Source organism: Morganella sp. Je.2.23, assembly GCF_051129855.1.
GTDB lineage: Bacteria > Pseudomonadota > Gammaproteobacteria > Enterobacterales > Enterobacteriaceae > Morganella > Morganella sibonii.
Genome location: NZ_JBCPSQ010000001.1, coordinates 1,723,539 through 1,836,394, shown reverse-complemented (window position 1 = coordinate 1,836,394; position 112,856 = coordinate 1,723,539). Strand labels below are relative to the sequence as shown.

The window sequence follows — 112,856 nt, the reverse complement described above, 5'->3', positions numbered from 1 at the left end:
AAGATGATTTCGGCGAAGTCTATCCGGCACTGGCAAGAGACGGTGACACGCTGATCGGTATGTGTCAGCTGACGGTGCAGAAAGGCTGGGTTAACGGCGAAGAGGCGCGGATGGGTTATCTCAGCAGTTTGCGTGTTGTGCCGAAATACCGTAATCACCTGAAAGTGTTACAGGCCGGATTTTCCTGGCTGCGGCAGTTGCCGACACCGGATCACTGTTACACCAGTATTGCGGAAAATAATCTGCTGGCCAGGCGTCTGCTGGAACGGGGCGTGGAAGGCTTACCGCTTTACCGCCCTCTCAGCAGCATGAGTACGCTGGCGATCAGCAAGAGCCGGGGTAAAAACCGCGGATTATGGAAAGTGGTACCGCCGGAAGATTACACGGATGTGATCCGTTTCTTTGCGGAGGAATCCTCCTCCCGTCAGCTGGCACCGGCGCTGAATCTGAAAGCCATGCAGCAGACCGGCATCACCGTACTCGGCAGTTATCAGAACGGACAGCTGGTGGCCTGCGGTATGCTCTGGGATCAGCGATCATTCAAACAGGTTATTGTGGCCGGTTACTCCGGCAGAATGAAGATGCTGCGTCCGCTTTACAATGCGTTTGCCGGGATGACCCGGCGGCCGCAGATGCCGGAGGCCGGGGAAGTGATCCCGCAGAGTTTTCTGTCGTTCCTGGCCTGTACGGATGATACCAAACTGCCGGATCTGATTGAGGAAGCCCTGCTGCACTGTACCACACCGATTATGACAGTCGGGCTTCCGTCCGGACACATCTGCACCAATGATGTGATTAAACGTACCGGTGCATCGGTTTACCGTACCCGGATTTACGGTGTTGATCTGACGGCTGCGCCGCAGTGGGACGGCCGGATTGTGTGGCCGGAGATAGCTCTGTTGTGAATATCGTGCTTATCTACCCGAATATGGGGGATTACCGCACGAAAGATGCTATGACACCGCTGGCGATGGGGATCCTGGCGGCGTTGTCGCCGGGGCACCGGGTGACATTTTATGATGACCGGCTGGATATCATCCCGGATGAACTGCCGGAAGCGGATTTAATTGCCATTTCGGCGGAAACGTTCACGGCACAGCGCAGTTATCAGCTTGCTGACCGGTTCCGCCGTCAGGGGAAAACCGTGGTGATGGGCGGTTACCATGTCACCTTTATGCCGGATGAAGCGTTGCAGCATGCGGACAGTGTGCTGCTCGGCGATGCGGAAGGGGCATGGGAACAAATGCTGGCGGACTGTGAACGTAATGCGCTGAAGCCCAGTTACCGGGGGGCGCATGACCGTCCGCTTGCCGGTTGCCGTATTGACCGGACTATTTTTGAGGGCAAACGTTACGCCCCGGTGTCGCTGGTGCAGTTCTCGCGCGGCTGCCGCTTTGCCTGTGATTTCTGCTCTATCCATGCCTTTTATCCGGAAGGGGTACGCACCCGGCCGGTTGATGAAATGCGGGATGAAATTTTATCCCTGCCTGCAAAACGGTTCCTGATATTTGTGGATGACAACCTCTTTGCCGGTAAACGGGCACTGAATGAACTGCTGGCGATGCTCACACCACTGAAGCGCCGCTGGGGGTGTCAGATAAGCATTGATATTGCCCGTAATGAGGAAATGCTGGATAAACTGGCCGCTGCCGGGTGCTGTTTTGTGCTGATCGGTTTTGAAAGCCTGAATGAAACCACGCTCAGGCGGATGGGAAAATCCCGCAGCCATACCGCGAAGGATTATGCCGCTGTGCTGGCGGCGCTGTACCGGCGCGGCATATGTGTCTACGGCACCTTTATTTTTGGTTACGACGAAGACACACCGGAAACTATCCGCAGTACGCTGGCCTTTGCGGAAAGCAATAAACTGGCGATTGCCAATTTTAATCTGCTGATCCCGACACCCGGCACGGCGCTTTATGCGCGGCTGGAGGCTGAGGGGCGGCTGATTTATCCCGCCTGGTGGCTCGACCCGGATTTTCGTTACGGCGAACCGGCTTTCCGGCCGGGAGGAATGAGTATTGCGGAGCTGGCTGACGGATGTTTCTATGCCCGTACCCGCTTCTACCGTTACCCGTCCATTATCCGGCGGCTGTGTCGTTCCGGCAACTGGCGTACTCAGCTGGTTGCCTGGCTTTACAATATCGCCTCGCACCGGGATATTGCCCGCAAGCAGGGAAAACGCCCGGGAGGAAAAGAGTGAAACTGATACTGATTAAACCGAATATCGGCCGTCAGGAACACAGCCTTTATGTGGATGAGGGGCGGATGGAGCCTCTGATGCTCGGCGTGCTTGCCGGTCTGACCCCGCCTGACGTGGACGTGGTACTGTATGACGACCGGATGGAAGCCATCCCGTATGATGAACCGGCGGATCTGGTCGCTATTACTGTGGAAACCTTTACCGCCCGCCGTGCCTATGAGATTGCGGCAGAATACCGCGCCCGTGATGTCCGGGTGGTGATGGGGGGGATCCATGCCACATTGCTGCCGGAGGAAGTGGCACAGCACTGCGACAGCGTTTTTACCGGTGATGCGGAAACCCGCTGGACAGAGATGATCCGCGATGCGGAGAAAGGCCGTCTGAAGCCGCGTTATGATGCCCCGGCCGGGATCGGTCAGGTCGACCACAATTTATGCGGCTGTCTGCCGCGCCGTGATATCTTCCGCGGAAAAGGGTATCTGCCGATCAGCCTGATGCAGTTTACCCGCGGCTGCCGTTTTGCCTGTCGTTTCTGTGCTGTCAGTCGCTATTTCGGGCGTCAGCACTATATTCGCCGGATCGATGAAGTGGTGCGGGAGATTGAAACGCAAAAACCGAAATTTATCTTTTTTGTCGATGACAATATTGCCTCTGATCACCGGGAACTGAGTGAGCTGTGCAGCGCACTGACGCCGCTGAATGTCCGCTGGATAAGTCAGGCGAGCCTGGATATGACCCGCAACCGCCGTCTGATGTCACTGTTACAGCAGAGCGGCTGCTGGGGCAATGTGATGGGGTTTGAATCCATCAACCCGGACAGTCTGCGCGATGCGCGAAAATCGCCGAATATGCGGACATTTTCACAGTATCGCGAGGAAATTTCAGTATTACGGGACTTCGGATTGCAGACCTGGGCGGCGTTCACCCTGGGATATGATCATGATACAGCAGAGACCGTGGAAGATACGGTGGAATTCGCGCTGAAAAACCGTTTTGCGTTTGCTGCCTATAACATCCTGATGCCGTATCCCGGCACGCCGCTGTATCAGCAGCTGGCGCAGGAAAACCGTCTGTTGTTTGACGGAAAATGGTGGCTGCATCCGGAATACCGCTTTAATCAGGCGGCATTTCAGCCGGCCCGGATGAGTCCGGAAACCCTGACTGAACTGTGCCACGCGGCGCGCAGCCGTTTTAACAGTGTACCATCGATTATCCGGCGTTTCTCTGACCTGCGGCTGACTCTGCAATCCTTATCGCGCATGGCCACATTCTGGCGTTATACCCTGTTATTCCGCAAAGAGGTGCATAAAAAACACCGGATGCGTTTTGGTTTGAAATAAGGAGGGTGAATGAATACCAGCCCGGATTCTTTTTCCCGCCGTGTGATCAGCTATCTGCTGTGGTGTATTCCGGTCAGTGTGGTGTTTTTCACGGTTTATCCGCTGATGAATGCGTATACTGCCGGACGTGCAAGTCTGTATTCCCTGTGGTTTCCGGCTGAGCTGCATATCCCGTTTGTGCCCGGTTTTATCTGGGTGTACTGCTCGTTTTACCTGATTATTCTGATGCCGGTTTTGTTTCTGCCGCGCCGTGAGCACCGGCAGCTTGCACTCTCGTTTATTGTGATGACCCTGCTGGGCGGCGTGATCTTTTTTCTGTTTCCGGCGCAGCTTGGTTTTGTGCGGCAGGTGCCGGAATCTCCGCTGTATCAGACGATGTACACGACACTGTTCGCACTGGATCACCCGCATAATCTGGTGCCGTCCCTGCATGTCGCTTGGTCATGTGCTGCGGTGCTGGCCGTTATCCGGCATACCGGGCGCGGGCTGACGCTGTTTTTTCTGTTATGGCTGGTACTGATTGTGCTGTCTGTGCTGCTGGTTCACCAGCACCATGTGGCGGATGTGGTCACCGGCCTGCTGTTGGCGGTAACGGTTACCTATATGATGAGGAAATATTGATGAAAAGGATAATTATCAGTGCATTAATGATATTCAGTTTTTCGGTTTACGCACAGCCGGGTGAAGAAGACGGCGCTATCCACGATGAACTGCGGCAGGTCATCGGCACAGTGGAAACAGCGATCAACAGCGGCGATTATGACAAAATGCTGCCGGTGATGAGTGAAAACCTGCGTGCCACCCCGATAACCCAGGAGTTTATCTCCGGCAAAGCGGCGATAAAACCGTATTTTGAGTCCTGGTTCGGGCCGGACAAGTTCCTGAAAAAACTGAATATCAGTTTTAACGCCGATGTGGTGACCGAATTATCCCCGGATAAAACCTGGGGGGTCGCCTATGGTAAAGGAATGGAAAAATATCAGCTCAGCGATGGCCGGACCTATGATTTTCCGACCCGCTGGACCGCGACGGTGGCGCTTGAGGACGGTGCCTGGAAAATCCGCACCATTCATATCGGCACTGATTTCACGGATAACCCGCTGCTGAATGAAACCCGTAACGCCTTACAGGGCATGATGTACGGTGCGGGCGGGCTGATTATTGGTTTGCTGGCCGGTATTGTGCTGTTCCGCCGTAAAAGTGCGGTAAAACCACAGACAGACGCCGGGAAGAAACAATAGTTTAATAAAACAGCAGGTTATGTCGCTCGCCGGGTAACGGGCAGGTGAACGAAAAGCATGCGCGTCATGGATGACGCGCCTGAGCTTACAGGGATGTATTTACAGCGACTTTTCGTTTTGCCCGTTATCAGACGTTTCACGGACTGACAGAAATCACCGTCTTTTTTCTTCTTCCGGCGGAAATACAAAATTCAGATCTGCCGGTGCTCCCATCTGCGGTGCAGGCCGCACGCCATAGCGCCACATAGTGAAATAGACACGCCAGAAAGTCGGACGCGGCTGGTCATCCACCAGCGACGGCAGTTCATACCACGGTGCCTGCGGGTGCTGGTGGTGAGCGAGATGGCAGTGATAATTCAGTGCCAGCCAGCGGGAAACCGGCAGTACTTTCAGGTTCCACGCACCGTTCATCACATCGCGGGGGCTCCAGGCGTGATCCGCATATTGCAGTGCTGACCAGTGCAGTGCAAAAGCCCACAGGCAGAGCAGATAACCGGTCACACTTAAGTCCAGCACCCAAAACAGCAATGCCTGCCAGAGAAACGCACCGAGCAGTTCACTCCAGATGGTCAGCGGCGGCAGTTTTGCCAGTTCCGGGACTTGTGAGCCGAATCCCAGCGCCGGTGCGATTTTAGTGACAAACAGCCGGGAGCGGTAGACGCCCGGTGCAATAAACCAGATCAGATTACCCAGCAGCACACAAAAATAGTACAGCCCGAGCAGATTTCCGCCGTACATCCAGACATTACGCAGCCAGCGCGGCTGGCCCGGCAGATAATAATCATACAGCTCTTTATCTGTCCGGTTATTTTTATGGTGATTCAGGTGTGCGCGGCGTTGCAGGGTAAAGGAGGTCGGAAATGCCCATGCGGCAATAATCCCGATAGCCCGGTTACCGGCGGCAGAGCGGGCGGCCACACCATGTACCGCTTCATGCAGAATGGCAAACGGCATATTGTTGATCAGCATAAAACCGATCAGCGCGGGCAGGGCATAATACCAGGCGAGATGACTGACTCCCCATAAACAGGCCGCTGCTGCGGTCATCGAAAAAACCAGCAGAATACTGTTGAGTAAAAGACGCATCAGTCTGTTTTCCTTGTGTTATTTATCACTACTGCCGGGTTGAACAACCCGGTTTTTTCATGGCGTAACCGGCGGGCATACAGCCGGAAGCCCAGATTGGCCGCCAGACGGATAAAACGGCTGCCCGGGCGGCGGAATACCCGGCGCAGAATGGCCGTCAGGCGGTATGTTTCCCGCCAGGCTTCGTGCAGCAGGGATTGCAGGGTTTCCGGTGACATATTTTGCGGCTGAAAAACCACATGTTCGTTGTCATACAGACTCAGATCCTGCGTGATTAACCGGTTTTCTTCTGCCATCCTTTGCCACAAACGCGTACCCGGCAGCGGTGTGAGGACGGAAAAACGTACCAGATCCAGCCCGAGGCCGGGGATCTGCCGTATCGTGTCACGGATACTTTCCGGTGTATCTTCATCAAACCCGAGCACAAAACAGCCGAGTGCGGCAATCCGGTTATCGCGCAGCCGCCGGATCTGACGGCGGTATTCACTGACCTGGTTACAATTCTTGCCGGTGGCCGCCATGGTTTGCTGACTGAGGTTTTCCAGCCCGATAAGCAGCCCCTCACAGCCGCTGTCACGCAGCGCCCGGAATACCTCGTCGTCATCTGTCACATTCAGCGTCGCCAGTCCCGACCAGCGGATTTTCAGCGGGATCAGCGCCCGGAACAGTTCCAGGCTGTACTGCCGGTTGGCATACAGGTTCGGATCGAGAAATATCCAGCGGCGTTTGCCGCTTTGCTTTATTTCATCAATGACTTCGGCGACCGGACGTGCCGTGCCTTTTCGCCCCCACTGATGTTGCACAGAACAGAATTCACAGCCGAGCGGACAGCCCCGGTCAGCAATAATGGTGGCGATATTCATATAAGCACGGGATGGCAGCAGATCACGGCGCGGTACCGGCCCCGGCAGAAAGCCGCGTTCCGGGCGGTGCTGATAGCGCGGCTGCGGATGTCCGTCAGCCATATCCTGCAAAAACTGCGGCCAGATATATTCACCGGCACCGATAAGTACGGTATCCGCATACTGTGCGGCTTCATCAGGCTGCAATGTGGCATGTGCGCCACCCATCGCGGTTCTTGCCCCGCGTTCACGCCAGTAGCTGCACAGCGCATAAGCCCGGGGAGAGGAGGAGGCTGTGGCGGTGACCACCACGAGATCAAAATGTCCGCCGGTGACGGGCGGGGAAACGCCTTCATCACAGAGGGTCAGTTGCACATTCAGGTGCGGGGGAACCAGAGCGGCGAGGGTGATAAGCGTCAGCGGGGCATAGCTGATTGCCACGGAAAATGCACTTTTCCGGTAGCGGTAAGTCCTGTCAAACGGCAAAATCAGTAATATTCGCACCGGTGCTTCCTGCTCCGCAGATGACACATGGTCTTTCACAATGGCACAGCACGCACCGGGACGCACTGTGCCGGATCAAAGATCAGGCCGTAACGACCTCAAGGACAGAGATATAGCATTCTGTCGGGATGAGACGGTTTATTTTCAGTCCGGCTTCAGCCAGCAGTGCCTCAAATTCCGGAATTGTGCGTTCACCACCACCGGGCAGAATAGCCATACAAAGTATCCCCATACCGTAATGGGCTGACGGGTTGGTTTCCGGATGCACAATGGATTCGATAATCAGCAGTTTACTGTCCGGTTTCATGGCGTTGCGGCAATTTTTCAGTACGGCGAGGGCATTGGTATCATCCTGATTAAAAATGACTTTTTTCAGCAGATACATATCCGCCTGCGGCACGGATTTAAAAAAATCACCGCCGTTCAGCGACCAGCGGGAATCATCCCCCAGCTGAGACAGATATTTATCTGATACCACATGCGGGCTGTCAAACAGGGTGGCGGTCAGTGTCGGGTCACTGCGTAAAATCCGCAGCAGCAGAGAACCTTCACCGCCACCGATATCGGCGATATGACACGCTGACGGGAAGTTATAAGCACGGGTCACAAAATAGTTTTCCATCTCCGACAGGGCGGACATCCCCGACGGGAAATTATAGCTGTCGTCACAGTTGGGTTTGGTGGCCTGATATTCATAGAAGGTTTTGCCGAACAGTTTTTTAAAGTTCAGTTCGCCCCGGACCGATTCATTAAGCTGACCGATGGTTGACCAGTACGTATTGTCAGTCAGTGTCAGTACCGCATCCCGCTGTGAACAGGGGTGATCCCTGCGGAGAAATTCCGCATCAGGAGAAAGCCGGTAATCATCATTACCTGTACCGGTGAAAATACCGTTCAGCGCCAGCATCCGCAGTATACGGCGCAGATTATCCGGGTCCGAGCCGGTGCGTTCTGCCAGTACAGCGACAGAGAGCGGGCCGTCAGCCAGATGGTCGGCAATATTCAGCTCTGCCGCAACCCGCAGACAACCGGGCAGCGCCAGCCCGAGGGCGGCATTCAGGATACGGATGACGGATTGCTCTTCCGCCGGACTCATCAAATCCGGTTCAGTATAAGACATAGCGGTAACTCCTTTCAGACATGAAATAACAGGACTGGTCAGAGTGCCTGCTGAGGCATACAGCACTCTCTATGTTAAGTGAAACTAAACAATAGAGGGAGGATAGCTCAGCAGCAGGAAATTACCGTATCGGAATATGAAGTATTATTAATTAATGATAAGTTAATCAACTATTCAGTTGTGAATGAATCTGTTTCTGCTGATCCGCAGACCCCGCATCATACATAACCAGGCGCAGGCCGAAACCCCGATCAGCAGCAGCCACAGGGTGTTTGGCGGGAAATAGGTCAGCACACCACCGGTGAGCAGCGGGTTAAATGCACCGCCGAGCCAGCCGAGGGATTGTGCGGAAAAGTAACTGGATTTCATGCCGTCGGGAGCAATGTTGTCGATCAGCATATATTCTCCCGGTGCATAAATCAGTTCGCCGAGAGTAAAGACAAAAGCAGCCAATCCCCAGAAGACAAGATTACTGCCCGACATCATAAATCCGGCGAGTCCGCCTATAAAAAAGAGAGTACCGAGTGTCATCAGTTTTTGCAGATTTTCCGTGCTGATCCGGCGGCCGACCATGTATTGCAGTGAAACCACAACGGCAGCATTGACCGGCAGAACCACACCGATCACCTTTTCCGCCAGCGTGGAATCAGCCACTGTCAGAACATACTGGGAAATACAGGCGGAAAACGAACCGAACACCAGTGAGCCCATAAAAGCAGATAGCGTGAACCAGAGCAGAGCTTTATCGTGCAGCATCACAGAAGGCTGCCAGGCAGTGCTGTTGCTGCCGGAGGCGGAAGGCGGCACACTGCGGACAAAGCGCTGAATAAAGAATATCGGAAATGAGGCGGTACAGGCTGCCAGCCAGAACGGCAGATCGGCGCTGTACATCAGCAGTCCGGTACCGATTGGCGGGCCGACAGTCCAGCCCATATTGACGAAGGTATAGTTCAGGGAAAAAACTTTGGTTTTACGTGCGGGCGGCAGCGTATCGGCGAAATAGGCTTTCAGCACTGTGGCAAATACAGAATAGGCGCAGTTAATCAGTGAAAAGAAGACGACGACCAGTGCGATATTGTGTGTCAGCGGAATAGCAATAAAGCCGGCGATATAAACCACAATTGCCATCAGCATATAACGCTTTTTATCAAATTTATCGGCAATAATGCCAAAGCCAAGACTGAACAGTACACCGGTTGTCAGGGCGACAGTCAGCGCAACCCCCACCTGATCTACCGCCATGCCATACTGCCGGCTGAGATAAATCGCCATAAACGGGATAGTGGCACCCCGTCCGATAGTAATTAAAAATGAGGAAGCGAGCAGAGCAATAGTGGAACGGGTGGCGGCTTGCATGGTGACATTCTCAGTATTTTTATTTTAATTGTAATATTCACGTAATCAATATCATGCAAATCCGGCGCTGTACAGTGCCTTCAGGTCGTGGCAGCACAGTGTGCACCGGTCGTTTTCACAACCCGTCTGAAACCATATTGACCGGCGTTAAACTGTCCGCGAAGTTCTGTCAGTATTTTTATCTCCTGCCTCCGCTTTATAAAGAATAGTCCTGGTTAGTAATACCCGGGTTTTTTATACGCTATTATTTTCTGCGGATGACAACGGTATTTTTATACCGGCAAAAATATTAAAAATGTGTCACCGGGTACCGGCAGATAGTGTTGTTGTCTTTATTTCAGGCAGAAAAAATTTGTTTTGTTTCCGGCATTGAGTCAGGAGTCAATATTTTAACAAGGGGATATCAATGCGGGATTTTGATGAGATATCCGGTCAATACAGCGATTTTAACTCTCCGCTCAGTGACGGGGAATTTTTTGCAATACCGGCGGAGGCTGATTTACCGGAAGGTGTAAAGCCGGTGATTGATGTATCTGCCGGGCTGTGTATCGGTTATTTGTACGGCATGAATCAAACTTATCATCTTTATGATATCAGAGGACATTATCAGGCGATGTATGTGTTACCGCAGGGATCAGCATTATTTGACCCGCTGGATCTCCTTCTGGTCAGCGGTGTTGTGACCGGACCGGGCGGGCAGGCCGCTTTTCTGACTCGTAACGGTACGACCAGGATAGTCCGCAGCGGCAGTTCAGTACTGAATATACAGATGATCCCGGCACTGAAGAGCAGGCTGAATCCGGATAGTTCAGAAAAGGTAAAATATTCGCTTCCGGCAGCTCGTGCCATGGCAGACAGAAGTCGTTATATTCCTGATTATATTATAAAAACAACCATTAAAAATGGTGATAAAACTAAATTAACCACAGAAAAAAATGAAGAAGACCCGCTTATCTGTTTGCTGAAAATTAAAAAATACAGTCATAACGGGCAGTATCAGGACATAAATCTGAGGGTTATTTTTGATGCAGGGAAAAAAATGATAAAAGAATTTAATTATTAAATGATGGTTAATTTGCCGGCGGTGATGACTGTTACACATCACCGTTATTTTCCCGTATTACTTAATATAAGAATCCAGCACCTTCAGGACAATATCCAGGTCACCCTGACGCTTTTCCTCATCTTCCTCATGGACCACGTGTTCAATCAGATGGCCTTTAATTACTTCCCGCATTAACCCGTTTACCGCCCCCCGGATAGCCGCAATTTGTTGCAGTACAGCGGAGCACTCATGTGGTTCATCAAGCATTTTTTTCAGTGAGTTGACCTGCCCCTGAATTTTACTGGCGCGGTTCTGAAGTTTCTGTCTGTCCCTGATGGTATGTGACATGGCAACCCCGTGAAATAAGGTGAAAAGAAAGTGACCGGCAAAATAGTAGCATCTCCTTGGTACAAAGAGGTAGTGTAATTATACTGGGGGGGAGTATACTGCGGTCATGCTTTCTTCATTATGAAAACAGGGAATACACGTCATGACTGATTTTTCCGCTCTGTTACAGCAGGGTAATGCCTGGCTTTTTATTCCCGGCGCGATTGCGCTGGGCGCGTTGCACGGCCTGGAGCCGGGGCACTCAAAAACCATGATGGCTGCTTTTATTATTGCGGTAAAAGGGACGGTCAGACAGGCAGTGATGCTCGGCCTGGCAGCGACGTTATCACATACGCTGATTGTCTGGCTGATTGCTCTCGGCGGGATGTATATCAGTACCCGCTTTACACCGGAAGCGGTAGAGCCGTGGCTGCAGATGGTATCGGCGGTGATTATTCTGGCAACGGCATTCTGGATGTTTATGCGGACATATCGTGGTGAAAAAAACTGGCTGACGGAAATACAGCAGGAAAATCATACGCATCATCACGATCACGACCACGGTCACGACCACGGTCACGTCCATCACGATCACGACCATCACCACGACAACCATCATGATGATGAATATCAGGATGCTCATGCCAGAGCGCATGCCCGTGAAATCAAAACCCGTTTTACCGGCGGTAAAGCCACAAACAGTCAGGTTTTGCTGTTCGGGTTGACCGGAGGGTTAATTCCGTGCCCGGCGGCGATTACGGTTCTGCTGATTTGTCTTCAGCTGAAAGCTTTTACCCTGGGGGCAACTATGGTGCTCAGTTTCAGTATCGGACTGGCACTGACACTGGTTACTGTCGGTGTGGTGACTGCCGTGGGTTTACGCCAGGTCAGCCGCCGCTGGCAGGGGCTGGGCGATATTGCCAAAAAAGCACCGTATTTCTCAGCGGCGCTGATTGCACTGGTCGGGCTTTACATGGGGATTCACGGCTATATGGGGCTGGCAGAGTGATGTCATTACTGTGCTGTATTTTGAGATAAATAAAAAAGAGCTTGCCGGATAACAAAATATATGGCTTAATATCGGCATTGGTTTGGAAGTACAGACCTATTTATGTCAGTCCGATTTTAAGTTGTTCTCCGTCAAGCGTTATCCAAGATACCACTTCATAGCGAATTCCTTCTGATAGTTCCCATAAGTAAAAACGTAATCAAACCGCTTATATGCCCTACGGCAACAAAATTTATTAAAGGAAATTCAATATGTCTGCAACAATTACTGGTACCGTAAAATGGTTTAACGATGATAAAGGTTTTGGCTTTATCACTCCTGCTGACGGCAGCAAAGACGTGTTTGTTCACTTCTCTGCAATCCAGAGCGACAACTTCAAATCTCTGGCAGAAGGCCAGCAGGTTTCTTTCACCATCGAAAATGGTATGAAAGGCCCGGCTGCGGCTAACGTGGTTGCACTGTAATCACTGCTGCTCAGGCACAGATTTTAAAAACCTCACTCCGGTGAGGTTTTTTTATGTCCGGAAAACAGACAGTGGCGGAAATAAGGAAATTATGAATATAATTTGCTCATAATTTAAGGGGTAATTTATGTCTCAAAATATTTATGATAATCCGGATTTTTTTGCCGGTTATGCCACGCTGCCACGTTCAGCAGAAGGGCTGAATGGTGCACCTGAATGGGCTGCTATGCAGGAATTGCTGCCGTCACTGACCGGAAAATCGGTTATCGACCTGGGCTGCGGGTATGGCTGGTTCTGCCGCTGGGCAAGAGCACAGGGAGCAGCCAGGGTAACCGGTTTTGATCTGTCAGAGAAAATGCTGGCCAAAGCGGCGTCGATGACCTCTGATTCGGAGATTACCTACCTGCGGGCTGATCTTGAGACATTATCATTACCTGCCACACAAAGTGATGTGATTTACAGCTCTTTGGCGCTGCATTATGTGCACGATATCCCGGCACTTTTTGCCACGCTGTATCAGGCTCTGGTCCCGGGCGGTAATCTGGTTTTCTCCGCAGAACACCCGATTTACACAGCTCCCGTTATTCAAAACTGGTGTACTGACAGTGCCGGTAATAAAGCCTGGCCGGTCAATCAGTATCAGCAGGAAGGCGTCAGGCTCAGCAACTGGTTTGCTGACGGGGTGGAAAAACAGCACCGGAAATTATCCACCTGGATAAATATGCTGATTGCCGCCGGATTTGAAATCCGCGGGATAAATGAGTGGGGACCATCAGCAGAACAAATTGCCGCCAATCCGGCACTGGATGAAGAAAAAGAACGGCCGATGATCTTTCTGCTTAGTGCCCGCAAGCCGGAATAACGGCGGACGGGCAGGTCAGTGCCGGATTTTACAGTTTTAACTTGTGCTTTCTTATCAGCATAAACAGACCGGCAACTGCCGCGAGGATAAGGAACCAGGCGAGGTAAGTATGCAGCGGCAGGGCAAGGATTGCGGCGCTGACAAAATATCCGGCAGACACAATAACACTTCCCCATATTGCCCCGCCGAAAATATTCAGTACAAAAAATTTCAGCGGGTTAATACCGGCGGCACCGATAATTACGGGGCCGATCGTTCTTAATCCGTAAGCAAAACGGACTCCGATAATGACCAGGTTTTCGCGGCGGTGAATAATTTGTTGCAGGCGGGCTATTTTGTCCGCGTGTTTATGAATACGGGGCAGTATCCGGTTTCCGGCAAAATAACCGATTATGAACAGAAGATTGTCACTGATAATCCCGCCCAGTGCGGCTGCCAGCATCACTTTCGGGTAGGATAATAACTGATGGTGTGCTGCGATACCGGATAAAAATGCGGCGGTTTCCCCTTCGATCATTGTACCGAAAAAGGTTGCCCAATAGCCGTATTCTGAAATCCAGTGCGACAGCAATGTATCCATCAGCGGTCCCGTTTAAAATAAACCGGCGGAAATATTAATGCATAATCCCAATATCGCCATATTAAAAATAAAGGAGACAATGGATTGCATTAACACAGCACGGCGCATCGGTGAAGAGGCAATTTCCACATCTGCTGTTTGTGAAGCGACAGCAATCGTAAATGAAAAATACATAAAATCAGAGTAGCCCGGTTCAGCGGGTTTGTCCGGAAATAATAACCACGGGGTATCCTGCTGCGGATTATTGTAATAAAGATGTGCGTAGTGCATGGTAAATCCGGCCGGCAATAACAGCCATGAAGAAACTAATGTGGATGCCGTCAAAATATACTGAACGGCTTTATCATTGCCGGTCAGATTACCGTGTCCGCCGAGAGCAAAAAATAGCACCAGTAAACTGACGCAACACCCGGCAAGCAGGAAAAACATCACCATACGGGCACTTTCATCCTCAATTTTGGTCAGTTTACGGATATCTTTTACTTTTTTATTGATGATCCGTTCAAAGAGAAATAACAGATATATCCAGGAAAATGCATTCCAGCTGAGGATCAGGCACATCAGTGCACTTTGCATGGGTAACAGTGCAAAAAATGTCACAAATGCGACCAGCAGGGAGATAATAAAACGCGGACGCGAGTGAAAAGCATGACGAAAAATATGAGTAATGCGAATACCGTAGCGCAACATATTAGTACCCTGTTTAGTATGATGACGAGTTATTATACCAAATATCCGGCAGCAGGGGCGGTATCACTTTTTCAGATGTGTGCTTTTTATATACTGATTATCCCTATAATTTAAAGTGTCTTTCCATGAGCATAACATTTCTTATTGTCATGTTTTTTGTTGCCGTGGCTGCCGGATTTATCAATGTGGTGTCCGGCGGCGGTGGTTTTCTTTCTATTACGGCGCTTCTGATCTCCGGGTTACCCCCTGCTAACGCGTTGGCAACAAATAAGATGCAGGCATTGGGCAGTTCATTAACATCCGGAATTTATTTTTTACGTCAGGGGCGGATTGATCTGAAAAATAATAAATGGGTATTTATTACCACTTTTTTTGGTGCCGCAGCGGGAACAATTTTTGTGCAGTTTATTGATCCGACTTTTCTGAAAAAATTACTGCCGGGATTAATTATCGGGGTCACGCTGTACTTTATTTTTGCCCCTGATATCACTAAATCCAAAGAAAAACAGCGTGTTTCCTTTTTCATGTTTTCATTTATCTGCGGCGGCGGTGTCGGGTTTTATGACGGATTTTTAGGAGCTGGTGCCGGGACATTCTATACCATCAGTTATATGCTGCTGTTAGGATACAGGATCGATAAAGCACAGATTCACTCTAATTTTCTGAACCTGGCCTCCAATACCTCATCCGTTATCTTTTTTATCGCCGGGGGTAAAATGATGTGGTCGCTGGGATTGCTGATGTTTGCCGGACAGGCTATCGGGGCGCGGCTGGGAGCCGGGGTTGTGCTGAGTTCCGGACTGAAAGTGATAAAACCGATGATTATTCTGGTTTCTGCCGGGATCAGTACCAAAATGTTATTTGATATGTATTTTTAACAGGGACAGGACAATGATGGATAATGTCATTATCAAAGCAGGGATGTTATTTTTTTCTCTCTTTCTTTTCAGTTCTGCACAGGCAGATACAGCAACAACAGGTAAAAAAACGGCCGGAGAATACGATGCACTTCAGGCGATGATCATTAAAAATGAAAGTCAGCTGCTGCCGATCCGGTTTGATGTTTATACTCTTCTGACAGAAGTCACCCGTGAGAATAACGTGATTATTCTTAATTATCAGGTTACCGGTCTGCCGCCGGAATTGTTCAGAGAAGAGCAGGCGATAAATAAAATGCAGGGCATCCTGACAGGAAAATATTGTCAGGATTCAGCGATCATGCGGTTATGGCAGCTGGCATTTCCCGCCGGGCTGCAGCATAACTATTTTTCGGACGGAACCCGGGTTATGCAGATAAATATCAAACCATCAGATTGCCGGGCGTAAATTTGTCCGGTTGTTTTTCTGTATCACTGTAAAATTTAATAATCATTTTGCGGTTATAGCGGGGCGGTGCAGGCGGACATCTTATTTTCCGCAGCACCCGTATGGCATCCCGTGCGGTACATTTATCATCACAGGTGTTTTGGGTTATTTTTACCGGATAGGCTCTTCCGGCCGTATCTGTCCGGTAAATAAGATGAATTTCACCGTCGCCGGGTTGCCCGGCAATATCTTCAGGGGTTAACTGACCGCTGTATTTGCACTGCCCGATCGCGGTAATATCAATTTTCGCCTGTGCGGCAGACATGGTTATTAAAAGAAAAAGCAGGGTATATCGCAGCAAAATGATCTCCGCAGAGTAGAGCGTCAGTGTCAGTTACGGAATATATTGCCACAATCGGCTTTTTTATCCATTGATACCCCGGTAAGCATCATAATGACAGCTCAGACCAAAGGCGTGGTCTGCGCAGGCATTGTGTTCTATACTGCGCGCTGTAACAACTCAGAAGATAATTGATTAAGCAGGTGGTAATGGCGATGAACGGAACAATCACAACGTGGTTTGAAGATAAGGGTTTTGGGTTTATCAAAGATGAAAACGGTGATAACCGTTATTTTCATGTGGTTAAGGTCGCCAATCCTGACCTGATTAAGAAAAATGCCGCCGTGACATTTGAGCCCACTACCAATAACAAAGGGCTGTCAGCCTATGCGGTAAAAGTGGTACCGGAAAGTAAATACATTTTCATTGCCGGAGAGCGTATTAAGCTGACAGCCATTAAATCTTTCGTGGTCTACAGCGAAGAAGAAGCAAATACCGGGATTGATAAAGATAATGTGGTGCTGTCTGTCGGAATACTGATGAACAGTATCAGACCAAAATCCGACGCTCCGGCTGAAACACGCACACTGAAAAAACTGGCGATAACCACACAACACGGAACCACACTGATTTTTTCAGAAGATGAAATAGATATTGATGAAACGGTGAAGATGCTTAAGGTGTGATTGTCTGCAGATGACAGGTACAAAAAAACCAACCGCAGCAGGTTGGTTTTCTTAAACCGGCTAAAGCCGAAATCCAAACAGACCGCTCCGGCGGTTTTTTTGTACCCGGAGCTCAGATATCAGCAATCAATTTTATAAAACTCTGTAAACGTCACTTATGAGTAGTGCTGATAGAAATTTATATAAGTTTTACACGTTTCCGCTTTATACACATGAAGAAAGAATGATGATAATAGTGTATCTGCAAAACTATCCTTCTTAATAATAGTCAACTTCCGGGCTGGCAGGATTTTTCTTATTTTAAATAACCGGATGAAACGCTACAATTTTAGGAGCCATTTTTTTTGTTTATCTTGTTTGTATCTGATTTTTAAATAAAAATCCGCTCATAAATGATATCGGTGAGTCGACTTATTTAATCAATAAATTTATTGTTAAGATTGTGTTTTATAAAGGGATTTATATGAAAAGCAAAATATTGCTGCTGACCATAATTACATTATTATCGGGATGCAAAATAAATGACGCTATTCGCTCAGTTAATAGTGCTGTAAACCAAATATCCCCTTCGGTGGATTCAACAGTAATTAAAACTACTTATTCAGAAGTATGTAAGGACTTTGATGATAATGAAATATCAGCGAAGCAAAAATGGAGAGGGAAGTGGGTCATCTTCGAAGGAAAGGTGAATACTATCACAAGTTTAGAAGAGGTAGTCAGATATGATCTCTATAAACCAACCCCGCCTAAAGTGGTCGCTATTAAATTTAATAATAAAGATGCTGCCTCATATACGTTAAAACCAAGTGAAGAAAAGAATGTTCTTAAAATTAAAAAAGGACAAACTGCAAAAATAAAAGGTGAGATTACGGATATCACCGATGCACTTGGTTGCCTGATTCTCTTGGATAATGGAACAATTCAGTAGTTAGCAGTGTAAGTTAATGCTGTCCATATACAGAGAGTGAAGAAAGGGAAAAGGTCAGAAGATAAAAAAAGCCCGGTAATCAACCGGGCAAATAAATTAATGCAATAAAGTAGTACTAGGTGGCAGGTAATATATTCGATATGAGTTAAATGAATCCTGAACAGAACGTCACTAATAGCGGTGAATAATACTTTTGCAGGCATTTTTAATGCAAATATTAAAATAAAGAAAAATTAAGCTATTGATTTTTTACTTTACCAATAATCCTACCCTGTACTATTCAGTACAGGGTTTTCGCTATCCGTGACGGCAGCTCTGCATCATACGCATCACCATCGAATTCGTCACGGCTGATGGATTTGAGAATCTGCCCCGGTGGCGGAATTTTTCCCTTTTCTGCCGGATATTTACTCTGCCACAATCCGGAGCGGATCAGGGCACGTCCGCACTGAAAAAAGACCCGTTCCACACGGATACGCAGTACCGAACGTGGCAGTACACCGTTTACACTGAATTGTGCCAGAATCTCTGAATCAATGATAATTTCCGCTGTACCGTTGATACGCAGGGTTTCGTTTACTTCTGGTATCAGAAGTAGTAATGCAATCTGATTGTTTTCCAGCAGGTTACGCATACTGTCAATACGGTTATTTCCGCGCCGGTCTGGTAACAACAGTGTATGCTCATCTTCAATCACTAAAAATCCCGGTGCATCCCCCCGGGGGGAAACATCCATCCCATCGGAGCCGCAGGTAGCAACTGCCAGAAATGGTGAGGATTCAATATAAGGCCGGTACAGAGGGTGAATATAATTCACTTCTTTCAATAAAGAGGCTTCTGCCGGTTTACCGTAAAGTGCTTCAAGCTCTTCTGTGTTTTTGATTTTGTTCGTCATACCGCTATCTCCGGTTTAATGCTGACCGTGTTTACTTTAAGCCGGCTGACTAATCAAATAATGAAGATTACATTAATTCGGATCATACCTCTTGTCCGCTTTTCGCTCATAGCGGACCAGGAAGCGACAGCGGGTACAAGATGAAGCGCGAAATATTGTCACCGGCATACACGACAAATTTCAGTCAGTTGCCGGTGGTGAAGGGGTGAAACAGCAGTGGTATTTAGTCGCCTGTTTTACCCCTGAGTTACCCCTGGATTACCCCTCATTAAATTACAGACACAAAAAAACCAACCATAAATGGTTGGTTTTCTTATAAAAATACTGGTCGGCATGACAGGATTTGAACCTGCGACCCCCGACACCCCATGACGGTGCGCTACCAGGCTGCGCTACATGCCGAATGATGTCTATACTACTGTTTTCTTTGATTAAAGCAAGACAGAGCTGTTCGGTTGTGCTTTTTTTATCCTGCCGTTAATGGGTATCGATAAAGCGCTTTTGCTCTGTCAGAACCTGCAGCAATTCAGCCATATCCGGCTTGGCGTTACGGATTTTTTCATCATCCTCACCAAAGCGCTGATATTTGCCCTGGGATGTCAGCAGCGATGCTGAGTCCGGTTTGATAATCACCAGATTGCTGTTATCCCCGGTAAATATCCAGGGCTTACGTCGTACAGCAGTGAAGAGGTCATCTCCCTGTGTGTATTCTCCCGGCGGATTGCTGACGTGCAGCAGGCGCTGCATCAGGGTTGCCATAATATCCGGATGTGCGGTCAGTTTACTGATGGTTTGTGGCGGTGTATCCGGCCAGTGGACGATCAGCGGAACGCGCAACTGGTCACGGTTAAATTTGCCGTCAGTAACCCAGTTATCCTGCAGTTTTTCCATGCTGTCACCGGCACCGGCGGTGATGATGACCACTGTTTTATTCCACTCTCCGCGGGCCCGGATATCCTGAATCAGTGTGCCCAGGGTATTATCAATCTCTGCCATATCCGGGGCGTAATGACTGCCCGGCAACGGTGTACTGAGGTTAATCAGTGCAAACCACGGCTGATCTTTGCGGGTTTGCTTCAGCCAGAGTGACCAGTTTGCCGCCACATCCGCAGAGGCAGTCATTGTCACGCGGTTGTCCTGCCCGCTGCGCAGCGGCGGCAGGCTGTAATCCGCCAGCAGTGCATGGCGGAAGAGCGGGGAGGCAAAGTTTTCGGTTGAGAAGAATCCTGACTGGTAATTCTGCGCACTCAGCGCAGACATCAGTGCAGACGGGATACGTCCGTTCAGGATGCCGTCATAATAGGTACCGGAAATGCCGTAATAGAGCCCGAATTGTGCCCGTTCCGGATTGATTTCGCTGCTGTAGTGCTGTGTAAATTGTGTGCTTTCCTGTGCAAACCGGCTGAGGTTCGGCATCGTGTTATCGATATCCTCCCTGCTCAGTGAGGTGAGGGTGATAAGCAGTAAATTGTAGCCGCTGCCGTTGTCTGCATAGGTCAGTTTGTTGATCGGGTATTCCACGCCCTGCGCGGTCGGGTCGCCGTGCAGCAACAGTTGCTGTTCATAACTGGTGCTGTCGAGCAGGCCGTGACGCTCCAGGAATTTACGCGCCGTCATCGGATAAGATACCGGCAGGTTATAGCGCTGCATGGTGACCGGACGATAGAAATTAGCATCCGCCCAGATATACATAATATGGGAGGTAATAAAGGCGGTGATAAAGACCACTGCGACGGGTTTACCGAATTTTTGCCGGTTGAGGCTGCGCAGTTTCTGCCAGCTCCAGGTACCGAACAACATCTCGATCAGGAAAATAACCGGGATCGCAATAAAGATAAACTGCCAGCGCCGTGCCATTTCCCCCTGCTCCGGGTTGACGACAAGATCCCAGACAACCGGGTTTAAATGCAGGCGGAACTGCTCATAAATACCGATATCAAACAGCAGCAGTGTCAGCCCGGCTGTACCGAGTGCGGCGGATAAAAAGCGCAGCAGCCGTTGTGACATCACCACAAACGTGAGCGGAAACACAATCAGCAGATACAGGGCGAAGGCCAGGAAACTGAAATGTCCCAGCCAGCTGGTGATGGCGTAAATACGGCCAATCAGAGTGTCCGGCCAGTCAGAAATAAACAGGTAACGGCTGCTGAGTGCGAGACTCAGCAGAATATTAAACAGGGTGAACCAGTGCCCCCAGCTTATCATCTGGGAGACTTTGTCACCGTATTTCGGACGATACGTTACCATAGAGTTTCGTCGTCAGCCGGAATGCGGTCAGTGCGCTTTATCTTCACTGACGGAAGATTGCAGGGCGCGGGCGAAGGATTCAGCAATATTCGCGCGTTGTGACGGCGCAACACTGGTATTGATGAGATTGGTCACCATATTTCCTAACACCATAAGAGAAAGGTCGGTCGGTGTCCGGTTTTTTTCCAGCACACTGACCAGCTCAGCCAGTAACTTTTCAACGTGTTCATCACTGTAGCGGGATGATTGCGGCATAAACGTAGATATCCTGATTGTACAAAGCTCTATATCATAACTGATGAGCGGCCGTATTTCTGCTTTTTGCGGAAAATTATTTCAATTATGGGTCCGGTTACGCAGGTAACCGGTCAATTTCAGTATGCGCGCCGCGGATTATCCTGTCTTGTCACATTCTCCTGTGAATGTGACTTGCGCACAGATTGCAACGATGTTTGAATACGCGCAAACGAGGCCGAAGGAGTGAAAGATGAGTCTGGATATCATTCAGATTGCGTTACATCAGCTGATTAAACGCGATGAACAGACACTGGAAGTGGTGCTGCGGGACACACCACTGGAAAAAACCGCCATTGTTGAGGAAATGATGGCTGAACTGCACCGGGTCTACAGCGCGAAAAGCAAAGCGTACGGTGTATTTAATGAAGAGAGCGAACTATCAGCGGCGCTGCGTCTGCAGCGGCAGGGGGAGGAAGAGTTTCATGCCTTTACCCGCGCGGCAACCGTACGCCTGAAGGATGAGCTGGCGAAATATCCGTTTGCCCAGGGCGGCGTGGTGTTATTTGCTCACTACCGTTATCTGGCGGTGGAATATCTGCTGGTGGCGGTACTCGACAACTGCCAGAGCATGCTGGTGAATGAGAGCCTGGAGCTCAACAGCACCCATTATCTGGATATCCCGCATGCGGATATTATTGCCCGCATTGATCTGACCGAATGGGAAACCAATCCGGAGTCCAGCCGTTACCTGACATTCCTTAAAGGTCGTGTCGGGCGTAAAGTGTCCGATTTCTTTATGGATTTTCTCGGTGCCGCTGAGGGCTTTAATGCCAAAATCCAGAACAAAGGATTGCTGCAGGCACTGGATGATTACTGCGAGGAAGCACAGGCGGATAAACAGGAGCGTCAGTCTTACCGCAAACAGGTGTTTGATTACTGCACAGAGCAGTTGCAGAGCGGTGAAGAGATTCAGCTGACCGAACTGTCCGCAGAACTGCCGCCGCTGGGTGAGCAGAGTTTTGCGCAGTTTACACAGGAAAAAGAGTACGGGCTGGAAGACTCTTTCCCGGCTGATCGCAGTACATTGCGTCAGCTGACAAAATTTGCCGGCAGTGGCGGCGGGCTGACCATTAATTTTGATGCGATGTTGCTGGGTGAGCGGATTTTCTGGGATGCGGCCACGGATACCCTGACCATTAAAGGAACTCCGCCGAATCTGCGGGATCAGTTACAGCGCCGTGGTAATAAAGGATAGTGAGAGCAGAAATAAATAACGCCGCAAAAGCGGCGTGTAAGTAGTGACTTATCTGCATGAAACAAAAGGATTTGTTTCTGGCGATGTCCACATCGCGACCACATTCGGCATTATAGCGATCAAAGCCCCGGTGTCCGGGGCTTACTTGTTTTGATATTTTCCGTGTGATGATTTTGTTAGATTTGGCTAAATCTCACGTTTCACACTCTATATGCTGTGTATGAATAATATTTATCCATTTCATGAGGTAATAACGGTGAGTGAATTATTTGTATTAGCTCAGATTTAACCTGACACAGCTACGGCACAGATCTAAATCTAATCTGACAGGCAGCTCTGTGCCAAAAGCAGACGTTTTGGCACTGCAAAAACATCTTGTCCGCATCAGGGCATCGCCACCGCTTTTAGACGGATTAATCCGTGTTTGTAGCAGATGCAAATACCAGACGAACCTATAGCCTCTTGTCAGTTATAAAAAGGCGGTGTAGTGTTCTGCACATTAAATTAAAAGAGGTGGAAAAGTCCGTGCTTAAATATGGATCTTTTTGCCGAATAAGTATTACACGTTTTAAGGAGAGAGAGTGCAAAACCCAGGAGAAGAAATTGTAGGAGAGTATCTGAAATATTTTCTGGGCTGTGACTTCATTGAGTACAACCTATATACTCCAGACGTTCAGGGCGAAATTGATGTTGTTGGCATAAATCCTAAAAATAAAATTGTTTATATCTGCGAGGTCGCTACCCATTTAGTTACGGGTCTTCAGTACGTCAAAGATTGCCAGTCTGACAACGTGAATCGCTTTACCAAAAAGTTCCGAAAAAACATTCAATATGCAAACAAGTATTTCGAGGGCTATGAAAAGCATTTTATGCTTTGGTCACCCATAGTCAAAAACCAAGGTGTGGGTGCAAAGAATAACCAAACGAGAGATATTGAAGAAATTCAGCAGAATTTACGTACAGAATTTGGTGTTGAACTTGAACCAATCATAAACCGAGCGTATTTCAACTGCTTATCACAGCTTAGAGAGTATGCCGCCAAAGAAACAAAGGAGTTAAAATCTCCTATTCTTCGGCTTATGCAGATTGAGGAAAAATTGGCTAAACATGTATCTAGGCTCAACGTGTAACAAGGCCATAAAATTCGCTCCCTACGGTCGCCCGGACGCTTGCAAGCTAAGCTCGCGTCGTTAGTTGCTCAAAGCAGACTGCCAGATTTGATTGTGTGCTGACTATGAAAACTGTCAGCTCAAGTCTGAGCTGGTACAAATTAACAACAGCCCCGGAATCCGGGGCTTTGTTTTATTAAAAACTGAGCGATACCTGCTTATTATCCCCGGGATGCGGAATAGCCGCTTTAATGAGATTAGGCTTTGTAATGAACCGCGAAAGAGTTTCATGACTGACGAACGTTGCACCACAATTAATATTTGTGCACTGGTTATAGCGTTCTTTTGTCTCAGTGGTGACATCACGGGAACTGCGAGTGCGGGCAAGTTCGCCGCAAAGAGGACATTTCATCATGATTGACTTACCTTTTATCATCATGTTGATATTGTGATAATTATAGCAACCACTGATGATTTAAGCAGTATTATTTTGCGTTTTTATCCGTCACCCATTTCAACATCAGAGATTTTCACTTCAAATTCCAGCGCAGATGTAAATCCGCTGTCATTCAGGGAGTGCGACACTTTCGTCAGTATCCATTCTGCGCCGTCAATTTCCGGCTTAAATCCCTGAACTTTAACCGGCATTTCCGGGTAGATATCCGCCCGGCCTTTTGCCAACTGGAGAGACAGCGATGCAACGCCGCGCTGCATTTTTTCCCAGGCGGCTTTCGCTGCCCGTTCAGCATTATTTTTGTTCGCGTAAGTGTGAGAAAGCGTCAGCACATTCCCCTCGTTACCGACCAGATAATCCCCCTGCGGCTCATCCGGCTTTTTGATTTTCTCCGGGCTTTTCTTTTTGGTCTTCCGCTTGCGTTTAACTTTTACTTCGTCTTTTTTCTTTGGCTTGCGGGTGTTCAGCCATGAGGCAATAACGCCGGTATATGCGCCACGGTCGGCCAGTGAAAACCGGTAGCCGTCACCGACGGACCGCGTGATCAGCAGCGGCGGGATCGGTTTGCCGGATGCGGTTTTTCCGCTGCCCTGCGGCATAAACAGCAGCTGACCGTTTTTTATGGCCGCGACAGCGCCCTCCTGTTTGCCGAGCCGCGCCAGAAAGGAACCGTCTGATTCGTTGGTTTGGTCGATATGAGCGATTTTAATCTCAGCGAGTTTCTTTTCGATCACCGGCTCCACGTTATTCCGCTTTGCAATAGTGGTGATGATGTCACCCAGTGTCTTTTCGTGATAGGACACCTCGCGCTTGGCGTTCAGTGACGAACGGAAATCGGCACTGCGGCCGCGTATGGTCAGCTTGTCAGGCGGGCCGCTGTGCTCTATTTCATCAACGGTAAATTTACCCTTGAAAATCAGCGGTTCATTCTTCCAGCCTAAGTGCAGTGATAACACCTCACCGCGCTTTGGCAGCATCATTTTGCCGTCGGCATCATCGATCTCGATGTCCAGCTGGTCGGCCTCAAATCCGCGGTTGTCCGTCAGTGACAGTGAGATCAGCCGCCCCTGAATCCGCTCATTGATGTTGACGGACCCGGCGGAAAGAGAATATGCCGGGGCGCACTCGGTACCGGTGAGGAAAAAATCCGTCATGATAATAACCCTGTAATGCTGTCAGAAATTTTATTACCCATGCTGCTGATGGTGTCAGTCAGTGAGTCAAGCTGTGCGCTGATATCACCGAACATCTCAGACAGCGATTCATCAACGCGGGTGAGCTTGATGGTAAAATCTATCTTTCTGGTTGCACTGTCGTGGAAAAATTCACTTTTATTTTTGCTGATGGACTCAATAACATACATCCCGTAAATGGTTCCCTCGCCGCCGATAAACGACCAGGCTTTTCCGCTATCGGCCATGGCTTCCAGCGCCATCATGGAAAACTTACCGCCGCTGATTTCCGGGCAGAGTGTGCCGGACAGGGTAATCGGATCATTGGATAGCCCCAAAAATTGCCAGGACGGACGCTTTCCGACCCGGCTGTTATACGCAAACCGGTATTGTTTTTCTTCCTGCATCCCCTGAAACGGCACGGTTCGCAGCTCAAACACGAACAGGCCGAGTGCAGCCATCGCCATAATTAAAACTCCTCTGTGTCACTGTACCCGCTGCGGCGGCTGGCCTGCTGTCGGCGGGCGTGCGCATCCAGCTGGCGGGCAACCTCGCGGGCGATATCCTGTGCGGAATGCGCCGGTGTCGGGTAGATGTTGATGATCGGTGCGGCGTTCTGCTGTGACGAATACGCGCTGCTGACAGAACCGCCGGCGGTTTGTGCCGGTACCGCCGCTATCGGCTGTGAAAGGGTGCTCAGTGCCAGCATTGCCAGTGCTGCCGTATTTTTCCGGCCGGTCACATTTGCCGGGCCGTCCACCACTTCCGGCCCGTTCTCACCAACAATACCCCACTGACCGCGCGGAATACGTCCGCCGGAATCATAGGCCCCGGCAAATTTTTTGTCCGGGATCGTCCAGTTGGCATTACGGATGCCGCCGGACATGGTGGCTTTCTGCGTGGCGTCCACGGCGTTAACAAATTTCGGGTCTTTTTTGGCTTCGATTAACCAGTCCGGCGTGAGGGCATCTTTTGCCATCTGTTTAAGTTCGCCGAACTTATTTTTTAACTCCGTCCATTTTTCGTTAATACCGTTGATAACGCTGTCTATCATGTCAGATGCGGCCTGCTTCATGGTGGCCGGGAGGTTCTGAATATCCGTGATGATTTGATCCCACTTGGTTTTGATGGTGGTTTTCACTGTTTCCCACAGATCAGACATGTATTTCTTGATGCCGTCCCAGTTTTTATAAATCAGTCCGACAAGAGTGTAGTTCAGGAAATAGTTTTTTATTCCCTCCCATGCTCTGCTGATGATGCTGCCTATCCATTTCCATGCGGCATCACAGGCACTGACAATATCCGCCCACAGTTTCTTAAAGAACGCGGCGACAGAGTCCCAGTTTTTATATATTGCGTAGGCGATACCGGCGATCACGGCGGCGGCAAGAAACAGCGGGTTCGTCAGCAGGGCTTTCCCGATACTGAATAAGGCCAGCCCGACGGCTTTCAGCCCTTTAGCCAGCAGGCCAAACGCACCGGCACCCTTGATACCGAGAACCGACATACTGAGTTTCAGCATCGCGACCGGCCCGAGCATCGCGGCCAGCATCAGAACAATCGCGCCGCCCACGGCGAGGATCACGCCCAGCGCCAGGGCGATTTTCGTCAGTGTGTTCGCCAGCTCCGGATTGCGTTTCGCCCAGTCCCCGACCTTACTGATAATATCGGTAATGGATTTCGCGATATCGCGCAGCGGGCTGTCAACACCGCCGAATATCTGGATACCGACATCTTCCCATGCTGAGGCGAGGTTTTTTAAATCACCGTCAAGGTTATCGGTCATGGTATCGGCCACTTTCTGAGCTTCACCTTTGGCCGCTTTGACTTCGGCGATCATTTTTTGCAGCTCGCCGCTGCCTGCCTGGTCTGTCAGCACCGACAGGGCAGAGAATGCCTCTTCTCCGGCGATGTGCTTAAAGTACCCCGCACGCTGCGCAGTACCCATTTTCTTTGTTTTTTTATCCAGTTCGGTGAGGATTTCCGGCAGTTCCCTCAGGTTGCCTTTGGCGTCACGGGTTTTGATGCCGAGTTCTTTCAGCGCATCAGCGGCCTGTTTCGGCGGTTCAGCCAGACGGCCGAGAATAGATCGCAGACTGGTCCCGGCCATACTGCCCTGAATACCGGCATCGCCCAGCTTACCGGCGGCTACAGCGGCGGTTTCCAAATCAACGCCCAGCCCGGACGCGACCGGCGCGACATATTTCATCGTGTCGCCCAGCATATTCAGGTTGGTGTTTGACCGGGTAAAGGTGGCAACGAGCGTATCACTGACGCGGTTCATTTCGTCAGAGTTCAGCTTAAAGCCGGTCAGGATGTTTGACCCGATATCGGCTGTGGTGGCAAGGTCGATATCACCGGCAAGGGACATCGACAGGGTGCCTTTCATGGCGTTCTGTATCTGCTCCGGCTTAAACCCGGCCATGGCATAGAATGATTGCCCCTGTGCCACTTCGTTTGCCGTGAATGCCGTGGTCGCCCCCAGTTGCCGCGCCTGTTCACGCAGCGCTTTATACTCTTCCGAGTTTTTATTCAGCCGTGTTAATGCCTGCACTTTTGACATGCCGGTTTCAAACTCATAGCCCGGCGCCATAAATTTCTTCCCGGCATATAACGCCGCGCCGCCGGTCGCCATCGCTGTCGCGCCGGTACCGGCCATTTTATTCCGGACATCCATTGTTTTCTGATAGCTGCCCTTGGCCGCTGCCATCCGGCGCTCCTGTTCGGCGCTGCGGCGCAACTGCTGTTCCTGCCGTTGCAGTTGCTGAGTGGTGCGGGCAATGTCGCTGTTCAGGCGGCGCTGAGCCTGTCCGAGTTGGGTTGTCGAGATGCCGTTAGCCTGTAAGGCCGAGCGCTGTTGCTGGGTGGATCGCTGGAGTTGTTCAAACCGGTTTTTCAGTTGACCGGCTTCACGCTGCGCGCGCTTGAGTGCTTCGGCCTGTTGCCGGGTCGGATTGCCGGAGGCGTTCATTTCGCGGGCGAGGGCGGCGGCACGTTGTGTTGCCGCCTGATAGGCCTGCTGGGTCTCGGTGAGTTGCTGCTTTGTTTTACGGAAGCCGTCAATTTGTCCGGCCTGACGGTTCAGGTCTTTCAGTGCATCGCGGGACTGGCGGACAGCGCCCGCCAGTCGTTTGTTGGATTCCTGCGCACTGCGGAACGGCCGGGTTAATTTATCGACGGCATTTAACACGACCTGTAAACGGAGGTTTCTGCTCATTCACTGTTACCGCTGCGTTTGTAAGCGTGATAACGCCATTCAATTAATTCTGTCAGACTCATTTCCGCCGTGTCAGCGGGTGTCCAGTGGAAAATGGCGGCAATATCTGCCACCAAATCATCGACCGTTAATCGTTCCGGTAATCGGCCTGCATCGACTTCGGCAGCAAAAAATTAACCACCTCAATCGACATATTGAGCAGGTCACCCGGCGTCATCGCACCAATTTCCGGCTTCGTCAGTGCAGGATCAGTGATACGCGGCAACACTTCTGTCATGGAGATGACATCCATTTCCATCAGTACCTGTAAACGCACCCCACGCAAAGCGCCTGATTTCGGCTTGCGGATAGTGACACTGGTTATCTCGGTATCACCGCGTTTGATGGGTTCATCCAGTTCAACAACCGCCGATGTTTTATTAACGTATTCAGTCATTTATATTTTTCCTGTTACAGCCCGATAGCGGCACGTTGTTCTGACAGACGGTCTTTTCCGTCCACTTTTTCAATCATGTTGATAACATCAATCTCAATGAGATCAGCACCGTTCCAGACCAGCCGGTAATAGGTCGGCTTAAAGCTGAATTTCACCTGGGTGTTATCGCCCTGTTTGGCACTGCCCGGGTCGATTTCAGATAAGCGACCGCGCACGACCACCTCACAAGCGATGGTCTCACCGGTATCGTCACGCTGATAGGCCCCGGCAAATCGCAACGGCACACCGTCAATTTCGGCAATGCCCCACTGTTTATAGAGTTGTGCTTCCATACCCCCGAGGGTCATTTCCATCCCCAGCGCATCATCTTCAAGCCCTAAATCAACGTGGGCAGCACCGTTCATGCCGCCTGCACGGTAGGCTTCGAGTTTGCGGGTCAGTTTCGGCAGGGTGATTTCTTCGGCTTTCCCCTGCCAGTTGTCGCCGTTGAAAAACAGGTTCATGTTTTTCAGTTTATGCGGTAAGGCCATGATTACCCCTTAATCTTTGATGCAAAGTCCATCAGGTATCTGTCTGTGATACGCTGACGCAGTTTGATATTTTCAGCCGGTGGTACCGGTGTGTAGTCATAATCAATCGCTAACTGCCCGTCTTTCAGCTCTTCTTTACTGTTGGCATCCGGATCAAACCAGCACTCACCGCCGAGCAGATAACCCTGAGTCGTCAGGCTGCGCATTTTGGCGTTGATACCGTCGATCATGTCTTTGACCAGTGTCGGGGTCATCGGCTTATCAACCGCCCATATATGCGCCTCTGCCATGGTATCGGCCAGTACCTGCGCGGTACGGGTGTAGTTTTCAAAGGCAAACAGCGGATCATCAGAACAGGTGCGGGAACCCCAGAAACGAAAACCGTCTTCACGGATCAGTGTGGTGATGTCGTTTTCATTCAGCAGACCGGCATCAGTTGCCGGGTCCTGCAACTCCCACGATACATCTGCGGAAATACCGGTTACACCATTTACCCCGATGTTTGACAGTGTTTTGTGCCAGCCGATTTCTTCGTCAATTTTTGCACGCAGTCCCAGCGCCCGCGCTGTTGCGTAAGCAGTGGCCTCTGCATTTTTGACGGAATCCCACGACAGATAATCAGGGTAAATCAGCATCAGTTCACGCTGGCTGAAGTTTTTGCGGTAGTCCAGTACTTCCGGGATGGTCTGGCAGCCGTAGGCGCTGGCATAGGCAAATGCCCGCAGCGTCTGTGCAATCGTGACCAGTTTTGAGGTTACTGCCTGCGTGTCATGTCCGGGAACACCGATAATGCGGGGTTTAACGCCGGTATGTGCTTTTGCGACAAGCAGCGCCTGCATACCGGTTTTGCGCCCGTCGTCAGTGGTGCCGCCGATAATATTTGATGTGGTTTCGGCTTCGCTTTCACCCTGTTCGACACGGACAACAACTGTTACCGGTTTTGTCTGGTCGCTGATTGCCTGGAGGGAGTGCGCCAGCGTTCCGGTATCCCCGGCCTTGCCGAGTGCGGAACGGATATCCGTCACCAGAACGGGTTTGTTCAGCGGGAATTGTTTTGCATCCGCATCGTCAGCGGTACAGACCATGCCGACAATTGCCGTACTGACCGTGCGGATAGGGCGTGTGCCGTCATTAATTTCAATGACCCGCACGCCGTGATGATAATCTTGTGCCATAGAAAGAAGCTCCTCTTTTTGGTGCTTTCTATGGTGTTATTGATATGGCGCGGTGTCGTGCTGTTGGTGTTGTAGGAGAAGGTTGTACAACAAAGCATTCTTTCTTTATTAAATAGCGATAGTCAGTTAATGTTCTTTAGATATATTCAATAGAATAGGTATTTTAATATGATAACAAGAATTTTTTTTCCCGTAGGACAAGGTGCATTTTATGCGGAAAAACATGAAAAATTTAATATGGTTTATGACTGTGGAAATAGATGGAAAACAAAAAACTCTCAAGAAGTTGTCAGGCAAAGCTTCACAAAAGACGATATAATTAACATATTATTTGTATCACATTTGGATTATGATCATATCTCATTAATAAAAACACTAAAAGATACAGTGAAATCAATTGAACGTGTAGTGATGCCATTGCTAAGTAGTGAACAAAAAATATTAATTAGCGCTACTTATGGAATAGATGATGCTGATATTTATCATATGGTAAATGACCCTAAGGTATTTTTTGGTAATGAAACTAAATTCACATATATTGAACCATCAGGAGGAAAAGAATTTAACCCAGACGAGAATCCAATATTATATGATGATTTATCTGAGCGTATAGCTAGTGGGACAAAAATTAAAATGGGGTACAATAGTGCTAACTATAACTGGTGTTTTATTCCATTTAATATTGAAAATAAAACAAGAAGTAAAGAATTAGAATGTAAATTAAAAAAAGCAGGTTTAAATGTCAGTGAGTTAAAAACAGACTCTCTTAGCACATTGCGTAAATTAATTGATACAAAAAGTAAGAATAAAATTAAAAAAATATATGAGTCTCTTAATGGTGATATAAATGAAAATTCATTAGTGATTTACTCCGGACCATATGATATTAGTAGGAAATATTCAATTTTTAATTATGATTTAGATCATGAAACATTGTTTAGATACCTTGTGTCTTGCGATCATTACATAGAATTCCCATGTGATAGAGTGGCTTGTGTTTTTACTGGTGACGTTGATTTAAATGAATTTGATATAACGAAAGTGTTTGGGAGTTATTGGAACGCAGTAGGAACTGTTCAGATTCCACATCATGGTTCTTTGCATAATTTTAATTCTGATTTCTTACAATCTAAAATAATGTACTGCCCTATTTCATTTGGAACTAATAATACTTATGGACATCCATCCTATAATGTGATTGGTGAAATAATAAGCAAGATGTCATATGTTATAAAAGTAACCGAAAAAATGGATTCTGGATATGTGCAATATATTAATATATAAATTCAGGCTGTACTTTTAGTTACAAAGGGGCATACACCCCTTTTTATGTTACTGCGGCTTAACCGGCCAATCGATATCAGGCGCGAGGGATGTGTCTACGGCTTCCAGCAGATCCAGATAATCCAGCCAGGCGTTCAACAGCGCCCTTTCATCATTTTTAATGCGGCCAAGTGCGAGTTTTGTTTGTAGCATCTGAGTTTCGGCGTTGACCTCCGCAATCAATGCCTGTTTTTTCGCTTCAGCCTGCTTCATATGCTGTTCTTTTGTCAGCGGCGGATTGGCGATTTTATCCGCCTCTTTCTCACTGATGGGGTGCCAATCCTCCGGTATTTCAGATTCCCATGTATCTTTATTCATCGGCATAATATCAATGCACCGGGCTTTACCATCACTATCTTTAAAATAACGTTGCGCTATGACTTCTGTGTACATTATCGTAGCTCCGACCATGAGTTAATATTTAACTTTGATTCTGCCGCTGGCACAGTCAAATAGTATGATGATCCGGCTGGTATAGGCGCTGATACGGTTGCGTATGTATACCGGCCATTTTCCCCGAGCACCTGCACTTGAAATGTACCTACCGGCACGTCTTCAGCATACATTTTCATTGATACCAACCCTGCTACGCCATCTGATGCCAGGCAAACAGAAACGTAAATGCCTTTCCCGGTATTATTTTTATATACCGTGTCCAGCTTTCTCTGTGATGTCATGCCGTACCATTTTTGCCCTACACAAAATACCGTACTTGCTAACGGGTAATCCCCTGCTGGCTGATAATTTCCTTTTGGTTGAAACTTTTCCGGTAAACCAAGGTTTTTGATAAAGGTATCTTTGTTCGGGATATCTGCGCCGTTCTGGTCTTTGGCAAGTTTGCTGTTTACTTCTGTTTTTGTGGCATAGTCGCCGGTTGGCTGCTTACCTGACAGACCGTTATTTAATTCCGTCCTGGTTGCGTAGTCGCCTGTCGGCTGTTTACCCGATAACCCTGAACTTAACTCAGTTTTAGTGGCGTAAATTTTTGCAGATTTAGCCTCTGATTCCTGAATTGCTGCCGCAACACTTTTTGTCACATACTCCCGCGTTGCCAGCACCACGGACGGATCCACTTTCAGGGTGATAGCCTGGGTACTGCTGACCATCAGCACCATCTGAATAACCTGTGTCCGGCCTGACCCTTCCTGTAAATTCGGTTTGTAGGTCTCCGGGGCGTTGCCGACCGCGATCAGACCGCCGTTATCATCAAACAGCCCGATTTCACGGATAAACCAACCGCCTTCATTTTCAGGGATCACCTGTTCGGCAATGATGAAATTCGGGTTTTTCTCGTCAATCGATACCTGATTGACTGCCGCCCGGCGGGTTTCGCGGACTAACTTTGTTTGTGCCGGATCCGGAACCTGCAGCATACCGCCACCGTCACCGACCGCCATTGCGGAAATATTCATCTGTGTTCCCAGCGCGACAGCGTTCGCCAGCTGTGCCGCGCCGTAGTTCGTCAGGATAGCGAAATACTTTGCTGTCATGGGTTTACTCTCACTTTATCAATGGTTATCAGGGCTGCGCCAAAATAGTCCGCGCTTTCCACCCGGACAGTTTCCGGGATGTAGGGATAAACAGTCAGTGTGTCGCCGGTGTTGGTGGCGGCACCGCAGTAAAAATGTCCTGATGTGCTCAGGTTGATAGACAACCCCAGCAGGTGACGGCTGACGGGCTTTGCGTCGAATATCAGGCGTTCCAGCTCAAAATAGGTTTCTTCGGTAATACCGGTTTCCGACACGCCGACTGTCAGGCGGAATGTCCCGTTCCGGTCGCCGGTTTTCCACCACTCAGTGACGCTGATCAGATAGCCGAGCGGCTCCACGACACGCCGTAGCGCGCCGATGGTGCCTTTATGTTTGTGAACGAACATTGACGCTTTGATAACGTCCCGCTTTGTCCGCTCCGGCCAGTCTGCATCCCAGCGGTCAACCGACCACGCCCACGCCAGATACGGCAGCAGAGGAAGCGGACAGGTATCAGGATTGACCAGGGTTTTTAGCGGTACCGGAACGCGCTGTATTTCTGCGCACGCTTGTGCGGCGGCAAGTTCCAGCGGACTGGATCCAGTCGGCAGCAGGCGGCTACTCATCAGAACCCCCGACCGTTACCACAACATCAGTGCAGTAAGATGCCTGTGTGTCAGTGATCACGATGTCTTTTGCCGGGCTTTTCAGCTCAACACGCTGAACCCCCTCAACATGCAGGGCGGCGTAAATAGCTGACAGCCGGATATCACGCCCGATGCGGTGCTGCTCTTTCACATACCGCGCTATCCGTTCCCGGGCGGCGGCTTCTATCGGCTCTGATTCCGGTGTCGGGAACAGATAAAGCACCGCATCAATGGTGTAATTGATAATTTCCACGGATTTCACGGTCACGCGGTCAGCCACCGGGCGCACATTCTCATCATTCAGTGCCTTATCAACGAGGGTCAGCAGTTCAGCCGGTGCGGTACCGTCACCCTCGCGTGACAGCACGCTGACGGTCACACAGGCAGGTTCCGGACTGATGGCCGAAGCATCCGCTACCAGCCCGGAAGCGCTGCGTGCATGAAAAACATAAGCGCCGACCGGCCCGGCAACACTCATCCCCTCAAACGCCTGCGGAATACGCATCCGGAAATCAGCATCAGATTCATAAATGGCCGGCAGTGGCGGGATTACAGTGTCGTCAGCCTCCCGGATAACCAGCCGGGGAACGTTGTTGTTCGCGCCCAGCTGATCCAAATCTGCACCGTAGGCATAAGCCACCATACAGGCGCGGGCGGCTTCATTGACGCGCTGGCGCAGCAGTAATTCCCGGTAGGCATTTTCCTGTAACAGCTTGGTCAGCGGCTCGGATTCCAGTTGCAGCACACGGGCGACCGGCACTCGCAGTTCTTCCGGCAGAGAGGCCAGCAGTGCGGCTTTACGCTCAGTAAAAATCTGTTCGAAATCTAACGTTTCGATCACGTCTGGCGGCGGTAACTGGCTGATGTCGATGGTTGGCATGATTACCTCAGTGGCACGGAAAAGGAAAACGGCTGGCCGGTTCCGGCGTACACCCCGGACAGGTCGATCACAATGCTGCCCGGCTGCGGGGACGAAATCGTCAGTTGCTGGATCTGAATCCGCGGCTCCCAGCGCAGCAGGGCGGAATAGCAGGCAGACATCAGTTGCAGCCGCAGCGCTTTGTTGTCAGGCTGATCGGTCAGGCGGAACATCAGGGAGCCGTAAGTACGCCGGGCAATACGGGAGCCTACCGGCGTTGTCAGAATGTCGCGCACCGACTGGCGGAGATGCTCAATATCCGTGATACCGCTGCCGGTCAGGGCATTAAATCCGTAATATTTCATTGCGGACCATCCGTCCGGCTTCCGCCGCGTTCCACACCGCCGTGGTTGTGTCCATCAATCACCACGCCGTTTGAGGAGAATGTCCCGCCGGTGTGTTTAAAGCTGCCGGACATTTCACCGCCTTGCATCACGTTCAGCGTGGCACAGGTCAGGTTGTCAGAGCAGATAACCGTCGGGGTGATAAACCGGATATTTTCACTGGCATTCACAATCACGACCGGTGACGTGGCGGTAATACTGTCGGCGGCGTCGATCAGCGCGGTTTTGATGCCGGTCGCTTTCAGTGCGCCGGTCGCCGGTTCGTACTCGATCACCGCGCCGTCAGGATAGGTAACGTGGTTTGCTGTCAGTGAGGCGGTCGGCTCGTTATGTTCATCAGAAAAAAGCCCCGGCAGTACAACCGCCGTGGTCAGTTCGCCTCCGACAGACAGGATAACCACCTGTTCACCAACAGACGGCATCCAACTGCTGCGGGCAGTTCCGGCACGCAGTGTCACGACCGGCAACCAGTCTGTTTCCAGATCGCCGGTTTGCACACGACAGCCGCGACCGACCTTAACAGCGGTGACAACGCCGGTTCGGATAATATTTCTGATCAGGCGGAGGAGTTCCGCGATTTGGTTGTTTGCGCTCATGGGGACAGCCTGCCACCGAACCGGGGATTAATGCACCGGCTCCGTGTTGTATGTCCGTCAGATACAACATCAGGATGCGAGGAAGTCGATAATGGCCGCTTCAATCCGCCGGGCATCATCCGGCGAGAAGCCCAGCAGTTCACGCTGCGGATACTGAATATCAAGGTTGCGTAACCGTTCTTTCTGACCGAACTGGTGTACTGCGGCAATGTTAGCGGCGGCAGGGGCAAAGAAGATCGCCGCCTCGTTTTCATTGGAGAACACGCGCATATAACGGACGGTTGCCAGGCGTTTAAACATGCGGGTCTGTTTGCTTTTGCCTTTGACTTTTATCCGGTCTTTTTTAATGGCCGTGAACCGCTGAATATCACCTTTGCGGAATGAGCGCTGCGCATTCTTATCAATGTCAGTGCCGGTGATCAGACGCTTGTTCTGCTGCCAGTTCTTCAGCCGCCGTTCGCGCCCGCGCCAGATAAAACGCATTTCCCGCTGTACGGTAATAAATTGTGCCTTACGCCGGGTATAGGCGCTGCCGTCCGGGTTTTTCTGTTCACGGATGCGGGCTATCTGGCTTTTGCGCAGATCACGGACAATCGCCCGTGACAGCTTTTTCCGTTCGGCAGGACTGACCCGGGCCAGCAGCCCGGCGAGTTCATGATTCAGGGCATCAAGACTATTTTCTGACATTCAGGTATTCCCAGCTGTCCATCGGATTTTCCGGCTCCGGCACCGCTTCAACGCGGTACGCACCGTCCTGTACAGAAACAATAATCCGCTCTGTCAGTTTCAGGTCAATGCTGATGTTGGCGGTCTGACTGTTGAGAATATCAGCCTCAAAGCGTATACCGTTGGCGCGTTTGTCCGGGTTGGCGAGAATATCCGGCTGGTGCTGTTTTACCCATTCGACCACCACGGCAAACACAATATTCTGATCACCGGGAAAGGCTTCAAGAATAATATTCAGGCTGTAAATGTATTCGTAGGAGAGCGACGGTTCATTGGTGGCAAAAATGCCGCCGTCATCCACGAACAGATACAGTTTTTCCGGGTTCTCTTTCAGGTACGGAATCTTCCGGCACAGGGTGTCTTTAATGCTGTTGAGTTTGTTCATGCTGTCTTGCCTTTTCGGCGGCGCGGATGCCGTCCAGTTGCGTGTTTGCCTCATCCAGATCCGCGATCAGCAAATCAATCCACAACGGCAGTTCGCAGTAAGTCAGAGTCCGGGCGGCAGGGACGGCGGCACCGGTTTTGTCAGCGAGTCCGGAAGCGGGGTGCATTGTGCGGGCACGTAGACGGTGCGTGTCGCGGAGCAGGCCGTCAGAAACAGCGTGAGGCACAGGCAGATCACAGGTCGGATTGTTTTTAAGAATGGTGCGGTATTCAATCTGGCGCTCCTCCGAGGCGGCACGCTGCGTGATGTTATTCTGCGTTGCCGCCTGCGCTATCCGGTTAAAGCGGTTAAATTCAAATGACTGCGCGGTGATAATCCCGGCCTGCCGGCCGAGGTCTTTTTTCAGCGCGGTGTTTTCACCGGCCAGCCGTCCGGCTTTGTCGTAGTAATGCTTCAGGCTGAATGATAATAAGCCCGCAATCAGCAGGCTGAATAACAGCGTGATAATGCGGGCTTTGGTCGTCATAACAGTGCGTACGCCTTTTCAAATACATCAGCAGCATAAGGCTGCGAGGCGTTTTCAACCTGAATGATGGCCTTTGCCATAGCGACAGCGGTGTCTTTGTCGTGCAGGTCTAAACAGGCATCACGGCGGAAGCCGGTCTCTTTGCAGACACGGGTAATATAGTTTTCCGTGTGATTATTATCCGCAGCCGGTGCCCAGCGTTCGATAATCTCTTCCACGGTATCAATTTTTCCGCATCCCATCTCCGGTTTTCCCCGGTATTTTGAGTAGGTGCGTAACAGTTTCATCAGGGCACGGATGCCATATTCAGGCGAAATAAACGTACAAAACTGACTGTCAGCCTGTACACCGGCCAAACCCTGCCATTTCGATTTACTGTGCCGGATATTGCCCGGGTTATTATTTAGGATACCTCGTGACATGAATCAGTCTCCCAGTCGTTTATTAATCATGCGGTGTGCAATGTCGCGTATCTTCTCAACACCTAAAAACCCGACCGCGCCGCCAATCATGCCGGAGGCACCGTTCGGAATACCGATAAACTCCGCGCCGCTGATAATCGCCCATGAGAGCGCACCGCACAGCAGGCATTCAGCCCACTTGTTTTTACGGGTGTCGCCGTCATAAATCAGGCAGGCATAGCGGATAAAAATGGCTATCGCCACGCCGGACAGCTGCGGCCAGGCGTTTTTGAGTGTGTCGAGAATGTCAGCCCAGTGTTCTTTCATCGTTTTCATACCCATCCCCCTTTGTGGAGGTGTTATTAATCCCAAAGCCGGATCATTGTTTTTTGCGGCTGTTCCGTCACATCCGGCAGTTCAACCGGTGTTCCGTGCGGTAACACCGCACCGTGACCGGCAAGCCCGGGGTTCAGCTCCAGTGTCCGCTCAACCACACCGGCCGTCTGCCCGAGCACCCGGAAGCACAGGGCGTCAAGGGTTTCACCCTGCAACGCAAAGACATTCATATCAGTTCACAGATGTTGTGCGATTCACCTTTGATACGCTGGATAGCCCACTGCATATCACGCCAGAGGTCATCCACCGTTTCACTCAGGGCGGCGGCTTTCTTTTCGCCGCTGTCGGTGGTGTCAGTGTCGCGGTAACGCTCTGTCAGTGTCGCTTTTGCCCCGCTGTATACCGCCCGGCGGTAAAGCAGCATCAGTTCACTGTCGTTATTGATGTGGTCGGCCGGTACCGCCTCCAGTGAGGCAAACCCGGCGGCAATCTGTGACCGTTTCCAGCCTGCCAGCTCACGGTTGACTTCCGTTATGGCGTTGACCAGTGCGTGCCGTAACCGTTCTGTGGTCACTTTGCCGTCAGTCAGCATCGACAGTTGATAATTCCGCAGGCTGATATCCGGGAAGAAATCCCCGCTGCTGAGTGTTTCGTCCGCTATGTCTGTTGTTTTGTCTGATGTGAAGTCCATCGGTTACCCCGTAAAAGGTGGGCGGTGGACAGCGGATAAGCCGGTCGGCTGCTCCGCTGTGCCGCCCCGGCGCTGTGGCTCGTTCTGTTGTGCCGCGTCGCGTTCTTCCTGCTGTTTTGCGATCAGCTTTTCCAGCTGGCGCAAATCCTGCTTAACACCGACACGGTCATATAATTCAAGTGCCCGCAGCCATGAACAGGTGGCAGGCTGTAAATACCCGTCATCGCGCTGTGCATAGCCCAGCCATTTCAGGAGATTTGCCCGGACCTGATCAGGCATATCTTCTTCGCCGGTCAGATCAAGGGTACGGGTCAGCACATCCAGCGGGACCGGGGTTTTGGCGGTGTACATCTTTTCCGCCATATCCGCGATTTCTTCCGCAATGGCACACCCGGTTGTCCGGGTGTGGTTTTCCGGCATTTTCAGGCCGTGGCGCAGGGCGTAGTCCGCGATATCCAGTGCGCCGTGAAAGTCTCCGGCATCAATCCGCCAGAGCATCACGCGCATCAGTACATCGTCCTGCTGTCCTCTGCCGGAAGCCAGAATGCCGCCGACCCACGGTGCATAGTTCGGCAGCATTTCCCGCTTCACAGCAGCTTTGCGCTCAAATGACTGGATGCGCTTCAGCCTGCGGCGGTCAGCGTTCATCATCAGTGTCATCTGGGTGTAGGCCGTGCCGGTCTGTGTCTGCGGGTTGCGCTGCTGTGCATCCTGCTGCGCACTGACCCGCATCACATGACGGCGGAAAATACTGCCGCCCATTATTCGCCGCCCTCGTTGCCGGTATCACCGGTGTCCGGTGCTTCCGGCTTTTGGGTGCCGTTCTGCATCTGAATGTTTTCGATCAGCGCGGTACCGCGATAATCCTCAACAACATACGCTTCATTGACGGATTCGTAGTTCTCAATCCGGTCACGTTTCGGGTTGTCGATGATGTGGCGGCGGCGGGTTTCGCTCTGCCAGTAAATAGACAGGTTATCCAGACGGGTGATAAACAGGGCGTTTTCCGGGAAGTACGGCGCACGCACGGCCTGTAACCCGCCGATACGTTTCTGGCTGATAATCAGGTCAGCGGCCAGTTTTTCACTGTTTTCCTGCTCTTTATTGACCAGCGGGAAATATTTGTCGGATAACAGTTTGCGCCCGCAGATAACCACCAGTTCGGTATCGTCGCGGTACTCTTCGTCGATAACCTCATCAACGGCGCTCATCACGAGTGCATCAAGGTTATTGAAATCACCGCCTTTACCTACGCGGATCACGGCGGAAATCACGTTACCGGCATCGTCTCTGACATCACTGATTACATGCGCTTCTGCATCGGTGCGGACCTTTTGCAGCCAGCCGATATTGACGTCTTCCAGCATTTTGTTTGCAGTACGGTCGGATTTTTTGGCACGGTGTGTACCGTTAAAGCCAATCATAATGCGGTCAAGCGCCTGACGGCGGATAATGGCATTACGGATACGCAGCTGAAAATCTTTGAACTTCGCCCACAGATCCAGTTTTTGGTAGGTCAGTGCGGTGTCATAGTTGGTCTGCTGACACACATACTCAATGTCGGTCATCTCAGACGGGTCGGTCGCTTCGCGATCTTCTTTTGTGGTGTCTGTGGTTCCGGCGATAGTGGAGCCGACGCCCAGCCCGATAACCTGGCCTGTTTTTTCCGGAACCGGGACAATATTTACAAGGCCGAGGAATGCCGCAGACTGCTGAACGTTATCTTCCAGCGTCTGTGCGACTGATGGGGTGATTTCAACCTTGCTGGTCAGTTCCTCAACCGGCACTTCATACAGTGCAGACAGTCGCATCAGGTAGTCGTTAAATTTAAAGCGGGTCTCTTTTTTCATGTTCTCTTTCTCAGATTTGGTGAGGCCGGGATCAGCAGTCCGTCAGCAGTTCTTCCGGCTGTGTGCCGTTGTTGCCGAGTGACACCGGGCGCTTATGGCCGTTGTTATCCTGCTGGCTCAGTTGCGTTTTCAGTTCACTGAGCTCTTTTTTCAGCGCGGCCAGTTCCGCGATTTCTTCCGGCTCAGGATCGGACAGGCTTGTTTTTTTCAGGGCGGCAACATCTGTCTGAATGGCTTCGACGGCTTTGGCGATCAGTTCGACGCTCTGATGCACATCATGAAAACGGGCATCGTCCTGCTTACCTTTCCCGGTCAGCACTTCGGTGATACGGGTGAACAGAGACGGTCCTTTCGGTTCATCCGGCTTATCTTCGGTGAATTCGATAACGGTCTCTTCTGCCAGTGTGATCACGTTGTCTTTCGACTGTTTGCGACCCGCGAACGGGCTTTCCCCGGCGCCCTGACTGAATTGCAGCATCTGTGTGCCGAGGCTGGCCGGGTTATCCGTCACCGCCAGTCCGACAAGGTAGGCGGCACCGGTGTCCGCAAATTTCGGGGCGATTTCAGCAGAGGTGTATACCTTCTGACGCTTTTTATTCATTTCGATCAGGTCGGCGGTCGGTTTCAGCGTGGCATACAGGGCTAATTTGCCTTTCAGCGCACCATCGGTGATTTCTTCGGTATACACCGACTCGACATCCCCCAGGCGCGGCATGTAGGACATGTTGAGGTGATCAATATTAATGCGCGCCCCGTAGACGTTCGGGTCGTAGTTCTGTTCGATATCGGTCAGCCAGCTGCGCTGTACGGTGCGGCCGTCAGTGGTGGCACCCTCTGTACAGATACGCACCGGCTTTGATTTTACTGTCATGTGAATGACTCCATCAGTCAGGACGGGATTGTCAGTAATGATGGGGCTATGGTTCCGGTGAATTGCTGCGGAAACAATGAAAGGCTGTTGTACGCCGGGGGTATACAACAGAACAGCAGGGCGCGGGGGAAGTGCGGCCAGTAATCTGGCGGCATGGAAACGATAACCGTATTTGACTCACGCAAAAAGGCCATGCACCTGTATTTCAGCGGCTACCGTATTGCACGGATCGCGGAAATGCTGGGTGAGAAAGCCTCAACGATTCACAGCTGGAAGCGCCGCGACCAGTGGGACGACATCACGCCCTATGACCGGGTGGAGTTCACTATTGAAGCGCGGCTGTGCCAGCTTATCGCCAAAGAAAGCAAAGAGGGCAAGGATTACAAAGAGATTGACCTGTTAGGCCGTCAGCTGGAGCGTGCCGCTAAAATCCGGCGCTATCAGAACGGCGGCAATGAGACCGATCTCAACCCGAAACTGGCGAACCGTAACACCGGTGAACGCAGGGCCCCGGAAAAAAATGTGTTCAGCGACGAACAGATCGAAAAGCTGGAACAGATTTTCACGGGAAACATGTTTGAGTATCAGAAAAACTGGTACCGCGCCGGGGCACAGAACCGCATCCGCGATATCCTCAAATCCCGCCAGATAGGGGCGACATATTATTTCGCCCGCGAAGCGTTTATGGACGCGCTGCTGACCGGCCGCAATCAGATATTTCTTTCCGCCAGTAAGGCGCAGGCGCATGTATTCAAACAGTACATCATTGAGATTGCCCGCGAGGTCGATGTTGACCTGAAAGGCGACCCGATTGTCCTGCCGAACGGTGCCACCCTGTATTTCCTCGGTACCAATGCCCGGACCGCACAAAGCTATCACGGCAATCTTTACCTGGATGAATATTTCTGGATACCGAAATTTCAGGAACTGCGCAAAGTCGCCTCCGGCATGGCGATGCACAAAAAATGGCGGCAGACCTATTTTTCCACACCGTCAAGCCTGACCCACAGCGCATACCCGTTCTGGTCAGGAAAACTGTTCAACCGGGGCCGCGCCAAAGCTGACCATGTGGATATTGATATCAGTCATGCGGCATTACGTGACGGACGGCTGTGTGAGGATGGTCAGTGGCGGCAGATTGTCACCGTTGAAGATGCGGTGCGCGGCGGTTGTGACCTGTTCGATATCGCACAACTGCGCCTTGAATACAGCCCGGACGAATATCAGAACCTGCTGATGTGTGACTTTGTGGACGATATCGCGTCCATTTTTTCGCTGGAACTGATGCAAAGTTGCCTGGTTGATTCATGGGATGTGTGGGAGGACTTTCAGCCGGAACTGTACCGGCCATACGGTCACCGGCCGGTCTGGATCGGCTATGACCCGGCAAAAGGAACTGAGGGCGGCGACAGTGCCGGGTGTGTGGTGATTGCACCGCCGGTGATGTTCGGCGGCGCGTTCCGCATCCTTGAGCGTCACCAGTGGCGCGGGATGGATTTCCGCGCTCAGGCGGAAGCCATCAAACAACTGACCGAACGTTATAACGTGGAATACATCGGTATCGACAGTACCGGGATCGGCCACGGCGTTTACAAGTCGGTGCAGGAGTTTTTCCCGCAGGTGCGGGAGTTCGTCTATAACCCGGCGGTAAAAAACGCCCTGGTGCTGAAAGCATGGGATGTCATCAACAGCGGACGGCTGGAATTTGATGCCGGAGACCGGGACGTCATTCAGTCGTTTATGTCTATCCGCCGCTCAACCACCGCCAGCGGCAACCGCCCGACCTATGAAGCCAGCCGCAGCGAGGACGCCAGTCATGCGGATCTCGCCTGGGCGGCGATGCACGCCCTGTACAACGAACCTATCACGGGTGAAAACACCCAACATCATAATATCGTGGAGCTTTACTGATGAGCCGCAGAAATAAAAACAAACAGCATAAACAACAGAATACCGGCGGCGTGGAGGCGTTCACGTTCGGTGAGCCGGTGTCGGTGCTCGACAGCCGCGAGATTTATGATTACCTGGAGTGTGTCCGGATGGAGCACTGGTATGAACCGCCGCTCAGTTTTAACGGGCTGTCCAAAGCATTCCGGGCAGCACCGCATCACAGCAGCGCAATCTATGTGAAACGTAACATACTGACCAGCACCTTTATTCCGCACCCGCTGTTAGACCGGAAAACCTTTGACAGCTTCGCGCTGGATTTTCTGATGTTCGGTAACGCCTACGTTGAAACCCGTTACAACCGCCTCGGCGGCATCCTGCGGTTTGACCACGCCCCGGCCAAATACACCCGGCGCGGGATTGGCGGGGATCAGTACTGGTTCACCAAATACGGCTATGAGAGTGAGCCGTACCCGTTTGAACCCGGCGCGGTATTTCACCTGATTGAACCGGATGTGAATCAGGAACTGTACGGTCTGCCGGAATATCTGGCCGCACTGCCGTCAACCCTGCTCAACGAATCCGCCACGCTGTTCCGCCGCCGGTATTATCTTAACGGCAGTCACGCCGGGTACATTATGTATATCAGTGATTCTTCCCAGACACCGGGTGATATCGACAACATCCGTAAAGCGGTTCGCAGCAGCAAAGGACCCGGCAACTTCCGCAACCTGTTCCTGTATGCCCCGAACGGGAAGAAAGACGGCATTCAGATCATGCCGCTCAGTGAAGTCGCCGCCAAGGATGAATTTCTGAATATCAAGAACGTCAGCCGCGATGACATGCTGGCCGCCCATCGCGTACCGCCGCAACTGATGGGCATCCTGCCGCAGAACACCGGCGGCTTCGGTGACGTGGAAAAGGCAGCAAAGGTATTTGTCCGCAATGAACTGATGCCGTTGCAGGCCAAGCTGAAACAGCTGAATGACTGGTGCGGACAAGAGGTGATCCGGTTTGAGGATTACCGGCTGCCGGATGATTAATCACAATATGACAACAGGAACCGCCGCCGGCGGTTTTTTTACGTCCGTACATGATGAAGATCGGCGTTACCTATAATAATAGCGCCCCATGATATTATACTAAACCCGCAGCCGGAAGACGAATCTGCCGGATTTTGCCCCTCTGAAACCATCCGTTATACCGCCTGTAACGCACCGTGTGACGACCTGAAAAAAGATAACCCGTACACCTCTTTTTGCTTTTAACGCCGCTACGCCCGGGAAATTTGCGACAACCGGGAAGCGAACAAACATGCCGCCGCGCAATCGTAGCCCCGCCACGCCTGCCCACTAAATGCACCGCTTTTTATGCATCTGCATGACACAAGGAAAACACCACCAATTCTGGTTGGCTTCAGTAAAAATACTTTTCAAATGATCATGCGAATTCATGCGGATGAATGCAGTATGCACCATACATGTCATAAACAGTAAAATTAAAAATAATCAGTTAACAGTCCCAAGAAAGTACTAGAGTATCAAGCCTATAATTCATGCCGTTACATCCAAAATAAAACAAAATTCAAATAACGGCAAAAATATTATAGCGATAATATTGTTTGCATTATGCGCTCATATATCTATCAATATTCATTTGTCGCCGTAAGCTTCAGAACGGTAAAGGTTCATTGCCCCTGCGGATCTCAACTTATCTTTAAAAAAGTTACTAAGAGTAAAGCCTTGTAGTAGAGAATACTTTTCAATATAAACTTTAGATTTAACACCCTTAGTTGACAATCCATTCAGCATCAATGCCCCAGACTCTATTGATGAGAGTTGTGCCCTAACTAACTTAGCATATTTAACTCGCTCTTTTTTACGAAGAAAACTAGCTTCATCAATATGTTTAAATATATGATACAAGTTTCTAAAGTAATGCCCTGTATTAGAAAAGAAATTTTCCTCCTCATATACAAGATCAATTGAATACCTCATCCTTTCCTGAATTGGCTTATCATCATTTGACAAATTAAGAAAGTTAAACTTTACCTCGGTTATGTACCAATCAAGTGCATCTACTCCTTTGTATAATTCTCCATCATAGACTACTTTTATATTTGATAAATTTTCTTTGTGATATTTTATAAGTTCAAAAAGTACTGACTCAAATGACTGAGTCATAGATTGTTTAGATGTGGTATAAAGTGTGAAACAAACTAAAATTATAGATAAAAAACTCAAACTGGGATTAAGCACACCTCCGATATAATCACCGAACTGCCCCCACTGCTCTACCGATTGACTTATAGGCAAGTCCCCAAAATTAGTCCAATAATTGTATAAGGCAAGCGCAATAAATAAAAAAGTCACCAGAAAAAAAATAAACATAAAAGAGAATCTTTTTATATAGTCCATTGTTTTCACCATAACTTTAACCTTACACTAACTTAATATCATTTAAATCGAGCTCATATATTCCTTTCATAGCCTTACATATAATTGGTTTCGTTAGCCTTCTTATATTTTCAATTTTCCATGTAAAATAACCTTCCTTCCAAGTTCTTCCTAAACTGATTGAAGGATTGCCATCATTATAATCATCCTCTGTCCATATTTTGAACTCAGTAAAATCGACGATAGCCAAAGCGACCCCATCATCTATATCTTCATCAGTAGATAGATATTTTTGATTTTGAACAATCACAACATTTTTCATCGGAATTTCCGGTGGTAGCCATGACCTTATCTCAATGTTTTTTTTGCCATCTAGTATTAGATCTACAGCTGGCTTAAGGATGGATAGCGCTTGATATTTCATGGTATGACCCTTATGGTTGACACTCTTGTATTTTAACATAAATTATAAATATGAGGTATGATATGTTGATTTTTATAGCGGGAGTCCACGGTGTTGGTAAAGGTTACTTATGTGAAAAGTATGTAGAAAGTAATCAAGCTATACATAAAAGTGCCAGTCAATTAATTCGAGAATATGGGAAAATAGAGCTACCTACCAGTAAGATAACCGAAGATATTGACAAAAATCAAATTATACTATTAGCTGCTATTGATAGCCTTACTAAAAATGGATGTATGTTGTTACTTGATGGACATTTCGCATTAGTATCTAAAGATGGAATAATAACTGCAATAGAAACGGACGTATTTGAAAGGTTGAACCCCGATGGCGTGATTTTATTACAAAATGAGATCAATGTAATTAAAAAACGAATTAGTGAAAGAGATGGTAGTACAATAAAATATGATATCAGCTCTTTAATAGAAAGCGAGAATAAAAATGCAAAAAAAATATGTAGAGCCTTAGATATCCCCTTAAAGGAAATACATTCTGCTTCTATTAAAGATTTTAGTAATGCAATTGAAGAAATTAAGCGCGAGTCTATTTCTCGCGCTTAAAACAAACATTTAAATATATCGGAAAGATTGAGGTGCTTTTGCCCCTGGGGATATGTCTTCTAAATCTAATGGAGAGCTATATCTTCTGGGGCTTTTAACCGAAATGGCAAATGCTCTATCGCGCCGATGAAAATAGTCAGTAAAAAATTTATGACTTATTCCGGCATAATTTTTGGTTAAACTCCACAATTCAGAAGGTGAATTTACTAAAATATCACCGATCTTAAACTCTCCAATTACTTTACCTACAGGCATGGTTGCATAAATAATGACAGTATCAACATTTTTATTTTTAAATATGCTTTTTCTAAACTCAAATTTTTTTTCACCCGATAAAATTCGTTCAGCATATTCAGGTTTAATTGACAATAAAACTTTCATTTACGCCCCCATCGGTAATAATTCTCTTAAAATGTACATCACTCAAAGGAAGGAAGCCCCAATAATTTGCATCAGTATATCCAGTTATAGTCATAATATCATCCCTAATTATTCTTTTCGTTAAAGGGAAATTATATGTAAAGCGGATGATATAAGGATAATTTTTCTTTGCATACAAAAGCTTAAGTTCATCTTCATCAAAAACACTAAATGGCGCACAGTAATCCCGAAATTCTTCATAAGTAGAGAATTCATGAATATCTCTGACACTCAAAACCACACATACAGAAGTTGCTACTGAACGATAACGTGCCGGACCTTGCCCATCTGAAGTTCTATAGATTAAAAGGTTGTCACCGGCTCGTAGGTGTTGTGTTCCATCCATTCTGGTGAGATATACCTTTTCAATACTATTTGTATAAGAAATATCTTGAATTAAACTTCCATCTTCGTTATTCAGTTTAGATTCAGGAAACAACCGAGTATGCCACGAAGGGTATATACTTAGCAGGAAGTTTCTATTTCTTAATTTAATTAACGGGTAATTGGGATAGCTCATTTATTCTTTCCACTCCAAATTTTTGAAATAAACGCCTTCACGGCCATTGCTTGTTACTTGAATTTTTCTTGCTTGCAACTCGAAACCATAACGCTTTAATAAATTAATTAGTCCTTCATGCTTATCAAAAATAGTTACATATATTTCTTTGAGATTATTGTTCATCGCAAATTGAAAGACTAACCGGACAAACCTTTCACCTAATTTTGTTCCATGAGCATCTATTTTGAAAGTACCTAACTTTGCCCTCGGTTTTCTCTCAAATGTAGGTGTCGTATCCGTAATGGCTTCATTCTCTACTTTTAAATACAGGAATCCATCCATCTCGCCATTATCGTTGTACGAAACATAGGCTTTATTTCCTGATTTAGAGATAAACCAATTGTCAAAACCATCATAATCAGCTTTCAATGAATTGAAAAAACGGTCATTTAAGTCAATATCACGGAAGAATTTTTCTTGTATAGACATCCGAGTCTCCTCGTCAAGCCACTATTTTGCAATCAATAGGTTGATGTGATTAAAAAAATATTTCAAAAGGCTAAAATTATCTCACATTAAGTCTATCAACAGTTTCAAGTAATGTCTTCATCATTGTTCTCTAATCATAATACTATGGATAACATCGCAGACATTCATGCGTTGATTAAGAAAAATCCTTTATACGGCTAATCCGCACACCTTACCTCCCGTTACGGCCACGGACACACCATTACTGTGCACCATGCACCATGCACTGTATTTATATACAGTACATTACAGTAAAAAAAATGTAAAACTGTTTTTTGTCAGCTGATTGGTTGTACTGACACCGGTCAATAAAGCACGGAATGTTAAATAGAATTAACATTATTTTTGACAATCATTAGGCATTTTCTTTCCTTATTTTCTCAAATTTCGCCAATATCACCGCCGCTTTCTGCTCACGTTTCACGGCCTGCTGCCGTTCTCTCACTACTTTTACCTCGTCGCCCAGCTCCAGCCGCATCCGGCCATCACGGAACAACAGTTTTTGATCACCGTAATCAACGGTCATGCCCCGAATAAACATCATCATCAGCCCGTCCGCTGGCATTTCATGCCCCATTGCAGCGGTGAATTTCTGTATTTCCGGGATGAATGCGATTTCTTTGTCGCTTAAAGTGATGCGGGAATTAACCCGTCTGGCGATTTGTGCCGGTTTTACTTCCTGTGCCGCTTTCTCAGCGGCTTTATCACTCAGGCATGAACCCCACGGTTTTATTTGGTAAACCCCTGTCATGCCGTAGTTTGGCGCTAAATCTGGCGATTTATCACCATCGGCTGAGATCACCGATCCACAGTTATTGACAGGACTCCGAGGGTCGGCGATGCCGCCCTTTAAAAGATTAAAATCAAAACCAACGGCAACCGGTGCAGGGTTTTGACTGTCGCGTTTTTTAACAATCTGGTATTTATGTTCGCGGGTTTTGACGACATCACCGCCAAAAACAGGGGAGTAGATCCCAAAGACTTCCGGGACTTCTTCGTCGTACTGGTTCAGCCGATCAGCGGCGCGTCTCGCTACTCTGACCGTTTGCAGGTCACGCGGGGTGCACGGGCCACCCTGAGAAAGGATATATTCATCAAACTGTCCCTCATCTGCTGCGGCTCTGACTTTCTCAGCCACATCCCCGATTTGCTCTGCGATAGACACACCGCGCAATTTGCGGCACTCGCGGTAAGCACCTTTTGACGGCAGGTTATAAAACTGAAACTGCGGGATACGCCACGTTGCCGCCCAGGCGGTCACGGCGGCGGCGGTATCACTCAGCGGCTTTCCGGTGTCATTATCGATTTCACCGTCCAGTGCGTAACCGTCAATATTCTTAGAAATGTATTTCGCGATATAACTGACAGCGCCACCACGGTTCATGTGTTCACACTTAAACCGATGTTTTTGTGCGCCTTGCTCTTTCCCGTCAACGGCAAGGGCTTTTTTGCGCATAATGTCGATAACCTGCGCACGACTGGCTTTGTCAGTGAATAACAATAAATGCCAGTGCGGAGTACCATCATGATGCGGCTCAACAACGCGAATACCGTAGACTTTAAGCCCGTAATCCTTGAAAGCTGTCCGTATTTTCGACCACACGCGGACAAGATATGCCTGTCCGTTCTTTGGTGTATAAGCCTCCTTTGACCAGTTATGATTAATAATGGCCTTTTTCTCATCTTTCTTACCGGTAACCTTTGTCGGATGGTACTTTGACGGTGTCGTGATGGTAACAAACATGCCGATATCACCGCGTTGCATAGCCACTTTTTCAATGCCGGCGATCTGTGCCATAAGTTCCATACGGCGAATTTCAGGGTTGGAAATACTCCCCATCACTTTTTCAAACAGATCAAACCGCTCACCCGTCTCAGTGTCTTCAATATCCATCTGTTTCAGATATTCTTCGTTCGCTTTACGCTGGGCGCGGACTTCATTAATCGCCTGGCGGCTGGCATACGGGCGCTTATTCATATTGACGGCCATAACGGCAATCAGCAGCGACTCACGCCAGCGGGCACGATGCGCCCGTAAACGGCGGTACCAGAAATCATCATTCACCAGACGGGCAAGGGCAGAGTGGATATTTTTTTCACTAATTGAGCCTTTCAGATACCGGCTGTAGTGAAGCGGGGTAATATGCAGTTCTTTGGCATCAGCAGCCATGTGCCCGTATATTTCATACAGGTACTTAAATTTAAATATGGCACCATCACCAATCTCGCTGACCTTATCGATCAGCAGTTGGCAACGCTCAAAAAATACTTTCGCCAGTTGCTTTGCCAGTAATTTAACGGCCTTGTCGGATAACTCCGGCAGGGCATTAAACTGATCCATATGACGCACTGAAAAGCGGTCATTAACGGCATTAACTCGCGGAAGTATTTCCCGATAAAATTTGAAATACAGATATCTGTGAGCCTCTAACAGCCCCTTTTCTTCGTAAATACTTTCATAGCGCTTACGGAACGGAAAACGCAGCATGCGCGGCAGACGTTCAATTTCATCCTGCAAATCCTGATTCTGTTTAAGTTGTGCGGGCGTTAACGGCTGCTCAAAACCCAGCACCGCCTCATGTCGCTTTTTGTTCCACTCATGCATAAAAACCGCCGGTTCCGGCGGCGGCTGCACACTGAAATCAATGACTTTCCCCGTCATGGCCGGTCACCAACCGGCATTTCCCGGAGTACAGACAGCGCCGTCTGACAGCGTTTCACTATCATTTCGCTGAAACGCAGATATTCATCCAGTGTTTTCACCGGCTTATCTTTCGGCCTGATAACCTGCATGGCGACAAGGTCAGCAACCATAACGACAGGGTTGTCATACCGGGAAACCAACGACCAGCTATTGTTTTCAAGATCAGCCTCAATCAGCGCGTATTCAGGGAGTGATGCATGCTCTTCCGGAAGACGGCGGGCGATAGCGTAGTGGGTATCAGTAATATAAATGCCGTTGCGCGGGTCGATGATGCTCATTGGCAACCACCCAGCACAGCAATAATTTCAGGTGCTTTCTTCCGGTTACCATTAGCCGCAATGGTGCGCGGTGCTTCTATTACGTGGATAGTGAAGCCTAAATCCGCATACAGCTCTTTTGCCGCCAGTGAATTTGATACCGTTACCGGGTTGCCCTGAATATCATTCAAATCTTTCAGGGCAAAGGCCAGCGCTTCATTATCTGCATCGGTAAAACCGTCAGTGTGATACTGAGTAAAGCTTTTTCCCATGTACGGAGGATCGCAATACACACCGTCACCAAAATCGACCAGCGATAACGTGTCCTGCCATACGAGGTGCTGGATGTTGGCTTTTACTGCTTTGGCAGCAAATGCGCGGATTTCTTTCTCCGGGAAGTATGGTTTTTTATAATTTCCGCGCGGTACATTAAAGCTGCCTTTCTGATTGTAGCGGCAGAGTCCGTTATAACAGTGGCGATTTAAATAAATAAAATATGCTGCGATAAATTCAGGTTGTAAGACACGTTTACTTTTATTAAAAAAATCGCGCTCTACATAATAGCCTGACTCAACAGCCTCTAATTCAAAAAGATCGTATGCGGTTCTTATAACCTCATCAATATTATCTGAGGCTATTTGTTGATACATAGTGATTAAATCGTTATTCACATCTGCAATTAAATACTGCTCATAGTCAGTATTCATCATCACAGCACAGGAACCGGCGAAAGGCTCAACAAGACGTTTTGCTTTTGGCAGGTGAGGGCGCAACTGCTCCATAATGCCGATTTTTGAACCCGCCCATTTCAAAATAGTTTTTTCAATCATATTGCAATTCCTTACTTATTTATTTTTTGCATATTTTTATTTCTGTAATGTCCGGGGTATCATCCGTTACCGGAATTCAGATAAAAAAAGGAACAGTCATGATGCTTCCACCCGTCCGGAACCCTGCTTTTTTGACTCCGTCAGCTGCGCCTCAAGGCGAAGTAAGGCTTTTATCAACATTCGATATGCTCCGTGCCTGCGACGCTTTCCTGGCTTTATCTTCATGCCGGATAAAAGAGCGCTGGATTCCATCAGAAGATTATCGAAATGAGTTGGCCCGGCTTCTAAAACAAAGCTGTCCTGATAAGTGGACAGAGCACGGAGAATGGACAGCGCTAATACAGCGCGAATACCAAAACGTGTTCCGCAATTGTGTGTATTACCGTACAAGCGAATCGGCATACTGGAACACGAAGGAAGAGCTAGAGTCAGATATTCATAATTCGATTCTGGCGTCGAAACAGACTGTTCTTCTGTTCGCGGAAGGCAAAATGGAAGCAGCTCCTGCAAAGACAGACGTTTTTGCAGTGCAGGACAACATGGGCGATTTTCTTGGCTCATTACTGGCGGGGAAAATAAATCCTGTATGGATAATGACGGCTGACACGGAAAAAACTCTGCGTAATCAGAGCGAAACATTCCTAGGTAGTATGTCGTCTTTTTAGTGGTCATCTCACACGCTCCGGTAATGTTTGTTTTTCAGTTCATCAATTGCCTGGCAATCAATGCACATGGTGCAACCGATCACAGCGCGGCGGCGTGGCTCAGGGATTGGTTTACCGCACCCCTCACATTCAAACGCAGACGCACCCGCAGCAGTAATACGGGCGGCGGCTATCTGGCTTTCAAGCACAAGCGCGGCGTGGTCATTGGCGCGGTCGATTTCGTCAGACATGGTTCAGCTCTCCCGCTTCGTTTTCGATACGGTCAGCCTCACCATTGAGCAGGTGATAAATTTCAGTTGGTGTCATTTTCTGTCTTAACGCTTTATGGGAAATGGTGCGCAAACGACCGGCAAACCCATCAAGCAAGGTTTTGCGCTCGTCTTCACGGTTGGCTTTGATGTTTTCAGCTACAGGGGTGAATATTGGTTCCGGAATTGATTTCATTTTAAAACCTCATTATTTAGGTAATAAAAAGCCCTGACCGGTTAAGGTCATTTTATTTTTGGTCAATATTTAAATCGGGTATGAAATATTTTTCGGCATTAATGCCGTTAGTGACTTTATTTTATTAATAGCAATAATTAATTGCTGTTTTTCCTCTTTTGTCAGGTCTGCATATTTTCTTTCTTTATTACCCAATTCAGCAAGAAAGAAAATCATGTCTAACATTCGTTTATCTGACAGCCGCATATATTCAAGAAATCCGGCTAGTTCTCTATTATCTGGATTATCCTGTTTGTTTTTGAAAAAAACAGTTGTCCGCAATGCTCCGGCCTCAGTTAGTTTTTCTGTCCTTTCAGAAAATGACATACCGTTATTCTTGTAACTCTTAACGCCAGCCAGCGAATGATTAATATCTCCACTCTGTAACTGTGATGTAATATCAATTAATTCAGCCGTTGCACGCATAAGTTACCGCCGTTATTTCTTATCGAACAATGAATCTATAAAACCCGTCGCCTGCGCCAGTGCGTCAAACTTCCCAAACGAATGACAGCTATCAGCTCCATCAGACAAGGTGACGTGATACTGCGTTATTTTCCGTGTCGCGTTACGCGGTAGGGTGATAATAATAAATCCGCGATATTCCTGGCTGTGTGTGCTGATTTGCCTGACCATAGCCAACCTCAACTAACCTGCGGTTTACCGAGACCCAGCCACACAAGCCAGCCGTTTCGGATTTCGTCGGGCAGGGTGGCACGTGCAAGATCCAGACCCTCATTCCATGCTGAAACGCTAATGTAATATTCGCCGCGACTGGCGTTCGGGTTTTTCATTTCCACATAAGGCAATTTCCCGGCCTTACGCATATCAGAAACAGCCTGTGCGGTTTTGCCGATCATTTCTGCAAACCGGGCTTCGGTCACATAATCCGCAGAACCCACTTTCAATGCAGCGGCAACCTTTACGTTTTCCTTTGTCATCTGTTAACCTCTCTTGTTGTGGCTCTTTGTAGCCCTCTTACGCTCACTGCTGCTTTTAACGGTGAAATCTAATACTCCATACAATATTGAGAACTCAACATTATGTCAAGAACGCAAGGTGAAAAATTAAGGATTATGCGGAACTCTGAGCAGATAACAAAAAAGGAACTAGTGGAAATGGCAGGCCTGAACTACGCAACTTATCACGGTTATGAAAGCGATAAATCGAAGATGACATTTGAATCCGGAGTAAAAATATTTTCTACTCCGTTATTCAGAAAATACCGCGACTGGTTCATGTTCGACGAAGTTAATCCTGAAGCTGGCCAAATAGCACCGGCCCTCGCACACAATGGGCACGAAGAAACAACGTCACCCCGCTCAGACAAGAAAACTGGTTAACAATACATCTCGATTTTTGTGAGTTTATTGATTCACAAAGTCTTTGCACCCTCGGAGGGCTTTCTTATGTCAATTAAGAAACTCGAAGATGGTCGCTATGAAGTGGACATTCGTCCGACTGGCCGCAACGGAAAGCGTGTCAGACGGAAATTTGATAAGAAGTTTGAAGCCGTTAATTATGAACGGTACGTGATGGCCAACCACTCGAAAGAATGGGCGCCGAAGTTAACCGACAATCGCCCGTTAAGCGAAATAGCGCAACAATGGTGGGATTTATTTGGGAGTCATCTCGATCATGGACGAGATCAAAAGAACAGAGTTGATATGTTTTGCCGCGTGATGTCAGACCCTGCAACACCAAAAATAGACAAATCACTTATATCCCAGTATTGCCAGATACGCACGGCTCACGGGGTTAAAGCGTCGTCGATTAATCGTGAAATTACCGCAGTGCGCGGCATTTTTACGTATTTAATTGATGCTGGTCTTTATCTCGGCGAACACCCTTTCAGCGGTTATAAGAAGCTGAAAGAGCAGGCCACGGAAATGTCATATCTGACGGATGATGATGTCAGCAGATTGCTGACTAACCTTAGTGGTGATGATTATAACATTGCCGTTCTTTGCCTCAGTACCGGTGCCCGGTGGAGTGAAGCAACCAGGTTAAAGCGGGAACATGTGATTCAGAATAAGGTACGTTTTACATTTACGAAAACCCGCAAGCCCCGGATTGTGCCGATTTCTGATGATGTTGCCGACATGATATGTGACGGTAAAAACGGGCTGCTATTCCCTGATATATCGTATCAGCGCTTCCGGAAAATTTTAAAGGAAGTGAAGCCGACGTTACCGGGCGGGCAGGCAACACACGTTCTGAGACACACGTTTTCAACGCATTTTATGATGAACGGCGGCAGTATCCTGACACTACAGCGATTGCTGGGACATGCCAATTTATCTCAGACGATGACATATGCACACTTTGCCCCGGATTTTCTACAGGATGCAATAGACCTTAATCCACTGAAAGGCAAATGTCGCATTTAGGTAAAAGTGTCCACACGGTGTCCACAGACAGGCCATTTAGTGCCCTCTGTGGCACCTTGCAGCTCTATGATAACCCTATGTTTTTATTGGAAAGGTAGGGTATATCAGAAATAAATAACGCCGCAAAAGCGGCGTTATTTACTCGGCGTCCCGATTAAAGCTCGATAGGTGGCGTAATTAAGCGCGCAGGAAATCGATGTGTGTCAGTTTTGGCTTGAACGGATGACGCTGTACAGCCTGTACTTTCACTTTGGTTTCTTTACCATCGATAACCAGGTTCAGAACTTCGTAAAATTCTGGTTTAGCTTCCTGGTTGATCAGGATGTCGTGATCCAGTTCGATGGAAACAGGTTCCTGGTTGCCACCATAAACGATAGCAGGGAACTTGTTTGCGCGGCGCAGGCGGCGGCTCGCACCCTTACCCTGCTCTTTACGTAATTCAGCATTGATAGTTAACATAGCTTTTCTCTTTAACAAGAGTAAAAAAAATCTCTGCTACAGGCGACCCAGCAGCAAAGTCGGTATTTGGCTCCGGCAGGGTTACCCCCGGTGAAGCGGCGTGCATTTTACCGAAAATGCGGACAAACGGCAAACGAAACCCGGTATAAAACCCAAAAAGCAGCACTCAGGGTTATGCCAGACTGTCGGATTTACGGAATCGCCCCTGATAATCAAAGATTTTTTCCCGGATCTGCCAGAAGTTATCTTTTTTGCGTGAAACAATGAAATCCGGGTAACGCAGCAATACCTGCTGACGGATCACCGATTCTGCATCCTGCCACTGAAAGGGTACACCGGGCGCGCGCAGATGCTGTGCCAGAAACTGTTTCTCGAAGACAAAACGTTGTGCCGGTGTGGTCAGCCGGAAACGCTCACTGACGGTGGTGCCGTCCTCATCGTAATAATTGATGGTCAGCCATTCACCGCGGTTATCCTGTCCGGCTGAGAGCGCCATACCACCACAGCGCAGTACCAGCGCATCTTTCAGACGCAGTGCAGCTTTCAGCATGTCATCCGGATCACTGAGAACTTCATCGCAGTGACAGCAGCGCCGTGCGGCAATATCATTTTCTCCGTTACAGGACGGGCAGAGTTTAAAACGGAAACGGAAATCACACTGATGCCGGGCGGATTCATCATCCGCATCAATAATTCCCTGGCAGCGGCGGCCGTAGTGTTCGATGATATGGCCGTCATCGGTACATAATCCCCAGAACAGGTTGGCAAAGCCGCATAACGGGCAAAATACCTGCACCGGCTGGCTTTTGCTGTTTGGTTTATGATTGCCGACTTCCGGCATATAGAGGTCATGCGGATTTCCGGCGTAATCGAGGATCAGACACTCCGTTTTCCCGGGGGACAGGCGCAGCCCGCGTCCGGCGATTTGCTGGTAGAGGCTGACAGATTCGGTCGGGCGCAAAATGGCAATCACATCCACATGCGGGGCATCAAACCCGGTGGTGAGAACGGAAACGTTGACCAGATAATGCAGTTTCCGTGCTTTGAAATCGCGGATAATCGTTTCCCGGTCTGCGGACGGGGTATCCGCACTGACCAGCGCAGCTTCACCGGGCGGGAGCAGTGACACAATTTCTGCCGCGTGCTCCACGGTGGCAGCGAAGATCATGCAGCCCTGCCGGGGCGCGGCATACTCAATAATCTGGCGGACAATACGCGGTGTGATGCGCTTTTGTTTTTTCACTTCCCGCGCCAGCACCTGCGAGTCAAACATGCCGGCGGCACTGACCGGTACCTGTGAAAAATCATATTGCAGCACCGGCATGTCCAGTCGTTGCGGCGGAACGAGATACTGATGACTGACCATATAGCGCAGCGGCAGTTCATAGATACAATCGCGGAAGAAGCAGGTATGATCGCCGCGGATCATGCCATGATAGTGATACTGGTAGATCCAGCCGCTGCCCAGCCGGTACGGGGTGGCGGTCAGGCCGAGAATACGCAGAGCCGGGTTATTCTTTTGCAGATGCTGTATTACCTGCTGATACTGGCTGTCTTCGCTGAGGCTGATCCGGTGGCACTCATCAATAATCAGCAGGGAAAATTTACCGTCAAAATCGGCGGTATTACGGGCGACAGATTGCACACTGCCGAAGATGACTTTCTGTGAGGATTCTTTCTGTGATAATCCGGCTGAATAGATACCTGCATCTAACCCGTAAGCCTGATATTTACTGTGATTCTGCTCCACCAGCTCTTTGACATGCGCCAGCACCAGCACACGACCGTGTGCCAGCCGGGCCAGTTCGGCGATCACCAGGCTTTTTCCCGCACCGGTGGGCAGGACAATCACTGCTGGTGTGGTGTGTTTGCGGAAATAGAGCAGGGTGGCATCGACAGCCTCCTGCTGATAAGGTCGCAGGGTAAACGTCACAGGAACTCCGGCGGAACAGACAAAAACAGGGTGTCAGCATATCACACTTTGGGCGCGACAATTGACTGCATGGCGGAGGATAAACAGCGGAACCGCCGTCAGAAAGGCACTGTGATGTTGATGGTTTGTTGTTATAATGATTACTGTGGTTATTATCGAACCAAATTCTTTCATTTTATCTGCTTATCTGCCGGCAGTCCGCTGCGGGCACGTCAGGTTTAAGAGACATTCATGCGATTAGATAAATTTCTTGCCCATCAGATGGGTATCAGCCGGAACCTCGTGGCCAGAGAGCTGCGTGCGGGAATGGTGACTGTGGATGGTGACGTCGTGAAAAACGGCGCACTGAAAGTCAGCGCGGAAAATGAAGTGGCGTATGACGGCAATGTGATGACACACGTCACCGGGCCGCGCTATTTTATGCTGAATAAGCCGCAGGGCTATGTCTGCTCAACGGATGATCCGGTTAACCCGACCATTCTCTATTTTATTGATGAACCGGTTGCTCATAAACTGCATGCCGCCGGACGGCTGGATATCGATACCACCGGGCTTGTGCTGATGACCGATGACGGTCAGTGGTCTCACCGTATTACTTCGCCGAAACATCACTGTGAGAAAACCTATCGTGTCACACTGGCGGAGCCGGTAGCGGACACGACCGCAGCCCTGTTTGAACAGGGAGTCATGCTGAACGGTGAGCAGCATCCGACCAAACCGGCAAAACTTGAGATTATCACGCCTCAGGATGTGCGGCTGACGATTTCCGAAGGACGTTACCATCAGGTCAAACGTATGTTTGCCGCTGCCGGTAATCATGTGGACGAACTGCACCGCGAGCGTATCGGCGGCATTGTGCTGGATGACAGCCTGGCGCCGGGAGAATACCGTCCGCTGACTGACGAAGAGATTCAGTCGGTTCTCTGAACACCTTTTTACTGAATTGAATACGGAGTAACAGGCGTGCAAGTGCAACGTTCGGCCTATTTCGGCCTGATTTTTATTCTGGGTCTGTTATCGATGCTGATGCCGCTGGCTATCGATATGTATCTGCCAAGCATGCCGACCATCGCCCGTGACTTTGGTGTCACTGAGGGCGACGTCCAGATGACCCTCAACAGTTATCTGATAGGCTTTGCCGCCGGGCAGCTGGTGTACGGTCCGATGGCGGATGCGCTCGGCCGCAAGCCGGTGATCCTCGGGGGAACACTGATTTTTGCCCTAGCTTCCGCAGGCTGTGCGATGTCGCAGGATATCGGTACGTTTATCGGCATGCGCGGGCTGCACGGTTTTGCTGCTGCCGCGGCAAGTGTGGTAATCAACGCCCTGATGCGGGATATGTTCACCAAAGATGAGTTTTCCCGCAGTATGTCGTTTGTGGTGCTGGTGATGACCGTGGCACCGCTGCTGGCACCGATCATGGGCGGCATGATGATGCTCTGGTTCAGCTGGCATGCGATTTTCTGGACAATTATGATTGCCGCGCTGATCGCCGCACTGCTGGTGTTGTTCTTTATCCGTGAAACCCTGCCGAAAGAGCGTCGTCAGCCGTTCCGTCTGCGGATTATGCTCGGTCAGTTTGTGACCTTGTTCCGCCAGAAGCGTGTGCTGTGTTATATGGTGGCATCCGGTTTTTCATTTGCCGGGATGTTCTCATTTTTATCAGCCGGGTCATTCGTTTACATTCAGCTCTACGGGCTGACAGAGCTGGAATTCGGCTACTGCTTTGCACTGAATATCGTTTTTCTCTTTATTATGACCACCATCAACAGCCGCTATGTCCGCCGCTTTGGTGCGCTGAATATGCTGCGCACCGGGCTGGTGGTACAACTGCTGGCCGGATGCTGGCTGTTACTGGCCGCATCAGCAGACCTTGGTTTTGTTGCCATTATGATTGGCGTGGCCTGCTATGTGGGGAACATTGCCATGATCACATCCAATGCGATGGCGGTGATTCTGGATGATTATCCGCATATGGCAGGGACAGCCTCATCGCTGGCGGGAGTACTGCGGTTTGGTATCGGTGCGGGAGTGGGCGCTGTGGTGGCGTCGTTTGATATGACAACCGTCTGGCCGATGGTCGGTGCGATGGCGCTTTGTATTCTGGTTGCTGCATCACTGGTATTGTACGCACGGCGTTTTGCCTGATTTCCTTTCTCTGCTGCCGGTCCGGAATTTACCGGGCCGGTCATTTCTGTAATATCAGTAATAGTCGAATGATTACCCCGGACAACTACTCAGTCATCATTAGGTTGATCTGAATCATGAAAAGTTACATTAATGTGAATTTTATTTCATGACGAACAACCATGCCGAACACGCCGCTATTTTTCGTTAATTGTATAATTAACTGATATTTAATCATATTTACAGGTGATCGAATGATGAATACATGGAATGATATCCTTATTTATTCAACTTCAGCTATATGATATAAAATAAATCAGTTGAGAAAATTAACAAAACAGTATACAAATAGAGGCAATTGGATTGATGTTGTTAACAACCGGCAGAAAAGTACTGAATACATTTATGCCGGATCGGGAGTAAGTCGCCGGTCTTTCATCATCCGTGAACAGTGAATGTTCGTTAATTTCGAGGGATTGGGTCGGAAATTTTATTGAAGATGATTCACCGGCACAGTATGACAGGATAATAGTGTGAATAGTAATGCGCTTTCAGTTGTTTCCCGCCTGCCACAGCATTACCGGCTTTCCGGTCATGATGACGGCCGCCGGTTAGAGGCGTTACCGGAACCTTTGCAGAGCAGGGAAGACAGCCTGACCGGTTTAAAATTACTGAGTCACGGCCACCATTCAACATATGATGCCCTGTGCGCCATCCGGTCGCATCTGGAAGGATTGCAGATTGACAGTCTGATCCTGACCTGGGAAGGGGAGCCGTGCCTGTTTTTACACAGTGATGATGAGAGCACGGCAATGTGTGCCCTGAAAACCGCAGGGGCAGCCATTGCAGAGAATATTTCTGCCCGTTACCCTTTCTGATGTGTAACACCGCCGGTCTGACAGCCGGCTCCGGTAAAATGCAGATACAAAAAAAGCTTCCTGAAAAGGAAGCTTTTTCTTTTTAAATAATACACTGCAAGGGAGTGAATGTATTATTTAATTAAACGGCGTCCGTCGTAGTAACGGTTATTCCAGTATTTATCTGTCATGTTGGAGACGATAACACCGTTTGATGTGGATGCATGGACAAATTTGTCATTACCGACATAAATACCGACATGGCGCTGACGTTTTCCGGTTTTAAATAACACCAGGTCACCGGCCTGCAGTTTGGCACGTTTTACGCTGGTGCCGACAGACTGTTGTTCTGCTGTTGAACGCGGCAGTTCCATACCGAACTGGTCGAGGAAAGTCTGGCGGACAAATGCAGAGCAGTCGATACCTGAACGGGTTGTGCCGCCAAGACGGTAAGCCACACCTTTCCAGCTGGCATACTGAGACATCAGTTTGGATTTAACATCAACATTATTGACTAACTGTTCGAATTCATCCTGAGACGCTTGCAAAATAAAATTGTTTGTACGGGTTTCAGATTGAACTTGACGGGCTGAATTTGGAGATGTACTGCATGCTGACAATGTCGCCGCGATAATCAATGCCGGAACAATCCGGGTGATATATCTCAGAATCGGTTGAGATGTGACCATGTGTGAGTTTTCCCTTGCATTCCTTATGTGACGAATGTCACTTTAAAAACAAAACATATTTACACTAATTAAATCCACGCGGGTGCACAATATGTTTATTCTAAAAACGTGCGGAACGGCACGTTTAATATCAATGAACAATTTATGAAAAGGGATTAATCAACCATCCGTAATGATCTAATTACTGGCAAAATTAATCAATTCCTAATAATTGGACGAATTGATACTACATAAAGGGGCCGGAAATGGCGAGGGAAAAAACCGGTTATTTACAAAACCTTAAACTTGTCAGTAAGGTAATCTGATTAGGATGTCCGGAATGTTTCACTAATGTGAAATTTTCTTTGTAATATCGGATAACCGGGGCATGTGGCGTACCAGAAAATTTACACACCGGTCACCCGCAGGTGTCAGTAAAATCCAGGGAAGTGTAATTAATGTCAATGACAGCGAACCGGCCATAATATCGCTGAACCAGTGTGCACCTGCCATTATCCGTGGCAGGGAAAAAATAATCACCAGCAAAACAGCGGCAGAAAAATAACGGAATCCGGCATAACGCCAGACAAACGCGGCAAAAATCATCAGCATCAGACCGTGATCACCCGGAAAACTGCTTTTTGATGCATCTTTTGTAAAGATTCCGGTGATATCACTGACGCGGTGAACCGAATCGAGCATCCGAGTCGGGCTGTAACGGTTAAAAGGAATTGCCTGCCCGGCCTGGTTAATCAGCACTGCACTTACCACCATCACAATCCCCGCCATCACCAGTCTGCGTTTACCGGCGCTGTCCTGTTTACGGAAAGCGGTGTAATAGATCAGTCCCATCAGCAGAAGCGCAGCCAGGTCAAATGCACGGTTATTAATAACGGCAATAAATACGGCCAGAGAATGGTTACCGGCAAGCGGGATATTAAAAAAACGGAAGACAGTATGGTCGGGTGTTGCCCACAAACCGTGATCAACCGGCAGGTACCAGGAAAGAAACAGCATAACCCCGCTGAGGCTGACAAAAAACGGACGAGTGAAGCGCTGCACTGCCATAACAAAACCTGAAGATAATTAAATAGTTTAGCAAAAGTTTTGCCTCAGTCTGCCAGAAACGCGGGGATGAGTTTATACATAAAAAGGGAAAAGGATAATGTTGCTTTTATGTAAATATTGTTATTTATTGGTTAATGTCTATAATCATGGCAGACGAGGGTGGAATAGTTAATAAAGTCATATTATTATCATGATATAAGAAATTACAGTATATAATTCTGTCATCATGCTAAAAATACGGCTGTTTGTTATATCTCAGTAAAGATTAGTGACCTATTGTCGATAAAGAATAAGCGAATATTTTTCATCCCGCGGTAAACGGGTTGCTTCCGCGAATACTTATCCGAAGAGGTTCGTTATGAAAAAGCTACAGTTCTTTATTGCTGCTGCAGGTTTATTAATGAGCAGCGTTACGGCAGCGGCTGAAAGTGAAAGTCGCTCAGTATCCGGTGTGATCACTTTCCATGGTGCAATTGTTGAAGGTCCCTGCACAATGGACTTTAATATCAATGATATCAGCTCCCGCTGTTACCGTTCAGGAATGAAAAAAGAACAACTGAATACTCAGACTATCACCCGCAATACCCGGTCCGTGTCCGACCTGATACCGGCCAATATGGGGGAAGCAAAACTTCACTGGCTGGACAGCAGAAAGCAATTAGCCATGGTTGTTGTCAGTTATCTTTAATGAAGACAGCGCCCCGCAATCAATGCATACCGGAGAAACCGGTGAAAATCGTGTGACGTACCACACCACGATGCTGGTTTTCGCTTCTTTTTTTGTGCCGGGCGCGTTATAACAAGTACAGCGGTAACGTTAACACGCTGGTCGTCAGTCCGACGGAACAACAGTGAGGTGCCTGTGATGAATCATCTTAAGGCTATTTTCAGTGGTATGTTGTTTAGCTTGTCAGTTATCCTGCCGGGAGCGGCATCCGGTATCAGCGAAGGGACAATTCTGCTCTCCGGCAGTGTGGTGAATACCGCCTGCGAAGTCAGTGTCCTGACGGCGGAGAAACCGCAGGATAGTCAGCCGTCATTTGAATACCGTTGCCTGCGCAACGGCGAACCCGCCAGAATGCAGGACAACACAGCAGAAGGTGAACTTGCTCAGGGACGTCTGCCGCAATCGATGGGGCGCACGTCTTACTCTGTCCTGAATGAAGATCGCCGGGAAGCGTATCTGCGGGTGGATTACTTCTGAGGGATGCGAATGGACGGCGGGTCAGCCGGTTTCCGCTGAGAGCAGAAAACCGGTAACCCGGTAACAGGCAGTTTTTACCGGCTGCGGGAATTAATCCGCGCGGCCCATATAACGACGTTCCGCAATATGAATGCGGATTTTTTCACCGTTACTCAGGTATTCAGGCACCTGGATCACCAGCCCGGTCGGCAGGGTTGCCGGTTTGGTCCGCGCACTGGCGGATGCCCCTTTGATACCAGGGGTGGTTTCAATGATTTCCATATCAACAGTCTGCGGCAGTTCCAGCGCCAGCACCTGGCCGTCCATTGTCAGTACCTGCATACCCGGCAGACCTTCCTCAGGAATAAACAGCAGTTCTTCTTCGATCTGATCTTTTTTCAGCGGATAAGGCGTGAAGTCTTCATCATCCATAAAGACATATTCATCACCATCAACATAAGAGAGCTGAACAGCGCGGCGGGTCAGGGTGATCGTGTCGATAATATCATCGCCTTTAAAACGCTCTTCCACTTTCTGTCCGGTACGGACATCGGTAAAACGCATTTTATACAGGGTGCTGGCCCCGCGGGCACTCGGCGTCTGGACATCGATATCTTTGACCATCAGCAGCTTACCGTTATAGCTTACTGCGGTTCCGCGTTTAATTTCATTGGCCTTTGCCATAATTTGTCCCGTTACATAAGTAATATCAATAGTAAAGCAGGCCTTGAGACCTGCGGATTGGCGACAAAATTACTCGCAGTTTTTCCAATGTGCAAGCCAAAATTAGCACACCCGCGCAGAGAAATGCTGCGGGTGTGCTGTCAGGATTAAATCAGCGGTAAACCGGCAGGAGATCCATCATGGACAAAATATGTGTCACGGCGTTGAGAAGCCCGAACACAATGATAAAGATGATCATCGCATTGCCGCCCGGCACACGGTAGGCTGCCTCCGGAAAGCGGCGGCGGGTGGCTTTTGCCATCAGCGCGGGAACAATGACCGCCCAGATAGTGGCTGCCAGCCCGGCATAACCGATGGCATACAGGAAACCGTTCGGGTACAGCACCGCCAGAATCGCAGGCGGAACAAAGGTAAACACAGCAGATTTCAGGCGGCCGGTGCCGTTATCCTTAAATTTAAAGAAGTCCGCGATATAATCAAACAGCCCCAGAGAGACTCCCAGGAATGAGCTGGCCAGCGCCATATAACTGAATGCATTGAGTAACTGCACGGTGGTATCACTGCTGATTGCGGCTTTCATCTGATTTAACAGTGCGGTGATATTGCCGCCTTCCGCGATAATCTGCTTAAAGTTTTCCCGCGGGACGTTACCCTGGGCGGCTAACTGCCATAAGATATAGATCACCAGCGAAATCAGGGAGCCGATAAGCAGGCTGCGTACCACGGATTTCGCATCATTACGGTAGTATTTTACCAGCCCGGGGACGTTACCGTGGAAACCGAATGACGTCAGCAGGAACGGAAGTGCCACCAGCGCATACGGCAGATAGCGGGCTTCCGGCTCCTGCGTGTTAAATAACACCGCGGTTTTCACTTCAGTGATCATTCCTCCTGCGGACATCACGAAAGCAATCACCATACCGCCGATCAGAATGGTACACAGGCGATCTACCGCTTTGGTTGAGATCCAGACAATGACAGCCACCACAACGGCAAAGAAAATGCCGCTCATGGCGGGAGTGATATCAAGCCCGCGTGCTGCCAGGTTTTCCTGCAGCATCGAACCGCCTGCCGAAATATAGGCATAAGTCAGAATATAGAGCACAAAAGCAATCGACAGACCGTTAATCACCGACCAGCCGTTACCCAGCAGATCTTTGGTAATCGTGTGAAAGCTGGAACCGGACGGATAATTCAGGTTCGCCTCAAGGATCATCAGTCCGGAGGTATACATACAGAACCAGGTGTAAATCAGCAGCAGGACAGAGCCTGTAAACCAGACACCGGCCGTCATCACAGGGATGGAAAACATGCCTGCACCGACAGCGGTACCGGCGATAATCATGGCACCGCCCAGGACGGAAGGGCGTTTGGTTTGTGTTATTGCGTCGCTGCTCATTAAATCCTCCGGTTACTCAGCTCCGTGTACTAGCTTGATGATACGGCGGCAAAAAAAGGTTGTAAAGCGGATAAACCGATAAATCAGCGTAATTGTGTGTGATTGAGTGATAAATAAGCAATTGCCGCGCCGGATGTCCGGCACGGCAGATAACGGATTATTTTGTCAGATAAAACTGACCGGTCCGCCACAGATGAATAGCATTGCGGCTGGCCTCAAAATGCGGCTCCGGCAGATTATCCGGAGAACACCAGATAATGCCGTCAAATTTATCCGGTTCCTGAATAACCGGCAGGGTGTCGCTGTCATACTGCGCCAGCAGGCAGACAGATACCGTGTGTTTACCTTCTGCCTGATAGGTTTCCAGGTTATTGCACAGCCCGATGACTTTGGGATCAGTGAGAGTAATGCCGATCTCTTCCTGAATTTCGCGGACAGCACAGGCCTCAAATGTTTCACCGGGATCAACATGTCCCCCGAAAATGGACCAGTAAGGCGCATGTTTACCGCTGCGTTTACCCAGCAGCACCTCACCTTTGCTGTTCACAATAACCACTCCGGTACCGACGACGACAGGCATTATTTTTTCCTTCTTTTTAATCAGATTGCGGGCGCTATGGTACACTGCCGCCCGCCGGAGTGACAGCCTGTCTGTTTTTGACAGCCTCTTCCTGCAAATTGAATGATTCAGAGCATAGAATATCCGCGTGTGTGTGTTATAACTGAAACGATTCAAAAGCGGTTATTGTATCCTGCCGCACAATATTACTAATGATTATAACCCGTTAGCCAAAAATAACAGAGGGAGCACCCGGCTGATGACCCGTCGAGTAGCCACAATTACCTTAAATCCGGCCTATGACCTTGTCGGGATGTGTCCGTCCCTTGTCCCGGGCGAGGTGAACCGTGTCAGAACGGTCGGGTTACATCCTGCGGGAAAAGGCATTAATGTTGCCAAAGTCCTGCGTGACCTCGGTGTGGATGTGACTGTCAGCGGCTTTCTGGGGAAAGATAATCAGGAAGAGTTCCAGCATTTCTTCAGTGAAAACGGGCTGGCAAACCGCTTCCATGTGATTCCGGGACGCACCCGGATCAATGTGAAACTGACCGAAAACAGCGGCTCGGTAACGGATCTGAATTTTTCCGGTTTCCGTATCACTGAAAGCGAGTGGCAGAAGTTTATGGCGGATTCGCTGACCTGGCTCGGACAGTTCGACATGGTGGTCGTCAGCGGCAGCCTGCCGGAAGGGGTGGACCCCGCGTGGTTTACCACCTGGATGAGCCGCCTGCGCCAGCTGTGCCCGTGCATTATTTTTGACAGCAGCCGTGAGGCGCTGGTGGCCGGCCTGAAAGCCACGCCGTGGCTGGTGAAACCCAACCGCCATGAGCTTGAAATCTGGGCGGGGAAACCGCTGCCGGAGCTGAAAGATGTGATTCATGCCGCGCATGCCCTGCGTGATAAAGGGATCGCCCATGTGGTGATTTCACTGGGGCAGGAGGGAGCACTGTGGGTGAATGCGTCCGGCGCCTGGCGTGCACTGCCGCCGCACTGTGAGGTAATAAGTACCGTCGGTGCGGGGGATTCGATGGTCGGCGGCCTGGTTTACGGTCTGCTGATGAGTCAGAGCAGCGAACATACGCTGCGTATGGCCACTGCGGTGTCTGCACTGGCAGTGAGCCAGCCCGGCGTCGGTGTCCGTGACCGTGCCGAACTGGCGGCGATGATGGCAAAAATCAAACTCAGCCCGGTGGTATAAACCGGGTTATTTTGCCAGCGATTTCAGCCAGGCTATTTCCTGTGCCCAGATGTCCGGATTCACGGTTTCCAGCACCAGCGGGATGCCGTCAAACCGGTTATCTTTCATAATAAATTCAAACGGTGCATTACCGATTTTACCCTGACCGAGACTGTCGTGGCGGTCAACGCGGCTGGCAAATTCGCTTTTGGCATCATTCAGGTGCATGCCTTTCAGATACTCAAATCCGACGATGCTTTCAAATTCCGCAAATGTGGCTTTGCAGGTGTCCTGTGTCCGCAGATCATACCCGGCGGCAAATGCGTGGCAGGTATCAATACAGACACCAACACGGGATTTATCCTCCACACCCTCAATAATGGCGGCCAGTTGCTCAAAGCGGAACCCGAGATTACTGCCTTGTCCGGCGGTATTTTCAATCACGGCAATTACGCCGCGGGTTTTATCCAGCGCGATGTTAATTGATTCTGCTATCCGTGCCAGACACGCTTTTTCTTCAATCTTATTCAGGTGACTGCCGGGATGGAAATTCAGCCGGTCGATACCGAGCTGTTCGCAGCGCTGTAATTCATCGAGGAATGCCTCACGGGATTTCTCCAGTGCGTCGGTTTCCGGATGCCCGAGGTTAATCAGATAGCTGTCGTGGGGCAGGATCTGCCCGTGGCCGTAGCCGTATTTTTTGCATTCAGCCTTAAAAGCCGCGATGACGTTTTCAGACAGGGGGGCAGCTTTCCACTGGCGCTGATTTTTGGTGAACAGGGCAAATGCGGTTGCCCCCAGTTCATGCGCCCGGATAACCGCCTGATCAACACCACCGGCGGCGCTGACATGTGCTCCGACATATTTCATTGGTTTTTCTCCTTCTTTGGTGCCGATTATGGCATAAGGAACCGGAGAATGCAGTGACAGGATATCCCGGCCGCACAACCGGGATATCGCAGAAAGAAAGGCAGGATCAGCCGGTGATCAGCGGGATAAGCAGATTGATTGCCGCACCGCCGCCAATCAGCCAGACGAACAGTACCAGTGCCATCAGCATCGGTTTGATACCGGCCTGACGGATTGCGCTGACATGCGTGGTCAGACCGAGAGCCACCATCGCCATCGCCAGCAGAATGGTATCGAGCACGATAATCTGGCGGACAATCACCTCCGGGATCAGATGGAAAGAGTTAAATCCGGCCACCAGGATAAAGAAGACGGCAAACCACGGAATGGTTATTTTGGATTTTTCTTTCGCTGCACCTCCGGCGCTGCTTTTCTGACGGCTCAGATACTGCGACAGGATCAGCAGGAACGGCGCCAGCATCATCACGCGGATCATTTTGCTGATCACGGCACTGTTTTCCGCATCCGGGCTGATGGTGTGACCAATCGCCACCACCTGAGCCACTTCATGCACGGAAGACCCCGCATATACCCCGAAACTCATATCGGTGAACGGCAGCCAGCCCAGTGCGGCATTGAGATGGAACAGCCACGGGTACAGGAAGATACCGATGGTGCCGAAAATCACCACGGTGGAGACCGCAACCGCCACTTTACTTGCCGGTGCTTTCACGACCGGTTCAGTTGCCATCACCGCCGCCGCGCCGCAGATACTGCTGCCGGCACCAATCAGAATGACGGTTTCTCTGTCCAGCCCGAACCATTTGCGACCGATATACATGGCGATCAGGAAGGTGCTGGCCAGCATTACCGCATCAATAATGACGCCGCTGATCCCGACATCAGCAATTTGCTGGAACGTCAGACGGAAGCCGTACAAGATGATCCCCGCCCGTAAAAAATAGTGTTTGGCAAAACCCACCCCGGCTTCGCACTGCGGTCTGATATGCGGATAAACAGTGTTGCCGGCGATAATTCCCAGCAAAATAGCCAGTGTCAGTGCGCCCAGTCCGAGGTTGATAAACCAGGGCATTTCCCCGAGCAGCATCGAGGCAGTGGTCAGAACCCCTGCCAGGACAAAGCCCGGAAGCAGTCTCAGCCACATCGGTTTTGCTGTATGGCGGGCTTTTTCAGATTTGATATGACTTTCAGACATAAGTAACTCACAAAAAGGAATAACAATGTGCAAAGCATAGCGGAAAGCGTAATATTTTTAAAATTGATAATAATTCTATAATTAATCTAAAAATCAGGTTAGCGGTAATGGCAATGTTAAATTATAAGTATAATGTTAATATGATGATAATAATCGGAATGAAATAAGGGAGCGCTTTGCCATGCGCATCACACTGAGACAGCTCGAAGTCTTTACAGAAGTTCAGAAGTCCGGTTCGACGACACAAGCTTCCCAGCAGTTAGCGCTTTCACAGTCCGCCGTGAGTGCCTCTCTGACGGATCTGGAAAATCAGCTCAATGTTCAGCTGTTCGACCGGGTCGGTAAACGCCTGGTGACCAATGAACACGGGCGGCTGCTGTACCCGAAAGCCATTGCCCTGCTGGAGCAGGCCGGTGAAATTGAACAGCTGTTTAAATCCGATGCGGGAGCACTGCGTTTTGCTGCCAGCACCACCATCGGCAACTATATGCTGCCGGAAATGCTGGGGGCATACCGTGCGGTACATGAAAATACGCCGGTTGAATTATTCATCTCTAATACTGAGGAAGTGATTAAAGCCGTGCTGGAGTTTCGTGCGGATATGGGGCTTATCGAAGGTGTCTGCCATTCACCGGAACTGATTACGGAGCCCTGGCTGGAAGATGAACTGGTGATCTTCTGCAGTCCGGATAATCCGCTCAGCGGGAAGAGTAATGTCACGCCGGACGACCTGAAAAATGTGGCCTGGGTTCTGCGTGAACGCGGTTCCGGTACCCGGGAAGTGCTGGATCAGATTCTGTTTAACCGTTTGCCGGGTTTCCGTGTGGAAATGGAGCTGGGGAATTCCGAAGCCGTCAAACACGCGGTGCGTTTCGGCCGCGGGGTCAGTTGTCTGTCCCGGCGTGTAATAGCGGAACAGCTGGATAACGGGCTGCTGTCTGAAGTGAAAATCCGCGGACTGAATCTGAACCGCACCCTTTTCCGGATCTATCACCGCCAGAAACATATCTCCAACGCCCTTAATACCTTCCTGACCTATTGCCGCTGATGCGGCATCTGTTTCTTCTGCCGCCGGTTTCCGGCGGGCAGCGGAGGCAATTATAAGCCGGGTGCTTATAATTCCGCATCGATTATGCAGGTATCTTATAATGCCGCATATTTGCTGGGTACTGCCCGGGGATTTCGCTACAATCACGCTCAGTGGATGAAAAATAACTACATGAAACAGGATTGTAATGTCTCAGCAAGCAAATCAAACCGCGGGTGAACAACCGCAGACACTGCGCCGTGAATTAAAAGCGCGCCATCTGGCGATGATTGCCATCGGCGGATCTATCGGTACCGGGCTGTTTGTCGCCTCCGGTGCCACAGTTGCCCAGGCCGGTCCCGGCGGGGCACTGTTAACGTATGCCATTATCGGTCTGATGGTTTATTTCCTGATGACCAGCCTCGGTGAACTCGCGGCCTATATGCCGGTATCGGGTTCTTTTGCCACCTACGGCGCCAAATATGTGGATGAAGGCTTCGGTTTCGCACTGGGCTGGAACTACTGGTACAACTGGGCGGTGACTATCGCGGTTGACCTTGTGGCGGCACAGCTGGTGATGACCTACTGGTTCCCGGCGGATCAGATCCCGGGCTGGGTCTGGAGTGCGGCGTTTCTGGCCATCATGTTCCTGCTTAACTTTATCTCTGTAAAAGGGTTCGGTGAGGCAGAATACTGGTTCTCCTTAATTAAGGTCAGTACCGTTATCCTGTTTATTATTGTCGGTGTGATGATGATCACCGGTATCATGAAAGGCGGGGAAGGGGCCGGCTGGCACAACTGGACTATCGGTGAGGCACCGTTCAAAGGCGGGTTTGCCGCGATGATCGGGGTGGCGATGATTGTCGGTTTCTCCTTCCAGGGAACTGAACTTATCGGTATCGCTGCCGGTGAATCCAAAGATCCGGCTAAAAATATTCCGAAAGCAGTGCGCAAAGTGTTCTGGCGTATCCTGCTGTTCTATGTGCTGGCGATTCTGGTGATCAGTCTGATTATCCCGTACACCGACCCGAACCTGCTGCGTAATGATGAAACTGATATCAGCGTCAGCCCGTTCACCCTGGTGTTTGAACGCGCCGGTCTGCTCTCTGCGGCGGCTGTAATGAATGCGGTTATTCTGACAGCGGTACTGTCTGCGGGTAACTCCGGGATGTATGCGTCCACCCGTATGCTGTACACCCTAGCAAAATCCGGCAAAGCACCGAAATTGTTCGGTAAATTGTCCAAAGGCGGTGTGCCGCGTAACGCACTGATTGCCACGACTGTGATCGCCGCACTCTGTTTCCTGACATCGATGTTCGGTAACCAGTCTGTCTATCTGTGGCTGCTGAATGCCTCGGGGATGACCGGCTTTATCGCCTGGCTGGGGATTGCTATCAGTCACTACCGTTTCCGTAAGGGCTATATTAAGCAGGGTTATGACCTGAACGATTTGCCGTACCGCTCCGGTTTCTTCCCGGTCGGCCCGATCTTCGCTTTTATCCTGTGTCTGACCATTACTCTCGGCCAGAACTACGAAGCGTTCCTTCAGGATCAGATTGACTGGGTCGGTGTGGTCGCGACGTATATCGGTCTGCCGTTGTTCTTCGCTATCTGGTTTGGTTATAAAATTGTTAAGCGTACTAAGTTTGTCCGCTACGGCGAAATGGACTTTCCTGCCAGTCATAAATAACCCGGTTTTGTGACAGATAACGTAAATTGATAAAAAACCTGACTATGTTGGTCAGGTTTTTTTTATGTTTATCGTTACCGGTTTTGCACGGGCATCATCGGGGTTGAAACTACATTTATTCGTTAAGTCAGTCGTTTTATCTGCTTATTAAGTGTATTTCCTTTAGATAATCTTTCGATATATCGATAACTCCCGGTGATAACGAATATTGTAATGAGGAAGATAATTATTCCGTATTGATAAGAGTTCTTATTTGCTTTATTGTTAACGCCAATTTCTGACAGATAACAGGAGTCGGTAACGTGAAATTAGTATCTGTAGCAAAAGGGCTGACCATGAGCCTGGCAGCAGGGGCTGTTCTGATGAGCAGCGCAGCATGGGCAGAAACGGTGGTTGACGCCGCAGGCCGTACAGTGGAAGTACCGGAAAAAGTGGAGCGCATCCTGTTAGGGGAAGGGCGTATGATCCACGCGGTGGCATTGCTGGAAGGGGATAAACCGCTGGCGCGTATTGCAGGCTGGCAGGGTGACTTCCGCAAACTCGACCCGCAGTCTTATGCTGTCTACAAAGCTAAATTCCCGGAAATCGACAAGATCCCGCTGATTGGTAATACCACGGCTGACAGCGTCAGTGCAGAGAAAGTATTAACCCTCAATCCGGATGTGGCTATTTTTGGTCTGGCCGGTCACGGACCGGGTAAAAACAGTGAACTGGTTGGTCAGCTGGAAAAAGCGGGCGTGCCGGTTGTATTTGTGGATTTCCGCAATGAACCGCTGAAAAATACCCTGCCGGGTATGCGTGTGCTGGGTAAAGTGCTGCACCGTGAAGAAAAAGCCAAAGCCTTTGAAGATTTCTATCAGAAACAGATGAAGTTAGTCACCGATGTGACAGACAACATCCCTGAAGACAAAAAACCGACTGTCTTTATTGATCTGCGTGCCGGTTCTTTCCCTGACTGCTGCGGTACAGCCGGTAACGGTAACCTCGGTAACTTTATCGATGTCGCGGGCGGTAAAAATATCGCCAAAGATGTTCTGCCGACTCCGCTGGGCACGATGAACCTGGAAAAAGTGATTGCGGTTGATCCGGATATTTATCTGGTGAGCGGCGCGAAAGCACCGGGCAGCACCGATGCGGGCGTTCAGCTGGGTGCTCAGGCGACAGAAGCTGATGCAAAAAACAGCCTGAAAGCCATTACAGAACGTCAGGGTATCAATACGCTGACGGCGGTGAAAGAAGGGCGTGACTATGCGGTCTGGCACAACTATTATAACTCACCTTATAACGTGATTGCCGCCCAGGTCTTTGCCAAGTGGTTCTATCCGGAGCAGTTTAAAGATCTGGATCCGAAGAAAACCATGGATGACATGTACAGTCAGTTCCTGGCTGTCGAACCAACCGGAACATACTGGGTCAGCGGTAAATAATTTTAAGTAGTCAGCAGGTATTTGAATAATGAGTATTACCACAGAAGCAATGCTACAGACCAAGCCGGAACAGGCAGACGGTGAATTAAGCTGTGATGTGAAATCACATTACCGGCGTTTACTGCGCAGGCGGCTGATGTGGATGTTTGCGGTGGTTGCGGTAATACTCTGTACGGTGGTGCTCGATTTTACCATGGGCCCTTCCGGGCTGACCCTCGATGCGCTCTGGCAGACCCTCGTGTCGCCGGAAAGCGTGTCGGCGGGCACCCGTGTGATTGTCTGGGAAATCCGTCTGCCGTATGCCCTGATGGCGGTGGTGGTCGGTATGTCTCTCGGCCTTGCCGGGGCAGAAATGCAGACCATCCTCAATAACCCGCTGGCAAGTCCGTTTACCCTCGGCGTCTCCAACGCCGCATCGTTTGGTGCGGCGCTGGCGATAGTCCTCGGGATCGGTATTCCCGGCGTGCCGGATCAGTGGTTTGTTTCCGCGAACGCTTTTATTTTTGCCCTGTTTTCCGCGCTGATGCTTGACGGCATCACCCGCTGGACACGCGTGGCAACCTCTGGTGTGGTGTTATTCGGTATTGCCATGGTCTTTACCTTTAACGCACTGGTTTCAATGATGCAGTTTATCGCCACAGAAGACACCTTACAGGGTCTGGTTTTCTGGACGATGGGCAGCCTGGCGCGCGCCACCTGGGTGAAACTGGGTGTGATGACGCTGGCATTTGCCATCCTGCTGCCGCTCTCCATGAGTAACTCGTGGAAGCTGACCGCACTGCGTCTGGGTGAAGACCGGGCTGTCAGTTTCGGGATTAATGTGCGCCGTCTGCGTCTCGGCACGTTGCTGCGCATCAGTATCCTGACTGCACTGGCAGTGGCCTTTGTCGGCCCGATTGCCTTTATCGGCCTGGTCGCGCCGCATATTGCCCGTATGATGTTTGGCGAGGATCACCGTTTCTATCTGCCTGCCAGTGCGTTAATCGGGGCACTGGTATTGTCGATGGCGTCCATTGCCTCGAAAAACCTGATTCCGGGGGTGATTATTCCGGTTGGTATTGTGACATCACTGGTAGGTGTGCCGTTCTTCCTGAGCATGATCCTGCGTCATAAAGGGAGCATGTAAGATGGATTTGAATGCAATGTCTGCTCAGAGCGGGTTACAGATTAAACACTTCAATGCCGGTTATCCGAAACGGAAAATCATTGAAGATCTGAGTGTTGAACCACTGCCGCATGGTAAAATTACTGTGCTGCTCGGGCCGAACGGCAGCGGAAAGTCCACGCTTCTGCGCTCTCTGGCCGGACTGAATAAAGCCGAAGGGCAGTTACTGCTCGATGGACATGACCTGATGCGGATGAATTTTGCCGAGCGCGCGAAGCAGGTGGTTTATCTGCCGCAGACACTGCCTGCGGGTGTGCATCTGCATGTACTGGAATCAGTCATTGTTGCACAGCGGGCATCCGGCGGTGTGTCAGACCGGGACAGTGAGCAGGAAGTTATGTCTCTGCTGTCACAACTGGGCATTGAACATCTGGCGCTGCATTATCTGGATCAGTTATCCGGTGGTCAGAAACAATTAGTCGGACTGGCACAATCATTAATCCGCCAGCCGGAACTGTTATTACTGGATGAGCCGTTAAGCGCACTGGATTTAAATTATCAGTATCACGTCATGGATTTGGTTCGTCGTGAAACACAACGCCGGAATATCATTACGGTAGTGGTTGTCCATGATATTAATATCGCACTGCGTCACGGCGATCATATATTAATGCTGAAAGACGGAAATTTAATTGCGGAAGGTGACCCGGAATCTGTTATTACTCCGGATAGCCTGGCAACAGTTTATGGCGTACGCGGTCGTATTGAGCACTGCTCACAGGCTGTGCCGCATGTTGTGATTGATGGTCTGGTGCCGCGGGCAGTTGCATCGCTGGCATAATAAAACCGGTTTATATTACATATTCTTTTTTATTCTCTGCGGAATATATTTTCGCAGAGGATGATTATCTGCATATCGTATATATTTTTATGCGCTGATAATACATTGTTTTCTGTATAGTTTGATTTATAAAAACAAATAGCCTTATAAAAGGTAATAATAAAATAATGTCTGATGCCTGAAATGGCAGGGTCGTTATTATTAAAAAAGGGATATAAATCCCTGAGAGCAAATGTCGATTGTCCATAAATATATTATCTCTTGGAGAATCAAAAGAATGGTTATTTTTTCAAAACGAAAAGTGGCGGTATGTGTTATGGCAGCACTCGCCGCTCAGGTGATGGCTGCTCAGGCTGCAAATAAAGAAGACGTGATTATGGTCACCACCGCATCCGGCTTCCAGCAGAAAATTGAGGATGCTGCGGCGACTATTTCCGTTGTTTCACGCGAACAGCTGGAAGATAAAGCGTACCGTGATGTGACCGATGCACTGAAAGATGTGCCGGGTGTTGTGGTTACCGGTGGCGGCAGTTCTTCTGATATCAGTATCCGCGGGATGGACCCGAAATACACCATGATCCTTGTGGACGGAAAACGGGTTGCCAGCCGTGAAACGCGCCCTAATAGTGATAACTCCGGTATTGAACAGGGATGGTTACCGCCGCTGACTGCGATTGATCGCATTGAAGTGGTGCGCGGACCGATGTCTTCACTGTATGGTTCGGATGCCATGGGCGGGGTTATCAATATTATCACGCGGAAAGCGCAGGGTGAGTGGCATGCGAGTGTCCGGACAGATGCAACTATTACCGAACGCAAAGACAGCGGTAACACCGGACAGGGCAGTTTCTTCGCCGCCGGTCCGCTGGTGGATAACCTGCTGAGCATGAAAGTGAATGGCCAGTATTCTCATCGCGGGGAAGATAATTTTTCAAGCGGTTTTAACCGCCAGATCATGACCAGCGGCGGCGGTACACTGACATTAACGCCGGATGAGCAGAACAGCATCGATTTTGATTTCAAAAAAGATAATCAGCACCGTGATTCCCGCTGGGAAAAAAGTGCGTCAGAATCCAGTAAAAAGAAAAAATCCAGCAGTTTCAGCAAGTATGAAATGACGCAGTATGCGATTACCCATGACGGTAACTATGACTGGGGCAGCATGAACAGCTATGTTCAGCGTAATGAAACCAAGAACCCGGGCCGTAATATGGAGTATTACGACACCATCGCCCGTAACCAGACCGTTATGCCGCTCGGCGATCATATGCTGAGCCTCGGTGGTCAGTATCGTTTCGAAGAGCTGAAAGATAAAGGCAACAAACTGGATGGTAATAAGCTCGATCGCTACAGCTGGGCGCTGTTCGCGGAAGATGACTGGGCGCTGACCAATGATTTCACTCTGACCGGCGGCCTGCGCATGGATAAGGATGAAAACTACGGAACACACTGGACACCGCGTGTCTACGGTGTATGGCATCTGGATGAAAGCTGGACTGTGAAAGGTGGTGTGTCTACCGGTTACCGTTCACCGGATCTGCGTCAGGCAACGGCATCGTGGGGACAGGCAACCGGCGGCGGTAACTCAAATGCGGTTATTTTCGGTAATCCGGATCTGAAGCCAGAGAAAAGTGTTACCGAAGAGATCAGTGTGCTGTGGAACAATCAGGATGATCTCAATATGAGCCTGACAGTCTTTAACACTGACTTTAAAGATAAGATCACTGAAACCCGCCTTTGCGGCACAGGCGCAGAAAGAAAATGTACATTAGCTGATGGACGCGGCGAGTTATATGACTTTGTGAGCGAACGTGAAAACGTCGATAAAGCCAATATGCGCGGTGTTGAAGCGATTATGAACTGGCAGATTGTTGAGTCTGTTGATTTAACGGCTAACTATACCTTTACTGATTCTGAACAGAAGAGCGGTAAATTTAAAGGTAAGCCGCTGAATAAGACACCAAAACATATGGCTAACGCCACACTGAACTGGGATACCACACAGGATATCAAAACCTGGAGCCGGGTTAACTTCCGCGGTAAAACGTCTGATTACCTGTCCCGTACCAGCATGGCAACAGGAACCGGCTCTTATGCTACCGTGGATATCGGCGGCAGCTATCAGCTGAATAAAGACCTGAACTTTGTGGCGGGTGTGTATAACGTACTGGATCGCCGTATTGATAATGAAAACTACGGAGCCACACTCGACGGCCGCCGTTACAACATCGGTCTGAACTATAACTTCTGATGTAACCATCATTCATTATTATGTGTCGGAAAACGGCGCCCTTTCCCGGGCGCCGTATTTTTTATGGCAGGCAGAGTGACTGAAAAATACACGAACAGCCGGATTTTTTAACGTTTCGGCTATAAATATTCAAAGTTTCGTCACGGAAATTCTGCTGCTAAACCGGTATGGAAAAAAATTGTCTGATAAGGGCGAACAAAGCTTGAAATTTATGACCGGGGGGTGCAGAATGCGCCATCCAAAAAAATAACTGATGCATTTATACGCATCGGTTTTTTTTTTGCACTAAAATATTGTCACCGACAAAAAAAGGGGCCGATAGGCCGGATAACTGTTTACTGAATTACACCGGACGATAAACACCGGTATGAGGATGCGATAAATGGCGCAATTTTTCACTTTTGCACCTGTGCCAATCGGCACTGGCTGCTGCAACGATGACTACGGAGCACGGCGCTCCTGCTCTGCACTCCAAACCCCTTCTTACTTCACTGCCTACAGGCAGATGCGAAGTCTTCCCGGTAACACGCCATCTGATAGTAGTATCAGTATGATTGTCGGTGTTACGGGAGGATTCGCTCATGTCGCATAATTCTGCAATTGATATTGGCCTGAACCGTACTGCTGCCAATAACCGCGTACAACTCGCAAAAACACTGACACTCGTCCAGGTCGTTATGATGGGGCTTGCTTACCTGCAGCCGATGACCATCTTTGATACCTTCGGGATCGTGTCCGAAATTACCAGCGGTCATGTTGCGACGTCTTATGCTATCGCACTGACAGCCATTCTTTTTACTGCGCTGAGTTACGGAAAACTGGTTAAACGGTTCCCGTCCGCCGGCTCGGCGTATACCTATGCCCAGAAATCCATGAGCCCGCATATCGGCTTTATGGTCGGCTGGTCATCACTGCTGGACTACCTGTTCATGCCGATGATCAACATTCTGCTGGCAAAAATTTATCTTCAGGCTATCTTCCCGGACTGTCCGCCATGGATCTTTGTCGCCGGTCTGGTATTCCTGATGACATTATTTAATCTGCGCGGCATTAATGTCGTGGCAAACCTCAATACCGGAATTGTCGTGGTACAGGTTGCTGTGATGATTGTGTTTGTCGGTCTGCTGATCCGTGGCGTGTCTGCGGGTGAAGGGGCGGGTACGCTGCTCTCCTTCCGTCCGTTTGCCTCCATTGATGCGGAAATGATCCCGATGATAAGCGGGGCGACGATACTGTGCTTCTCCTTCTTAGGGTTTGACGGTATCAGCTCCCTGTCAGAAGAAACACCGAATGCCGGGAAAGTGATCCCGAAAGCGATTTTCCTGACAGCACTGATTGGTGGTCTGATCTTTATCGCGGTGTCTTATTTCCTGCAGCTCTATTTCCCGGATGTGTCCCGTTTCAACAATCCGGAAGAGTCACAGCCTGAAATTATGTACATGGTGGCCGGTGCCTTCTTCCAGTCCATCATTCTGGTGTTCTCCTGCGTGACCGTACTGGCTTCCGGTATGGCTGCACAGGCAGGGGTATCCCGTCTGATGTATGTCATGGGCCGCGATGGTGTGTTCCCGGAGAAATTCTTCGGCTACGTACATCCGAAATGGCGCACCCCGGCACTGAACGTGATGCTGGTGGGCGTTCTGGCGCTGAGTGCGGTCTGGTTTGACCTGGTCACCGCAACCGCGCTGATTAACTTCGGTGCACTGGTGGCGTTTACCTTCGTTAACCTGTCGGTGATTTCACAGTTCTATATCCGCGAGCGCCGCAACAAGACGCTGGGCGACCAGATTAACTACCTGCTGCTGCCGATTATCGGTGCTGCGACAGTTACTGTGCTCTGGTTCAACCTCGATGCGAAATCGATGGAATTAGGACTGAGCTGGGGCGCACTGGGTCTGATCTATATGTTATGGCTGACCCGCCGCTTCCGCCGTCCGATGCCGCAGATGCCGGAACAGTAAGTTTTAAGCAGTTTTTTATCCCGGAAACGGCGCACAGTTTGATTCTGTGCGCCGTTTTTTTATATGCAATAAGGTATAGTAACCCGCTGAAAGTACAGTAAATCATAAAAGATAATGATTAAGGGATACGGATGTATATTGAACACAGCCTGATGGCTGATTATTTTTATGCGGGGCTGGCACTGCTGGTGATCGCATCTTTTGTGGCCGGGTATATTGATTCTATCGCAGGCGGTGCGGGTCTGATTCTGATCCCTGCTTTTATGCTGACCGGCCTGCCGCCGCATATGGCACTGGGTCAGGAAAAGCTGGTGAGCTCTGTCGGTACACTGGCGGCAATTTCAAACTTTATCAAAAACAAATCCGTTTACTGGCAGATAATTCCGGCCGGGATTGTTTCATCGTTCTTCGGCGCCTGGGTGGGCGCGAAGGCGATTATTTATCTGCCGTCTGAAACGATTACCTACATTATTATCTGTATGCTGCCGATCGGCCTGCTGGCCGCTTTCTTTAAAGGGAAACTCGGTGGCGCACAGCAGGGTAATGCGGTACGTAAATCTGTCTGGCTGGTCTTTTTTACCTGTTTTATTGTCGGTTTTTATGACGGCTTTTTCGGGCCGGGCACCGGCAGTATCTTTATTATCTGTCTGTTTCTGATCAACAACCTGGATTTACTGAAATCCTCCGCCACCTCGAAAATCTTTAATCTGGCATCTAACGTCGGCGGGCTGGTCGCCTTTATTATGGCCGGGCATATCGCGTTTCTGCTCAGTATACCGATGATTGCTGCCAGTCTGCTCGGAAATCATCTCGGCAGTCAGCATGCCATCCGTACCAATGGTGAAATTGTCCGCAAAATACTGATCCTGACCGTCGGAATTATGATGGTAACGCTGCTGATCAATCTGTTTAAATAAACCGGTTTCGTGGTTAATCTGTTAAATTTGTTAAAAATAGTATTTGTATTATAAATAAGATAAGAGGCATAATTACTTAATGAACAATAAGTAATCTGAATCGGGGGAAAGTATGATCAACAGTCAGCAACCTGACAGCGCACGTCTTATTCAGGCACTGACAGATATTGTCAGTCATAAACATATTTTAACGGAGCCGCGTAAGACGGAGCGATACCGCAAGGGTTTCCGCTCCGGTGAGGGCAGTGCGCTGGCGGTGGTGTTCCCGGGCACGCTGTATGAACTGTGGCAGGTGTTTAAAGCCACGGTAGAAGCTGACAGAATTGTGATCATGCAGGCGGCCAATACCGGTTTGACAGAGGGGTCCACGCCGAGCGGGGATGATTATGACCGTGAGATCGTCATTATCAGCACATTGCGCCTCGATAAGATTCAGGTACTGACAAAACAGCAGCAGGTTGTGGCGTTACCCGGCAGTACCCTGTGGCATCTGGAAAAAGTCCTGAAACCGCTGGGCCGTGAGCCGCATTCGGTGATTGGCTCTTCCTGTATCGGGGCATCTGTGGTCGGCGGGATTTGTAATAATTCCGGCGGTTCACTGGTGCAGCGGGGACCGGCTTATACCGAACTCGCGCTGTACGGCCGTGTTAATGCGGACGGCACCGCAGAACTGGTAAACCATCTGGGAATTGATTTAGGTTCGTCCCCGGAAGAGATTCTGAATTGTCTGGAATACCGCCGCTATCAGGAGGCGGATATTGAGGATACGGATAAACCGGCGTCTGATCATGACTATCATCAGCGTATCCGCGATGTGGATGCAGACACGCCGTCCCGTTTCAATGCCGATGAACGCCGCCTGTTTGAAGCCTCCGGTTGTGCCGGTAAGCTGGTGGTGTTTGCGGTGCGCCTGGATACGTTCCCGTCCCAGGGTGAAAATAAAGTCTTCTATATCGGCACCAATACCCCGTCGGTACTGGAAGATATCCGCCGCCATATTCTCGCCAGCTTTAAACATCTGCCGGTGGCAGGGGAATATATGCACCGCGAGTGTTATGACATCGCGAAAGTCTACGGTAAAGACAGCTTCCTGACGATTGATAAACTCGGTACCGAAAAAATGCCGAAACTGTTCACTATCAAAGGACGGATGGATGCGATCTTCAATAAAATCCCGCTGCTGCCGAAAAACCTGATCGACCGCACAATGCAGTTATTCAGCCATTTATGGCCGAACCATCTGCCGCGCCGGATGGAAGAGTACCGTGATAAATATGAACATCACCTGATGCTGAAAATGGCCGGTGAAGGCATTGATGAAGCCCGCAGCTGGCTGAGCAGTTTCTTTGAAAATGCAGAGGGTGGCTTCTTTGAGTGTGATGCCAAAGAGGGCGCGGATGCTTTCCTGCACCGTTTTGTGGCCGCCGGTGCCGCTATCCGTTATCACGCGGTCAACAGCAGTAAGGTGGAGGATATCCTGGCGCTGGATATTGCGCTGCGCCGTAATGATCAGGCGTGGCTGGAAGTTCTGCCGCCGGAAATTGAGAGCAAACTGGTGCATAAACTCTACTACGGACATTTTTTATGCCACGTTTTCCATCAGGATTATATTGTGAAGAAAGGTGTGGATCCGCACGCACTGAAAGAAGAGATGCTGAAAATTCTGAACACACGCGGGGCGGAATATCCGGCAGAACATAATGTCGGCCATCTGTATAAAGCCAAACCACAGCTGAAAGCCTTCTATAAAGCGACGGACCCGACCAATACCCTGAATCCGGGATTGGGTAAAACCAGTAAATTAAAATACTGGGGTGAAGGGCACGAAGGATGTGGCTGTAGTCAGCATCAGAAATAACTGTTCTGAAGAATGAAAATCTGCAAAATCCGGTTATGTCTGTAACCGGATTTTTTCATTAATTTTCCGGATAAATCAGTAATGTTAATAAGGGATTAATTTTATTATAATCAGCTTTTCTCCCTGTTTACTGGTCACTATGTTTAAAAGACTCAAAAATGCCTTCGGCAAAGCGGTTCAGGTCAAATGCCATAAAGCAGAGGTTTTGCATAACCTCAGTTCGGATGAGCGCGCGCTGATTATCTATATTCTGAATGCCCGTGATGAAAATGTCAGTATCGGCATCAAGCACAGCAGTGCTGATTCACTGATCACCAAAGGGGTGCTGAAGGAACTGGGACGGGATACTGAGAGCCGCACACGGCTGGTATCTGTTTGTCCGAAGTACAGGGAATCCCTGTGCCGGGTGTTTTATACCTCGAATAAAGCGGGATAATATTATTGCCGGGAGTGCTGCTCCCGGCGGTCTGTCTGCTTACTCCGCCAGTCGTTGCGCGTACTGTACCAACTTCTTCAGCAACTCTGTCTTATTCGCATCATGCTGATATTCCTGCATCATTTCACCGATCTGTTCAAAATAACGTGTTAAATTATCCTGACTGAATACCTCACGGCGATGGGCAAGCCAGCGCTGCTGCTCCTGTTCATCCAGCGTACCCGGGAAATTCCGTGCACGGTAGCGGAACAGTAATTCCGGCAGACGTGCATCCTGATAGCTCAATGCCAGCGCAGGCAGATTTTTCGGATCGGTTTCGCGGATAATGGTCATTGCGGCTTTATCTGAGTCACTGAAAAAGCCCTGGTAAATCATGCGATCCACATCGTTCTGCGGCGGGAACTCACGCGGTTGTGCGAAAACGGCCACCACTTTCTCGCGGATCTCCGGATGCTGATGCAGCAGTTCCGCATTGCGGGCACACACATCTTTGTCGAGTCCGATACGCTGTGCATCCTGCGGGCGCAGGGTATTTTCCGGCGCCAGGATCGGGCATTTATTAATATGCACCAGCTTGAGCGGTACCGGAGATGCGCCGTCCGGCAGTTCATCACGGCGGGTATAGAGGTGCTCACGGAGAGTATCCGCATCCAGCGTCAGCAGCGGGGTCAGATCACCGGCCAGGTCGCACATAATCACGGCATTGCGGTTATCCGGGTGCCATGCCAGCGGAGCCACCAGGCTGGTATTGGCCCGGACCGCACCGAACATACCGGAGATATGTACCAGCGGCTTCATGGACGGAATATCAATCAGGGCGGCAAGTTTGCGTTTGTCGCGCAGACTGAAGAAATAATCAAACAGACGCGGTTGTGCACCCCGTAGCTGTTTTGCCATGGCGATGGTGGCATACACGTCAGCCATCGCATCGTGGGCATTTTCGTGGGCGATGCCGTTTGCGGCCGTCAGATGTTCCAGCTTAAAGCTTGGCAGGCCTTCGTCATTTTCCGGCCAGTTTGTACCGTCAGGACGCAGGGCATAACAGGCGCGGGTAATATCAATCAGATCCCAGCGGGAATTGCGGTTCATCCAGCTGTAGGCATACGGGTCGTAAAAATTCCGGTAAAAAATATTACGGGTGACTTCATCATCAAAACGAATACTGTTATAGCCGAGAATGCAGGTATCCGGTTGTGTAAAGGTGTCATGAATCAGTCTGGCAAACTGCGCCTCATTAACACCTTTCTGCAACGCTTCCTGCGGCGTGATACCGGTTATCATCACGGCGGCGGGTTGCGGCAGGTAGTCATCCGCCGGGGCGCAGTAGGCGATCACCGGGTCGGCGATAATATTGAATTCACTGTCAGTGCGGACACCGGCAAACTGCGCCGGACGGTCACCGGCAGGATCCTGCCCGAAGGTTTCGTAATCGTGAAAGAAAAATTGTGCTGAAGACACCGTATGGCCCGTTTTCTGATAAATGATGGGCTACAGGGTAACAAATCGGGAACAAAATACCAATTTCAGTACTGATTATCCCTGTCATGTTATCCGATAGCCGATCGCACAAAATTGCGGTATTTTGTGCGGAATGTCTGCCAGCTGAAACAATTCCGCACAGAAATACGCTACACTGAATAAAACTGACGAAAACCGGCGGAAGTGCTTGTCGGCAGTCATGGTTAACCTGTATTGTTTAATGAATCACATTTCAGATATGACTAAGGGTAGAATAATGGACAACACAACCAAGCCTTCCTTTCACAATGTCCTGGAGTTCGTTCGTATGTTTCGCCGTAAAAATAAAATATTGCGTGAAATAACTGACAACGAAAAGAAAATCCGTGATAACCAGAAACGTGTACTTCTGCTTGATAACCTGAGTGATTACATCAAGCCGGGTATGTCCATTGAAGATATCCAGGCCATCATTGCCAATATGCGCAGTGACTACGAAGATCGTGTGGATGAGTACATCATCAAGAATGCGGATCTGTCAAAAGAGCGCCGTGAAATCTCCAGAGAGCTCAAAGCGATGGGCGATATCAAAGATATTAAGTAATCGCATAATCACAACCACAGAAACCGTGAATGGCAGCATTCGCGGTTTTTTTTAACTGTTCTGAAACTCTTCTGCCCGTCGTTCCAATTCAGACATATAAGATGTTCTGGCTTTTTCGTGGCCGTCAGGGCTCATAACACTGATGATTTGAATGTTATCGTAATCGAGCCAATGCCTTGAAAATACAAGGTAATGATTGGAATGTCTGTCAATCTGTGCTTTGTTTTTTTTCCATCCGGGTTCTGACGGTAATCGGATATGTAGTTTATAGACGAAAGAATCACACAACCGGGGATTACTTTCCCATTGACCCTCATTACCGAAATGATCAGGTAAAATCTGTGAGTTCTTCCAGGTTTCTAAAGCTTTAGCGTAACTGTTTGCGATATCCGGCATCTCTACATCAGAATGAACACTCACTATGCAAGGCATCAGTGTTACTCCTATACCGGGAGTTTGAGTTTTTTGTGTTCAGCAGCAATCCAGGAACGGACGTCGTTATCACCCGGCATATCTGTTAAATGCACTGTATTTTCAGGAGGCATGCTTTGTTCAATGAGTGACAATGTATCTCTGAGGATAAATTCACTTTGTGCGACCGCACGACCGAAGCGAAGCAGATTAGCTTTATATTGTGCTTGCTGTCCGGGGTTACCGGGGAACGTTTTACTGAGGTTATCATTTGCCATTACAAGCCGGATGGCTTCTTTAACGCGCATATGATGTTTAAGACCATCAGCGCACAAACGTTTCATTCGCGGAGTGAATGCAAAAAGGGCACCTTTTCCCCGGTTTTGTCTGTCTTGTACGGCTGCATTCAGAAGTGATCGCTGATGTTCATTGATCTGATTAAGATAATCAGCAGCATCTTCAAGCGGCAGGAAAACGACGCCACCCGGAAGATTAAATGTGAGCGAGGCCGCCACATTATGGTTTGTACTTATTTCCACTGCGGTTACGGGTAAGGTTGTGCTTTGTGCAGGGACAGGAGCGAGCGAAGCCATAAGGCTTGCCACGATAGCTGTAACGGTTGTCTGGGTTGTCTTTTTTACCATGCTGTTTCTCCTGTTACTTCAGAGTCACTGACAAGCAGGACTCTCAAGACGTCATTAGTATAATTGAAAGCCAGCTTCGTATAAAGAACCATCAGTTACCGGTCTTTTCCGGAAATAAAAAAATGGCTTCCCGGAGGAAGCCATTTTCAGTTCAGCGATACATTATCAGAGCAGTGTTTTTGATGGCTCTGAAGCTGCATGGTTAGTTGCGGCATGACCACCTGCACCGTGCAGGGAATAGGCTTCGCGGTCTTCACGCTGATATTCAGTGATAGCAAAGGCTTCGCCGGTGGTTGCCGGAGCAGGCGCTTTGGTCATCGGTGAATACGCGTGGCGTCCGGCCATAACGACAGTTGTTTCAGTAACCGGCGCTGCCACAGGAGCAGTAACAGGTTCAGCAATAACAACCTGTTCAGGCTCTGTAATCACTTCAGGCTCTGCAATCACTTCAGGTTCAGTAATGACTTCCGGTTCTGCGGCGGCGACTGGCGCTGCCGGTTCAGCCGCAACGATATCAGTTACTGCCGGTTCATCAGCCACAACTTCTGTGGTTTCCTGAGCAGGCATTTCTGCCGGTGCAGGTTCGGTCACAGTCTCAGCAGCCGGTGTTTCTTCCGGTGCGGTAACCTGAGGCGCTTCAGAAGCGATTGTCAGAGAGAACTGTTCTGCCACAACCGTGGTTTCTGTCGTTTCAGCAACAATCTGAGTGACAACTGCCGCTTCTGTCACTATCGCGGTGACTTCCGGAGCAGCTTCTGTCATTTCCTGTTCCGCAGGTATAGCAGGTGTCACAACCGGATACTGAACCCACACTTTGCCGGAGGCCAGCTCAGGAGAAAACACGGCCATTTCCAGCGGAACCGGGGATTGCGTCAGCTGACGGTCTTCACGGTAACGGCGGCGGCGCTGACCACTCACACGCAGATGGCGCGGTGAACGGCGGGAGCGGCGCGGCAGAATGTTATCGCTGTGCGTTTCATCACCATTGTTTTCAGCCGCTGCCGGTACGTCTGCATCCGCCGGGACTGCCGCAGGTGCAGTGTCGGTTACAGCCGGAACAGAAGCTGCAACAGCCGGTTCAGTCTGTGTTGCGCCATCCGTAATACGGACAGAGCCGTTCAGCTGGCGGCGGTTACGGCGCTGACGAACCGGTGTTGGTGCATCATCATCTTCCGTATTACCGTCACTGTTCAGGGCATCCTGATCTTCCTGCTGCGCATGCAGTTTTTTCGCATCCTGCTGAGTACGCTTCTCTTCCTGACGACGGCGCTGACGCTCTGCACGCTGTTCGCGGCGTAATTGCTGCTGCGCTTCGCGGGCGGCCAGTTCTTCCGGTGTCAGATCTTCGTTCGGCGTATTCTGATTACGACCTTTACGCGGCTCATTTACCGTATCACGGTCACGCTTGTTACGTGATTCGTTATCACTGCGTTCGCCGCGCTCAGGGCGGTCAGTACGTTCGGTGCGTTCACCGTTGCGATCATTACGGTCGCGGCGGTTACGGCGCTGTTTGTTACGGTCATTCCCGCCGCGGCGGTTATTGTTGTCGTTACTCTGCTTTTTCTCTTTCTGTTCAGTTTCTTCCTGCACAACAGGTGCGGAACCGAACAGTTTTTTGATGAGACGGCTGAAGAAACCACCTTCAGAAGCAGCAGGTGCCTGCTTGTCCTGACGGTTATCACGTTTGCTTTCCGGTTTGCGGGCAGCGGCGGACTGTGCCGGTACCGGTGCGTCGGAAGTAATAGCAAAGGCATTGATGGCCGGTTGCTCCGGCGCACGGCGTTCCTGAGTTTCCTCTTCTTCACCGGCAGCGGATTCCGCTTCGTATTTCTCCGGCAGGCGATAGCTCAGGGTACCGATCTCATCACCTTTACGGACACGGACCACGCGGAAGTGCGGGGTTTCCATCTGGTTGTTCGGCACGATAATCACGCTGACGCCTGCCTGGCGTGCTTCAATTGCACTGACGGCCTGGCGTTTTTCGTTCAGCAGATAAGACGCCACCGGAACAGGGACGATCGCGTGTACCTGATGGGTGTTCTCTTTCAGCGCTTCTTCTTCAATCAGACGCAGAATGGAGAGCGCCAGTGATTCGTTATCACGCACAGTCCCGGTGCCGCTGCATCGCGGACACACATGGTGGCTTGATTCACCCAGTGACGGGCTCAGGCGCTGACGGGACATCTCCAGCAGACCAAAACGGGAAATACGGCCGATCTGGATACGGGCGCGATCCTGACGAACCGCCTCGCGCATCCGGTTTTCCACTTCGCGCTGATGACGGACCGGCGTCATATCGATAAAGTCGATAACAATCAGGCCGCCGAGGTCACGCAGGCGCAGCTGGCGGGCAATTTCATCTGCCGCTTCCAGGTTGGTGTTAAATGCGGTTTCTTCGATATCACCGCCGCGTGTTGAACGGGAGGAGTTGATATCGATAGCGGTCAGGGCTTCGGTGGTGTCGATAACAATCGCACCGCCGGACGGCAGACGGACTTCGCGCTGGAAAGCGGATTCAATCTGCGATTCAATCTGATAATGACTGAACAGCGGCACTTCGCCCTGGTACAGTTTGATTTTGCTGGCAAAGTCGGCACGACCGATAGCGGTGATGTGCTTGCGTGCCAGTTCCAGAATTTTCGGGTTATCGATGAGGATTTCACCGATGTCCGGGCGCAGATAATCACGGAACGCGCGGACGATAACATTACTTTCCTGATGGATCAGGAACGGAGCAGGGCGGCCTTCAGCAACTTTTTTGATGGCTTCCCAGTGCTTGATACGGTATTCGAGATCCCAGCGCAGGGCATCGGCAGATTTACCCACACCGGCGGTGCGGACAATCAGACCCATACCATCCGGGATATCCAGCGCGGACAGGGCTTCTTTCAGCTCGGTGCGATCATCCCCTTCGATACGGCGGGAAATACCGCCGGCACGCGGGTTATTCGGCATCAGAACCAGATAACTGCCGGCCAGACTGATAAAGGTGGTGAGTGCCGCGCCTTTATTACCGCGCTCTTCCTTGTCGACCTGAACAATGACTTCCTGACCTTCTTTCAGGACATCTTTGATATTCGGACGGCCGGAGGCGTGGTAATTAGCAGGGAAATACTCGCGGGCAATTTCTTTGACGGGAAGGAAACCGTGACGCTCTGCGCCATAGTCAACAAAAGCAGCTTCTAAACTCGGTTCAATACGGGTGATTTTCCCTTTATAGATGTTTGCTTTTTTTTGTTCGTGACCGGGGCTTTCGATATCCAGATCATACAACCGCTGCCCGTCGACAAGGGCAACACGCAACTCTTCCTGCTGAGTTGCGTTGATTAACATTCTTTTCATTATAATTTACTCAATCTTTTCATTTAATTAGTGCGCTGCGGGCAATTTCGTTGCTACCGGAACCGATGACCTCGTGGCTTTTACCGCACCGTCAGCCTCCCGGCTGTCGATCGTATAGAGGTGCAAATTGTGTCGGTGAGGTTCAGTCTTGTCTGAATCCCCGTTGCCGGCTGAAAATCACGTTTATACGTGATACCGGCCCGGTAAGCTGCAACCCGCAGCCCGCTGATTATCTGACCGGAAATAACGTCTTACGCCATTGCTGCGTTGTCATCGGTCAGACAAATATAAAATATCTGCTTTGCCAAAATCGGCGCATGCATTATTCCATTGCCGGTGTGGTTATAGCAAGGTGACATTGCATGTTTCGGTGAAAATTATGCAGAAATTTGTTAATGACGTTAATCCTTGGTCTTTTTCCGGAAAAAATGGGAAAATAGCCGCGTAAAACATTGATGCACATTTGCCGCCTGTTTCACCGGATAACGATCCCGGTTTGCGGAGCAACGGTTCAGAGGATAGCCCCCCGTTTCATGAAAACTGATAATCAGACAGTTCAATTTGTTGTTGTGTCCGGCGATGAAGCCGGCCAGCGTATTGATAATTTTCTGCTCGCGCGCCTCAAAGGGGTACCGAAGAGCATGATTTACCGCATCATCCGTAAAGGAGAAGTGCGCGTAAATAAAGGCCGGATAAAACCGGAATACAAAATTGCGGACGGGGACAGCATCCGTATTCCGCCGGTGCGTGTGGCAGAGAAAAATGATGCGCCGGTATCAGCGAAACTGGATAAAGTATCCGCACTCGCAGAGTGTGTATTGTATGAAGATGATCATATTCTGGTGATTAATAAACCGGCGGGAACGGCGGTGCACGGCGGCAGCGGTCTGAGTTTCGGCGTGATTGAGGCAATGCGGGCGCTGCGTCCTGACGCGCGTTTCCTGGAGCTGGTGCACCGGCTTGACCGTGATACCTCCGGTATTCTGCTGATCGCCAAAAAGCGTTCCGCGCTGCGGGCGCTGCATGAACAACTGCGTCTGAAGCAGATGCAGAAAGATTACCTGGCACTGGTACGCGGTCAGTGGCAGTCTTCCGTAAAAGTGGTGCAGGCACCGCTGCTGAAAAATATTCTCCAGAGCGGCGAACGCGTGGTGAAAGTCAGCCCGGAAGGAAAACCATCAGAAACCCGTTTTAAAGTGGAAGAGCGCTTTGATTCGGCCACGCTGGTTAAAGCCAGTCCGGTGACCGGACGCACGCATCAGATCCGCGTGCATACGCTTCATGCGGGGCACCCTATCGCATTTGATAACCGTTACGGTGATGCACAGTTTGATGCACAACTGATAGGGACGGGCCTGAACCGGCTGTTTTTACATGCGGCGGCACTCGCTTTTACACATCCGTCTACCGGAGAGGCGATGCGCCTTCAGGCGCCGTTAGATGAAAAACTGCGTCATTGTCTGACTGTGCTGCGGTCGAAACAGGCAAAATAAGCAGAGTGCAGACCCCGTTATAAAGAACCCGCGACGAACGCGGGTTTTTTCTTATATTGGCAGTATCGACGACATGCGGCGGTTACTTTGTCTGCACACCGATAATTTTAGTGGTGCAGTTCTGGGCAATTTCACCGATAGCCTGAGAATCCTGTTCTGTCAGTTTCTGACCTTTGCGGATCTGATCATCCAGTTTGGTCAGCCCGTCTTTACCGAATTTTGCCAGTGAGTTGTCATAGACACACTCACAGACTTCCGGGACTTTACTGCGGTTGTCCGGGTTTTTCAGGTTGGTCACAGCGCCTTTTGTACAGTCGGCAACAAACGTTGTTTTGTCCGCCAGTGACGGGGCAGCCAGGCCGGCTGCGCTGAACAGCAGCGTTGCGGCAGCGATCATTTTCAGCTTCATGTCAGTTCCTTAACAGTCATCGGATACCCCGGATAAAGGTCAGCGGGGTATCCGCAGTGGGTTGTATCCGGCCTGAATCAGTAATTCAGTCAGGCGGATCAGCGGTAATCCTATCAGTGTATTAGGGTCATCTCCCTGCAGTTTTTTAAATAAGGCGATTCCTAATCCTTCGGATTTAAAACTGCCGGCACACTGATAAGGCGTTTCCGCCAGCAGATAAGCGCGGATTTCGTCATCTTCCAGTGTACGGAAATATACGTGGTAAGGTTCACATATCGTGTGATCTTCCCCGGTGGCACTGTTGTACAGGCTCAGTCCGGTATAAAAGGTGATGCGCTGACCGGAAGCTTTGCGCAGTTGTGCAAACGCCGCATCATAGTGATGTGGTTTGCCGGTAATCTCCCCGTCCAGCACACAGACCTGATCAGATCCGATAATCAGGCTGTCCGGGTATTGCTGTGTCAGCGAGCGGGCTTTTTCGCGGGCCAGGCGCATGACCAGCGATTGTGCGTCTTCTGCCGGGTACGGGGTTTCATCTGTGCCGGGGGCGGCGGAGACAAACGGCACGCCGAGTTTCTCCAGCAGGGCTTTGCGGTACAGGGAGGTGGAGGCCAGAACCAGTGAGATCATAAATATTCCGAAAATCGTGGTAAAAAGAATAAACTCATTCTAAACTATGCGCCGCTTATTGAGTGTATTTTTAGCGGGAAGGCAGGTTACCGCCCTCTTTGCTGTCTATATTTTCTTTGACTATATCGTCTTACGAATATAAGATGCGCGCCTTATGCAAAAGATAAAATTACCTCTGACTATTGATGCAAAGCGCGCCGCGCAGAAGCGCCTGGATTACCGGGGGTGCTATGCACCTGAGCAGGTTACGCGGTTAGCCGAATCGGTAGTCAGTGTGGACAGCGACGTTGATGTTGATTTGACGTTTGAAATCGATCCGCAGCGTCTGACAGTCATTAAGGGAACAGCAGAAACTGATGTTTCACTTGAGTGTCAGCGGTGTGGTAACATCTTCCCGCTTCATGTCCGCGCAACGTATTGTTTCAGCCCGGTTGTCAGCGATGAACAGGCTGAGGCATTACCGGAAGAGTATGAGCCAATTGACGTAAGTGATTTTGGTGAGACAGATTTACTGGCAATGATTGAAGATGAATTAATTCTTTCTCTGCCTGTGGTTCCGGTACATGATTCTGAACACTGTGAAGTGTCCGACGCGGTGAAAGTCTTTGGTGAGCTTCCTCCGGAAGCAGAAAAGCCAAATCCGTTTGCTGCATTAGCCAGTTTAAAGAAAAGTACTTAAGGAGTAAGGTCAATGGCCGTACAACAAAATAAACCAACTCGTTCCAAACGTGGTATGCGTCGCTCTCATGACGCACTGTCAGCAACTCTGGTTTCTGTTGACAAAACCTCTGGTGAAACTCATCTGCGTCACCATGTGACCGCTGATGGTTACTACCGTGGTCGTAAGGTAATCAACAAGTAATCTGCTGCTTTTAAGCACGTTGATATCTTGACTAATCTAACCATCGCGTTAGATGCCATGGGTGGGGATATCGGCCCCCATGTCACAGTGCCTGCCTCGCTGCAGGCACTGGCATCTAATCCAAAGCTCACCCTGTTGCTGGTCGGGCACCCTGATTCCATTTCTCCTCTGCTTGCAAACCAGAATGCTGAGCTGCTCACTCGTCTGCGGGTGATCCCTGCCTATGAGACGATTGCCGGTGATGCCAAACCTTCTCAGGCTATCCGCCAGAGTAAAGGCACATCCATGCGTATCGCGCTGGAACTGGTGAAAGAGGGGGAGGCACAGGCGTGCGTCAGTGCCGGAAACACCGGGGCGCTGATGGGGCTGGCAAAACTGATGCTGAAATCCATTGACGGCATCGAGCGTCCTGCACTGATGACCGTGGTGCCGAATCAGAAGAAAGGCAAAACGGTATTGCTTGATCTGGGCGCAAACGCGGAGTGCAGCAGTGAGATGCTGGTGCAGTTTGCTGTCATGGGCGCGGTGATGGCAGAAGATGTGGCCGGGATTCCTCATCCGCGTGTGGCATTACTGAACATCGGTGAAGAAGAAACCAAGGGACTCGACAATATCCGCGAAGCAGCCACGGTGCTGAAATCGATACCGGACATCAATTATATCGGCTATGCAGAAGGTAATGAACTGCTGACCGGTAAAACGGATGTACTGGTCTGTGACGGCTTCGCGGGTAACGTTACCCTGAAAACCATGGAAGGGGTGATTCGTGTGATCCTTTCTATGTTTAAATCACAGAATGAAGGCAAATCGTCATCTCTGCTGTACAGAGCTGTGAAGAAAGTCGTGAAGAAAGTGGTGACAAAATGGCTGAATAAACGCTTCAGCCACCTGAACCCCGACCAGTATAACGGCGCTTCTCTGTTAGGATTACGCGGCATTGTGATTAAAAGTCACGGTGCGGCGAATGTAAGTGCATTCAACGCTGCCATTACGCAGGCGGTTCAGACCGTTGAAAAGCAGGTGCCGGAACGAATCGCATCTCGCCTTGCTATGGTATTACCTAAGAGTAACTGACTAATATGTATACAAAAATTTTAGGAACCGGGAGCTATCTTCCTGCACAAATCCGCACAAATGCTGATCTGGAAAAAATGGTCGACACAACCGATGAGTGGATTGTTACTCGTACGGGTATCCGCGAGCGCCGTCTGGCCGGTGATGATGAAACCGTTGTCACGATGGGCCACCAGGCAGCGCTGAACGCACTGGATATGGCAGGTATTCCTGCCGGTGATATCGATCTGATTGTCGTGGGTACCACGTCTTCCACTCACGGTTTCCCGAGTGCCGCCTGCGAAATCCAGAAACTGCTGGGTATCGACAGCTGTATCTCCTTTGATGTGGCTGCGGCATGTGCCGGTTTCAGCTACGCCATCAGTGTGGTGGATCAATTTATTAAAACCGGTATGGCGAAAAAAGCCCTGGTTATCGGTTCAGATGTTCTGGCGAAAACGCTGGACCCTCAAGATCGCGGTACCGTTATCCTGTTTGGTGACGGCGCGGGTGCTTTTGTGGTTGAAGCGTCTGAAGAACCGGGCATTCTCTCTACTCATCTGCATGCGGACGGCCGTTACGGCGATCTGCTGACATTACCGAATAAAGATCGCAAAGACAGCGAAAAACCGGCGTACCTGACGATGGCGGGTAACGAAGTGTTCCGCGTGGCGGTCCGTGAATTAGCCAACGTCGTTGAAGAAGCGCTGGTGGCGAACAATATCGACAAATCAGAACTCGACTGGCTGGTGCCGCATCAGGCAAACCTGCGCATTATCAGTGCCACCGCAAAAAAATTAAATATGGGCATGGATAAAGTCGTTGTCACCCTGGATCGCCACGGCAACACCTCAGCGGCCTCTGTGCCGACTGCGTTCGATGAAGCCGTTCGGGACGGGCGCATCAAACGCGGTCAGCTGATTCTGATTGAAGCCTTCGGCGGCGGTTTCGCCTGGGGTTCTGCTTTAATTCGTTTTTAATTTTTCAGGAAGCTAAATCATGTCTGCATATGCAATGGTATTTCCGGGACAGGGTTCTCAGTCAGTCGGTATGCTGGCTGACCTCGCGGCAAATTTTCCGGTCGTGGAGGCAACGTTTGCCGAAGCATCCGCTGAACTGGGCTATGACTTATGGGCACTCGTTCAGAACGGACCGGAAGAAGAGCTGAATAAAACCTGGCAGACCCAGCCGGCACTGCTGGCGGCCTCTGTGGCCATCTGGCGCGTCTGGCAGGAAAAAAACGGTGCAATGCCTGCCATGATGGCCGGTCACAGCCTGGGGGAATACTCCGCGCTGGTGTGTGCCGGTGTAATCGATTTTAAAGAAGCCATCAGACTGGTCGAATTACGCGGCCGTCTGATGCAGGAAGCGGTTCCTGCCGGTACCGGTGCGATGTACGCGATCATCGGTCTGGAAAATGACGCCATTGCCAAAGCCTGTGAAGATGCTGCACAGGGGCAGGTGGTATCACCGGTTAATTTTAACTCACCGGGTCAGGTGGTTATCGCCGGTGAGAAAGACGCGGTTGAGCGTGCCGGGGCCTTATGTAAGGAAGCCGGTGCAAAACGTGCACTGCCGTTATCGGTCAGTGTGCCGTCACATTGTGCATTAATGAAGCCGGCTGCTGATAAATTAGCCGTTGCGCTAAAAAATATCACATTTAACACACCAATCTTTTCTGTTGTGAACAATGTTGATGTTAAGATAGAGACTTCCGCCGATGCAATTCGTGATGCATTAGTCCGTCAGCTTTATAATCCGGTACGCTGGACCGAAACTGTTGAGTTTATGGCCGCGCAGGGTGTTGAAGATCTGCTGGAAGCGGGGCCGGGCAAAGTACTGACCGGGCTGACTAAGCGTATTGTGAAAACATTAACATCATCTGCTGTCAATGATATGTCATCATTGGAAACAGCACTTGAAAATCGCTGAGGTTGAGATGAGCTTTGAAGGTAAAATTGCCCTTGTCACCGGTGCGAGCCGCGGAATCGGCCGTGCAATTGCTGAGAAATTAGCAGCACGCGGTGCAACTGTGATTGGTACTGCAACCAGCGAAAGCGGTGCGGCAGCTATCAGTGAATACTTAGGCGCAAAGGGTAAAGGCCTTGCGCTGAACGTGACCGACAGCGCATCCATTGACCATGTATTAGAAAATATTCGCACTGAGTTTGGCGAAATCGATATTTTGGTTAATAATGCAGGTATCACACGTGACAACTTACTGATGCGTATGAAAGACGACGAGTGGCAGGATATCCTGGACACTAACCTTTCATCCGTGTTCCGTCTGTCCAAAGCAGTTATGCGCGCCATGATGAAAAAACGTTGCGGGCGCATCATCACCATCGGTTCTGTTGTCGGAACGATGGGAAATGCCGGACAGGCTAACTATGCGGCGGCGAAAGCCGGGCTGATTGGTTTCAGTAAATCACTCGCCCGTGAAGTTGCGTCGCGCGGTATCACCGTCAACGTCGTTGCCCCGGGTTTTATCGAAACCGATATGACTCGTGCATTGACAGACGACCAGCGTGCAGGCATTTTATCTCAGGTTCCTGCTAACCGTTTGGGTGATGCTGAAGAGATTGCCAGTGCTGTAGCCTTCTTAGCTTCTGATGAAGCGGCTTACATCACAGGCGAGACATTGCATGTCAATGGTGGCATGTACATGATTTAATGTTTGAGCTAACCATTTGCCGTTTTTGTGTAAACGCACGCAAAAGTGAGTATTTATATGGTTAGACCAGCCGGGATTGGGTTGCATCTTTTCCTGTATTTTATAAACTACGAAAACCATCGCATATAGCGAGTTTTGATAGGAAATTTAATAGTATGAGCGCTATCGAAGAACGTGTTAAGAAAATCATCGTTGAACAACTGGGTGTTAAAGAGGAAGAAGTAAAAAACGAAGCTTCATTCGTTGATGACTTAGGCGCTGATTCTCTTGACACAGTTGAGCTGGTGATGGCTCTGGAAGAAGAGTTCGACATCGAAATCCCAGACGAAGAAGCAGAAAAAATCACAACTGTACAGGCTGCTATTGACTACGTTGAGAACGCAGGCAAGTAAGCATCCCTCATGTCCAGGCGGTCACCCGACCGCCTTGTTTCTTTTATTTTCCCCCCCCGGAGGATAAGCGTGTCTAAGCGTCGTGTAGTTGTGACCGGACTTGGCATGTTATCTCCTGTCGGTAATACAGTCGATTCATCCTGGAAAGCTGTGTGTGCCGGGCAGAGTGGTATCAGCCTGATTGATCATTTTGACACCTCAAACCATGCGACCAAATTCGCGGGTATGGTAAAAGATTTCAATCACGAAGATTTTAATATTTCGCGCAAAGATGCCCGGAAGATGGATCTCTTCATTCAATACGGTATTGCAGCCGGTATCCGTGCAATAGAGGATTCCGGACTTGAAGTAACAGAAGCCAATGCAACCCGTATCGGTGCTGCGATTGGTTCTGGTATTGGTGGTCTCGGACTGATTGAAGAAAACTGCGCTTCTCTGGCAGCAGGCGGCCCGCGTAAAGTGAGTCCGTTCTTTGTCCCGTCAACTATCATCAATATGGTTGCCGGACATCTGAGCATTATGTACGGTCTGCGCGGACCAAGTATCTCCATTGCCACTGCCTGTACATCCGGCGTGCATAATATCGGGCATGCGGCCCGGATTATCGCTTACGGTGATGCAGATGTTATGGTTGCCGGTGGTACTGAAAAAGCCAGCACACCATTAGGTGTTGCCGGATTCGGTGCTGCACGTGCCTTATCCACCAATAATGATAATCCTCAGGGCGCAAGCCGTCCGTGGGATAAAGATCGTGACGGGTTTGTGCTGGGAGACGGTGCCGGTATGCTGGTGCTGGAAGAGTACGAACACGCGAAAAACCGCGGTGCGAAAATCTACGCGGAACTGGTCGGTTTCGGGATGAGCAGCGATGCTTATCACATGACATCACCACCGGAAAACGGTGACGGTGCCGCACTGGCCATGGCAAACGCGATTCAGGATGCGGGCATCCCTGCTGACAGCATCGGCTATATTAATGCTCACGGTACATCCACCTCTGCGGGTGATGTGGCGGAAGCAAAAGCCGTTGAAACGGTATTTGGTGAAGGAACGAAGGTTCTGGTCAGTTCAACCAAATCCATGACCGGTCACCTGCTGGGTGCCGCCGGTGCAGTGGAATCCATTTTCACTATTCTGGCTCTGCGTGATCAGATTATACCGCCGACCATCAACCTGGATAATCAGGATGATGCGGTCTGCAAACTCGACTTTGTACCGGGCAAAGCCCGCAAAGTGGAAGGTATGGAATACGCACTCTGTAACTCTTTCGGCTTCGGCGGAACCAACGGTTCCCTGATTTTCCGTAAGATCTGAGTCTGTTTTCTGAGGAAAAAGCGCCATGACGGCGCTTTTTTTTTACCTGATGCATCCGTTATCGTGCTTTTGCACAAAAATCACAGCTGTACTATTATACAGGTCTGTCCGGATACTGAATAACGGTTAAATAATAATCGTTAAAACAATGAGTTGGCTATGACACAACAGGCGCATTACTGGGTTAATGGTGTACCGCAGCACACGATTGCAATTTCTGATCGCAGTGTGCAGTTTGGTGACGGCTGTTTTACCACAATGCGTATTGTGAACAGCAAACCGGCATTACTGACACGCCATCTGCGCCGGTTACAGGATGGCTGCGCAGGGCTGGGACTGACACCGCCGGATGAATCACTGCTGATCGAATGGATCATGCAGGCCGCAGACGGCAGCACCGATGCTGTGCTGAAAGTGATTATCTCCGCCGGTGAGCAGGGGCGCGGTTATCTGCGCGCGGATGTACCGCCGGTGGTGATCCTGATCCGTTCTGTTTACCCGGCCAGTTATCCGGCATTGCAGGAGAACGGGTTATCGCTGGTAAAAAGCCCGGTACCGTTGTCCGTTAATCCGTATCTGGCCGGTATCAAACACCTGAACCGGCTGGAACAGGTGCTTATCCGCCGGTATGTGGCAGAACAGCAGGCAGATGAAGCCATTGTCTGTGATACTGACGGTATTCTGACCGAAGGATGCAGTGCCAATCTGTTCTGGCGCAGCGGTGATGATGTATTTACGCCGTCACTGAACAAATGCGGCGTGGCAGGTGTGATGCGCGCGCATATCATGGATGTACTGAAAAGCAGCCGTTACCGCTGTTATGAAACCGAACGTTTTCCGCAGGTGCTGGCAAAAGCAGATGAAGTGATTATGTGCAATGCGCTGATGCCGGTGATGCCGGTCAATGAGATCCGTGCGGATGACCGTCATCACTGGCGGTATACGTCCCGTTCACTTTTTACCCTGCTTTTGCCGCACTGTCCGGCAGCAATACCCTGAACGAACAGAGTTAATGACTGATGAAAAAAACACGGATTTTCCTTGTGACATTTTTGGTGCTGCTTGCGGTTGCAGGCGGCGTGGCGTATTGGCTTTATCACCAGGTGGACGCTTTTTCCGGACAAAAGATTTCTGTTACTGAAGAGACGATTTTTACCATCCCGCCGGGTACCGGCCGGGTGGCGCTGGAGAAAAAACTGGCGGAAAGCGGGATTATCCCCGAATCACATAACTATGACTGGCTGCTGCAACTGGAGCCGGATCTGGCAAAAATCAAAGCAGGTACTTACCGCCTGACGCCGGATATGACGGTCAGAAGCATGCTGCAACTGTTTGTCAGCGGTAAAGAGGCTCAGTTCAGCATCCGTTTTGTTGAAGGCAGTAAATTGGCGGACTGGCAAAAAATTCTGTCGGAAGCGCCTTACCTGAAACAGACCCTCGCGGATTTACCAGCGGATAAACTGACAGAGATGCTCGGCCTGCCTGCCGGGAGTCACCTCGAAGGGCGTTTTTATCCGGATACCTATCTTTATACCGCCGGAACGGAAGACAGCCAAATTCTGAAACGGGCGCACCAGCAGATGGAAACAAAGCTGGCGGCGGCCTGGAAAACCCGTAACACCGACTTACCGTATGCCGATCCGTATGAAATGCTGATCATGGCTTCGCTGATTGAAAAAGAGACCGGTGTGGACGGCGAACGCAAAAAAGTGGCCTCGGTCTTTATGAACCGGCTGAAACTGAAAATGCGCCTGCAAACTGACCCGACCGTCATTTACGGTATGGGGGAACGTTATCAGGGCACGATTTACCGCAGCGATCTGGCGCGGGCAACGCCGTATAATACCTATCAGATTGACGGCATGCCGCCGACGCCTATCGCCATGCCGGGCAGTGCTTCACTGGAAGCGGCAGCCAGACCGGACACTACCGGTTACCTTTACTTTGTCGCAGACGGTAAGGGCGGACATGTATTTACCACAAACCTGCGGGATCACAACCGGGCGGTTGCGGATTACCGTAACGGATTAAAAAAACAATGACAGGCAAATTTATTGTAATTGAAGGGCTTGAAGGTGCCGGGAAAACCACGGCACGTCAGGTGATTGTTGATACACTGCATGAAAACGGCATTACGGATCTGATCTATACCCGTGAGCCGGGCGGCACGCCGCTGGCAGAAAAACTGCGTACGCTGATTAAAGACGGGATCGACGGCGAAACCGTCACAGATAAAGCCGAAGTGCTGATGTTATACGCTGCCCGTATTCAGCTGGTGGATAATGTTATCAAACCGGCACTGGCGCGGGGACAATGGGTTATCGGCGATCGCCATGACCTGTCTTCTCAGGCCTACCAGGGCGGCGGACGCGGTATTGACCGCAAGCTGATACAGTCACTGCGTGATACGGTGCTGGGGGATTTTTATCCTGACTTTACGCTGTATCTCGATCTGCCGCCGGAAACCGGCTTATCCCGTGCCCGCAGCCGGGGCGACCTGGACAGAATTGAGCAGGAATCGCTGGATTTCTTCCGTCGTACCCGCGCCCGTTATCTGGAACTGGCCGAATCTGACCCGCGCATTGTTACCGTTGATGCATCGCAATCAATGGATAATGTCCATCAATCTATCCGCGCTGCAGTACTGGATTGGCTGGCACAGCAAAAAGAGGCGTAATGAACTGGTATCCGTGGCTTAATCCTGTTTACCGTCAGCTGGCAACCGCGTGGTTGTCCGGCCAGGGGCATCATGCGCTTCTGCTGTACGGTATTCCCGGCACCGGCACCGACGAGCTGGCCTATGCCCTGACACGTCTGCGGATGTGTCAGCAGCCGCAGGGCATCAAAAGCTGCGGGGAGTGCCACAGCTGTAAACTGATGCTGGCAGGCACACATCCGGATTTTTATCTGCTGCAGCCGGAAAAAGGCAAATCCACCTCCGGTGTTGATATCGTGCGGGCCGTGACAGAAAAACTGCATGACCACGCTCAGCAGGGCGGTGCCAAACTGGTTCATATTCCGCAGGCGGAACTGCTGACGGAAGCGGCCGCCAACGCCTTACTGAAAACCCTGGAAGAGCCGACAGAGAACACCTGGTTTGTGTTACAGAGCCAGGGGGCGGAACAATTACTGCCGACACTGCGCAGCCGCTGTTTTGCGTATCACCTGGCACCGCCGTCACCGGATACCGGCTTACAGTGGTTGCAGCGCGAACATCCCCGGTCCGATGCCATATCCCGGCAGACGGCACTGAATCTCTGCCATAATGCCCCGGCAGCAGCACTGCTGCTGCTGACAACCGCTGACTGGCAAAACCGGCTGAACCTGTTCACGCAACTGGCCGCATCGGTACGCAGCGGGGACTTTTTATCGCTGTTATCTGAACTGAATCATCAGGATGCGGAAAAGCGCATCAGCTGGCTGACAACCCTGTTTATGGATGCGGTAAAATATCAGCAGAATATGGCTCCCGCCTGTCTGAATCAGGATCAGTCAGCTCTTATCGCACAACTGGCGGCACATTACAGCAGCGCGCATTTACTGAGTGCGGCGGAAAGCTGGCTGACCTGCCGCCACCGGCTGATGACTATCACCGGGGTTAATCAGGAGCTGCTGCTGACAGAACAATTGTTACACCAGGAAACGCTGTTTTCTGCACCACCTCATTTAAAATAACAGGTTAATTATGTTTTTAGTCGATTCCCACTGCCACCTCGATTGTCTGGATTATGAAAAACGGCACGAGAGTGTGGATGATGTTATGCAAAAAGCCGCACAGCGTGATGTGAAATATGCGCTGGCGGTTGCGACAACCCTGCCGGGTTATACCAAAATGCGCGAGCTGATTGGCGAACGCCCGGATGTGGCCTTTTCCTGTGGTATTCATCCGCTGAATCTGGATGAGCCGTATGATTTCACACTGCTGCGTGAACTGGCAGCGGATAAACGTGTGGTGGCACTCGGCGAAACCGGACTGGATTACTACTATCAGAAAGAGAATGCGGCGCTTCAGCGTGATGTTTTCCGTGAGCATATCCGCATCGGACGTGAACTGAATAAGCCGGTCATTGTACATACCCGCGATGCCCGTGAAGATACCCTGGCGATTATCCGCGAAGAACAGGCCGGGGAGTGCGGCGGCGTGTTACACTGCTTTACCGAGGATAAAGAGACGGCAACGGCACTGCTGGATGAAGGTTTTTATATCTCCTTTTCCGGTATCGTGACCTTCCGCAACGCAGAACAGATCCGCGAAGCCGCACGGATTGTGCCGCTGGATCGTATTCTGGTGGAAACAGATTCACCTTATCTGGCACCGGTGCCGTTCCGCGGCAAAGAGAACCAGCCCGCTTACGTGCGTGATGTGGCGGAGTATATGGCGGTATTAAAAGGGGTGAGCGTTGAGGCGCTTGCTGAGATCACCACTGACAATTTCAGCCGTCTGTTTCAGGTGTCAGTCCGGTAAATACGGACCCGTCTGTCAGGCTGATTAATTACAGGAGCAGGTTATGGCCGAAGAAACTATTTTTAGTAAAATTATTCGTCGTGAAATTCCGTCTGATATCGTTTATCAGGATGACAGCGTCACGGCGTTCCGTGATATTTCCCCGCAGGCACCGACGCATATTCTGATTATTCCCAATCATCTTATTCCTACCGTGAATGATGTCACTGCGGAAGATGAACAGGTTCTGGGTCATATGATCACCGTGGCAGCCAAAATCGCGCAGCAGGAAGGGATTGCGGATGACGGCTACCGCCTGATTATGAACTGTAACCGTCACGGCGGACAGGAAGTGTTCCACATTCATATGCATCTGGTCGGCGGCCGTCATCTGGGGCCGATGCTGGCAAAATAACCGGCAGACAGGAGAATCGTGATGAAACGTCTTTTATGTGTGATTGCCTCTGTCTGGCTGCTGGCCGGGTGTCCTTCAATGGCACCGGTAACACCTCCGGCTCCGGTGGATACGGTAACACCTCCGCCTGCGGATACCACACCGCCGCCGCTGCCGCCGTCAGATACGGTGCCTGTGCCACCGAAAATGAAGAAAATCGAATGGGAACAGAGCATCACACCGCTGGTTAATCAGATGGTACACAGTGACGGCGTGAATCAGGGCAGCACACTGCTGGTCAATAAAGTCGGTAATAAGACCAACAGCAGCCTGCAAACCAATGTCGCGACCGGTGCTCTGATGAATACCATCGGAAAAACCGGGGTGCTGAATGTGATCCCGGCCGGTGCGGTCAGCAGTGCTATGTCAGTGCTTGGGATGGGGGATAACGACACACTGACTCTGCGCAGCAAAGCTATCGGTCTGGCGCGTTACCTGAATGCCGACTATGTGCTGTACAGTGTGGTGACCGGCACCCGCGATGCCCGTCAGATGGAAATGCAGCTGATGTCTGTCAGCAGCGGTGAAATCATCTGGTCCGGTAAGGGCGCGGTGCTTGAGCAGTAACAGCGCGTTACTGTTATGTCTCGCTGAACACTTTCCCGCACTGCCGGCCGGCGGCTGGACAATCCGTCCGCTGAACGGACTGACACGGGAAAGTGTCAGTATTGAACAAAATGATGTATTTCTGATTGGCAGAGCGCAGACGGCACACAGTGCGGATATCGGTGTCAGCCGTCAGAAAGAGGCACGTATTCTGCACCGGTTGCGTGACAGCGGGCTGGCGCCGCGTGTGGCGGGCTTCAGCCACGGCTGGTTGCTGCTGTACCGGGTGGCGGGGAAAACTCTGCCGCCGGAACAGATGCAGGAACCGGCGTTTATGCCGCAACTGGCGGCGCTGGTCAGCCGTTTGCATAACCAGCCGCAGACCGGTTACCGTCTGACGCTCAAAGCGCAGGCAGACCGCCATTTTCATCTGACGGACAAACGCCGCCGCACACCACAGCTGCTGCGCATCCACAGTCACTTTATGCGCGAAGCGGAACCACAGCCGCTGAAACTCGCCCCTGCACATATGGATATCCATCCCGGTAATATCGTGACCGCAGCGGGTGATCTGCATCTGATTGACTGGGAATACGCCGCTGACACGGATATCGGCCTCTCTCTCGCCACACTTTTTCGTGCCAATAACTGGTCATTGACGTTAATTCACACTTTTCTGCGTTATTATTCTGCTTATCACTGTCCGCAGCGCGTACTGGCGCAGACCTGCCGCTGGCAGGCACGGGCAGATTATATGATGGTTATGTGGTTTGAGAGCCGCTGGGGACAAACCGGCGACCCGCAGTTTCTGCAATACCCGGCCGCGCTGAAAGCCGCCGCCGGGCTCAGGTAAATATAACGAGGTGTCACCATGGGTCCTGTAATGTTAGATGTTGAAGGGTATGAGCTGGACAGCGAAGAGCGCGAAATTCTGCGCCACCCTTCTGTCGGGGGCGTGATTCTTTTTACCCGTAATTTCCATGACACGGCACAGCTGCGTGAACTGACGCGGCAGATCCGTGAAGCCACCCGCGACAACCGTGTGGTGATTGCGGTTGATCAGGAAGGCGGACGCGTTCAGCGGTTTAAAGAGGGTTTTACCCGTCTGCCGGCGGCGCAATCTTTTGCACTGCTGAATGACCCGCTCACCGGCTCTGCGATGGCAGAAGAAGCGGGCTGGCTGATGGCGGCGGAAATGATCGCCATGGATATTGATATCAGTTTTGCGCCGGTGCTGGATCTGGGGCATGGCAGCGCGGCTATCGGCTCGCGTGCGTTCCATGAGGACGGCGATATTGCGGCGCAGATGGCGGAGCGTTTTGTGCGCGGTATGCGCAGCGCCGGAATGTCGAGTACCGGTAAACACTTCCCCGGACACGGCGCGGTCAGTGCGGATTCCCACAAAGAAACGCCGCGTGATGAACGCGACCCGGCGGTGATCCGCGGTAAAGACATGGCGATTTTCCGTGAATTTATCCAGCGTGGCCTGCTCGATGCTGTCATGCCTGCTCATGTGATTTATACACAGATTGATGATCGTCCGGCCAGCGGCTCGCCGTACTGGCTGAAATCAGTACTGCGTCAGCAGCTCGGGTTTGACGGGGTGATTTTCTCGGATGACCTGTCAATGGAAGGGGCGGCGGTCATGGGTGGTTATGCCGAACGCGGTCAGGCATCACTGGATGCGGGCTGCGATATGATCCTGGTCTGTAATAACCGTAAAGGTGCTGTGACTATCCTTGATAATTTGCCTGTTATCACGGCACAACGTATTGATAAGTTGTATCATCGGGGTAAAGGTTATGATCTGGCCGAATTGCAGCGCAGTGAGCGCTGGCAGCAGGCGAACAAAACCCTATCCGTATTACACGAACAATGGCAGGAGCGAGCATGATTATTTATCTTCATGGATTTGATTCAACCAGCCCGGGCAATCATGAAAAAGTGATGCAGCTGAAATTTGCGGACCCGGATGTCCGTTTTATCAGTTACAGCACACTGCATCCGCGTTATGACATGAAATATCTGCTGACCGAAGTGGATAAAGCGGTAAAACAGAGCGACGGTCCGGCCATTGTGCTGGGCGTGGGGCTGGGAGGCTTCTGGGCTGAACGTGTCGGCTACCTGTGCGGAATTCGTCAGGTGATGGTAAACCCGAACCTGTTCCCGTATGAAAATATGGAAGGTAAAATCGACCGCCCGGAAGAGTATCTGGATATCATGACCAAGTGTATTTCGGATTTCCGCACCCTGAACCGGCAGAACTGCCTGGTGTTGTTGTCCCGCAATGATGAAGCACTGGATAGTCAGCGTGCGCATGATACTTTATCGCCTTACTACCAGGTTATCTGGGATGAAGAGCAGGCTCATAAATTTAAAGATCTGTCCCGTCATTTACAGGAAATCAAAGAGTTTAAAACACCGTTTAAAAAAGCCTGATATCAGTAAAATGACCGTGCCTGCTGAAGGCGCGGTTTTTTTACGCCTCAACTGAAGCGATTCCTGTCTCAAAACTGCCTTCCCTGTGCGGTATCTCTTACGTATCTTTCCGGTCATTGCGCTATATCAATAACTTTCTGCTGGCGGATCAGCAAGATAACAGGCTTTTTCCATGGGTGACTGTGAAAAGTTAATCCGGTGATTAAAGAAAACATCAGAGGTAAACCAAAAGTAAAATATTCTTGTTAACTTTAAAATAATGTTTGCATTTTACCGCCGGATTACCCAAAATTTGATTATGATCAAATATGGTATGACCAAATTACCTGTTGTGGTATACCATGGTGTGACACGATTCAGTTTTGTCTGATGTTATCTCACTGTTTTTCCTGAAGAGCCCTGAGATAACGTTAGATTATTTTTCAGAGGATGTTATGACTACACCGAATACGAAGATTGTGATTATCGGCGGTGGCGCAGGCGGGCTGGAACTGGCAACGCAGCTCGGCCACAAACTGGGTAAGAAGAAAAAAGCAGAAATCACTCTGGTCGATCGCAACAGCAGCCACCTGTGGAAACCGCTGTTACACGAAGTGGCGACCGGTTCTCTGGATGACGGCGTGGATGCCCTGAGCTACCTGGCACACGCCCGCAATCACTATTTTAATTTCCAGCTGGGCTCTATGACCGGACTGGATCGCGACAGCAAAAATATCACCCTGGCGGAAATCCGTGATAACAACGGTGACCTGCTGGTACCGGAACGTAACCTGGATTATGACATCCTGGTAATGGCGCTGGGCAGTACTTCCAATGATTTCGGGACGCCGGGGATCAAAGAGAACTGTATCTTCCTCGACAGTCCGTCACAGGCAAAACGTTTCCATAATGAGATGCTGAACCTGTTCCTGAAATATTCCGCCAGCCACGGCGAAGGCGAAAAAGTGAATATCGCCATTGTCGGCGGCGGTGCGACCGGGGTGGAATTGTCCGCAGAACTGTATAACGCCGTTGAGCAGCTCCACAGCTACGGTTTTAAAGGTCTGAACACGGATGCGCTGAATGTGACACTGGTGGAGGCGGGTGAGCGTATCCTGCCTGCACTGCCGCCGAAAATTGCCGGTGCAGCACATCAGGAACTGAGCAAGCTGGGCGTAAGAGTCATGACACAGACTATGGTCACCAGTGCCGATGAATCCGGCCTGAACACAAAAGATGGTGAGCATATTACCGCAAGCCTGATGGTCTGGGCAGCCGGTATCAAGGCGCCGGATTTCCTGAAAGAGATCGGCGGACTGGAAACTAACCGCATCAATCAGCTGATGGTCAAACCAACGCTCCGGACCACCCGCGATGATGCGATTTTTGCTATCGGCGACTGCTCATCCTGCCCGAAAAAAGAGGGCGGATTTGTTCCGCCGCGTGCACAGTCAGCACACCAGATGGCCACCCGCTGTTATCACAACATCCTTGCGGTGCTTAATGATAAGCCGCTGAAGGATTATGTGTTTAAAGATCACGGCTCTCTGGTCTCTCTGTCCCGCTTCAGTACGGTCGGCAGTCTGATGGGGAACCTGATGCGCGGAAATATGATGATTGAAGGGCGGATCGCCCGCGTGATGTATATTTCATTGTACCGTATGCACCAGATAGCACTGCACGGTTATATAAAAACCGGGCTGATGATGCTGGTCGGCGGAATAAACCGGATTATCCGGCCGCGGCTGAAACTGCATTAATTTGATCTCCGCTAAAAATGACGCCTCCGGGCGTCATTTTTTATCAGTAAGAAACCCTGCTGACCACAAGGAAATACAGATCGCTCAAATTTGAGGCAGCACAAAAAAGGTATTATTAAACAGGCGCTCAGTATCATCACTAACAGATAATTCCGGTAGTAATGAACAAAATAAGGCAGATACTGCTCATTTATTAATGAATGTTGATCGTTGTCAGTACACACACAGCCGTATTGAATTAATAAATTACAGGGACAAGATTTTAATTCAATATTATTTAACCTTTATTTAGCGGCACTGAAGGAATATAGCACGACAGATAAACAGTTAAAAAATACCCCCCGTTGTGCGATAGGAATAATCCTAATAATTACCGTTGGATATTTAGATAATTTGACAATGAATAAAACTAAATGGAAACCGTTATCACGAATAACTGTTACAGGGCTCGGGCTTCTTTTTGTTATTTTTGCGGTAATTATTTCCCTTGCTGTGATAAAACATAAACGTCCCGCTGTTGCTGAGGTTCTTTCATCCGAACCGATTACGGCGACGATACCGGTGCGCCACGAATACTGTGACCTGACAACCATGCCGGGGCCGTATAAACGGGAGCTTCTGGATATCGTTCACCCGACAGAACAGGTGTGTACCCCGTATCTGCTGTATGAAACACTGCTGCATGAACCGAAGGTGTACGGCGGCCCGACATACCGCTCCTGCACCACGGCGTACACTTATGAACAGCGGGTTATCGGCTATGATGTGGTATATAAAATTAACAATACCGTCGGTAAGGTCAGAATCAATTATAATCCCGGTGATGCGATGCCGGTGGATAATTCAGGGCGGCTGATCATTTTGCCGGGGCTGGATAGCGTAAAATAAATTGTGCAGCGGACAAAAAAAGAAAATACCGGTTTATTCAGTAAACCGGTATCAGTCAATTTTATTTAATATAACCGGAAATTAAACCCAGCCTTTCTGACGGAACTGTTTTAATACCGCAACGAATTGCTGCATCTCTTCCGGTGTCCCTAATGTCAGACGGCTCCAGCCGGTAACCGGCGGAAATTCACGGCCGACCATAATATGGTTCTCTTTCATCCGCTGCTGATAGGTTTTTACATCCCCGTCCACTTTGTGGAAGATAAAATTAGCCTGTGATGGTGCATAAGGCAGATTTAATTCTTTCAGTACGGCCACCACAATTTCCCGCGCTACATCCGTTGAATGACGGCTGTAATCAATAAACGGTTTATCATTCAGGGATGCCAGTGCGGAAACGGCGCCTGCGATATTAGTATTATCGATAGAATTGAAGTTATTTATCTGTTCTGTCACTGCCGGTACGGCAATACCATAACCGACACGAAGTCCGGCCAGGGCAAATATTTTTGAGAATGTCCGGGTCACAATAATATTGGATTTACCGGCAGACACCCATTCAACCGCACTTTTAAATTGCGGGTCAGATACAAATTCTGCATAAGCCTCATCAATAATAAAATTCTGCTGCGGCGGCGCCTGATTCACCCACTGCGCGAGTTGTGAGGCAGGGGTGATCATGGCAGTCGGGTTATTCGGATTACAGATATAGATAACGGAATGACCGGCAAAGTTATCCGCAATTGCCTGCATCGCGGTGAGGTCGAAAGAGAGATCGGCTTTCAGCGGGACTTTGACAATATTCACACCCAGCGGCTCTGCATACAGTTCGGCATAATTAAAGGTCGGGTCCGGCACAATCAGCTGTACCGGCTGCTGTTTTTTCTGTGCTTGCGCCACCAGCATCTGCACTGCTGCCTGAATGGTTTCTGATGACCCGTTTCCGAGGCTGATGTGTTCTGGCGTCAGTGAGAAATGCGCGGCGATTTGTTCAATCAGCGCTTCGCGGGCAGCATCCGGATAACGGAACGCGCCGGGAAGTGCATTAATAATCGCCTGACGGGCTTTCGGCGACATCCCCAAAGAATTTTCATTGAAGTTCAGCAGCAGCGGATTTTCTGCACTGAGCGGCGCGGTTTTAACAGCGGGAGAAGCGGTATCAGTGGCGGCATGACCGGTACTGATCAGAGAAGCAGCGGTTAAGCCGCCGAGTGCGATCCCTGTTGATTTCAGAAACGAACGACGATCCATAGTATTTACCCTGTTGTTGTCATTATATTTTGGTAAATACTAACCGAACTAACAATTATCTTGCAAATTAATATTCATAATAAATGGATTTTTATTCATTTTGGTGGTGCCGGCCGAAACCGGCACCTGCCTGATAGTGCGGATGTTGTGCGTTATACAGGATGAGCGGCAAAGGCCGTCAGTAAATCCGCGACAAACTCAATACGTTTGGTACGATCGGTCAGGTCACAGATAAACTTCAGTTTTGACGGGCCATCCAGCCGGTACTGTTTCGGATTGTTTTGCAGCAGCCCGATCAGGTAAGAAGGATCGACATGGTTTTTCTCACTGAATTCGATAAAACCGCCTTTCTCCTGTGCTTCAATCCGGCGTATCCCGAGTTGCTGCGCCTGTAAGCGCAAACCGGCAGCCGCCAGCAGGTGGCGTCCGGCATCGGGCAGCAGGCCGAAACGGTCAATCAGCTCAATCTTCAGTTCTGTCAGTTCGGTATCACTGCGTGCACTGGCAATCCGCTTATAGAAGGAAAGACGCATACTGACATCCGGCAGATAATCGTCCGGCAGCAGAGCGGGCATGCGAAGCTCCACTTCGGTCTGATTTTGGGTGAGATCTTCCAGCGACGGCTCTTTGCCGTTTTTCAGGGAATCGACTGCGCTTTCCAGCAATTCCATATAAAGGGTGAAACCGATGCTGGCCATCTGGCCGCTCTGGTCATCCCCCAGCAATTCACCCGCACCACGGATTTCCAGGTCGTGTGTGGCGAGCGCAAACCCGGCGCCCAGATCTTCCAGCGAGGCGATAGCTTCCAGACGTTTATGGGCATCGGTGGTCATCGCTTTCGGATGTGGTGTCAGCAGATAGGCATAGGCCTGATGGTGTGAACGCCCGACACGGCCGCGCAACTGATGCAGCTGTGCCAGCCCGAAATGATCGGCCCGTTCGATGATAATGGTATTGGCGCTGGGAATATCGATACCGGTTTCAATAATCGTGGTGCATACCAGGACATTAAAACGCTGGTGGTGGAAATCAGTCATCACCCGTTCCAGTTCGCGCTCACGCATCTGTCCGTGGCCGATCGCCACACGGGCTTCCGGTACCAGCTCCGCAATACGGTCACGGGCTTTTTCAATGTTTTCCACATCGTTGTAGAGATAATAGACCTGACCGCCGCGCAATACCTCACGCAGAATCGCCTCCCGCACCACCAGCTCATCATACTGACGGACAAAGGTTTTCACCGCCAGCCGTCTTGCCGGTGGTGTGGCGATAATAGAGAGGTCACGCATGCCGCTCATCGCCATATTCAGGGTGCGCGGGATCGGTGTGGCGGTGAGGGTCAGGATATCCACATTGGCCCGCATGGCCTTAATACGTTCTTTATGACGGACGCCGAAACGGTGCTCTTCATCCACCACCAGCAGGCCGAGATCATGCCAGTGCACATCACTCTGCAACAGCTTGTGTGTGCCGATAATGATATCCACCTTACCTTCTTTGGTATCATCCAGCACCTGTTGCTGCTCTTTGGCGCTGCGGAAACGGGAAAGGACCTCAATCCGCACCGGCCAGTTGGCGAAACGGTCACGGAAGTTATCATAATGCTGCTGCGCCAGCAGGGTGGTCGGGACCAGCACGGCAACCTGCTTATGGTTATTGACGGCGAGGAACGCTGCCCGCATTGCGACCTCGGTTTTACCGAAACCGACATCGCCGCACACCAGCCTGTCCATTGCCACCGGCTGGCACATATCGCTCAGCACGGCGTTGATAGCCTGTTCCTGGTCTGCGGTGGTTTCAAACGGAAAAGACTGACAAAATTCGCGGTATTGTTCGCGATCATGCTTAAACGCGAAACCGGGTTTGACGGCCCGTTGTGCATAAATATCCAGTAACTGAGCGGCCACATCGCGGACTTTTTCCGCCGCTTTCTGACGGGCTTTGCTCCACGCCTCGCCGCCGAGTTTATGCAGCGGCGCGCTTTCATCCGCGCCCCCGGCATAACGGCTGATCAGATGCAGGGACGATACCGGCACATACAGTTTATCTTCCCCGGCGTAAGTGAGGATCAGGTATTCTGCTTTGATCCCTCCGGCTTCCAGAGTAGTTAATCCCTGATAACGGCCGACACCGTGCTCCAGATGCACCACCGGCTGGCCGGGGCGCAATTCCGCGAGGTTGCGGATCAGCGTGTCTGTATTAATCGTGCGGCGCGTGTCCTGACGGCGGCGCACCACGCGCTCACCCAGCATATCGCTTTCACAAATCAGGACGCGCTGACGCTCATTATCAA

125 protein-coding genes and 1 tRNA gene (2 of these 126 cut by a window edge) are annotated in these 112,856 nt (G+C 50.1%); 61 read left to right on the top strand and 65 right to left on the bottom strand.

Going from position 1 to position 112,856, the window contains the following annotated elements; all coding sequences use genetic code 11:
• The 5 genes in view from AAZR23_RS09115 to AAZR23_RS09095 are tightly spaced (at most 9 nt apart) and all read left to right on the top strand, a layout consistent with a single transcriptional unit that may run on beyond the window.
• Positions 1-905, top strand: partial view of an N-acetyltransferase gene (locus AAZR23_RS09115; protein ID WP_434691992.1) — the 3' portion only. The gene continues 124 nt to the left of window position 1, outside the view; the window shows 905 of its 1,029 coding nt (coding positions 125-1,029); its start codon lies beyond the left edge, outside the window; the stop codon is at positions 903-905.
• A complete protein-coding gene (locus AAZR23_RS09110; RefSeq protein ID WP_434691989.1) occupies positions 881-2,203 on the top strand; it encodes a B12-binding domain-containing radical SAM protein in 1,323 nt (440 codons plus the stop codon). Before AAZR23_RS09115 ends, AAZR23_RS09110 begins: the two co-directional genes overlap by 25 nt.
• Complete coding sequence (locus AAZR23_RS09105; RefSeq protein WP_046894875.1) at positions 2,200-3,543, top strand: B12-binding domain-containing radical SAM protein; 1,344 nt, start codon at positions 2,200-2,202, stop codon at positions 3,541-3,543. Before AAZR23_RS09110 ends, AAZR23_RS09105 begins: the two co-directional genes overlap by 4 nt.
• 9 nt (positions 3,544-3,552) lie before the next feature.
• On the top strand, positions 3,553-4,164 hold the full coding sequence (locus AAZR23_RS09100) for a phosphatase PAP2 family protein (protein ID WP_434691986.1): 612 nt from the start codon (positions 3,553-3,555) through the stop codon (positions 4,162-4,164).
• On the top strand, positions 4,164-4,784 hold the full coding sequence (locus tag AAZR23_RS09095) for a YybH family protein (RefSeq protein ID WP_434691983.1): 621 nt from the start codon (positions 4,164-4,166) through the stop codon (positions 4,782-4,784). The genes AAZR23_RS09100 and AAZR23_RS09095 overlap by 1 nt, the downstream gene beginning before the upstream one ends.
• A gap of 153 nt (positions 4,785-4,937) precedes the next feature.
• Here AAZR23_RS09095 and AAZR23_RS09090 read toward each other — a convergent pair whose 3' ends face one another.
• From AAZR23_RS09090 to ydeE, 4 genes are all read right to left on the bottom strand, one after another.
• Positions 4,938-5,870, bottom strand: a complete 933-nt coding sequence (locus AAZR23_RS09090) for a fatty acid desaturase family protein (protein WP_434691980.1) — start codon at positions 5,868-5,870, stop codon at positions 4,938-4,940.
• Positions 5,870-7,216 (bottom strand): B12-binding domain-containing radical SAM protein, encoded by a 1,347-nt coding sequence (locus AAZR23_RS09085; protein WP_434691978.1) that lies wholly within the window; start codon positions 7,214-7,216, stop codon positions 5,870-5,872. The genes AAZR23_RS09090 and AAZR23_RS09085 overlap by 1 nt, the downstream gene beginning before the upstream one ends.
• Before the next feature lie 82 nt (positions 7,217-7,298).
• Positions 7,299-8,336 carry a methyltransferase gene (locus AAZR23_RS09080; RefSeq protein WP_434691975.1) on the bottom strand — a complete coding sequence of 346 codons (1,038 nt, stop codon included), beginning with the start codon at positions 8,334-8,336 and terminating at the stop codon, positions 7,299-7,301.
• A gap of 174 nt (positions 8,337-8,510) precedes the next feature.
• Positions 8,511-9,692, bottom strand: a complete 1,182-nt coding sequence (gene ydeE, locus AAZR23_RS09075) for an efflux MFS transporter YdeE (protein WP_434691973.1) — start codon at positions 9,690-9,692, stop codon at positions 8,511-8,513.
• Positions 9,693-10,098: 406 nt separating this feature from the next.
• On the opposite strand from ydeE, the gene AAZR23_RS09070 reads away from it, so the two are divergent.
• Positions 10,099-10,755: a hypothetical protein gene (locus tag AAZR23_RS09070; protein WP_434691971.1), complete on the top strand. Its 657-nt coding sequence runs from the start codon at positions 10,099-10,101 to the stop codon at positions 10,753-10,755.
• Positions 10,756-10,812: 57 nt separating this feature from the next.
• Here AAZR23_RS09070 and rcnR read toward each other — a convergent pair whose 3' ends face one another.
• Entirely contained in the window at positions 10,813-11,085 is a 273-nt protein-coding gene (gene rcnR, locus AAZR23_RS09065; RefSeq protein WP_004238006.1) for a Ni(II)/Co(II)-binding transcriptional repressor RcnR, read from the bottom strand.
• A 142-nt stretch (positions 11,086-11,227) separates the two neighbouring features.
• Between rcnR and AAZR23_RS09060 the strand changes: the two genes are divergently transcribed.
• The 3 genes from AAZR23_RS09060 (at position 11,228) to AAZR23_RS09050 (ending at position 13,399) form a co-directional block, all read left to right on the top strand.
• Positions 11,228-12,073: a nickel/cobalt efflux transporter gene (locus AAZR23_RS09060; RefSeq protein ID WP_218426402.1), complete on the top strand. Its 846-nt coding sequence runs from the start codon at positions 11,228-11,230 to the stop codon at positions 12,071-12,073.
• Between the two features lie 251 nt (positions 12,074-12,324).
• Complete coding sequence (gene cspE, locus AAZR23_RS09055) at positions 12,325-12,537, top strand: transcription antiterminator/RNA stability regulator CspE (RefSeq protein ID WP_046894884.1); 213 nt, start codon at positions 12,325-12,327, stop codon at positions 12,535-12,537.
• Between the two features lie 127 nt (positions 12,538-12,664).
• On the top strand, positions 12,665-13,399 hold the full coding sequence (locus tag AAZR23_RS09050) for a class I SAM-dependent methyltransferase (protein WP_166708191.1): 735 nt from the start codon (positions 12,665-12,667) through the stop codon (positions 13,397-13,399).
• A 28-nt stretch (positions 13,400-13,427) separates the two neighbouring features.
• Here the strand turns inward: AAZR23_RS09050 and AAZR23_RS09045 are convergent, their stop codons facing one another.
• A complete protein-coding gene (locus AAZR23_RS09045; RefSeq protein WP_434691966.1) occupies positions 13,428-13,979 on the bottom strand; it encodes a DedA family protein in 552 nt (183 codons plus the stop codon).
• Between the two features lie 12 nt (positions 13,980-13,991).
• Positions 13,992-14,669: a DUF1345 domain-containing protein gene (locus AAZR23_RS09040; protein WP_166708189.1), complete on the bottom strand. Its 678-nt coding sequence runs from the start codon at positions 14,667-14,669 to the stop codon at positions 13,992-13,994.
• Between the two features lie 125 nt (positions 14,670-14,794).
• Here AAZR23_RS09040 and AAZR23_RS09035 point away from each other — a divergent pair, with 125 nt between their 5' ends.
• Together AAZR23_RS09035 and AAZR23_RS09030 are read left to right on the top strand one after the other, a co-directional pair.
• On the top strand, positions 14,795-15,547 hold the full coding sequence (locus AAZR23_RS09035) for a TSUP family transporter (RefSeq protein ID WP_243846837.1): 753 nt from the start codon (positions 14,795-14,797) through the stop codon (positions 15,545-15,547).
• A gap of 13 nt (positions 15,548-15,560) precedes the next feature.
• Positions 15,561-15,995, top strand: a complete 435-nt coding sequence (locus tag AAZR23_RS09030) for a hypothetical protein (RefSeq protein WP_434691963.1) — start codon at positions 15,561-15,563, stop codon at positions 15,993-15,995.
• Here AAZR23_RS09030 and AAZR23_RS09025 read toward each other — a convergent pair.
• A complete protein-coding gene (locus AAZR23_RS09025) occupies positions 15,970-16,335 on the bottom strand; it encodes a hypothetical protein (protein WP_434691960.1) in 366 nt (121 codons plus the stop codon). The two genes, AAZR23_RS09030 and AAZR23_RS09025, sit on opposite strands and share 26 nt — an antisense overlap.
• Before the next feature lie 188 nt (positions 16,336-16,523).
• Here AAZR23_RS09025 and AAZR23_RS09020 point away from each other — a divergent pair, with 188 nt between their 5' ends.
• Entirely contained in the window at positions 16,524-17,000 is a 477-nt protein-coding gene (locus AAZR23_RS09020; RefSeq protein WP_046894891.1) for a cold-shock protein, read from the top strand.
• Positions 17,001-17,463: 463 nt separating this feature from the next.
• Positions 17,464-17,928, top strand: a complete 465-nt coding sequence (locus AAZR23_RS09015) for an OB-fold protein (protein WP_434691958.1) — start codon at positions 17,464-17,466, stop codon at positions 17,926-17,928.
• A 280-nt stretch (positions 17,929-18,208) separates the two neighbouring features.
• On the opposite strand, the gene AAZR23_RS09010 is transcribed toward AAZR23_RS09015, so the two are convergent.
• Positions 18,209-18,823: a pyridoxamine 5'-phosphate oxidase family protein gene (locus AAZR23_RS09010; RefSeq protein ID WP_166708184.1), complete on the bottom strand. Its 615-nt coding sequence runs from the start codon at positions 18,821-18,823 to the stop codon at positions 18,209-18,211.
• Between the two features lie 71 nt (positions 18,824-18,894).
• On the opposite strand from AAZR23_RS09010, the gene AAZR23_RS09005 reads away from it, so the two are divergent.
• Positions 18,895-19,032 carry a DUF4113 domain-containing protein gene (locus tag AAZR23_RS09005; RefSeq protein WP_348770439.1) on the top strand — a complete coding sequence of 46 codons (138 nt, stop codon included), beginning with the start codon at positions 18,895-18,897 and terminating at the stop codon, positions 19,030-19,032.
• Positions 19,033-19,148: 116 nt separating this feature from the next.
• Here the strand turns inward: AAZR23_RS09005 and AAZR23_RS09000 are convergent.
• The 3 genes from AAZR23_RS09000 to AAZR23_RS08990 all read right to left on the bottom strand — a co-directional run bounded on the left by AAZR23_RS09000 (position 19,149) and on the right by AAZR23_RS08990 (position 21,325).
• Positions 19,149-19,225 (bottom strand) — tRNA-Pro (locus tag AAZR23_RS09000).
• A 75-nt stretch (positions 19,226-19,300) separates the two neighbouring features.
• Positions 19,301-21,070, bottom strand: coding sequence for an LPS biosynthesis-modulating metalloenzyme YejM (yejM, locus tag AAZR23_RS08995; protein ID WP_434691955.1), 1,770 nt, complete (start codon positions 21,068-21,070; stop codon positions 19,301-19,303).
• A 27-nt stretch (positions 21,071-21,097) separates the two neighbouring features.
• Positions 21,098-21,325 carry a YejL family protein gene (locus tag AAZR23_RS08990; RefSeq protein WP_046894895.1) on the bottom strand — a complete coding sequence of 76 codons (228 nt, stop codon included), beginning with the start codon at positions 21,323-21,325 and terminating at the stop codon, positions 21,098-21,100.
• A gap of 232 nt (positions 21,326-21,557) precedes the next feature.
• Here AAZR23_RS08990 and yejK point away from each other — a divergent pair, with 232 nt between their 5' ends.
• Both yejK and AAZR23_RS08980 read left to right on the top strand, forming a co-directional pair.
• Entirely contained in the window at positions 21,558-22,562 is a 1,005-nt protein-coding gene (gene yejK / locus AAZR23_RS08985; protein ID WP_025152633.1) for a nucleoid-associated protein YejK, read from the top strand.
• Between the two features lie 581 nt (positions 22,563-23,143).
• Positions 23,144-23,692 carry a hypothetical protein gene (locus tag AAZR23_RS08980; RefSeq protein ID WP_046025103.1) on the top strand — a complete coding sequence of 183 codons (549 nt, stop codon included), beginning with the start codon at positions 23,144-23,146 and terminating at the stop codon, positions 23,690-23,692.
• 175 nt (positions 23,693-23,867) lie between these two features.
• Here the strand turns inward: AAZR23_RS08980 and AAZR23_RS08975 are convergent, their stop codons facing one another.
• From AAZR23_RS08975 to AAZR23_RS08940, 8 genes are all read right to left on the bottom strand, one after another.
• Positions 23,868-24,086, bottom strand: coding sequence for an ogr/Delta-like zinc finger family protein (locus AAZR23_RS08975; RefSeq protein ID WP_275902671.1), 219 nt, complete (start codon positions 24,084-24,086; stop codon positions 23,868-23,870).
• An 83-nt stretch (positions 24,087-24,169) separates the two neighbouring features.
• Positions 24,170-25,279, bottom strand: a complete 1,110-nt coding sequence (locus AAZR23_RS08970) for a phage late control D family protein (protein WP_275902670.1) — start codon at positions 25,277-25,279, stop codon at positions 24,170-24,172.
• Complete coding sequence (locus AAZR23_RS08965) at positions 25,276-25,758, bottom strand: phage tail protein (RefSeq protein ID WP_275902676.1); 483 nt, start codon at positions 25,756-25,758, stop codon at positions 25,276-25,278. Before AAZR23_RS08965 ends, AAZR23_RS08970 begins: the two co-directional genes overlap by 4 nt.
• Before the next feature lie 8 nt (positions 25,759-25,766).
• Positions 25,767-28,514 carry a phage tail tape measure protein gene (locus tag AAZR23_RS08960; protein ID WP_275902669.1) on the bottom strand — a complete coding sequence of 916 codons (2,748 nt, stop codon included), beginning with the start codon at positions 28,512-28,514 and terminating at the stop codon, positions 25,767-25,769.
• A complete protein-coding gene (locus AAZR23_RS08955) occupies positions 28,511-28,627 on the bottom strand; it encodes a GpE family phage tail protein (protein ID WP_048822514.1) in 117 nt (38 codons plus the stop codon). Before AAZR23_RS08955 ends, AAZR23_RS08960 begins: the two co-directional genes overlap by 4 nt.
• Before the next feature lie 14 nt (positions 28,628-28,641).
• Positions 28,642-28,950, bottom strand: a complete 309-nt coding sequence (locus tag AAZR23_RS08950; RefSeq protein ID WP_275902668.1) for a phage tail assembly protein — start codon at positions 28,948-28,950, stop codon at positions 28,642-28,644.
• A 14-nt stretch (positions 28,951-28,964) separates the two neighbouring features.
• Positions 28,965-29,480, bottom strand: a complete 516-nt coding sequence (locus tag AAZR23_RS08945) for a phage major tail tube protein (RefSeq protein ID WP_275902667.1) — start codon at positions 29,478-29,480, stop codon at positions 28,965-28,967.
• Between the two features lie 2 nt (positions 29,481-29,482).
• Positions 29,483-30,655, bottom strand: a complete 1,173-nt coding sequence (locus AAZR23_RS08940) for a phage tail sheath protein (RefSeq protein ID WP_275902666.1) — start codon at positions 30,653-30,655, stop codon at positions 29,483-29,485.
• 168 nt (positions 30,656-30,823) lie between these two features.
• Between AAZR23_RS08940 and AAZR23_RS08935 the strand changes: the two genes are divergently transcribed.
• On the top strand, positions 30,824-31,939 hold the full coding sequence (locus AAZR23_RS08935; protein ID WP_275902665.1) for a hypothetical protein: 1,116 nt from the start codon (positions 30,824-30,826) through the stop codon (positions 31,937-31,939).
• Between the two features lie 48 nt (positions 31,940-31,987).
• Here the strand turns inward: AAZR23_RS08935 and AAZR23_RS08930 are convergent, their stop codons facing one another.
• From AAZR23_RS08930 to AAZR23_RS08855, 16 genes are all read right to left on the bottom strand, one after another.
• The gene (locus tag AAZR23_RS08930) at positions 31,988-32,371 is read right to left on the bottom strand and encodes a tail fiber assembly protein (protein ID WP_015422859.1); all 384 of its coding nucleotides are present in this window, start codon (positions 32,369-32,371) and stop codon (positions 31,988-31,990) included.
• Positions 32,371-33,468, bottom strand: coding sequence for a phage tail protein (locus AAZR23_RS08925; RefSeq protein ID WP_275902664.1), 1,098 nt, complete (start codon positions 33,466-33,468; stop codon positions 32,371-32,373). The genes AAZR23_RS08930 and AAZR23_RS08925 overlap by 1 nt, the downstream gene beginning before the upstream one ends.
• Positions 33,465-34,073, bottom strand: coding sequence for a phage tail protein I (locus AAZR23_RS08920; RefSeq protein WP_275902663.1), 609 nt, complete (start codon positions 34,071-34,073; stop codon positions 33,465-33,467). The genes AAZR23_RS08925 and AAZR23_RS08920 overlap by 4 nt, the downstream gene beginning before the upstream one ends.
• Positions 34,066-34,974, bottom strand: a complete 909-nt coding sequence (locus tag AAZR23_RS08915; RefSeq protein ID WP_275902662.1) for a baseplate assembly protein — start codon at positions 34,972-34,974, stop codon at positions 34,066-34,068. The genes AAZR23_RS08920 and AAZR23_RS08915 overlap by 8 nt, the downstream gene beginning before the upstream one ends.
• Positions 34,975-34,976: 2 nt before the next feature.
• The gene (locus AAZR23_RS08910; protein ID WP_101924425.1) at positions 34,977-35,318 is read right to left on the bottom strand and encodes a GPW/gp25 family protein; all 342 of its coding nucleotides are present in this window, start codon (positions 35,316-35,318) and stop codon (positions 34,977-34,979) included.
• Entirely contained in the window at positions 35,315-35,953 is a 639-nt protein-coding gene (locus AAZR23_RS08905) for a phage baseplate assembly protein V (RefSeq protein WP_275902661.1), read from the bottom strand. The genes AAZR23_RS08910 and AAZR23_RS08905 overlap by 4 nt, the downstream gene beginning before the upstream one ends.
• Positions 35,954-36,022: 69 nt before the next feature.
• On the bottom strand, positions 36,023-36,640 hold the full coding sequence (locus AAZR23_RS08900; RefSeq protein WP_101924427.1) for a phage virion morphogenesis protein: 618 nt from the start codon (positions 36,638-36,640) through the stop codon (positions 36,023-36,025).
• The gene (locus AAZR23_RS08895; protein ID WP_186726689.1) at positions 36,627-37,064 is read right to left on the bottom strand and encodes a phage tail protein; all 438 of its coding nucleotides are present in this window, start codon (positions 37,062-37,064) and stop codon (positions 36,627-36,629) included. Before AAZR23_RS08895 ends, AAZR23_RS08900 begins: the two co-directional genes overlap by 14 nt.
• The gene (locus AAZR23_RS08890; RefSeq protein WP_275902660.1) at positions 37,042-37,590 is read right to left on the bottom strand and encodes a DUF2570 domain-containing protein; all 549 of its coding nucleotides are present in this window, start codon (positions 37,588-37,590) and stop codon (positions 37,042-37,044) included. Before AAZR23_RS08890 ends, AAZR23_RS08895 begins: the two co-directional genes overlap by 23 nt.
• Positions 37,587-38,012, bottom strand: a complete 426-nt coding sequence (locus AAZR23_RS08885; RefSeq protein ID WP_275902659.1) for a structural protein — start codon at positions 38,010-38,012, stop codon at positions 37,587-37,589. The genes AAZR23_RS08890 and AAZR23_RS08885 overlap by 4 nt, the downstream gene beginning before the upstream one ends.
• A 3-nt stretch (positions 38,013-38,015) precedes the next feature.
• On the bottom strand, positions 38,016-38,333 hold the full coding sequence (locus AAZR23_RS08880; protein ID WP_171819740.1) for a phage holin, lambda family: 318 nt from the start codon (positions 38,331-38,333) through the stop codon (positions 38,016-38,018).
• Between the two features lie 20 nt (positions 38,334-38,353).
• Positions 38,354-38,557: a tail protein X gene (locus tag AAZR23_RS08875; RefSeq protein ID WP_048822504.1), complete on the bottom strand. Its 204-nt coding sequence runs from the start codon at positions 38,555-38,557 to the stop codon at positions 38,354-38,356.
• Entirely contained in the window at positions 38,554-39,018 is a 465-nt protein-coding gene (locus tag AAZR23_RS08870; RefSeq protein WP_275902658.1) for a head completion/stabilization protein, read from the bottom strand. Before AAZR23_RS08870 ends, AAZR23_RS08875 begins: the two co-directional genes overlap by 4 nt.
• 3 nt (positions 39,019-39,021) lie before the next feature.
• The gene (gpM, locus tag AAZR23_RS08865; protein ID WP_275902657.1) at positions 39,022-39,780 is read right to left on the bottom strand and encodes a phage terminase small subunit; all 759 of its coding nucleotides are present in this window, start codon (positions 39,778-39,780) and stop codon (positions 39,022-39,024) included.
• Positions 39,780-40,868 (bottom strand): phage major capsid protein, P2 family, encoded by a 1,089-nt coding sequence (locus AAZR23_RS08860; protein WP_275902656.1) that lies wholly within the window; start codon positions 40,866-40,868, stop codon positions 39,780-39,782. Before AAZR23_RS08860 ends, gpM begins: the two co-directional genes overlap by 1 nt.
• A gap of 31 nt (positions 40,869-40,899) precedes the next feature.
• The gene (locus AAZR23_RS08855) at positions 40,900-41,739 is read right to left on the bottom strand and encodes a GPO family capsid scaffolding protein (RefSeq protein WP_275902655.1); all 840 of its coding nucleotides are present in this window, start codon (positions 41,737-41,739) and stop codon (positions 40,900-40,902) included.
• 153 nt (positions 41,740-41,892) lie between these two features.
• Here AAZR23_RS08855 and AAZR23_RS08850 point away from each other — a divergent pair, with 153 nt between their 5' ends.
• Positions 41,893-43,650, top strand: a complete 1,758-nt coding sequence (locus AAZR23_RS08850; RefSeq protein WP_275902654.1) for a terminase ATPase subunit family protein — start codon at positions 41,893-41,895, stop codon at positions 43,648-43,650.
• A complete protein-coding gene (locus AAZR23_RS08845) occupies positions 43,650-44,669 on the top strand; it encodes a phage portal protein (protein ID WP_275902653.1) in 1,020 nt (339 codons plus the stop codon). Before AAZR23_RS08850 ends, AAZR23_RS08845 begins: the two co-directional genes overlap by 1 nt.
• Positions 44,670-45,278: 609 nt before the next feature.
• Here the strand turns inward: AAZR23_RS08845 and AAZR23_RS08840 are convergent.
• Together AAZR23_RS08840 and AAZR23_RS08835 are read right to left on the bottom strand one after the other, a co-directional pair.
• Positions 45,279-46,055: a putative phage abortive infection protein gene (locus AAZR23_RS08840; protein ID WP_275902652.1), complete on the bottom strand. Its 777-nt coding sequence runs from the start codon at positions 46,053-46,055 to the stop codon at positions 45,279-45,281.
• 10 nt (positions 46,056-46,065) lie between these two features.
• Positions 46,066-46,446, bottom strand: coding sequence for an ASCH domain-containing protein (locus tag AAZR23_RS08835; RefSeq protein ID WP_275902651.1), 381 nt, complete (start codon positions 46,444-46,446; stop codon positions 46,066-46,068).
• Between the two features lie 62 nt (positions 46,447-46,508).
• On the opposite strand from AAZR23_RS08835, the gene AAZR23_RS08830 reads away from it, so the two are divergent.
• Positions 46,509-47,045, top strand: a complete 537-nt coding sequence (locus AAZR23_RS08830) for an ATP-binding protein (RefSeq protein WP_275902650.1) — start codon at positions 46,509-46,511, stop codon at positions 47,043-47,045.
• A 9-nt stretch (positions 47,046-47,054) separates the two neighbouring features.
• On the opposite strand, the gene AAZR23_RS08825 is transcribed toward AAZR23_RS08830, so the two are convergent.
• The 6 genes from AAZR23_RS08825 to AAZR23_RS08800 form a co-directional block, all read right to left on the bottom strand.
• A complete protein-coding gene (locus AAZR23_RS08825) occupies positions 47,055-47,426 on the bottom strand; it encodes an ASCH domain-containing protein (protein WP_275902649.1) in 372 nt (123 codons plus the stop codon).
• Positions 47,404-47,985 carry a hypothetical protein gene (locus AAZR23_RS08820; RefSeq protein ID WP_275902648.1) on the bottom strand — a complete coding sequence of 194 codons (582 nt, stop codon included), beginning with the start codon at positions 47,983-47,985 and terminating at the stop codon, positions 47,404-47,406. The genes AAZR23_RS08825 and AAZR23_RS08820 overlap by 23 nt, the downstream gene beginning before the upstream one ends.
• Positions 47,986-48,456 (bottom strand): GNAT family N-acetyltransferase, encoded by a 471-nt coding sequence (locus tag AAZR23_RS08815; RefSeq protein WP_275902647.1) that lies wholly within the window; start codon positions 48,454-48,456, stop codon positions 47,986-47,988.
• A 394-nt stretch (positions 48,457-48,850) separates the two neighbouring features.
• Positions 48,851-51,157 carry a replication endonuclease gene (locus AAZR23_RS08810; RefSeq protein ID WP_275902646.1) on the bottom strand — a complete coding sequence of 769 codons (2,307 nt, stop codon included), beginning with the start codon at positions 51,155-51,157 and terminating at the stop codon, positions 48,851-48,853.
• Positions 51,154-51,477, bottom strand: a complete 324-nt coding sequence (locus AAZR23_RS08805; protein WP_275902645.1) for a DUF5405 family protein — start codon at positions 51,475-51,477, stop codon at positions 51,154-51,156. Before AAZR23_RS08805 ends, AAZR23_RS08810 begins: the two co-directional genes overlap by 4 nt.
• A complete protein-coding gene (locus AAZR23_RS08800) occupies positions 51,474-52,286 on the bottom strand; it encodes a DNA adenine methylase (RefSeq protein WP_275902644.1) in 813 nt (270 codons plus the stop codon). Before AAZR23_RS08800 ends, AAZR23_RS08805 begins: the two co-directional genes overlap by 4 nt.
• A 98-nt stretch (positions 52,287-52,384) precedes the next feature.
• On the opposite strand from AAZR23_RS08800, the gene AAZR23_RS08795 reads away from it, so the two are divergent.
• Positions 52,385-52,951: a hypothetical protein gene (locus AAZR23_RS08795; protein WP_214179975.1), complete on the top strand. Its 567-nt coding sequence runs from the start codon at positions 52,385-52,387 to the stop codon at positions 52,949-52,951.
• An 8-nt stretch (positions 52,952-52,959) separates the two neighbouring features.
• On the opposite strand, the gene AAZR23_RS08790 is transcribed toward AAZR23_RS08795, so the two are convergent.
• The 4 genes from AAZR23_RS08790 to AAZR23_RS08775 all read right to left on the bottom strand — a co-directional run bounded on the left by AAZR23_RS08790 (position 52,960) and on the right by AAZR23_RS08775 (position 54,375).
• Positions 52,960-53,181: a TraR/DksA family transcriptional regulator gene (locus AAZR23_RS08790; protein WP_072870382.1), complete on the bottom strand. Its 222-nt coding sequence runs from the start codon at positions 53,179-53,181 to the stop codon at positions 52,960-52,962.
• On the bottom strand, positions 53,174-53,395 hold the full coding sequence (locus AAZR23_RS08785; RefSeq protein ID WP_045138030.1) for a DUF2732 family protein: 222 nt from the start codon (positions 53,393-53,395) through the stop codon (positions 53,174-53,176). The genes AAZR23_RS08790 and AAZR23_RS08785 overlap by 8 nt, the downstream gene beginning before the upstream one ends.
• Before the next feature lie 69 nt (positions 53,396-53,464).
• A complete protein-coding gene (locus AAZR23_RS08780; RefSeq protein WP_102830795.1) occupies positions 53,465-53,860 on the bottom strand; it encodes a DUF5347 family protein in 396 nt (131 codons plus the stop codon).
• A 218-nt stretch (positions 53,861-54,078) separates the two neighbouring features.
• Positions 54,079-54,375, bottom strand: a complete 297-nt coding sequence (locus tag AAZR23_RS08775; protein WP_275902643.1) for a Cox family DNA-binding protein — start codon at positions 54,373-54,375, stop codon at positions 54,079-54,081.
• Between the two features lie 102 nt (positions 54,376-54,477).
• On the opposite strand from AAZR23_RS08775, the gene AAZR23_RS08770 reads away from it, so the two are divergent.
• Together AAZR23_RS08770 and AAZR23_RS08765 are read left to right on the top strand one after the other, a co-directional pair.
• Positions 54,478-54,777, top strand: coding sequence for a helix-turn-helix domain-containing protein (locus AAZR23_RS08770; RefSeq protein ID WP_072870390.1), 300 nt, complete (start codon positions 54,478-54,480; stop codon positions 54,775-54,777).
• A 66-nt stretch (positions 54,778-54,843) separates the two neighbouring features.
• Positions 54,844-55,824, top strand: a complete 981-nt coding sequence (locus AAZR23_RS08765; RefSeq protein WP_428323586.1) for a phage integrase — start codon at positions 54,844-54,846, stop codon at positions 55,822-55,824.
• A 177-nt stretch (positions 55,825-56,001) separates the two neighbouring features.
• On the opposite strand, the gene rplY is transcribed toward AAZR23_RS08765, so the two are convergent.
• Positions 56,002-56,283, bottom strand: coding sequence for a 50S ribosomal protein L25 (rplY, locus tag AAZR23_RS08760; RefSeq protein WP_046894897.1), 282 nt, complete (start codon positions 56,281-56,283; stop codon positions 56,002-56,004).
• Positions 56,284-56,455: 172 nt separating this feature from the next.
• A complete protein-coding gene (locus AAZR23_RS08755; protein WP_166708182.1) occupies positions 56,456-58,216 on the bottom strand; it encodes a DEAD/DEAH box helicase in 1,761 nt (586 codons plus the stop codon).
• Positions 58,217-58,447: 231 nt separating this feature from the next.
• On the opposite strand from AAZR23_RS08755, the gene rsuA reads away from it, so the two are divergent.
• The 3 genes from rsuA (at position 58,448) to AAZR23_RS08740 (ending at position 61,221) form a co-directional block, all read left to right on the top strand.
• Positions 58,448-59,143: a 16S rRNA pseudouridine(516) synthase RsuA gene (gene rsuA, locus AAZR23_RS08750; protein WP_166708181.1), complete on the top strand. Its 696-nt coding sequence runs from the start codon at positions 58,448-58,450 to the stop codon at positions 59,141-59,143.
• A 36-nt stretch (positions 59,144-59,179) separates the two neighbouring features.
• On the top strand, positions 59,180-60,364 hold the full coding sequence (locus tag AAZR23_RS08745) for a Bcr/CflA family multidrug efflux MFS transporter (RefSeq protein ID WP_046894900.1): 1,185 nt from the start codon (positions 59,180-59,182) through the stop codon (positions 60,362-60,364).
• A 512-nt stretch (positions 60,365-60,876) separates the two neighbouring features.
• Entirely contained in the window at positions 60,877-61,221 is a 345-nt protein-coding gene (locus AAZR23_RS08740; protein WP_046894901.1) for a hypothetical protein, read from the top strand.
• 113 nt (positions 61,222-61,334) lie between these two features.
• On the opposite strand, the gene mepS is transcribed toward AAZR23_RS08740, so the two are convergent.
• Both mepS and AAZR23_RS08730 read right to left on the bottom strand, forming a co-directional pair.
• Positions 61,335-61,889, bottom strand: coding sequence for a bifunctional murein DD-endopeptidase/murein LD-carboxypeptidase (gene mepS / locus AAZR23_RS08735; protein ID WP_107678733.1), 555 nt, complete (start codon positions 61,887-61,889; stop codon positions 61,335-61,337).
• Positions 61,890-62,216: 327 nt separating this feature from the next.
• Entirely contained in the window at positions 62,217-62,936 is a 720-nt protein-coding gene (locus tag AAZR23_RS08730; protein WP_434691924.1) for a phosphatase PAP2 family protein, read from the bottom strand.
• Positions 62,937-63,294: 358 nt separating this feature from the next.
• On the opposite strand from AAZR23_RS08730, the gene AAZR23_RS08725 reads away from it, so the two are divergent.
• Positions 63,295-63,624, top strand: coding sequence for a type 1 fimbrial protein (locus tag AAZR23_RS08725; protein ID WP_046894903.1), 330 nt, complete (start codon positions 63,295-63,297; stop codon positions 63,622-63,624).
• Positions 63,625-63,801: 177 nt separating this feature from the next.
• The gene (locus AAZR23_RS08720; RefSeq protein WP_434691922.1) at positions 63,802-64,140 is read left to right on the top strand and encodes a type 1 fimbrial protein; all 339 of its coding nucleotides are present in this window, start codon (positions 63,802-63,804) and stop codon (positions 64,138-64,140) included.
• Positions 64,141-64,230: 90 nt separating this feature from the next.
• On the opposite strand, the gene yeiP is transcribed toward AAZR23_RS08720, so the two are convergent.
• The 3 genes from yeiP to AAZR23_RS08705 form a co-directional block, all read right to left on the bottom strand.
• Positions 64,231-64,803, bottom strand: coding sequence for an elongation factor P-like protein YeiP (gene yeiP, locus AAZR23_RS08715; RefSeq protein WP_046894905.1), 573 nt, complete (start codon positions 64,801-64,803; stop codon positions 64,231-64,233).
• A gap of 151 nt (positions 64,804-64,954) precedes the next feature.
• A complete protein-coding gene (gene mtr, locus AAZR23_RS08710) occupies positions 64,955-66,202 on the bottom strand; it encodes a tryptophan permease (RefSeq protein ID WP_434691919.1) in 1,248 nt (415 codons plus the stop codon).
• A gap of 157 nt (positions 66,203-66,359) precedes the next feature.
• Positions 66,360-66,782 (bottom strand): nucleotide triphosphate diphosphatase NUDT15, encoded by a 423-nt coding sequence (locus AAZR23_RS08705; protein ID WP_046894907.1) that lies wholly within the window; start codon positions 66,780-66,782, stop codon positions 66,360-66,362.
• A gap of 238 nt (positions 66,783-67,020) precedes the next feature.
• Between AAZR23_RS08705 and fruK the strand changes: the two genes are divergently transcribed.
• Complete coding sequence (gene fruK / locus AAZR23_RS08700) at positions 67,021-67,959, top strand: 1-phosphofructokinase (protein WP_046894908.1); 939 nt, start codon at positions 67,021-67,023, stop codon at positions 67,957-67,959.
• Between the two features lie 6 nt (positions 67,960-67,965).
• Here the strand turns inward: fruK and nfo are convergent, their stop codons facing one another.
• Both nfo and AAZR23_RS08690 read right to left on the bottom strand, forming a co-directional pair.
• On the bottom strand, positions 67,966-68,808 hold the full coding sequence (gene nfo / locus AAZR23_RS08695) for a deoxyribonuclease IV (RefSeq protein ID WP_166708178.1): 843 nt from the start codon (positions 68,806-68,808) through the stop codon (positions 67,966-67,968).
• Positions 68,809-68,914: 106 nt separating this feature from the next.
• Entirely contained in the window at positions 68,915-70,003 is a 1,089-nt protein-coding gene (locus AAZR23_RS08690) for a YeiH family protein (RefSeq protein WP_166708177.1), read from the bottom strand.
• 181 nt (positions 70,004-70,184) lie between these two features.
• On the opposite strand from AAZR23_RS08690, the gene yieE reads away from it, so the two are divergent.
• The 10 genes from yieE (at position 70,185) to AAZR23_RS08640 (ending at position 83,516) form a co-directional block, all read left to right on the top strand.
• Entirely contained in the window at positions 70,185-71,051 is an 867-nt protein-coding gene (gene yieE / locus AAZR23_RS08685) for a DNA-binding transcriptional regulator YeiE (RefSeq protein WP_046894911.1), read from the top strand.
• Between the two features lie 187 nt (positions 71,052-71,238).
• Positions 71,239-72,720, top strand: coding sequence for an amino acid permease (locus AAZR23_RS08680; RefSeq protein WP_166708176.1), 1,482 nt, complete (start codon positions 71,239-71,241; stop codon positions 72,718-72,720).
• A gap of 335 nt (positions 72,721-73,055) precedes the next feature.
• Positions 73,056-74,147 (top strand): ABC transporter substrate-binding protein, encoded by a 1,092-nt coding sequence (locus AAZR23_RS08675; RefSeq protein ID WP_208323379.1) that lies wholly within the window; start codon positions 73,056-73,058, stop codon positions 74,145-74,147.
• Positions 74,148-74,175: 28 nt separating this feature from the next.
• The gene (locus AAZR23_RS08670) at positions 74,176-75,273 is read left to right on the top strand and encodes a FecCD family ABC transporter permease (protein ID WP_046894914.1); all 1,098 of its coding nucleotides are present in this window, start codon (positions 74,176-74,178) and stop codon (positions 75,271-75,273) included.
• Position 75,274: 1 nt separating this feature from the next.
• A complete protein-coding gene (locus AAZR23_RS08665; protein WP_052925936.1) occupies positions 75,275-76,093 on the top strand; it encodes an ABC transporter ATP-binding protein in 819 nt (272 codons plus the stop codon).
• A 277-nt stretch (positions 76,094-76,370) separates the two neighbouring features.
• A complete protein-coding gene (locus AAZR23_RS08660; protein WP_434691911.1) occupies positions 76,371-78,344 on the top strand; it encodes a ligand-gated channel protein in 1,974 nt (657 codons plus the stop codon).
• A gap of 581 nt (positions 78,345-78,925) precedes the next feature.
• A complete protein-coding gene (locus AAZR23_RS08655; protein ID WP_046894917.1) occupies positions 78,926-80,305 on the top strand; it encodes an APC family permease in 1,380 nt (459 codons plus the stop codon).
• A 131-nt stretch (positions 80,306-80,436) separates the two neighbouring features.
• On the top strand, positions 80,437-81,222 hold the full coding sequence (locus AAZR23_RS08650) for a sulfite exporter TauE/SafE family protein (RefSeq protein ID WP_166708174.1): 786 nt from the start codon (positions 80,437-80,439) through the stop codon (positions 81,220-81,222).
• A 112-nt stretch (positions 81,223-81,334) separates the two neighbouring features.
• Positions 81,335-83,080: a D-lactate dehydrogenase gene (dld, locus tag AAZR23_RS08645; protein WP_112549516.1), complete on the top strand. Its 1,746-nt coding sequence runs from the start codon at positions 81,335-81,337 to the stop codon at positions 83,078-83,080.
• A gap of 139 nt (positions 83,081-83,219) precedes the next feature.
• Positions 83,220-83,516 carry a hypothetical protein gene (locus AAZR23_RS08640; protein ID WP_046894920.1) on the top strand — a complete coding sequence of 99 codons (297 nt, stop codon included), beginning with the start codon at positions 83,220-83,222 and terminating at the stop codon, positions 83,514-83,516.
• A gap of 39 nt (positions 83,517-83,555) precedes the next feature.
• Here the strand turns inward: AAZR23_RS08640 and sbcB are convergent, their stop codons facing one another.
• Positions 83,556-84,974 (bottom strand): exodeoxyribonuclease I, encoded by a 1,419-nt coding sequence (gene sbcB / locus AAZR23_RS08635; protein WP_218426361.1) that lies wholly within the window; start codon positions 84,972-84,974, stop codon positions 83,556-83,558.
• 277 nt (positions 84,975-85,251) lie between these two features.
• Here sbcB and tmaR point away from each other — a divergent pair, with 277 nt between their 5' ends.
• Positions 85,252-85,578, top strand: coding sequence for a PTS system regulator TmaR (gene tmaR, locus AAZR23_RS08630; protein ID WP_025154524.1), 327 nt, complete (start codon positions 85,252-85,254; stop codon positions 85,576-85,578).
• Positions 85,579-85,629: 51 nt separating this feature from the next.
• On the opposite strand, the gene AAZR23_RS08625 is transcribed toward tmaR, so the two are convergent.
• The 3 genes from AAZR23_RS08625 to rne form a co-directional block, all read right to left on the bottom strand.
• Positions 85,630-85,974 (bottom strand): type II toxin-antitoxin system YafO family toxin, encoded by a 345-nt coding sequence (locus tag AAZR23_RS08625; RefSeq protein WP_317419727.1) that lies wholly within the window; start codon positions 85,972-85,974, stop codon positions 85,630-85,632.
• 47 nt (positions 85,975-86,021) lie between these two features.
• On the bottom strand, positions 86,022-86,633 hold the full coding sequence (locus tag AAZR23_RS08620; protein WP_434691905.1) for an iron-sulfur cluster assembly scaffold protein SufA: 612 nt from the start codon (positions 86,631-86,633) through the stop codon (positions 86,022-86,024).
• Between the two features lie 165 nt (positions 86,634-86,798).
• Positions 86,799-89,975, bottom strand: a complete 3,177-nt coding sequence (gene rne / locus AAZR23_RS08615) for a ribonuclease E (RefSeq protein ID WP_434691902.1) — start codon at positions 89,973-89,975, stop codon at positions 86,799-86,801.
• A 533-nt stretch (positions 89,976-90,508) separates the two neighbouring features.
• Here rne and rluC point away from each other — a divergent pair.
• The gene (gene rluC, locus AAZR23_RS08610; RefSeq protein ID WP_434691900.1) at positions 90,509-91,468 is read left to right on the top strand and encodes a 23S rRNA pseudouridine(955/2504/2580) synthase RluC; all 960 of its coding nucleotides are present in this window, start codon (positions 90,509-90,511) and stop codon (positions 91,466-91,468) included.
• An 82-nt stretch (positions 91,469-91,550) separates the two neighbouring features.
• On the opposite strand, the gene AAZR23_RS08605 is transcribed toward rluC, so the two are convergent.
• Both AAZR23_RS08605 and AAZR23_RS08600 read right to left on the bottom strand, forming a co-directional pair.
• A complete protein-coding gene (locus tag AAZR23_RS08605; RefSeq protein WP_046894924.1) occupies positions 91,551-91,877 on the bottom strand; it encodes a hypothetical protein in 327 nt (108 codons plus the stop codon).
• 39 nt (positions 91,878-91,916) lie between these two features.
• Complete coding sequence (locus tag AAZR23_RS08600) at positions 91,917-92,507, bottom strand: Maf family protein (protein ID WP_046894925.1); 591 nt, start codon at positions 92,505-92,507, stop codon at positions 91,917-91,919.
• Positions 92,508-92,661: 154 nt separating this feature from the next.
• Here AAZR23_RS08600 and yceD point away from each other — a divergent pair, with 154 nt between their 5' ends.
• From yceD to umoD, 20 genes are all read left to right on the top strand, one after another.
• Complete coding sequence (gene yceD / locus AAZR23_RS08595; RefSeq protein ID WP_052925930.1) at positions 92,662-93,186, top strand: 23S rRNA accumulation protein YceD; 525 nt, start codon at positions 92,662-92,664, stop codon at positions 93,184-93,186.
• A 12-nt stretch (positions 93,187-93,198) separates the two neighbouring features.
• Positions 93,199-93,369, top strand: coding sequence for a 50S ribosomal protein L32 (gene rpmF, locus AAZR23_RS08590; RefSeq protein WP_004240653.1), 171 nt, complete (start codon positions 93,199-93,201; stop codon positions 93,367-93,369).
• A gap of 27 nt (positions 93,370-93,396) precedes the next feature.
• Positions 93,397-94,443: a phosphate acyltransferase PlsX gene (gene plsX / locus AAZR23_RS08585; RefSeq protein WP_434691894.1), complete on the top strand. Its 1,047-nt coding sequence runs from the start codon at positions 93,397-93,399 to the stop codon at positions 94,441-94,443.
• Between the two features lie 5 nt (positions 94,444-94,448).
• Positions 94,449-95,402 carry a beta-ketoacyl-ACP synthase III gene (locus tag AAZR23_RS08580; protein WP_046894928.1) on the top strand — a complete coding sequence of 318 codons (954 nt, stop codon included), beginning with the start codon at positions 94,449-94,451 and terminating at the stop codon, positions 95,400-95,402.
• A 19-nt stretch (positions 95,403-95,421) separates the two neighbouring features.
• Positions 95,422-96,354, top strand: coding sequence for an ACP S-malonyltransferase (gene fabD / locus AAZR23_RS08575; protein WP_166708166.1), 933 nt, complete (start codon positions 95,422-95,424; stop codon positions 96,352-96,354).
• Positions 96,355-96,361: 7 nt separating this feature from the next.
• The gene (gene fabG / locus AAZR23_RS08570; protein ID WP_166709001.1) at positions 96,362-97,096 is read left to right on the top strand and encodes a 3-oxoacyl-ACP reductase FabG; all 735 of its coding nucleotides are present in this window, start codon (positions 96,362-96,364) and stop codon (positions 97,094-97,096) included.
• Between the two features lie 155 nt (positions 97,097-97,251).
• Positions 97,252-97,488, top strand: a complete 237-nt coding sequence (gene acpP, locus AAZR23_RS08565) for an acyl carrier protein (protein ID WP_004238075.1) — start codon at positions 97,252-97,254, stop codon at positions 97,486-97,488.
• 69 nt (positions 97,489-97,557) lie between these two features.
• Entirely contained in the window at positions 97,558-98,802 is a 1,245-nt protein-coding gene (fabF, locus tag AAZR23_RS08560) for a beta-ketoacyl-ACP synthase II (protein ID WP_046894930.1), read from the top strand.
• Between the two features lie 159 nt (positions 98,803-98,961).
• The gene (gene pabC / locus AAZR23_RS08555) at positions 98,962-99,801 is read left to right on the top strand and encodes an aminodeoxychorismate lyase (RefSeq protein ID WP_434691890.1); all 840 of its coding nucleotides are present in this window, start codon (positions 98,962-98,964) and stop codon (positions 99,799-99,801) included.
• Positions 99,802-99,821: 20 nt separating this feature from the next.
• The gene (gene mltG, locus AAZR23_RS08550) at positions 99,822-100,844 is read left to right on the top strand and encodes an endolytic transglycosylase MltG (RefSeq protein WP_046894932.1); all 1,023 of its coding nucleotides are present in this window, start codon (positions 99,822-99,824) and stop codon (positions 100,842-100,844) included.
• Positions 100,841-101,479, top strand: coding sequence for a dTMP kinase (tmk, locus tag AAZR23_RS08545; protein WP_434691887.1), 639 nt, complete (start codon positions 100,841-100,843; stop codon positions 101,477-101,479). Before mltG ends, tmk begins: the two co-directional genes overlap by 4 nt.
• Complete coding sequence (gene holB / locus AAZR23_RS08540) at positions 101,479-102,477, top strand: DNA polymerase III subunit delta' (RefSeq protein WP_434691884.1); 999 nt, start codon at positions 101,479-101,481, stop codon at positions 102,475-102,477. Before tmk ends, holB begins: the two co-directional genes overlap by 1 nt.
• Positions 102,478-102,487: 10 nt before the next feature.
• On the top strand, positions 102,488-103,267 hold the full coding sequence (locus AAZR23_RS08535; RefSeq protein ID WP_046894935.1) for a metal-dependent hydrolase: 780 nt from the start codon (positions 102,488-102,490) through the stop codon (positions 103,265-103,267).
• A gap of 43 nt (positions 103,268-103,310) precedes the next feature.
• On the top strand, positions 103,311-103,661 hold the full coding sequence (hinT, locus tag AAZR23_RS08530) for a purine nucleoside phosphoramidase (RefSeq protein WP_046894936.1): 351 nt from the start codon (positions 103,311-103,313) through the stop codon (positions 103,659-103,661).
• Between the two features lie 21 nt (positions 103,662-103,682).
• Positions 103,683-104,267: a penicillin-binding protein activator LpoB gene (lpoB, locus tag AAZR23_RS08525; RefSeq protein ID WP_107678714.1), complete on the top strand. Its 585-nt coding sequence runs from the start codon at positions 103,683-103,685 to the stop codon at positions 104,265-104,267.
• Positions 104,257-105,099 (top strand): hypothetical protein, encoded by an 843-nt coding sequence (locus AAZR23_RS08520; protein ID WP_434691882.1) that lies wholly within the window; start codon positions 104,257-104,259, stop codon positions 105,097-105,099. Before lpoB ends, AAZR23_RS08520 begins: the two co-directional genes overlap by 11 nt.
• 18 nt (positions 105,100-105,117) lie before the next feature.
• Positions 105,118-106,140, top strand: coding sequence for a beta-N-acetylhexosaminidase (nagZ, locus tag AAZR23_RS08515; RefSeq protein WP_166708161.1), 1,023 nt, complete (start codon positions 105,118-105,120; stop codon positions 106,138-106,140).
• Positions 106,137-106,685, top strand: a complete 549-nt coding sequence (ycfP, locus tag AAZR23_RS08510) for an alpha/beta hydrolase YcfP (protein WP_260250154.1) — start codon at positions 106,137-106,139, stop codon at positions 106,683-106,685. The genes nagZ and ycfP overlap by 4 nt, the downstream gene beginning before the upstream one ends.
• Before the next feature lie 434 nt (positions 106,686-107,119).
• Positions 107,120-108,424, top strand: a complete 1,305-nt coding sequence (locus AAZR23_RS08505) for an NAD(P)/FAD-dependent oxidoreductase (RefSeq protein WP_107678711.1) — start codon at positions 107,120-107,122, stop codon at positions 108,422-108,424.
• Between the two features lie 399 nt (positions 108,425-108,823).
• Positions 108,824-109,312 carry a UmoD family flagellar biogenesis regulator gene (gene umoD, locus AAZR23_RS08500; RefSeq protein ID WP_107678710.1) on the top strand — a complete coding sequence of 163 codons (489 nt, stop codon included), beginning with the start codon at positions 108,824-108,826 and terminating at the stop codon, positions 109,310-109,312.
• Between the two features lie 81 nt (positions 109,313-109,393).
• Here umoD and AAZR23_RS08495 read toward each other — a convergent pair whose 3' ends face one another.
• Both AAZR23_RS08495 and mfd read right to left on the bottom strand, forming a co-directional pair.
• Positions 109,394-110,563: a pyridoxal phosphate-dependent aminotransferase gene (locus AAZR23_RS08495; RefSeq protein ID WP_434691877.1), complete on the bottom strand. Its 1,170-nt coding sequence runs from the start codon at positions 110,561-110,563 to the stop codon at positions 109,394-109,396.
• Between the two features lie 152 nt (positions 110,564-110,715).
• On the bottom strand, positions 110,716-112,856 hold the 3' portion of the coding sequence (gene mfd, locus AAZR23_RS08490) for a transcription-repair coupling factor (protein ID WP_434692430.1). It continues 1,300 nt past the right edge of the window; the window shows 2,141 of its 3,441 coding nt (coding positions 1,301-3,441); its start codon lies beyond the right edge, outside the window; its stop codon occupies positions 110,716-110,718.

Coding starts and splice junctions, on each gene's coding strand:
- ydeE (WP_434691973.1), bottom strand. CDS start 9,692: ATGCAAGCCGCCACCCGTTCCACTATTGCTCTGCTCGCTTCCTCATTT.
- AAZR23_RS08625 (WP_317419727.1), bottom strand. CDS start 85,974: ATGCCGGATATCGCAAACAGTTACGCTAAAGCTTTAGAAACCTGGAAG.
- AAZR23_RS08705 (WP_046894907.1), bottom strand. CDS start 66,782: ATGCCTGTCGTCGTCGGTACCGGAGTGGTTATTGTGAACAGCAAAGGT.
- AAZR23_RS08855 (WP_275902655.1), bottom strand. CDS start 41,739: ATGACAGTAAAATCAAAGCCGGTGCGTATCTGTACAGAGGGTGCCACC.
- AAZR23_RS08675 (WP_208323379.1), top strand. CDS start 73,056: ATGAGCCTGGCAGCAGGGGCTGTTCTGATGAGCAGCGCAGCATGGGCA.
- AAZR23_RS08805 (WP_275902645.1), bottom strand. CDS start 51,477: ATGAGCATCATCGACCCGCGCAACGGCATTTATATTACTGATACCCAC.
- AAZR23_RS08670 (WP_046894914.1), top strand. CDS start 74,176: ATGAGTATTACCACAGAAGCAATGCTACAGACCAAGCCGGAACAGGCA.
- AAZR23_RS08935 (WP_275902665.1), top strand. CDS start 30,824: ATGATAACAAGAATTTTTTTTCCCGTAGGACAAGGTGCATTTTATGCG.
- AAZR23_RS08765 (WP_428323586.1), top strand. CDS start 54,844: ATGTCAATTAAGAAACTCGAAGATGGTCGCTATGAAGTGGACATTCGT.
- AAZR23_RS08650 (WP_166708174.1), top strand. CDS start 80,437: ATGTATATTGAACACAGCCTGATGGCTGATTATTTTTATGCGGGGCTG.
- AAZR23_RS09040 (WP_166708189.1), bottom strand. CDS start 14,669: ATGTTGCGCTACGGTATTCGCATTACTCATATTTTTCGTCATGCTTTT.
- AAZR23_RS08930 (WP_015422859.1), bottom strand. CDS start 32,371: ATGTACACAGAAGTCATAGCGCAACGTTATTTTAAAGATAGTGATGGT.
- rpmF (WP_004240653.1), top strand. CDS start 93,199: ATGGCCGTACAACAAAATAAACCAACTCGTTCCAAACGTGGTATGCGT.
- yejK (WP_025152633.1), top strand. CDS start 21,558: ATGAGTCTGGATATCATTCAGATTGCGTTACATCAGCTGATTAAACGC.
- rne (WP_434691902.1), bottom strand. CDS start 89,975: ATGAAAAGAATGTTAATCAACGCAACTCAGCAGGAAGAGTTGCGTGTT.
- lpoB (WP_107678714.1), top strand. CDS start 103,683: ATGAAACGTCTTTTATGTGTGATTGCCTCTGTCTGGCTGCTGGCCGGG.
- AAZR23_RS08815 (WP_275902647.1), bottom strand. CDS start 48,456: ATGTCTATACAAGAAAAATTCTTCCGTGATATTGACTTAAATGACCGT.
- AAZR23_RS08780 (WP_102830795.1), bottom strand. CDS start 53,860: ATGCGTGCAACGGCTGAATTAATTGATATTACATCACAGTTACAGAGT.
- AAZR23_RS08940 (WP_275902666.1), bottom strand. CDS start 30,655: ATGGCACAAGATTATCATCACGGCGTGCGGGTCATTGAAATTAATGAC.
- rcnR (WP_004238006.1), bottom strand. CDS start 11,085: ATGTCACATACCATCAGGGACAGACAGAAACTTCAGAACCGCGCCAGT.
- AAZR23_RS08600 (WP_046894925.1), bottom strand. CDS start 92,507: ATGATCTCACTGGTTCTGGCCTCCACCTCCCTGTACCGCAAAGCCCTG.
- rsuA (WP_166708181.1), top strand. CDS start 58,448: ATGCGATTAGATAAATTTCTTGCCCATCAGATGGGTATCAGCCGGAAC.
- AAZR23_RS09095 (WP_434691983.1), top strand. CDS start 4,164: ATGAAAAGGATAATTATCAGTGCATTAATGATATTCAGTTTTTCGGTT.
- ycfP (WP_260250154.1), top strand. CDS start 106,137: ATGATTATTTATCTTCATGGATTTGATTCAACCAGCCCGGGCAATCAT.
- AAZR23_RS09045 (WP_434691966.1), bottom strand. CDS start 13,979: ATGGATACATTGCTGTCGCACTGGATTTCAGAATACGGCTATTGGGCA.
- AAZR23_RS08725 (WP_046894903.1), top strand. CDS start 63,295: ATGAAAAAGCTACAGTTCTTTATTGCTGCTGCAGGTTTATTAATGAGC.
- nagZ (WP_166708161.1), top strand. CDS start 105,118: ATGGGTCCTGTAATGTTAGATGTTGAAGGGTATGAGCTGGACAGCGAA.
- AAZR23_RS08620 (WP_434691905.1), bottom strand. CDS start 86,633: ATGGTAAAAAAGACAACCCAGACAACCGTTACAGCTATCGTGGCAAGC.
- mtr (WP_434691919.1), bottom strand. CDS start 66,202: ATGAGCAGCGACGCAATAACACAAACCAAACGCCCTTCCGTCCTGGGC.
- nfo (WP_166708178.1), bottom strand. CDS start 68,808: ATGAAATATGTCGGAGCACATGTCAGCGCCGCCGGTGGTGTTGATCAG.
- AAZR23_RS08975 (WP_275902671.1), bottom strand. CDS start 24,086: ATGATGAAATGTCCTCTTTGCGGCGAACTTGCCCGCACTCGCAGTTCC.
- AAZR23_RS08845 (WP_275902653.1), top strand. CDS start 43,650: ATGAGCCGCAGAAATAAAAACAAACAGCATAAACAACAGAATACCGGC.
- tmk (WP_434691887.1), top strand. CDS start 100,841: ATGACAGGCAAATTTATTGTAATTGAAGGGCTTGAAGGTGCCGGGAAA.
- AAZR23_RS08720 (WP_434691922.1), top strand. CDS start 63,802: ATGAATCATCTTAAGGCTATTTTCAGTGGTATGTTGTTTAGCTTGTCA.
- AAZR23_RS08495 (WP_434691877.1), bottom strand. CDS start 110,563: ATGGATCGTCGTTCGTTTCTGAAATCAACAGGGATCGCACTCGGCGGC.
- AAZR23_RS08830 (WP_275902650.1), top strand. CDS start 46,509: ATGTTGATTTTTATAGCGGGAGTCCACGGTGTTGGTAAAGGTTACTTA.
- AAZR23_RS09070 (WP_434691971.1), top strand. CDS start 10,099: ATGCGGGATTTTGATGAGATATCCGGTCAATACAGCGATTTTAACTCT.
- AAZR23_RS08885 (WP_275902659.1), bottom strand. CDS start 38,012: ATGTCACGAGGTATCCTAAATAATAACCCGGGCAATATCCGGCACAGT.
- AAZR23_RS08665 (WP_052925936.1), top strand. CDS start 75,275: ATGGATTTGAATGCAATGTCTGCTCAGAGCGGGTTACAGATTAAACAC.
- yceD (WP_052925930.1), top strand. CDS start 92,662: ATGCAAAAGATAAAATTACCTCTGACTATTGATGCAAAGCGCGCCGCG.
- AAZR23_RS08840 (WP_275902652.1), bottom strand. CDS start 46,055: ATGGTGAAAACAATGGACTATATAAAAAGATTCTCTTTTATGTTTATT.
- yieE (WP_046894911.1), top strand. CDS start 70,185: ATGCGCATCACACTGAGACAGCTCGAAGTCTTTACAGAAGTTCAGAAG.
- AAZR23_RS09035 (WP_243846837.1), top strand. CDS start 14,795: ATGAGCATAACATTTCTTATTGTCATGTTTTTTGTTGCCGTGGCTGCC.
- AAZR23_RS09100 (WP_434691986.1), top strand. CDS start 3,553: ATGAATACCAGCCCGGATTCTTTTTCCCGCCGTGTGATCAGCTATCTG.
- AAZR23_RS08970 (WP_275902670.1), bottom strand. CDS start 25,279: ATGACGGATTTTTTCCTCACCGGTACCGAGTGCGCCCCGGCATATTCT.
- AAZR23_RS08825 (WP_275902649.1), bottom strand. CDS start 47,426: ATGAAAGTTTTATTGTCAATTAAACCTGAATATGCTGAACGAATTTTA.
- AAZR23_RS09015 (WP_434691958.1), top strand. CDS start 17,464: ATGAAAAGCAAAATATTGCTGCTGACCATAATTACATTATTATCGGGA.
- hinT (WP_046894936.1), top strand. CDS start 103,311: ATGGCCGAAGAAACTATTTTTAGTAAAATTATTCGTCGTGAAATTCCG.
- AAZR23_RS09030 (WP_434691963.1), top strand. CDS start 15,561: ATGATGGATAATGTCATTATCAAAGCAGGGATGTTATTTTTTTCTCTC.
- umoD (WP_107678710.1), top strand. CDS start 108,824: ATGAATAAAACTAAATGGAAACCGTTATCACGAATAACTGTTACAGGG.
- AAZR23_RS08835 (WP_275902651.1), bottom strand. CDS start 46,446: ATGAAATATCAAGCGCTATCCATCCTTAAGCCAGCTGTAGATCTAATA.
- AAZR23_RS08875 (WP_048822504.1), bottom strand. CDS start 38,557: ATGAATGTCTTTGCGTTGCAGGGTGAAACCCTTGACGCCCTGTGCTTC.
- AAZR23_RS08775 (WP_275902643.1), bottom strand. CDS start 54,375: ATGACAAAGGAAAACGTAAAGGTTGCCGCTGCATTGAAAGTGGGTTCT.
- AAZR23_RS08770 (WP_072870390.1), top strand. CDS start 54,478: ATGTCAAGAACGCAAGGTGAAAAATTAAGGATTATGCGGAACTCTGAG.
- yeiP (WP_046894905.1), bottom strand. CDS start 64,803: ATGGCAAAGGCCAATGAAATTAAACGCGGAACCGCAGTAAGCTATAAC.
- AAZR23_RS08950 (WP_275902668.1), bottom strand. CDS start 28,950: ATGACTGAATACGTTAATAAAACATCGGCGGTTGTTGAACTGGATGAA.
- AAZR23_RS08880 (WP_171819740.1), bottom strand. CDS start 38,333: ATGGGTATGAAAACGATGAAAGAACACTGGGCTGACATTCTCGACACA.
- AAZR23_RS08800 (WP_275902644.1), bottom strand. CDS start 52,286: ATGATTGAAAAAACTATTTTGAAATGGGCGGGTTCAAAAATCGGCATT.
- AAZR23_RS08785 (WP_045138030.1), bottom strand. CDS start 53,395: ATGAAATCAATTCCGGAACCAATATTCACCCCTGTAGCTGAAAACATC.
- AAZR23_RS08605 (WP_046894924.1), bottom strand. CDS start 91,877: ATGAAGCTGAAAATGATCGCTGCCGCAACGCTGCTGTTCAGCGCAGCC.
- AAZR23_RS09050 (WP_166708191.1), top strand. CDS start 12,665: ATGTCTCAAAATATTTATGATAATCCGGATTTTTTTGCCGGTTATGCC.
- AAZR23_RS08850 (WP_275902654.1), top strand. CDS start 41,893: ATGGAAACGATAACCGTATTTGACTCACGCAAAAAGGCCATGCACCTG.
- AAZR23_RS08680 (WP_166708176.1), top strand. CDS start 71,239: ATGTCTCAGCAAGCAAATCAAACCGCGGGTGAACAACCGCAGACACTG.
- rplY (WP_046894897.1), bottom strand. CDS start 56,283: ATGTTAACTATCAATGCTGAATTACGTAAAGAGCAGGGTAAGGGTGCG.
- fabD (WP_166708166.1), top strand. CDS start 95,422: ATGTCTGCATATGCAATGGTATTTCCGGGACAGGGTTCTCAGTCAGTC.
- mltG (WP_046894932.1), top strand. CDS start 99,822: ATGAAAAAAACACGGATTTTCCTTGTGACATTTTTGGTGCTGCTTGCG.
- AAZR23_RS08870 (WP_275902658.1), bottom strand. CDS start 39,018: ATGGACTTCACATCAGACAAAACAACAGACATAGCGGACGAAACACTC.
- AAZR23_RS08730 (WP_434691924.1), bottom strand. CDS start 62,936: ATGGCAGTGCAGCGCTTCACTCGTCCGTTTTTTGTCAGCCTCAGCGGG.
- mepS (WP_107678733.1), bottom strand. CDS start 61,889: ATGGTCACATCTCAACCGATTCTGAGATATATCACCCGGATTGTTCCG.
- AAZR23_RS09010 (WP_166708184.1), bottom strand. CDS start 18,823: ATGACGAACAAAATCAAAAACACAGAAGAGCTTGAAGCACTTTACGGT.
- tmaR (WP_025154524.1), top strand. CDS start 85,252: ATGGACAACACAACCAAGCCTTCCTTTCACAATGTCCTGGAGTTCGTT.
- AAZR23_RS08925 (WP_275902664.1), bottom strand. CDS start 33,468: ATGACAGCAAAGTATTTCGCTATCCTGACGAACTACGGCGCGGCACAG.
- AAZR23_RS08795 (WP_214179975.1), top strand. CDS start 52,385: ATGATGCTTCCACCCGTCCGGAACCCTGCTTTTTTGACTCCGTCAGCT.
- AAZR23_RS08660 (WP_434691911.1), top strand. CDS start 76,371: ATGGTTATTTTTTCAAAACGAAAAGTGGCGGTATGTGTTATGGCAGCA.
- AAZR23_RS08690 (WP_166708177.1), bottom strand. CDS start 70,003: ATGTCTGAAAGTCATATCAAATCTGAAAAAGCCCGCCATACAGCAAAA.
- AAZR23_RS08790 (WP_072870382.1), bottom strand. CDS start 53,181: ATGTCTGACGAAATCGACCGCGCCAATGACCACGCCGCGCTTGTGCTT.
- AAZR23_RS09080 (WP_434691975.1), bottom strand. CDS start 8,336: ATGTCTTATACTGAACCGGATTTGATGAGTCCGGCGGAAGAGCAATCC.
- pabC (WP_434691890.1), top strand. CDS start 98,962: ATGACACAACAGGCGCATTACTGGGTTAATGGTGTACCGCAGCACACG.
- AAZR23_RS08810 (WP_275902646.1), bottom strand. CDS start 51,157: ATGACGGGGAAAGTCATTGATTTCAGTGTGCAGCCGCCGCCGGAACCG.
- AAZR23_RS08905 (WP_275902661.1), bottom strand. CDS start 35,953: ATGAGCGCAAACAACCAAATCGCGGAACTCCTCCGCCTGATCAGAAAT.
- gpM (WP_275902657.1), bottom strand. CDS start 39,780: ATGGGCGGCAGTATTTTCCGCCGTCATGTGATGCGGGTCAGTGCGCAG.
- fruK (WP_046894908.1), top strand. CDS start 67,021: ATGACCCGTCGAGTAGCCACAATTACCTTAAATCCGGCCTATGACCTT.
- AAZR23_RS08990 (WP_046894895.1), bottom strand. CDS start 21,325: ATGCCGCAATCATCCCGCTACAGTGATGAACACGTTGAAAAGTTACTG.
- AAZR23_RS08655 (WP_046894917.1), top strand. CDS start 78,926: ATGTCGCATAATTCTGCAATTGATATTGGCCTGAACCGTACTGCTGCC.
- AAZR23_RS08895 (WP_186726689.1), bottom strand. CDS start 37,064: ATGAACAAACTCAACAGCATTAAAGACACCCTGTGCCGGAAGATTCCG.
- holB (WP_434691884.1), top strand. CDS start 101,479: ATGAACTGGTATCCGTGGCTTAATCCTGTTTACCGTCAGCTGGCAACC.
- AAZR23_RS08860 (WP_275902656.1), bottom strand. CDS start 40,868: ATGAAAAAAGAGACCCGCTTTAAATTTAACGACTACCTGATGCGACTG.
- AAZR23_RS08910 (WP_101924425.1), bottom strand. CDS start 35,318: ATGAAATATTACGGATTTAATGCCCTGACCGGCAGCGGTATCACGGAT.
- AAZR23_RS08820 (WP_275902648.1), bottom strand. CDS start 47,985: ATGAGCTATCCCAATTACCCGTTAATTAAATTAAGAAATAGAAACTTC.
- AAZR23_RS08960 (WP_275902669.1), bottom strand. CDS start 28,514: ATGAGCAGAAACCTCCGTTTACAGGTCGTGTTAAATGCCGTCGATAAA.
- AAZR23_RS08890 (WP_275902660.1), bottom strand. CDS start 37,590: ATGACGACCAAAGCCCGCATTATCACGCTGTTATTCAGCCTGCTGATT.
- AAZR23_RS08640 (WP_046894920.1), top strand. CDS start 83,220: ATGTTTAAAAGACTCAAAAATGCCTTCGGCAAAGCGGTTCAGGTCAAA.
- AAZR23_RS08900 (WP_101924427.1), bottom strand. CDS start 36,640: ATGTCAGAAAATAGTCTTGATGCCCTGAATCATGAACTCGCCGGGCTG.
- AAZR23_RS08915 (WP_275902662.1), bottom strand. CDS start 34,974: ATGCCAACCATCGACATCAGCCAGTTACCGCCGCCAGACGTGATCGAA.
- AAZR23_RS08505 (WP_107678711.1), top strand. CDS start 107,120: ATGACTACACCGAATACGAAGATTGTGATTATCGGCGGTGGCGCAGGC.
- AAZR23_RS09020 (WP_046894891.1), top strand. CDS start 16,524: ATGGCGATGAACGGAACAATCACAACGTGGTTTGAAGATAAGGGTTTT.
- AAZR23_RS09060 (WP_218426402.1), top strand. CDS start 11,228: ATGACTGATTTTTCCGCTCTGTTACAGCAGGGTAATGCCTGGCTTTTT.
- yejM (WP_434691955.1), bottom strand. CDS start 21,070: ATGGTAACGTATCGTCCGAAATACGGTGACAAAGTCTCCCAGATGATA.
- rluC (WP_434691900.1), top strand. CDS start 90,509: ATGAAAACTGATAATCAGACAGTTCAATTTGTTGTTGTGTCCGGCGAT.
- AAZR23_RS09090 (WP_434691980.1), bottom strand. CDS start 5,870: ATGCGTCTTTTACTCAACAGTATTCTGCTGGTTTTTTCGATGACCGCA.
- cspE (WP_046894884.1), top strand. CDS start 12,325: ATGTCTGCAACAATTACTGGTACCGTAAAATGGTTTAACGATGATAAA.
- AAZR23_RS08965 (WP_275902676.1), bottom strand. CDS start 25,758: ATGGCTGCACTCGGCCTGTTCGTGTTTGAGCTGCGAACCGTGCCGTTT.
- AAZR23_RS08945 (WP_275902667.1), bottom strand. CDS start 29,480: ATGGCCTTACCGCATAAACTGAAAAACATGAACCTGTTTTTCAACGGC.
- AAZR23_RS08580 (WP_046894928.1), top strand. CDS start 94,449: ATGTATACAAAAATTTTAGGAACCGGGAGCTATCTTCCTGCACAAATC.
- AAZR23_RS08920 (WP_275902663.1), bottom strand. CDS start 34,073: ATGAGTAGCCGCCTGCTGCCGACTGGATCCAGTCCGCTGGAACTTGCC.
- AAZR23_RS08535 (WP_046894935.1), top strand. CDS start 102,488: ATGTTTTTAGTCGATTCCCACTGCCACCTCGATTGTCTGGATTATGAA.
- fabG (WP_166709001.1), top strand. CDS start 96,362: ATGAGCTTTGAAGGTAAAATTGCCCTTGTCACCGGTGCGAGCCGCGGA.
- dld (WP_112549516.1), top strand. CDS start 81,335: ATGATCAACAGTCAGCAACCTGACAGCGCACGTCTTATTCAGGCACTG.
- acpP (WP_004238075.1), top strand. CDS start 97,252: ATGAGCGCTATCGAAGAACGTGTTAAGAAAATCATCGTTGAACAACTG.